The organism is Thioalkalivibrio sp. ALJ4 (assembly GCF_000377225.1).
In the GTDB taxonomy this organism is placed as follows: domain Bacteria; phylum Pseudomonadota; class Gammaproteobacteria; order Ectothiorhodospirales; family Ectothiorhodospiraceae; genus Thioalkalivibrio.
The window spans coordinates 1,010,001-1,123,321 of record NZ_KB897917.1 but is presented as its reverse complement, the minus strand read 5'-3'; the positions used below and the strand labels follow the sequence as shown (position 1 = coordinate 1,123,321).

The 113,321-nt window shown below is 66.7% G+C and carries 113 protein-coding genes, 1 tRNA gene and 2 rRNA genes (2 of these 116 cut by a window edge); 43 read left to right on the top strand and 73 right to left on the bottom strand.

All coding sequences use genetic code 11. The features are described from left to right. Both C936_RS0105365 and lipA read left to right on the top strand, forming a co-directional pair. Positions 1-772, top strand: the 3' portion of a protein-coding gene (locus C936_RS0105365) for an HDOD domain-containing protein (RefSeq protein ID WP_026278815.1). The gene continues 428 nt to the left of window position 1, outside the view; the window shows 772 of its 1,200 coding nt (coding positions 429-1,200); its start codon lies beyond the left edge, outside the window; its stop codon occupies positions 770-772. Between the two features lie 66 nt (positions 773-838). Further along, entirely contained in the window at positions 839-1,795 is a 957-nt protein-coding gene (gene lipA / locus C936_RS0105360; protein ID WP_018138068.1) for a lipoyl synthase, read from the top strand. 830 nt (positions 1,796-2,625) lie between these two features. On the opposite strand, the gene lipB is transcribed toward lipA, so the two are convergent. The 9 genes from lipB to ppa all read right to left on the bottom strand — a co-directional run bounded on the left by lipB (position 2,626) and on the right by ppa (position 11,461). After that, positions 2,626-3,330 carry a lipoyl(octanoyl) transferase LipB gene (gene lipB / locus C936_RS0105355; protein WP_018175433.1) on the bottom strand — a complete coding sequence of 235 codons (705 nt, stop codon included), beginning with the start codon at positions 3,328-3,330 and terminating at the stop codon, positions 2,626-2,628. After that, entirely contained in the window at positions 3,327-3,596 is a 270-nt protein-coding gene (locus C936_RS0105350) for a YbeD family protein (RefSeq protein ID WP_017925710.1), read from the bottom strand. Before C936_RS0105350 ends, lipB begins: the two co-directional genes overlap by 4 nt. Beyond that, a complete protein-coding gene (locus tag C936_RS0105345; protein ID WP_018175432.1) occupies positions 3,593-4,477 on the bottom strand; it encodes a D-amino acid aminotransferase in 885 nt (294 codons plus the stop codon). The genes C936_RS0105350 and C936_RS0105345 overlap by 4 nt, the downstream gene beginning before the upstream one ends. 12 nt (positions 4,478-4,489) lie before the next feature. Beyond that, complete coding sequence (locus tag C936_RS0105340) at positions 4,490-5,737, bottom strand: D-alanyl-D-alanine carboxypeptidase family protein (RefSeq protein ID WP_018175431.1); 1,248 nt, start codon at positions 5,735-5,737, stop codon at positions 4,490-4,492. Between the two features lie 104 nt (positions 5,738-5,841). After that, positions 5,842-6,846 carry a septal ring lytic transglycosylase RlpA family protein gene (locus C936_RS0105335; protein WP_038038390.1) on the bottom strand — a complete coding sequence of 335 codons (1,005 nt, stop codon included), beginning with the start codon at positions 6,844-6,846 and terminating at the stop codon, positions 5,842-5,844. Then, positions 6,803-7,828, bottom strand: coding sequence for a lytic murein transglycosylase B (gene mltB / locus C936_RS0105330; protein ID WP_018175429.1), 1,026 nt, complete (start codon positions 7,826-7,828; stop codon positions 6,803-6,805). The genes C936_RS0105335 and mltB overlap by 44 nt, the downstream gene beginning before the upstream one ends. Then, positions 7,825-8,943, bottom strand: coding sequence for a rod shape-determining protein RodA (gene rodA, locus C936_RS0105325; RefSeq protein ID WP_018138665.1), 1,119 nt, complete (start codon positions 8,941-8,943; stop codon positions 7,825-7,827). Before rodA ends, mltB begins: the two co-directional genes overlap by 4 nt. After that, the gene (gene mrdA / locus C936_RS0105320) at positions 8,940-10,820 is read right to left on the bottom strand and encodes a penicillin-binding protein 2 (protein WP_018138664.1); all 1,881 of its coding nucleotides are present in this window, start codon (positions 10,818-10,820) and stop codon (positions 8,940-8,942) included. The genes rodA and mrdA overlap by 4 nt, the downstream gene beginning before the upstream one ends. A gap of 104 nt (positions 10,821-10,924) precedes the next feature. Continuing rightward, positions 10,925-11,461 carry an inorganic diphosphatase gene (gene ppa / locus C936_RS0105315; RefSeq protein ID WP_018138663.1) on the bottom strand — a complete coding sequence of 179 codons (537 nt, stop codon included), beginning with the start codon at positions 11,459-11,461 and terminating at the stop codon, positions 10,925-10,927. Positions 11,462-11,723: 262 nt separating this feature from the next. On the opposite strand from ppa, the gene C936_RS0105310 reads away from it, so the two are divergent. From C936_RS0105310 to C936_RS0105275, 8 genes are read left to right on the top strand one after another with little or no spacing between them, the layout of a single operon-like run. Further along, entirely contained in the window at positions 11,724-12,371 is a 648-nt protein-coding gene (locus tag C936_RS0105310; RefSeq protein ID WP_018649281.1) for an adenylate kinase, read from the top strand. Positions 12,372-12,408: 37 nt separating this feature from the next. Further along, on the top strand, positions 12,409-14,664 hold the full coding sequence (locus C936_RS0105305) for an LPS-assembly protein LptD (RefSeq protein ID WP_018649280.1): 2,256 nt from the start codon (positions 12,409-12,411) through the stop codon (positions 14,662-14,664). Further along, positions 14,648-16,075 carry a peptidylprolyl isomerase gene (locus C936_RS0105300; protein ID WP_026182207.1) on the top strand — a complete coding sequence of 476 codons (1,428 nt, stop codon included), beginning with the start codon at positions 14,648-14,650 and terminating at the stop codon, positions 16,073-16,075. Before C936_RS0105305 ends, C936_RS0105300 begins: the two co-directional genes overlap by 17 nt. Further along, positions 16,041-17,105: a 4-hydroxythreonine-4-phosphate dehydrogenase PdxA gene (gene pdxA / locus C936_RS0105295; RefSeq protein ID WP_018175426.1), complete on the top strand. Its 1,065-nt coding sequence runs from the start codon at positions 16,041-16,043 to the stop codon at positions 17,103-17,105. Before C936_RS0105300 ends, pdxA begins: the two co-directional genes overlap by 35 nt. 8 nt (positions 17,106-17,113) lie before the next feature. Then, a complete protein-coding gene (rsmA, locus tag C936_RS0105290; protein ID WP_018175425.1) occupies positions 17,114-17,905 on the top strand; it encodes a 16S rRNA (adenine(1518)-N(6)/adenine(1519)-N(6))-dimethyltransferase RsmA in 792 nt (263 codons plus the stop codon). A 40-nt stretch (positions 17,906-17,945) separates the two neighbouring features. Next, positions 17,946-18,932 (top strand): ROK family protein, encoded by a 987-nt coding sequence (locus tag C936_RS0105285; RefSeq protein ID WP_018175424.1) that lies wholly within the window; start codon positions 17,946-17,948, stop codon positions 18,930-18,932. Then, entirely contained in the window at positions 18,929-19,321 is a 393-nt protein-coding gene (gene apaG / locus C936_RS0105280; protein ID WP_012983348.1) for a Co2+/Mg2+ efflux protein ApaG, read from the top strand. Before C936_RS0105285 ends, apaG begins: the two co-directional genes overlap by 4 nt. Positions 19,322-19,329: 8 nt before the next feature. Next, a complete protein-coding gene (locus C936_RS0105275; protein ID WP_018138656.1) occupies positions 19,330-20,160 on the top strand; it encodes a symmetrical bis(5'-nucleosyl)-tetraphosphatase in 831 nt (276 codons plus the stop codon). Positions 20,161-20,414: 254 nt separating this feature from the next. On the opposite strand, the gene C936_RS0105270 is transcribed toward C936_RS0105275, so the two are convergent. From C936_RS0105270 to C936_RS0105220, 11 genes are all read right to left on the bottom strand, one after another. Further along, positions 20,415-23,903: an EAL domain-containing protein gene (locus C936_RS0105270; protein ID WP_018649279.1), complete on the bottom strand. Its 3,489-nt coding sequence runs from the start codon at positions 23,901-23,903 to the stop codon at positions 20,415-20,417. Between the two features lie 183 nt (positions 23,904-24,086). Next, positions 24,087-25,460, bottom strand: a complete 1,374-nt coding sequence (pmbA, locus tag C936_RS0105265) for a metalloprotease PmbA (protein WP_018138654.1) — start codon at positions 25,458-25,460, stop codon at positions 24,087-24,089. Positions 25,461-25,546: 86 nt separating this feature from the next. After that, complete coding sequence (locus C936_RS0105260; RefSeq protein ID WP_012983351.1) at positions 25,547-25,810, bottom strand: hypothetical protein; 264 nt, start codon at positions 25,808-25,810, stop codon at positions 25,547-25,549. Between the two features lie 46 nt (positions 25,811-25,856). Beyond that, a complete protein-coding gene (gene tldD / locus C936_RS0105255) occupies positions 25,857-27,299 on the bottom strand; it encodes a metalloprotease TldD (protein WP_018138653.1) in 1,443 nt (480 codons plus the stop codon). Between the two features lie 103 nt (positions 27,300-27,402). After that, a complete protein-coding gene (locus tag C936_RS0105250; protein WP_038038394.1) occupies positions 27,403-28,233 on the bottom strand; it encodes a carbon-nitrogen hydrolase family protein in 831 nt (276 codons plus the stop codon). A gap of 11 nt (positions 28,234-28,244) precedes the next feature. After that, a complete protein-coding gene (locus C936_RS0105245; RefSeq protein WP_018649278.1) occupies positions 28,245-32,147 on the bottom strand; it encodes a YhdP family protein in 3,903 nt (1,300 codons plus the stop codon). A gap of 153 nt (positions 32,148-32,300) precedes the next feature. After that, positions 32,301-33,827, bottom strand: a complete 1,527-nt coding sequence (rng, locus tag C936_RS0105240; RefSeq protein ID WP_018138651.1) for a ribonuclease G — start codon at positions 33,825-33,827, stop codon at positions 32,301-32,303. 81 nt (positions 33,828-33,908) lie between these two features. Next, positions 33,909-35,027, bottom strand: coding sequence for an AI-2E family transporter (locus C936_RS0105235; RefSeq protein WP_018138650.1), 1,119 nt, complete (start codon positions 35,025-35,027; stop codon positions 33,909-33,911). Then, entirely contained in the window at positions 35,024-35,500 is a 477-nt protein-coding gene (locus tag C936_RS0105230; RefSeq protein WP_018138649.1) for a hypothetical protein, read from the bottom strand. Before C936_RS0105230 ends, C936_RS0105235 begins: the two co-directional genes overlap by 4 nt. A gap of 14 nt (positions 35,501-35,514) precedes the next feature. Next, a complete protein-coding gene (locus C936_RS0105225) occupies positions 35,515-36,258 on the bottom strand; it encodes a type 1 glutamine amidotransferase (RefSeq protein WP_018138648.1) in 744 nt (247 codons plus the stop codon). Further along, positions 36,255-37,214, bottom strand: coding sequence for a LysR family transcriptional regulator (locus C936_RS0105220; RefSeq protein ID WP_018649277.1), 960 nt, complete (start codon positions 37,212-37,214; stop codon positions 36,255-36,257). The genes C936_RS0105225 and C936_RS0105220 overlap by 4 nt, the downstream gene beginning before the upstream one ends. A 182-nt stretch (positions 37,215-37,396) precedes the next feature. Between C936_RS0105220 and C936_RS0105215 the strand changes: the two genes are divergently transcribed. The 3 genes from C936_RS0105215 (at position 37,397) to rpmG (ending at position 39,625) form a co-directional block, all read left to right on the top strand. Further along, positions 37,397-39,133, top strand: a complete 1,737-nt coding sequence (locus tag C936_RS0105215; RefSeq protein WP_018649276.1) for a bifunctional diguanylate cyclase/phosphodiesterase — start codon at positions 37,397-37,399, stop codon at positions 39,131-39,133. 74 nt (positions 39,134-39,207) lie between these two features. Continuing rightward, the gene (rpmB, locus tag C936_RS0105210; RefSeq protein WP_012983361.1) at positions 39,208-39,444 is read left to right on the top strand and encodes a 50S ribosomal protein L28; all 237 of its coding nucleotides are present in this window, start codon (positions 39,208-39,210) and stop codon (positions 39,442-39,444) included. A 10-nt stretch (positions 39,445-39,454) separates the two neighbouring features. Next, entirely contained in the window at positions 39,455-39,625 is a 171-nt protein-coding gene (gene rpmG, locus C936_RS0105205) for a 50S ribosomal protein L33 (RefSeq protein WP_012983362.1), read from the top strand. Between the two features lie 116 nt (positions 39,626-39,741). Here the strand turns inward: rpmG and C936_RS0105200 are convergent, their stop codons facing one another. Beyond that, a complete protein-coding gene (locus C936_RS0105200; RefSeq protein WP_018138645.1) occupies positions 39,742-39,951 on the bottom strand; it encodes a hypothetical protein in 210 nt (69 codons plus the stop codon). A gap of 74 nt (positions 39,952-40,025) precedes the next feature. Here C936_RS0105200 and C936_RS0105195 point away from each other — a divergent pair, with 74 nt between their 5' ends. The 3 genes from C936_RS0105195 to mutM are packed head-to-tail and all read left to right on the top strand — an operon-like array spanning position 40,026 to position 42,996. Continuing rightward, complete coding sequence (locus C936_RS0105195; protein ID WP_018649275.1) at positions 40,026-41,240, top strand: EAL and HDOD domain-containing protein; 1,215 nt, start codon at positions 40,026-40,028, stop codon at positions 41,238-41,240. Between the two features lie 3 nt (positions 41,241-41,243). Beyond that, complete coding sequence (locus C936_RS0105190; RefSeq protein WP_018138643.1) at positions 41,244-42,188, top strand: hypothetical protein; 945 nt, start codon at positions 41,244-41,246, stop codon at positions 42,186-42,188. Continuing rightward, a complete protein-coding gene (gene mutM / locus C936_RS0105185) occupies positions 42,181-42,996 on the top strand; it encodes a bifunctional DNA-formamidopyrimidine glycosylase/DNA-(apurinic or apyrimidinic site) lyase (RefSeq protein WP_018138642.1) in 816 nt (271 codons plus the stop codon). Before C936_RS0105190 ends, mutM begins: the two co-directional genes overlap by 8 nt. Positions 42,997-43,024: 28 nt before the next feature. Here mutM and spoT read toward each other — a convergent pair whose 3' ends face one another. From spoT to ispB, 5 genes are all read right to left on the bottom strand, one after another. Next, entirely contained in the window at positions 43,025-45,196 is a 2,172-nt protein-coding gene (spoT, locus tag C936_RS0105180) for a bifunctional GTP diphosphokinase/guanosine-3',5'-bis pyrophosphate 3'-pyrophosphohydrolase (protein ID WP_018649274.1), read from the bottom strand. A 13-nt stretch (positions 45,197-45,209) separates the two neighbouring features. Continuing rightward, on the bottom strand, positions 45,210-45,485 hold the full coding sequence (gene rpoZ / locus C936_RS0105175; protein ID WP_017925738.1) for a DNA-directed RNA polymerase subunit omega: 276 nt from the start codon (positions 45,483-45,485) through the stop codon (positions 45,210-45,212). A 34-nt stretch (positions 45,486-45,519) separates the two neighbouring features. Continuing rightward, the gene (gene gmk, locus C936_RS0105170) at positions 45,520-46,170 is read right to left on the bottom strand and encodes a guanylate kinase (protein ID WP_018138640.1); all 651 of its coding nucleotides are present in this window, start codon (positions 46,168-46,170) and stop codon (positions 45,520-45,522) included. Between the two features lie 85 nt (positions 46,171-46,255). Further along, positions 46,256-46,332, bottom strand: a tRNA-Pro gene (locus C936_RS0105165). Between the two features lie 128 nt (positions 46,333-46,460). Further along, complete coding sequence (gene ispB, locus C936_RS0105160; protein WP_018175413.1) at positions 46,461-47,429, bottom strand: octaprenyl diphosphate synthase; 969 nt, start codon at positions 47,427-47,429, stop codon at positions 46,461-46,463. A gap of 202 nt (positions 47,430-47,631) precedes the next feature. Here ispB and rplU point away from each other — a divergent pair, with 202 nt between their 5' ends. From rplU to C936_RS0105115, 9 genes are all read left to right on the top strand, one after another. Next, a complete protein-coding gene (rplU, locus tag C936_RS0105155; RefSeq protein WP_012983371.1) occupies positions 47,632-47,943 on the top strand; it encodes a 50S ribosomal protein L21 in 312 nt (103 codons plus the stop codon). A gap of 33 nt (positions 47,944-47,976) precedes the next feature. Then, a complete protein-coding gene (gene rpmA / locus C936_RS0105150) occupies positions 47,977-48,237 on the top strand; it encodes a 50S ribosomal protein L27 (protein WP_012983372.1) in 261 nt (86 codons plus the stop codon). An 88-nt stretch (positions 48,238-48,325) separates the two neighbouring features. Beyond that, the gene (cgtA, locus tag C936_RS0105145) at positions 48,326-49,393 is read left to right on the top strand and encodes an Obg family GTPase CgtA (protein ID WP_018649273.1); all 1,068 of its coding nucleotides are present in this window, start codon (positions 48,326-48,328) and stop codon (positions 49,391-49,393) included. Continuing rightward, on the top strand, positions 49,390-50,520 hold the full coding sequence (gene proB, locus C936_RS0105140; RefSeq protein WP_018175411.1) for a glutamate 5-kinase: 1,131 nt from the start codon (positions 49,390-49,392) through the stop codon (positions 50,518-50,520). Before cgtA ends, proB begins: the two co-directional genes overlap by 4 nt. An 85-nt stretch (positions 50,521-50,605) precedes the next feature. Further along, positions 50,606-50,995, top strand: a complete 390-nt coding sequence (locus C936_RS0105135; protein ID WP_018138636.1) for a RidA family protein — start codon at positions 50,606-50,608, stop codon at positions 50,993-50,995. Beyond that, positions 50,949-53,078, top strand: a complete 2,130-nt coding sequence (gene recG, locus C936_RS0105130; RefSeq protein ID WP_081616828.1) for an ATP-dependent DNA helicase RecG — start codon at positions 50,949-50,951, stop codon at positions 53,076-53,078. Before C936_RS0105135 ends, recG begins: the two co-directional genes overlap by 47 nt. A 63-nt stretch (positions 53,079-53,141) precedes the next feature. Further along, positions 53,142-53,399 (top strand): GlsB/YeaQ/YmgE family stress response membrane protein, encoded by a 258-nt coding sequence (locus C936_RS0105125; protein ID WP_018138634.1) that lies wholly within the window; start codon positions 53,142-53,144, stop codon positions 53,397-53,399. Positions 53,400-53,423: 24 nt separating this feature from the next. Then, complete coding sequence (locus C936_RS0105120; protein ID WP_026278814.1) at positions 53,424-53,612, top strand: DUF3185 family protein; 189 nt, start codon at positions 53,424-53,426, stop codon at positions 53,610-53,612. A gap of 165 nt (positions 53,613-53,777) precedes the next feature. Next, a complete protein-coding gene (locus C936_RS0105115) occupies positions 53,778-55,082 on the top strand; it encodes an OmpP1/FadL family transporter (protein ID WP_018649270.1) in 1,305 nt (434 codons plus the stop codon). A 34-nt stretch (positions 55,083-55,116) separates the two neighbouring features. Here C936_RS0105115 and C936_RS0105110 read toward each other — a convergent pair whose 3' ends face one another. Further along, on the bottom strand, positions 55,117-56,076 hold the full coding sequence (locus tag C936_RS0105110) for a matrixin family metalloprotease (protein ID WP_038038400.1): 960 nt from the start codon (positions 56,074-56,076) through the stop codon (positions 55,117-55,119). Positions 56,077-56,195: 119 nt separating this feature from the next. Between C936_RS0105110 and C936_RS0105105 the strand changes: the two genes are divergently transcribed. Further along, entirely contained in the window at positions 56,196-56,636 is a 441-nt protein-coding gene (locus tag C936_RS0105105) for a DUF3617 family protein (protein WP_018649268.1), read from the top strand. A 55-nt stretch (positions 56,637-56,691) separates the two neighbouring features. Here C936_RS0105105 and ruvA read toward each other — a convergent pair whose 3' ends face one another. The 6 genes from ruvA to C936_RS0105075 all read right to left on the bottom strand — a co-directional run bounded on the left by ruvA (position 56,692) and on the right by C936_RS0105075 (position 61,951). Next, positions 56,692-57,297 (bottom strand): Holliday junction branch migration protein RuvA, encoded by a 606-nt coding sequence (gene ruvA / locus C936_RS0105100; RefSeq protein WP_018649267.1) that lies wholly within the window; start codon positions 57,295-57,297, stop codon positions 56,692-56,694. Continuing rightward, complete coding sequence (gene ruvC, locus C936_RS0105095) at positions 57,294-57,809, bottom strand: crossover junction endodeoxyribonuclease RuvC (protein ID WP_018138628.1); 516 nt, start codon at positions 57,807-57,809, stop codon at positions 57,294-57,296. Before ruvC ends, ruvA begins: the two co-directional genes overlap by 4 nt. A gap of 48 nt (positions 57,810-57,857) precedes the next feature. Beyond that, a complete protein-coding gene (locus C936_RS0105090) occupies positions 57,858-58,595 on the bottom strand; it encodes a YebC/PmpR family DNA-binding transcriptional regulator (protein WP_018138627.1) in 738 nt (245 codons plus the stop codon). Positions 58,596-58,756: 161 nt separating this feature from the next. Further along, positions 58,757-59,311, bottom strand: coding sequence for a DJ-1 family glyoxalase III (locus C936_RS0105085; protein ID WP_018138626.1), 555 nt, complete (start codon positions 59,309-59,311; stop codon positions 58,757-58,759). 12 nt (positions 59,312-59,323) lie between these two features. Next, positions 59,324-60,610, bottom strand: coding sequence for a S41 family peptidase (locus C936_RS0105080; RefSeq protein ID WP_018138625.1), 1,287 nt, complete (start codon positions 60,608-60,610; stop codon positions 59,324-59,326). Between the two features lie 141 nt (positions 60,611-60,751). Beyond that, on the bottom strand, positions 60,752-61,951 hold the full coding sequence (locus C936_RS0105075) for a peptidoglycan DD-metalloendopeptidase family protein (RefSeq protein ID WP_038038402.1): 1,200 nt from the start codon (positions 61,949-61,951) through the stop codon (positions 60,752-60,754). Between the two features lie 77 nt (positions 61,952-62,028). Between C936_RS0105075 and C936_RS0105070 the strand changes: the two genes are divergently transcribed. From C936_RS0105070 to C936_RS0105045, 6 genes are all read left to right on the top strand, one after another. Continuing rightward, complete coding sequence (locus tag C936_RS0105070; protein WP_017925754.1) at positions 62,029-62,364, top strand: helix-turn-helix transcriptional regulator; 336 nt, start codon at positions 62,029-62,031, stop codon at positions 62,362-62,364. Between the two features lie 28 nt (positions 62,365-62,392). After that, positions 62,393-62,821 (top strand): rhodanese-like domain-containing protein, encoded by a 429-nt coding sequence (locus C936_RS0105065; protein WP_018138623.1) that lies wholly within the window; start codon positions 62,393-62,395, stop codon positions 62,819-62,821. Further along, complete coding sequence (locus C936_RS0105060) at positions 62,821-63,099, top strand: glutaredoxin domain-containing protein (protein ID WP_018138622.1); 279 nt, start codon at positions 62,821-62,823, stop codon at positions 63,097-63,099. The genes C936_RS0105065 and C936_RS0105060 overlap by 1 nt, the downstream gene beginning before the upstream one ends. A 109-nt stretch (positions 63,100-63,208) precedes the next feature. After that, on the top strand, positions 63,209-63,745 hold the full coding sequence (gene secB / locus C936_RS0105055; protein ID WP_017925757.1) for a protein-export chaperone SecB: 537 nt from the start codon (positions 63,209-63,211) through the stop codon (positions 63,743-63,745). A gap of 16 nt (positions 63,746-63,761) precedes the next feature. Further along, positions 63,762-64,760: an NAD(P)H-dependent glycerol-3-phosphate dehydrogenase gene (locus C936_RS0105050; RefSeq protein ID WP_018138621.1), complete on the top strand. Its 999-nt coding sequence runs from the start codon at positions 63,762-63,764 to the stop codon at positions 64,758-64,760. A gap of 83 nt (positions 64,761-64,843) precedes the next feature. Continuing rightward, on the top strand, positions 64,844-65,422 hold the full coding sequence (locus C936_RS0105045) for a hypothetical protein (RefSeq protein ID WP_018138620.1): 579 nt from the start codon (positions 64,844-64,846) through the stop codon (positions 65,420-65,422). 49 nt (positions 65,423-65,471) lie between these two features. On the opposite strand, the gene C936_RS0105040 is transcribed toward C936_RS0105045, so the two are convergent. From C936_RS0105040 to rluD, 7 genes are all read right to left on the bottom strand, one after another. Then, entirely contained in the window at positions 65,472-65,759 is a 288-nt protein-coding gene (locus tag C936_RS0105040) for a hypothetical protein (RefSeq protein ID WP_017925760.1), read from the bottom strand. A 112-nt stretch (positions 65,760-65,871) separates the two neighbouring features. Continuing rightward, the gene (locus C936_RS0105035; RefSeq protein WP_018649265.1) at positions 65,872-67,548 is read right to left on the bottom strand and encodes a BCCT family transporter; all 1,677 of its coding nucleotides are present in this window, start codon (positions 67,546-67,548) and stop codon (positions 65,872-65,874) included. 27 nt (positions 67,549-67,575) lie between these two features. Next, positions 67,576-68,739: a putative zinc-binding metallopeptidase gene (locus C936_RS0105030; protein ID WP_018138618.1), complete on the bottom strand. Its 1,164-nt coding sequence runs from the start codon at positions 68,737-68,739 to the stop codon at positions 67,576-67,578. 103 nt (positions 68,740-68,842) lie between these two features. Beyond that, entirely contained in the window at positions 68,843-70,111 is a 1,269-nt protein-coding gene (locus C936_RS0105025; RefSeq protein WP_018649264.1) for a triacylglycerol lipase, read from the bottom strand. 198 nt (positions 70,112-70,309) lie between these two features. Next, entirely contained in the window at positions 70,310-72,892 is a 2,583-nt protein-coding gene (gene clpB / locus C936_RS0105020) for an ATP-dependent chaperone ClpB (protein WP_018649263.1), read from the bottom strand. A gap of 108 nt (positions 72,893-73,000) precedes the next feature. After that, positions 73,001-73,786, bottom strand: a complete 786-nt coding sequence (gene pgeF, locus C936_RS0105015; protein ID WP_018138615.1) for a peptidoglycan editing factor PgeF — start codon at positions 73,784-73,786, stop codon at positions 73,001-73,003. Continuing rightward, positions 73,776-74,735: a 23S rRNA pseudouridine(1911/1915/1917) synthase RluD gene (gene rluD, locus C936_RS0105010; RefSeq protein WP_018138614.1), complete on the bottom strand. Its 960-nt coding sequence runs from the start codon at positions 74,733-74,735 to the stop codon at positions 73,776-73,778. The genes pgeF and rluD overlap by 11 nt, the downstream gene beginning before the upstream one ends. 98 nt (positions 74,736-74,833) lie before the next feature. Here rluD and C936_RS0105005 point away from each other — a divergent pair, with 98 nt between their 5' ends. Continuing rightward, entirely contained in the window at positions 74,834-75,673 is an 840-nt protein-coding gene (locus C936_RS0105005) for an outer membrane protein assembly factor BamD (protein WP_018649262.1), read from the top strand. Positions 75,674-75,850: 177 nt separating this feature from the next. Here the strand turns inward: C936_RS0105005 and C936_RS0105000 are convergent, their stop codons facing one another. The 12 genes from C936_RS0105000 to C936_RS0104945 form a co-directional block, all read right to left on the bottom strand. Further along, the gene (locus C936_RS0105000; RefSeq protein ID WP_012983402.1) at positions 75,851-76,189 is read right to left on the bottom strand and encodes a P-II family nitrogen regulator; all 339 of its coding nucleotides are present in this window, start codon (positions 76,187-76,189) and stop codon (positions 75,851-75,853) included. Between the two features lie 443 nt (positions 76,190-76,632). Beyond that, positions 76,633-78,327: an NAD+ synthase gene (locus tag C936_RS0104995; protein WP_018649261.1), complete on the bottom strand. Its 1,695-nt coding sequence runs from the start codon at positions 78,325-78,327 to the stop codon at positions 76,633-76,635. A gap of 9 nt (positions 78,328-78,336) precedes the next feature. Beyond that, positions 78,337-79,212, bottom strand: coding sequence for a succinate--CoA ligase subunit alpha (gene sucD, locus C936_RS0104990; RefSeq protein ID WP_018175400.1), 876 nt, complete (start codon positions 79,210-79,212; stop codon positions 78,337-78,339). After that, on the bottom strand, positions 79,209-80,369 hold the full coding sequence (gene sucC / locus C936_RS0104985; RefSeq protein ID WP_018138610.1) for an ADP-forming succinate--CoA ligase subunit beta: 1,161 nt from the start codon (positions 80,367-80,369) through the stop codon (positions 79,209-79,211). Before sucC ends, sucD begins: the two co-directional genes overlap by 4 nt. A gap of 80 nt (positions 80,370-80,449) precedes the next feature. Further along, entirely contained in the window at positions 80,450-80,830 is a 381-nt protein-coding gene (panD, locus tag C936_RS0104980) for an aspartate 1-decarboxylase (protein WP_018138609.1), read from the bottom strand. A gap of 92 nt (positions 80,831-80,922) precedes the next feature. Beyond that, positions 80,923-81,804, bottom strand: coding sequence for a pantoate--beta-alanine ligase (gene panC, locus C936_RS0104975; RefSeq protein ID WP_018649260.1), 882 nt, complete (start codon positions 81,802-81,804; stop codon positions 80,923-80,925). A gap of 51 nt (positions 81,805-81,855) precedes the next feature. Then, positions 81,856-82,650, bottom strand: coding sequence for a 3-methyl-2-oxobutanoate hydroxymethyltransferase (panB, locus tag C936_RS0104970; RefSeq protein WP_012983409.1), 795 nt, complete (start codon positions 82,648-82,650; stop codon positions 81,856-81,858). A 36-nt stretch (positions 82,651-82,686) separates the two neighbouring features. Further along, the gene (locus C936_RS0104965) at positions 82,687-83,337 is read right to left on the bottom strand and encodes a deoxynucleoside kinase (RefSeq protein ID WP_012983410.1); all 651 of its coding nucleotides are present in this window, start codon (positions 83,335-83,337) and stop codon (positions 82,687-82,689) included. Beyond that, positions 83,334-83,864, bottom strand: a complete 531-nt coding sequence (folK, locus tag C936_RS0104960) for a 2-amino-4-hydroxy-6-hydroxymethyldihydropteridine diphosphokinase (RefSeq protein ID WP_012983411.1) — start codon at positions 83,862-83,864, stop codon at positions 83,334-83,336. Before folK ends, C936_RS0104965 begins: the two co-directional genes overlap by 4 nt. Continuing rightward, complete coding sequence (pcnB, locus tag C936_RS0104955; protein WP_018175398.1) at positions 83,861-85,246, bottom strand: polynucleotide adenylyltransferase PcnB; 1,386 nt, start codon at positions 85,244-85,246, stop codon at positions 83,861-83,863. Before pcnB ends, folK begins: the two co-directional genes overlap by 4 nt. A gap of 76 nt (positions 85,247-85,322) precedes the next feature. Beyond that, positions 85,323-85,769, bottom strand: coding sequence for an NUDIX hydrolase (locus C936_RS0104950; RefSeq protein WP_018175397.1), 447 nt, complete (start codon positions 85,767-85,769; stop codon positions 85,323-85,325). A 20-nt stretch (positions 85,770-85,789) separates the two neighbouring features. Then, positions 85,790-86,215, bottom strand: coding sequence for an RNA-binding S4 domain-containing protein (locus C936_RS0104945; RefSeq protein WP_018138605.1), 426 nt, complete (start codon positions 86,213-86,215; stop codon positions 85,790-85,792). A gap of 109 nt (positions 86,216-86,324) precedes the next feature. On the opposite strand from C936_RS0104945, the gene C936_RS0104940 reads away from it, so the two are divergent. Then, a complete protein-coding gene (locus C936_RS0104940; protein ID WP_018175396.1) occupies positions 86,325-87,014 on the top strand; it encodes a glutathione S-transferase family protein in 690 nt (229 codons plus the stop codon). An 879-nt stretch (positions 87,015-87,893) separates the two neighbouring features. Here the strand turns inward: C936_RS0104940 and fur are convergent. Beyond that, positions 87,894-88,319 carry a ferric iron uptake transcriptional regulator gene (gene fur / locus C936_RS0104935; RefSeq protein WP_018138067.1) on the bottom strand — a complete coding sequence of 142 codons (426 nt, stop codon included), beginning with the start codon at positions 88,317-88,319 and terminating at the stop codon, positions 87,894-87,896. Between the two features lie 100 nt (positions 88,320-88,419). On the opposite strand from fur, the gene C936_RS0104930 reads away from it, so the two are divergent. After that, positions 88,420-88,782, top strand: a complete 363-nt coding sequence (locus C936_RS0104930) for an outer membrane protein assembly factor BamE (protein ID WP_018138066.1) — start codon at positions 88,420-88,422, stop codon at positions 88,780-88,782. A gap of 15 nt (positions 88,783-88,797) precedes the next feature. Here C936_RS0104930 and C936_RS0104925 read toward each other — a convergent pair whose 3' ends face one another. The 3 genes from C936_RS0104925 to C936_RS0104915 are packed head-to-tail and all read right to left on the bottom strand — an operon-like array spanning position 88,798 to position 91,017. Next, complete coding sequence (locus C936_RS0104925; protein WP_018138065.1) at positions 88,798-89,229, bottom strand: RnfH family protein; 432 nt, start codon at positions 89,227-89,229, stop codon at positions 88,798-88,800. Next, on the bottom strand, positions 89,219-89,659 hold the full coding sequence (locus tag C936_RS0104920) for a type II toxin-antitoxin system RatA family toxin (RefSeq protein ID WP_017925780.1): 441 nt from the start codon (positions 89,657-89,659) through the stop codon (positions 89,219-89,221). Before C936_RS0104920 ends, C936_RS0104925 begins: the two co-directional genes overlap by 11 nt. Next, a complete protein-coding gene (locus tag C936_RS0104915; RefSeq protein ID WP_018138064.1) occupies positions 89,659-91,017 on the bottom strand; it encodes a sodium-dependent transporter in 1,359 nt (452 codons plus the stop codon). The genes C936_RS0104920 and C936_RS0104915 overlap by 1 nt, the downstream gene beginning before the upstream one ends. A 233-nt stretch (positions 91,018-91,250) precedes the next feature. Between C936_RS0104915 and smpB the strand changes: the two genes are divergently transcribed. Then, positions 91,251-91,730 (top strand): SsrA-binding protein SmpB, encoded by a 480-nt coding sequence (gene smpB, locus C936_RS0104910; protein ID WP_018138063.1) that lies wholly within the window; start codon positions 91,251-91,253, stop codon positions 91,728-91,730. 21 nt (positions 91,731-91,751) lie between these two features. Here the strand turns inward: smpB and C936_RS0104905 are convergent, their stop codons facing one another. The 11 genes from C936_RS0104905 to C936_RS0104855 form a co-directional block, all read right to left on the bottom strand. Continuing rightward, positions 91,752-92,054 (bottom strand): hypothetical protein, encoded by a 303-nt coding sequence (locus C936_RS0104905; protein WP_018138062.1) that lies wholly within the window; start codon positions 92,052-92,054, stop codon positions 91,752-91,754. 3 nt (positions 92,055-92,057) lie between these two features. Beyond that, positions 92,058-92,471, bottom strand: a complete 414-nt coding sequence (locus C936_RS0104900) for a phage holin family protein (RefSeq protein ID WP_018175393.1) — start codon at positions 92,469-92,471, stop codon at positions 92,058-92,060. Between the two features lie 3 nt (positions 92,472-92,474). Then, entirely contained in the window at positions 92,475-92,792 is a 318-nt protein-coding gene (locus tag C936_RS0104895; protein WP_018138060.1) for a YqjD family protein, read from the bottom strand. Between the two features lie 12 nt (positions 92,793-92,804). Beyond that, on the bottom strand, positions 92,805-94,025 hold the full coding sequence (locus C936_RS0104890) for an AI-2E family transporter (RefSeq protein WP_018138059.1): 1,221 nt from the start codon (positions 94,023-94,025) through the stop codon (positions 92,805-92,807). A gap of 155 nt (positions 94,026-94,180) precedes the next feature. Continuing rightward, positions 94,181-94,402, bottom strand: coding sequence for a hypothetical protein (locus C936_RS0104885; protein WP_017925782.1), 222 nt, complete (start codon positions 94,400-94,402; stop codon positions 94,181-94,183). Positions 94,403-94,695: 293 nt separating this feature from the next. Next, positions 94,696-97,209: an ATP-dependent helicase HrpB gene (hrpB, locus tag C936_RS0104880; protein ID WP_018175391.1), complete on the bottom strand. Its 2,514-nt coding sequence runs from the start codon at positions 97,207-97,209 to the stop codon at positions 94,696-94,698. Between the two features lie 9 nt (positions 97,210-97,218). Beyond that, positions 97,219-98,412: an efflux RND transporter periplasmic adaptor subunit gene (locus C936_RS0104875; RefSeq protein WP_018175390.1), complete on the bottom strand. Its 1,194-nt coding sequence runs from the start codon at positions 98,410-98,412 to the stop codon at positions 97,219-97,221. Between the two features lie 411 nt (positions 98,413-98,823). Then, entirely contained in the window at positions 98,824-99,429 is a 606-nt protein-coding gene (locus C936_RS0104870; RefSeq protein WP_018137814.1) for a DUF3501 family protein, read from the bottom strand. Positions 99,430-99,469: 40 nt separating this feature from the next. Beyond that, entirely contained in the window at positions 99,470-99,772 is a 303-nt protein-coding gene (locus C936_RS0104865) for an encapsulin-associated ferritin-like protein (RefSeq protein WP_018175389.1), read from the bottom strand. 64 nt (positions 99,773-99,836) lie between these two features. Continuing rightward, positions 99,837-101,189, bottom strand: coding sequence for a heterodisulfide reductase-related iron-sulfur binding cluster (locus C936_RS0104860; protein WP_018175388.1), 1,353 nt, complete (start codon positions 101,187-101,189; stop codon positions 99,837-99,839). A 156-nt stretch (positions 101,190-101,345) separates the two neighbouring features. Continuing rightward, complete coding sequence (locus C936_RS0104855) at positions 101,346-101,765, bottom strand: rubrerythrin family protein (RefSeq protein WP_018137817.1); 420 nt, start codon at positions 101,763-101,765, stop codon at positions 101,346-101,348. Positions 101,766-102,027: 262 nt separating this feature from the next. Between C936_RS0104855 and C936_RS0104850 the strand changes: the two genes are divergently transcribed. The 4 genes from C936_RS0104850 to queD are packed head-to-tail and all read left to right on the top strand — an operon-like array spanning position 102,028 to position 105,544. Beyond that, positions 102,028-102,300, top strand: coding sequence for an exodeoxyribonuclease VII small subunit (locus C936_RS0104850; protein ID WP_018175387.1), 273 nt, complete (start codon positions 102,028-102,030; stop codon positions 102,298-102,300). A gap of 9 nt (positions 102,301-102,309) precedes the next feature. After that, on the top strand, positions 102,310-103,203 hold the full coding sequence (gene ispA, locus C936_RS0104845; RefSeq protein ID WP_018137819.1) for a (2E,6E)-farnesyl diphosphate synthase: 894 nt from the start codon (positions 102,310-102,312) through the stop codon (positions 103,201-103,203). A gap of 12 nt (positions 103,204-103,215) precedes the next feature. After that, the gene (dxs, locus tag C936_RS0104840; protein ID WP_018175386.1) at positions 103,216-105,117 is read left to right on the top strand and encodes a 1-deoxy-D-xylulose-5-phosphate synthase; all 1,902 of its coding nucleotides are present in this window, start codon (positions 103,216-103,218) and stop codon (positions 105,115-105,117) included. Between the two features lie 43 nt (positions 105,118-105,160). Then, complete coding sequence (gene queD / locus C936_RS0104835) at positions 105,161-105,544, top strand: 6-carboxytetrahydropterin synthase QueD (RefSeq protein WP_018175385.1); 384 nt, start codon at positions 105,161-105,163, stop codon at positions 105,542-105,544. A gap of 209 nt (positions 105,545-105,753) precedes the next feature. Here the strand turns inward: queD and C936_RS0104830 are convergent, their stop codons facing one another. The 3 genes from C936_RS0104830 to C936_RS0104820 form a co-directional block, all read right to left on the bottom strand. Continuing rightward, the gene (locus C936_RS0104830) at positions 105,754-107,172 is read right to left on the bottom strand and encodes a PhoH family protein (RefSeq protein WP_018137823.1); all 1,419 of its coding nucleotides are present in this window, start codon (positions 107,170-107,172) and stop codon (positions 105,754-105,756) included. An 82-nt stretch (positions 107,173-107,254) separates the two neighbouring features. Beyond that, a complete protein-coding gene (locus tag C936_RS0104825) occupies positions 107,255-107,731 on the bottom strand; it encodes a peroxiredoxin (protein WP_018137824.1) in 477 nt (158 codons plus the stop codon). A gap of 48 nt (positions 107,732-107,779) precedes the next feature. Further along, on the bottom strand, positions 107,780-108,334 hold the full coding sequence (locus tag C936_RS0104820; RefSeq protein ID WP_012981824.1) for a glycine cleavage system protein R: 555 nt from the start codon (positions 108,332-108,334) through the stop codon (positions 107,780-107,782). 218 nt (positions 108,335-108,552) lie between these two features. Here C936_RS0104820 and dapA point away from each other — a divergent pair, with 218 nt between their 5' ends. The 3 genes from dapA to C936_RS0104805 all read left to right on the top strand — a co-directional run bounded on the left by dapA (position 108,553) and on the right by C936_RS0104805 (position 111,504). Continuing rightward, positions 108,553-109,431: a 4-hydroxy-tetrahydrodipicolinate synthase gene (gene dapA, locus C936_RS0104815; protein ID WP_018649258.1), complete on the top strand. Its 879-nt coding sequence runs from the start codon at positions 108,553-108,555 to the stop codon at positions 109,429-109,431. 8 nt (positions 109,432-109,439) lie between these two features. Continuing rightward, the gene (gene bamC, locus C936_RS0104810) at positions 109,440-110,606 is read left to right on the top strand and encodes an outer membrane protein assembly factor BamC (protein ID WP_038038411.1); all 1,167 of its coding nucleotides are present in this window, start codon (positions 109,440-109,442) and stop codon (positions 110,604-110,606) included. 181 nt (positions 110,607-110,787) lie between these two features. Continuing rightward, a complete protein-coding gene (locus tag C936_RS0104805) occupies positions 110,788-111,504 on the top strand; it encodes an MBL fold metallo-hydrolase (RefSeq protein WP_018175381.1) in 717 nt (238 codons plus the stop codon). A 44-nt stretch (positions 111,505-111,548) separates the two neighbouring features. On the opposite strand, the gene C936_RS0104800 is transcribed toward C936_RS0104805, so the two are convergent. The 3 genes from C936_RS0104800 to C936_RS0104790 form a co-directional block, all read right to left on the bottom strand. Continuing rightward, a complete protein-coding gene (locus C936_RS0104800) occupies positions 111,549-111,761 on the bottom strand; it encodes a hypothetical protein (protein ID WP_018175380.1) in 213 nt (70 codons plus the stop codon). A 112-nt stretch (positions 111,762-111,873) separates the two neighbouring features. Further along, positions 111,874-111,989, bottom strand: a 5S ribosomal RNA gene (gene rrf / locus C936_RS0104795). 119 nt (positions 111,990-112,108) lie between these two features. Beyond that, positions 112,109-113,321 (bottom strand): 23S ribosomal RNA (locus C936_RS0104790); it runs 1,667 nt beyond the window's last position.

Below are 113,321 nucleotides of genomic sequence, written 5' to 3'. Positions count from 1 at the left end.
GCCGCAATTGCCGGAAGTGGCACTGCACCTGCAGGCGGCGCTGAAGGACCCGGACGTCGATATCGAGCGGGTCACCCGCATCATCGAGGAAGACCCCAGTGTCGCCGCGCGCCTGTTGTCGGTGGCCAACAGCCCGGCGATGGGGAGTCAGCGCGAGGTCTCGCGGCTGGCCGACGCGGTCTCCCGTCTCGGCCTGGAACGGACCCGGCAACTGGTGATGGCGCTCGCCGCGCACCAGGTCTTCATCCAGCGCGACAGCCCCTATCACGGCCTGCTGGAACGCCTGTGGCGCCGTTCGGCCCGAATCGCGGCGATCAGCTGCGTGCTGGCTGACCAGAGCGAGGCAGTCGATCCGCAAAAGGCCCTGCTGGCCGGCCTGCTGCATCGCGTCGGCGCATTGCCCATCATTGGCGAGGTCGCCCGCAGCCACCCCGACCGCAGTGCCGAGGACATCGAGCGCATCCTCTATCGCCTGGAAGGCCTGATCGGCGAACTGGTTGCTCAACAGTGGGGCCTGGCTTCCGATATCATGGCGGCCATTCGCGATTCCGGTGGCCCGGAAACCGCTACGGCAGCACCCCTGACCGATATCGTGCGCATCGCTCGCAGCGCCTGCACGCGCGATGGCGACGACGCCCTGGCGGACCGGACGCCACTGGCCAAGTTGAACGCCGTGGCACGATTCGGCTTTGTGCTCGACGACGACGGCCAGCTGCCGGCAATCGACACGGCCCGCCGCGAGATTGACGCGCTGATCCGCGAGGTCGCCTGACCCCGATCGCGCCGCTATCGCCCCCTGATCGGGCGGAGCGACCGCAACCCATTCAGGGAAGACCCTATGACCACTCGAACACGACCCCAACCTGGCGAAAAACAACGCGCCGCCGACAAGGTCGCGCGCATCCCGGTCAAGATCAGCCCGACCGAGCAGCCGCAGCGCAAACCGAAGTGGATCCGCGCCCAGAGCCAGGCTCGGCCCGAGGTGCAGCGTATCAAGCGCATCCTGCGCAACCAGAAGCTGCACACCGTCTGCGAAGAGGCGAGCTGCCCGAACCTGGGCGAATGCTTCGCCCACGGCACCGCCACCTTCATGATCATGGGTGACATCTGCACCCGCCGCTGCCCGTTCTGCGATGTCGCCCACGGCCGCCCCGAGGCCCTCGACCCCGACGAGCCCCGCCACCTGGCGGAGACCATCCAGGCGCTGGGCCTGAAGTACGTGGTCATCACCTCGGTGGATCGCGACGACCTCCGTGACGGTGGCGCCGGCCACTTCGTGGACTGCATCCGCGAGGTCCGCACGCTGAATCCGAACACGAAGATCGAGATCCTGGTGCCCGACTTCCGCGGCCGCATGGACCGGGCGCTGGAGATCATGCACCAGGCCCCGCCGGACGTCTTCAACCACAATCTCGAGACGATCCCGCGGCTTTACCGCGAGGCGCGTCCCGGCGCCGACTATCAATGGTCGCTGGAGCTGCTGAAGCGTTTCCGCGAACAGCACCCCGGGGTGCCGACCAAGTCCGGTCTGATGCTCGGGCTCGGCGAGACCCGCGAGGAGCTGCTGGAGGTCCTGGCGGACCTGCGCGAACACGGCTGCGACATGCTGACCCTGGGGCAGTACCTGCAGCCCTCGCGCCATCATCTTCCGGTCACGCGCTTCCTGGCACCGGAGGAGTTCGACGACCTCGGCGAGGCCGCACGCGAAATGGGCTTCAAGCAGGTGGCCAGCGGGCCCATGGTGCGCTCTTCCTACCACGCCGACCTCCAGGCCCAGGGCCTCGAAACAGCCTGACCCGCCCTGTGCCCCCTCCCGCTGGGGCGCTGTCCCGTGCCCTGAGGCGGGACCTGGTTTGACCTCTGGAGTTTACGGTGGCTTCGGGCCACCGCCTGCCTGCGCTCACTCGCGAGCGCGCCGCGAGTTACTTCTTTGCTCGTGCAAAGAAGTAACCAAGAAACACGCCCGGGATTCGCCCAGGAACCTTGCTCCGGACGCGCCAGGCCGGCGGCGCTGAAACTCGCTACGCTGTCGCTTCGCTCAGACAGTCAGCGCCTTTTCTCCGTCCTGTCACGCCCTCCACAAGGGGCTCATATCGGGAGGGAAGATCAAAACCAGTTGTCTTCCAGCGCTTCTGCCTATCCCGTACGCCGTAGGGTGCGTTGAGCGTAGCGAAACGCACCGTGCCAACGTCGGGGCAACCCTGATGCGATTCGCTGCGCTCATCACATCCTACGATGGGGTCTGGCGCCCGCTGGCGGGCGCGGCACGCCAGGGCTGCAGGCCGCGCGTGCCCAGGATGTCGGAACACCTTGCCTCCATCCATTGGCACGAACGTCAGAGCGGCCGTTGTCTTGACCTTCATCCCCCGTATGAAGCCCCTTGCGGAAGGGTCCTCGGGACGGAAAAGAGGCGCTGACTGTCTGAGCGAAGCCGAAGGCGTAGCGAGTTTCAGCGCCGCCGGCCCGAGGACCCTGGAGCAAGGTCCCCGGGCGGAATCCGGGTGCCCTTCTTTGGGTACTTTCTTGGGCAAGCAAGAAAGTACCTCGCGGCGCGCTGCCGAAACAGCGCAGGCAGGCGGCCGGACGAAGCCACCGTAAACTCCAGAGGACGAACCAGGCCCAGCCTCAGGATGCGGGACAACGCCCCAGCGCCAGAATACGGACGAGCTCGGGCGGCAAAGAGGGTTCATGCCTGATGCTCGCGACCGCGGCGGGAAACAGCTGTTCGGCTAGATGGGCGAGCAGTTGCTCGCGGACGCGGGTGGCGTCCACCGGGCCGAGCAGATGCTGCATGGAGGTCGCGGCGAGGCCGGGATAGCCACAGGGGTTCATGCGCTGAAACGGCGCCAGATCCGGGGCGATGTTCAGCGCCAGCCCATGGATGCTGCGCCCGTGCCGGATGCGCAGCCCGAGCGCCGCAATCTTGGCCCCGTCCACATATACCCCTGGCGCCTTCTCCCGGCGCTGCGCGTGGATACCCCATTGCGCGAGCGTATCGATCACCGCCTGCTCCAGGCCTTCGACCAGACGCCGGACCCCGACCCCCAGTCGCGGCAGATCCACCAGCGTGTAGATGACCAGTTGCCCGGGGCCGTGCCAGGTCACCTGCCCGCCGCGATCGATCGCGACCACCGGCGTCGCGCCGGGGTCCAGCAGATGCTCGGGGCGGCCATTACGGCCCTGGGTAAAAACGGGGGGGTGTTCGACGCACCAGAACGCGTCCGGCCGGGTCGCATCGCGCTCCCGGGCCTGGAGTTGCATCGCCTGCCAGACAGGTACGTAGGGCTGCATACCCAGCAGGCGGGCCACGGGGACGAGCGGACCGGTCACAGGATCATGCGGACCCGGTCGCAGCGCCCCAGGGCCCGGTAGAGGTCATCGAGCTGGGCCTGACTGGTCGCGGTGAAGGTGATGGTGATGCCGACGAAACGCCCGCCACTGGAGGCGCGCTGCTGGATCACGGCGTCGTCCGGGTCCGGCACATGCTCGGCCACACAGGCCTCCACGGCCTCCAGGAGCTCCGGGTGCGAGTCGCCCATGACCTTGATCGGAAAACGACAGGGAAACTCGATCAGGCTTTCGCGCTCGTCTGTCATGCGCACCCCTCGACTGGTGCCCGGGACGGGTGAGCGTCGCGCTTTGCCTGCTGATACGCGGCATGAACGGCCTGCCAGGCCGGGCCCGGGACCCCGGCTCCGACCGGATGGCCGTCGAGCCGACAAACCGGCAGGAGCTCCTTGGTGGAACTGGTCAGCCAGATCTCGTCGGCCGCACGCAACTGGGACTCGGACAGATCACGCTCCACAACATCGAGACCGCACTGGGCGGCCAAGCGCAGGACCAGGGCCCTTGTTACCCCCGCGAGCAGCGATGATGCCAGCGGAGGCGTAACCAGCGTGCCGTCGACGAGGGCGAACACGTTGCTGGCCGCACCCTCCGTCACCTGACCGTCGCGCAACAGGATGGCCTCGACTGCATCCTGTTCGCGGGCCTCCTGACGGGCGAGCACGTTGGCCAGCAGCGTAGTGGCCTTGATGTCACAGCGGGACCAGCGCGTATCGGGCCCCGTCACCGCCGCGACCCCGGCCTGGCGGATCGTGCCCGGCAGTGGCGCGATCGGATTCGCCATCGCAAAGACCGTGGGCGGCCCGCCGGCGGGAAAGGCGTGGTCGCGCGGGGCGACGCCTCGCGTGACCTGCAGGTACAGCCCGAGATCGATGGGCACATCCCCCTCGTTGCGCCGGACGAGCTCCTCCAGCATGCCCCGCCACTGGTCGAACGACAGCGGCGATTCGAGGCGGATGGCGTCCAGCGAGCGCTGCAGCCGCTCAAGGTGTTCCGTCAGCAGAAACAGCTGGCCGGCGTAGCTGGGGATTACCTCGTAGACCGAGTCCCCGAACAGGAATCCGCGATCCAGCGGGGAGATACGCACGGATTCGAGCGGCATGAAGTCGCCATTGAAATACGCAACGCTCACACTCGCCCCGAGTCAGAACGGCCAGACCGAGCGCAGCGACAAGGCAGCACCATCCCATAGGCGACGCACCAGCCCGCCCTCCTCGATCTCTTCAAGGGCGACGACCGGCTGCTGCCCGATCAACTCGCCATTGAGACGGGCCTGCACCTCGCCCACGGCGGCCCCTGCGGCCAGCGGCGCTTCCAGCGGCTGGTTCAATTCCATTGTGGCCTCAAGGTTGTCACCGCGGCCCGGGGGCACGATCACCCAGAAATCCTCGGCCAGCCCGACGGACACCTCGCTATCCGCACCACGATAGATGCGCGGGCTGCCCAGCTGCGTCCCCGCCTCGAACAGACGCTGGGGTTCGGTAAAACGCATGCCCCAGTTGACCAGGGCCTGCGACTCGTTGGCCCGACGCGTACCACCCTCCTGGTGGTTGGAGGCCTCGATGCCCAGCACCACGGCGATCAGGCGGCGATCGCTGCGCTTCGCCGACGAGACCAGGTTGTAACCGGCCGCAGAGGTCCAGCCGGTCTTCAGGCCATCGAAACCGGCGTCACGCCAAAGGAGCATGTTGCGGTTACTCTGCGAGATATCGTTGAACTCGAACGAGCGCTCGCTGTAATAGCCGTAAAGGTCGGGGAACTCGCGAATCAGCGCCCGAGCCAGCAGCGCCATATCCTGAGCAGAGGTGGATTGCGGCTCATCGGAAGGCAGCCCGTGCGAGTTGGTGAAATACGAGTTCATCATCCCGAGTTCACGCGCCTGGCTGTTCATCATGTCGACGAACGCCCCCTCGGAACCGGCCACAGCCTCGGCGAGCGCGGTGGAGGCATCGTTTCCGGACTGGATGATCATCCCGCGCAGCAGGTCCTCGACCTTCACCTCGTCGCCGACCTCAATAAACATGCGCGACGCGCCCCGCATACCCGTGCGCCAGGCCCGCTCGCTGATGGTCACCGTGTCCTCGAGCCCCAGCCGCCCGTCGCGAATCTCGCCGAACACGACGTAGGCCGTCATCAGCTTGGTCAGGCTCGCGGGTTCGCGATCAACATCCGCCTCGCGCGAGGCCAGCACCAGACCGGAATCGAAGTCCATCAGCGCATAGCTCTTCGCCGTCACGTCAGAGGGCGGGCTGGGGGTCCCGCTTGGCATAGCCCCACCACTGCCCGGAACCGGCAGGGGCTCACCCGCCATCGCCGGCATGGCGGCAACGCACACGGCCAGGGAGAGGGTCATCAGGGCGCGGCGGGCGACAGAATGGAGCGGGGGGATCATGGTGGTTCGAGGCCTCCTGTAGAGATGGCTAACGATAGCAGACCGGGCCCGAGCAGATGAACGCAAACGGGCCCGGCGGCACAAAAACTGAGCGATACGCGATGTCAGTCGTCAACGATGCGGTAGTCGACGTGGGCGGCCTCCTGCAGGCGCTCGGTCGCCTCCTGCAGCTCGACCTCTTCCAGCGGGCCGATACGCACCCGATGCAGATCCGCCTGCTCGTCGCGTTCCAGCGTCGAGATCTCGATCGACTCGAAGCCCAGGGCCTCGAGATCGCGCCGGATCTCCTCCGCCGTTCGGCGTTCGGAAAACGCCCCGATCTGCACCCAGCGGCCGTTGTTCGCGGCGGCCTCTGGGGCGTTCGCTTCGGAAGCAGCGCGCGCGTCATCAGACGATGTCGCGACCGGGCTGCTGCCGCCCCCCTGGCTGGCCTCGGCGAGCACGATGGGTTCCGGCACTGGCGGGCGCGATTCGGCCACACGCGGCGAATCGACGTCTTCCGGCCCCACGGCACGAATGCGCACCGGGGCCACACCGGCATCGGTCATGTCCAGCCGATGCGCCGCCGCATAGGAGAGGTCGATGATGCGTTCATCCACAAAGGGTCCGCGATCATTGACCCGCACAATCACGCGACGGTCATTCTCCAGGTTCACGACCTCGACATAAGTCGGCAGCGGCAGCGTCTTGTGGGCTGCCGTCATCGCATACATGTCGTAGGGCTCGCCACTGGAGGTTCGCCGGCCGTGGAACTTGGTCCCGTACCAGGAGGCCAGACCCTCTTCCTCGAAGCCGGTGCTGGTGCGCAGGGTACGGTAGCGCTGCCCGAAGACCTCGTACTCGGGCGGGTTCCCGTAGCGACTCGGGGGCTCGTCGGTCGGCACTGCGTCGGGGATCAGCGCCAGATCCTGCGGGATGTCATCCGGGTCCGGGTAGGCGTCATACGCCGCATCGCCCAGCGGGCGATCCGGGTCTGCCTTGCGATCGGGGGCCGACGAGCAGCCGGCCAGCATCAGCGCGAACAACACCGCCGGCGCGGCGGCGGCCGCGCCAGGGCGGCACCGTTTACTCGGCAAAGGCCTCGGCCAGCTGGTGGACGGCCATCGCATACAGCGGGCTCCGGTTGTAGCGGGTGATCACATAGAAATTGGGATAGCCAAGATAGTATTCATACCCGTCCTCGCCCTCGAGGCGAATGAACGAGTACTTCCCGTCCTCGGCCACGGACTCGTCGGGATAGATGCCGTGCTCGGCGAGTTCGTCGAGATCAAAGCGGGCCTGGTAATTGCGGCTGATCAGCTCCTCGTGGGCATTCCCCTCGACCCGGGCGCGTGCCACCACCGGCTCACCGGTCTGCCAGCCATGCTCGCGGAAGTAGTTGGCGACACTGCCGATCGCATCCGGCCAGGAGTTCAGCAGGTCCCGGCGACCATCGCCGTCGAAGTCCACCGCGTAGTGACGGTAGCTGGACGAGATGAACTGTCCGCGCCCCATCGCGCCGGCGTAGGAGCCCCGTGTCTCGCGGACATCCAGGTCCTCCTCCTGCACCAGGGTCAAAAACTCGCCCAGTTCGCGGCGGAAGAAGTCCGCGCGCGGCGGGTAGTCAAATCCCAGCGTGACCAGCGCATCGAACACTCGGAAGCCCCCGGTGTTGCGCCCGTAGTTGGTCTCCACGCCGATGATCGCCGTGATCATCGCCTGCTCGACGCCGAAGGTCTCCTCGGCGCGCGCGAGGGTCTCGGCCTGCTCTTCCATGAAGCGCTCGCCGCGCTCGATGCGCAGGTCGTTCACGAAGATCGGGCGATAGTCCTTCCAGGGGCGCGCCTCGGCAGGGGCCGAGATCAGGTCGAGGATGCGTTGCTGGGGATCGGCCTCGGCGAACATACTCTCCAGCTCGTCGCGATCCATGCCCGCCTCGACCTGTTCGTCGATAAAGGCCTGGACCTCCTCGCGCTCCAGGTACGGCGGATCACCGGCGCGAAACTCGGACCCCGAGACGTTCGACAGGGAGCAGGCCCCCAGTGACAGGATCAACCCGGCCTGCAAGAGGACGGAACGAAGGGTGCCCAGCGGGCGGAGGTTGAGGGTCATCGATTCACCAGGCGCTTTTGCGACGCAATGCTCATGAGAATACCGAAGGCGACCATAAGCGTCACCAATGATGTGCCGCCGTAGCTCACCAGCGGAAGCGGCACGCCGACCACGGGCAGAAGCCCTGTCACCATCGCGATGTTGACCACCATATAGACGGCGAAGGTCAGCGCCAGGCTACCGCCCAGCAAACGGGCGAAGCGATCCTGAGCGAGGGCCGAGATCCACAGCCCGCGCGCCACGATCGCAAAATACAGCAACAACAGGAGTGCGACACCGATAAACCCGAATTCCTCGGCGTATACCGCAAAAATGAAATCCGTGGAACGCTCGGGCAGAAAGTCGAGGTGCGACTGCGTGCCATTCAGCCAGCCCTTGCCGTACAGCCCGCCGGAGCCGATCGCGATCTTCGACTGGATGATGTGATAACCGGTCCCCAGCGGATCCGACTCCGGATTGAACAGGGTCAGCACCCGCTGGCGCTGATAGTCATGCATCTGCAACCACAACGCCGGGATCGCGGCGGCCGCGGCCAGTCCCAGCCCGACGAACCAGCGCCAGCTCAGCCCCGCCAGGAAAATCACCAGGAAACCAGCGGCACCCACCAGCATCGCGGTCCCCAGATCCGGCTGGCGCATGATCAGAAAAACGGGCACCAGGATCAGGGGCACCGTCACCAGCAGGTCGCGAAAACGCGGCCGATCGTTGCGAGTGGACAGGTACCAGGCGACCATCATCGGCACCGCCAGCTTCATGATCTCGGAGGGCTGGAAGCGCATGAAGCCGAGATCCAGCCAGCGTCGCGCCCCCTTGCCGATCTCGCCGGCGACCATGACCGCCAGCAGTAGCGCGACACCAGCCACAAACAGCCAAGGCGCGAGGGACCGCAGGGTGCGCACCGGGATCTGCGCGACCAGCACCATCGCGGTCACGCCGAGTCCGATGCGCATGGCCTGACGCTCCAGGGCAATCATGCTCTCGCCGGAGGCACTGAACAGCACCGCCAGCCCCACCAGCAGCAAGATGCCGATCAGCACCAGCAGCACGCCATCCAGGCGCAGGCGCCCCAGCACCCACTGCCCTAGCGGCATCTCGCGCCCCGTCACGCTGATCATTCGTCCTCCGCCACGTCGAGCGTCATTCCGGCATCGCCTTTCAGGAAGGCGTCCATCACCTCGCGGGCTACCGGGGCCGCCACACGACCGCCCGAGCCGCCGTGCTCGACCAGCACGGCCACCGCGATCTGCGGATCGTCCGCGGGCGCATAGCCCACGAACAGGGCGTGATCCCACAGATGCCGGGGCAGCTCGTCCTCGTCGTACTCCTCGTCCTGGCCCAGCCCGAAGACCTGCGAAGTGCCGGTCTTGCCCGCGATGCGGTAGTTCGTCGGCGGGCGGCTGCCAATCGAACCCCAGGCGGTGCCATGGCGCGTATGTACGGCCTCGATCAGTGATTCGTGAATCGTGTCCCAGTGCTCCGGGGCCGCCTGCACCGGCTCGCGAGGCTGCGGCAGCAGCCGTTCGAGTTCGCCGTTGCCATTGTCCATCGACTGCAGCAGGCGCGGCTGGATGCGCTGCCCGCGCCCGGCCAGCGTCGCCGTGAAGTCCGCCATCTGCAGCGGTGTCGACAGCATGTAGCCCTGGCCAATCGCGGTGATCAGGGTCTCGCCGGGGAACCAGACCTGGTCGTGCGTCGCTCGCTTCCAGTCACGGCTGGGCAGGATACCTGCGCGCTCGCCCGTGGCGTCGATACCGACGCGCTGCCCAAGCCCGAATGCCCCCAGCATCGGCACCATGCGGTCGATCCCCATCGTATGCGCAAGGTCGTAGAAATACACGTCAGAGGAGACCGCGATGGCGCGCGACATGTCGACCCAGCCATGCCCCTCCCGGCGCCAGTCACGATAGCGACGCTCATGGCCGGGGATCTGAAAATAGCCACGGGCGAACATCCGTCGATCCGCGGTGGTAATCCCCTCGTCCAGCGCGGCCAGCCCCACCAGGGGTTTGACCGTGGAGCCCGGCGGATACTGCCCGGTCAGGGCGCGATTGAACAACGGCCGCGCGGGGTCAGATTGAAGATCGGAAAAGGCGGCCTGGGAGATGCCGTGCACGAACATCTCGGGGTCGAATCCCGGGGCACTAACCAGCGCCAGCACCTCGCCGTTGTTCGGGTCCAGGGCGACAATCGCACCCCGCCGGCCCGCCAGCGACCGGTAAGCGGCACGCTGCAGGTCCGCGTCAATGGTGAGCGTAATGTCGGTACCGGCCTCCGGTGGTGTCACCGACAACTCGCGGATCACCCGTCCCTGGGCATTCACCTCTACCTGACGGTAGCCCGGGCGGCCGTGCAGCAGGTCCTCGTAGTAGCGCTCGATGCCGATCTTGCCGATATGCGAGCTGCCGGCGTAGGCACGCGGGTCCACCCGTGCCAGGTCCTGCTCGTTGATCCGGCCCACGTACCCGACCACATGCGAGAACTTGTCACCGAGCGGATAGAAGCGCATCGGACGGGCCTCGATCTCCACCCCCGGCAACTCGTGCCGCGAGACCGCGATCCTGGCCACCGTGGTGTCGTCCAGGCCCGCCTTGAGCAGCACCGGCTGGAAGGGTCGGCGCTGACGCACGCCGCGGCGGAAGCGTTCGATATCCGCGTCGGAGAGCTCGACAAAGTCATGCAGTCGTTCCAGGAGGTCATCGAGATTGCCAGCCTGTTCAACCGTCACCTCCAGCTGGTAGGAGGCGCGGTTGCCCGCCAGCAACTGACCATTGCGATCCCGGATCACACCGCGACTGGGCGCAATCGGCTCCACCCGCAGCCGGTTGTTCTCCGACAGCGTGGTGAAATGGGTATGCGCGCCGACCTGAAGCCCCGACAGGCGCCAGCCGATCAGGAGCAGGACCGCGGCGAGCAGGACCAGTGCCAGCAGGATGCGCACGGCATACCGCTGCTGGTCCTGTTGTTCCTGCCCGTAGTCATCGCGCCCGGCCATCTCAGCGGACCGCCACAACAACGAACGCCGCGCACCCGGCGACCCCCGACCCCGGGGATACGGGGACGATCCACGCCACGCGCTGACGCCGGGCCGCTACCGGCTCAGATCTTGCTCTTCTGGTAACGCTTGTAGCTGGCAACAATCTCCGCCTTGGCCTCTTCGGCGCCTACCCAGCCCTCAACCTTGACCCACTTGCCCTTCTCCAGCTCCTTGTAGCGCTCAAAGAAGTGCTTGATCGAGTCCAGCAGTTCCTTCGGCACGTCTTCCGGGCCCTTGAATCGCTCGGACTGCGTGCACAGCTTGCTCACCGGAACCGCCAGGATCTTCGCGTCGACCCCGGCCTCGTCGGTCATTTTCAGCATGCCAATCGGGCGCGAGCGCACGACCGAGCCCGGCAACAGCGGCACCGGGGTGATCACCAGCACGTCCACCGGGTCGTTGTCTTCCGACTCCGTGTTCGGGATGAATCCGTAGTTGCACGGGTAGAACATTGCGACCGCCATAAAGCGATCGACCACCAGAGCCCCGCTGTCCTTGTCCATCTCGTACTTGACGGGCTGGCCCTGGGTGGGGATCTCGATCACCACGTTGATGTCGTTGGGGAGATCCTTGCCGGCTTCGATCTGGTTGAGGTCCATGCTTGAGTATATTCCGATTATTTTGAAGAGCGGGGCATTATACAGGGGAGAGCCTCCGCAATGGCACCCGTCGCCGTCAGGCCAGGGAGCCACGGGCTGTATTGAGCGGTTGCGGCCGATTACCCTCAGGCGGTATAAGACCGCGCTCGGGAAACGGTTTGCGCCGCACCACCGCGGCCCTTTCACGATAGCCATTCACCGTGCCGCCTCGTACCCGGCTTGTGCTGCGGTTCGGCGTCGCACCCGGCAGCAGGAGTCAGCCATGCGTATCGTCCTGATGGGCGCACCGGGGTCCGGCAAGGGCACCCAGGCCAAGAAGATGGTCGCCACCTTCGGTATCCCCCAAATCTCCACCGGCGACCTGCTGCGCGCCGCAATGGCCGCCCAGACCGAACTGGGCAAGCAGGTCGAAAGCGCGATGAACGCCGGCCAGCTCGTACCCGACGACCTGGTCCTGGGCCTGATCCGCGACCGGCTGCAGGAACCGGACGCACAAAAGGGCTTCATCCTCGACGGCTTTCCACGCAACGTCGCCCAGGCCGAGACCCTGGACACCATGCTCGAGAAGCTCGGCGCACCGCTGGACCAGGCGATCCAGATCGATGTGCCGTTCGATGAACTGAAACAGCGCCTGACCGGACGCGTCTCCTGCGGCGATTGCGGCGCGGTATTCAACTCCCATACCTTCCCGCCCCAGCAGGAAGGGGTTTGTGATTTGTGCGGTGGCGAACTCGTCCACCGCGCCGATGACACCGAGAAGACGGTCGTCAATCGACTGAAGGTCTATGAAGAACAGACCCAGCCGCTGATCGAATACTACGCCCGCCGCGGCCTGCTCAAGCATGTGAATGGCACCCGCGACATTGCACTGATCTTCGACGAAGTCCGCCAGCTGCTGGGGAAACACTGATCCAGCATGATCCGTGTTTCCCCAGACTGAAACCCGCATGACGCCATCGCCTGACGGCTACGCACGCCCACTGCACCGCCGGGCCACGGCGCGGACCATCATTGCCTGCGTGCTCGGCGTCACGGCCACGGCGGCACAGGCCGGACTCGAGCGGATGGAGCGCCCCCCGGGCTGCGACTTCGCCCCCGGCATGGAGTGGCCCGAGATGCGCGAGCTCGCGGCCGAAATCACTGATATCGACGCCGATTACGTACGCCGAGAGGGTGAACTGATCAGCGCCCGCGGAAACGTCCAGCTCTTCGAACAAGGACGTCGCCTGGATACCGAATTCCTCGAATACGACCGGGCGACGGGCGTGGCTCGCACCGAGGGTGACACCCGGCTGTTCGACGGCGACCTGCTGCTGCACACCGACGGTGGCGAGTACCGCCTGGACGAAGAAACCGGGGAATTCCGGCGCATCGACTACCTGGTGCAGTCCGTGCCGGCACGTGGCAGCGCCGGGGTGGGCATCCAGCTCGCGCCCCACCTGCACGAGTTCGAGGACGCCGAGTACACCACCTGCCCGATCGACAACGACAGCTGGTGGCTGCGCACACGAGATCTGGAACTGGACCGCGAACGCGGCATCGGGGTTGCCCGCAACGCCCGCATTGACTTCAAGGGCGTGCCCATCGCCTACACGCCGTACATCCACTTCCCGCTGGACGACCGCCGCCAGAGCGGCTTCCTGCTGCCCAGCGCCGGGGTCAGCTCAAGACACGGGGTCGACATCAGCACGCCCTGGTACTGGAACATCGCGCCGAACTACGACGCGACGTTCACCCCGCGCGTCATGACGGACCGCGGGGTGAAGCTCGGCACCGAGTTCCGCTACCTGCAGCCCCGCCACGAGGGCGTGGCCGATATCCGCTACCTGCCGAGCGACCGCGTATTCGGCGACGACCGGCACTACGTGCAGTGGTTTCACCAGAGCCGCCTGACCTCGGACCTGCGCTTTCGCCTGGACGCCGCCGACGCCTCCGACAGCGAGTATTTCCGCGACTTCGGTGGCGCCGACCGCTACTCCGGCAGCACCCCCTATCTGCGCCGCCGGGCGGACCTGACCTACAACCAGCCGGCCTACCGCCTGCGCACCCGCATCGAGGACTACCAGATCATCGACCCCGAGTTGCGGGCCCAGCGCGAGCCCTACCAGCGCCTGCCGCAGATCACCCTGGAGGCGGGCGAGTATCTGGGGCGCGGACTGGCCTGGGACCTGGACACCGAACTGGTGCGCTTCGAGCGCAGCGAGAGCGACTCGCTGGAACCCCTGGGCACGCGCTTCGACCTCAACCCCACGGCCTCCTGGCGTTTCGATACTGGGGGCTTCTTCTTTGAGCCCAGCGCCGGGGTGCGCTATACCCATTACGAACTGGACCGCCGGGGCGAGCCAGGACCCGAGTCGATCAGCCGCACCGTGCCGCGGGCATCGATCGACACCGGTCTGGTCTTCGAACGTCCGATCCAGGACGGGCGTCGCCTGCAGACGCTGGAACCGCGGATCTTCTACGGCTATGTCCCGTTCGTCGACCAGACCGATATCCCGGTCTTCGACACCGGCGAGGCGGACTTCAGCTTCGACAACCTGTTCAGCCTCGACCGCTTCGTCGGCGCCGACCGGGTCGGCGATACCCACCAGCTGACCACCGCGCTGACCACCCGCATCTTCGACGAGCAGACCGGCCAGGAACGGATGAGCCTGTCCGCCGGCCAGATTCGCTACTTCGAAGATCGTGAGGTCCGCCGCGCTCCTGACGGCGATCCGCTGACGGAGTCCCGCTCGGATCTCGCCCTTGAGGGCCGCGTGCGCATCGGCGATGCCTGGAGCGGCCGGGGCTCCATCCTGTACAACCAGGACGAAGGCGAGACCACCCTCACAGCACTGTCGGTCAGCTACAGCCCGAGCGCTCGCGCCCGCATCAACGTGGGGTATCGTCAGCGCGAGGCCGGCAACCGCTCCATCGACCAGACCGATGTCTCCGTGCTGTGGCCCGTGACCCCACGCATCGATGCGATCGGGCGCTGGAATTACAGCCTGCAGGAGGAGCGTGATCTCGAACTTCTGGCCGGCCTTCAGTATCGTAGTTGCTGCTATGGCATCCGAGTGGTCGCCCGCCGCGCCTACGACTTCGACGAGACCTACGACAACTCGATTTATTTCCAACTCACGCTGGACGGACTCGGACGTTTCGACTCCGGCGTGGATTCGCTTTTGAGCGAGGGTATAGCCGGATATGACGCACTCCCCTGACCAACACCGCCGGGCCTCCTGGCTCCCGCTACTGGGCGCCGTGCTTATGAGCCTCGGCCTGTCCGCACAGGCGCAGGTTCCCGGCGGCGAACAGCCCGAGGACGCCGTCGAGGCCCCGGTCACCCCGGGGGCCGCCTCCGAGGCCGGTGCGCCGGCCGCGCCCATCACGCCACCGGAGGGGGATCAATTCACCGATCGCATCCTCGCCGTGGTCGGCGACGACGTGGTGACCCAGCGCGAACTGGTCGAGCGCATGAACCTGGTCGCCCAGCAAATGATGGAGCGCGGCACCCGCCCGCCGGATCGTGACACCCTCGCCCGGCAGGTCATGGAACGGCTAATCGTCGAGCGCGTTCAGCTGCAGGAGGCCGAGCGGGTCGGCATCAACATCGACGAGATGACCCTGAACCGGGCGATGGAGAACATCGCGCGCGAAAACCGCATGAACCTGCCGCAGCTGCGTCAGGCCCTGCTGCAGGACGGCGTCGACTTCAACGCCTTCCGCGAACAGATTCGCAACGAACTGACCGTCAACCAGCTGCAGCGTCGCCAGGTCGACAACCAGATTCGCGTCAGCGACCAGGAAATCGCGGACCTGATCGCCTCGGAAAGCGGCGCCATCGACCGCGGCGTGCGCTATCGCATCGCGCACATCCAGGTCTCGCTGCCGCGCGGCGCGGACTCCAGCCAGATCGCCACTGCGCGCGAAAAGGCCCGCGAACTGCGCCAGCGGGTGCGCGAGGGTGAGGACTTCGCCAGTGTGGCCATCTCCGAATCCGATGCCCCGGATGCCCTGGAGGGCGGCGACCTCGGCTGGCGCACCGCCGGCGAAATCCCCTCCGTATTCGCCCGCGAGGCCGTGCTGATGCGCACCGGCGAGATCAGCGACGTGCTGCGCTCGCCGAATGGCTTCCACGTCATGAAGCTGGTGGACCGCGAAGGGGGCGACCAGACCCGCGTCCGGCAGACGCAGGTACGCCACATTCTGATCAGCCCGGACCAGGTCCGCAGCGACGAGGAGGCCCGCCGCCAGGCCGAGTCCTTGTACAACCGCATCCGCGAGGGCAGCGACTTCGAGGCCCTGGCCCGCGCAAACTCCGACGACCCCGGCTCCGCTGCCCAGGGCGGCCAGCTCGGCTGGATCAGCCCCGGCGAGCTAGTGCCCGAGTTCGAGGAGGCGATGAACGCCCTGCAGCCGGGCGAGATCAGCGAGCCGGTGGAGAGCCAGTTCGGCTGGCACATCATCGAGGTCCTCGACCACCGCGAGGTCGACACCTCGCGCGAGCAGATCCGCGCCCGTGCCCGCGAGATCCTGCAAAACCGCAAGCGCGAGGAAGAGATCGAGCTGTGGATGCGGCGCCTGCGCGACGAGGCCTATGTCGAGTACCGCGTTGACGGCTTCGGCTCCTGACGCCCGGACGCCGGGTGCAATCCCGCGTCTGGCACTGACCGCCGGCGAGCCAGCCGGGATCGGGCCAGATCTGCTGATTGCCCTGGCCCACGAGCCTGGCGGTGGCGCCCAGCGCGTCGCCATCGGGGACCCGGATGTACTCGAGCAGCGGGCGCAGCAACTGGGCCGGTCGATCCACCTGATCCCCTTCGACCCCGAACGACCGCGCACCGCTACGGCGCGCGGGGCCCTGGAGATCGTCGCGGTCCCGGCCGGCGGCCCGGTGCAGACGGGCACCCTCGACCCCCGGCACGCCGAAGGCGTACTGGCAATGCTCGCCGCCGCCGCCGATGGCTGTCTCGATGGCACCTTCGACGCGATGGTCACCGGCCCGGTGCACAAGGGCGTGATCAACCGTGCCGGCATCCCGTTCAGTGGTCATACCGAGTGGCTGGCCGAACGCGCCGGCGCGCCCATGCCCGTGATGATGCTGGCCACCGAATCCCTGCGGGTCGCACTGGTGACTACCCACCTGTCCCTGCGCGACGTCCCCGACGCGATCACGCCGGAGCGCATCGAGGCGGTCGCCCGCGTACTGCACCACGATCTGGCCGAGGACTTCGGAATCGAACGCCCGCGCATCGGCGTGTGCGGACTGAACCCGCACGCCGGCGAGGACGGTGTACTGGGGCGCGAGGAGATCGAGGTCATCACCCCCACGCTCGACCGGCTGCGCGCCGAGGGCCTGGACCTGCGCGGGCCTCTGCCCGCGGATACCGCCTTCACCCCGCGCGCCCTCGCCGAGGTCGATGCGGTACTGGCGATGTATCACGACCAGGGGCTCCCGGTGCTCAAGCACGCAGGATTCGGGCATGCAGTCAACGTGACCCTGGGGCTGCCCTTCGTGCGCACCTCGGTCGATCACGGCACGGCCCTCGACCTGGCCGGCAGCGGCCGCGCAGAGGTCGGCAGCTTCCTCGCGGCCGAGGGCCTGGCTCGGGAACTGGCCCGCCATCGCCTGCAGGCACAGGCCGCGCACGCCCATGGGTGATACCGCACATGGGTAGCGCGCTGCCGCCGATCCGCAAGCGGTTCGGCCAGAACTTCCTGCATGATCAGGCCGTGCTCGCGCGCATCGTCGGCGCGATCGCCCCGCACCCCGACGACCCGGTGCTGGAGATCGGCCCCGGCCGGGGGGCCCTGACGGGCGCCTTGCTGGAGCGCCTGAATCGTCTGGTCGCGGTGGAGATTGACCGTGACCTGGCGGCCGGCCTGCGTGCCGCCTTTGCCCCGGAGCGCCTGGAGCTCCATGTGGGCGACGCGCTGGATCTGGACCTGGCAAGCCTTGGCCCAACACCGGAGGGTGGCTGGCGGGTCGTGGGCAACCTGCCCTACAACATCTCGACCCCCCTGCTATTCCACCTGCTCGATCAGATGGAGGCCATCCGCGACATGCATTTCCTCCTGCAGCGCGAAGTGGTCGAGCGCATGACCGCCGCCCCCGGCAGCAAGACCTATGGCCGACTGACGGTCATGCTCGCGGCGCGCGCCCGGGCCCAGTCGCTGTTCGGGGTTCCCCCCGGCGCCTTCCACCCGCCGCCCAAGGTCCACTCCGCGGTCGTGCGCATCACACCACTGGAGGCGCCGCTGGTGGACAGCGCACTGTATCCGGCGTTCGCAAAGGTCGTGAATCAGGCCTTCTCCAACCGCCGCAAGACCCTGCGGCGGGGGCTGTCCGGGCTGGTGGATGCCTCCCGGATCGAGGCCGCCGATCTGGACCCGGGCGCCCGCCCGGAGACCGTGGACGTCCACGGCTTCGCAGCGCTGGCGCGAATGGTCGCGCCCAGCTGACCGGCCCCGCCAGCGGACCGCGATCCGCTATGATGGACCCATGGACTTCATGGTGGCCGACATCGGAGGTACCCGCACCCGGGTCGCACGTGCGCGCCGCGGCGGCGCGCACTGGTCGTTGCACGACATCCGCCGCTACCCCAGCCGCGACTTTCCCGACCTGGACCACATCCTCGAGGTCTGGCGCAACGAGGTCGAACCGGCCGAGCCGCTGGCCGCTGCCGGACTGGCCCTGGCCGGCCCCGTTCAGAGCGGTCGGGCCCGCGCGACCAACCTCGACTGGCCCGAACTGGATGCGTATGCCCTCGAACAGGCACTGGGTATCCCGGTCGCCCTGATCAACGATTTCGCCGCTGTCGGCGCCTGCCTGGATGCCCTGGAACCCGAAGACCGGATCACCCTGCAGAACGCAGCGGCCGATCCAGAGGGTTTGCGCCTGGTGGTCGGGGCCGGAACGGGTCTCGGGACCTGCCTGGTCGGCCCGCGCCAGCAGCCCGCCATCCATCCCGGCGAAGGGGGGCACGCACGCTTTTCCCCGGCCGACGCCAACGAGGCGGCACTCGCGGCGTTCGTCAGCGCCGAGGAAGGGCTTTGCACCCGCGAGCACCTGCTCAGCGGCCGCGGCATTGCACGCATTGCACGCTTTGAACTGGCACGCCGGGACGATGGCGAGCTGGCGCGGGCGCTGACCGCGGCCGACCCGGCCGCCGCCATCAGTGACCTGGCCGATGCCGGCCATGCAGCGGCCCTCGCGGTCGTCCAGCGTTTTGTAACGATCTATGCGGGACAACTAGCCGACATGGCCCTGACTGCGCTGCCCACCGGTGGGCTATACCTGGCCGGCGGGATCGCCCCGCGCTGGGCCGATTACTTCCAGGACACGACGTTTCTGCGGGCCCTGCATAATCGCCCACCGATGACCCACTTGCTTGAGCGACTGCCCGTGTCCCTTATCATGCACCCTGAACCCGGCCTGCTGGGCGCTGCCGTCAGCGCCTGGTTCCAGACAGGAGCTGCAACCGAATGAATTCGCCCCGCGAAACCGAAGAACACGCCATCGAGATCGAGGTCGCCACGGCCTATGTCGAGGACCAGTCGGAGCCCGACGACGACCGCTACGTGTTCGCCTACCACATCACGATCCGTAACTCCGGCGCGCTGACCGTGCAACTGCTGAACCGCCACTGGATCATCCGCGATGGCCGCGACCAGACGCAGGAGGTGCGCGGCGAGGGCGTGGTGGGCGAGCAGCCACGCATCGAGCCGGGGGACAGCTTCGAGTACACCAGCGGCACGGTAATCGAGACACCCGTCGGCACCATGGAGGGCAGCTACGGCATGCAGGACGAACGCGGCAACACCTTCGAGGCGCCGATCCCGCCCTTCACCCTCTCCGTACCCCGTACGCTTCACTAGGCCAGGGCATGGCCCTTTACGCGGTTGGTGACCTCCAGGGCTGCCTGGACCCGCTGGAACGCCTGCTGGAGCAGGTCCGTTTCGACCCCGCCACGGATCACCTGTGGCTGGTGGGTGACCTGGTCAACCGGGGACCAGACTCGCTTGGCTGCCTGCGCTACGTACGCGCCCTGGGCGATGCCGCGACCGCCGTGCTAGGCAATCACGACCTGCACCTGCTGGCCACGGCCGAGGGTGTCCGCACCCCCGGCAACAAGGACACCCTGCGCCCCGTGCTGGACGCCCCGGATGCCGCCGAGCTGCTGGATTGGCTGGCGCAGCGTCCCCTGTTGCACACGGATTCCGACGCTGGCTGGACCCTGGTGCATGCCGGCATTGCGCCGGGCTGGGATCTCGAAACCGCGCAGACCGAGGCCCGGCGGGTGGAGGCCGAGCTGCGCGACCCCGCGCGACGCCATGCCCTGTTCGAGGTGATGTACGGCGACGAGCCTGCCCACTGGGACCCGGAGCTGGCCGGATATGATCGCCTTCGCTTCACGATCAACTCCTTTACCCGCATGCGCTACCTGATGCCCGATGGCGGACTGGAATTCTCAGGCAATGGGCCACCGGAAGATGCCCCGGAAACGCTGACACCGTGGTTTGCCTGGCCGGGCCGCCCAAGCGAAGGCTGGTCCCTGGTGTTCGGTCACTGGGCCGCGCTCGGTCACCGCCGAGGACCCGGCTGGCTGTCACTGGACAGTGGCTGCGTCTGGGGCAGGACAATGACGATCGCGCGCCTCGACGAGACCCGCGACCCCTTCCGGGTACGCACCTGGCAGACCGCCTGCAGCCAATAAGGCGCAGCGTGGCCATCGGCGGCGCAAAGAGCGTCCGCCAGGGAAACACTGAGCAATGCACATGCTCGCACTTGAGTCGCTTTCGCGTGCGAACAAGGCGCGGTGACTACCGTGCAATCGATCTGCACAAGGGAGCCGCAGCACCGTGCGCACACCCGTTTTTGATCAACAATGGGCGGGTAACGCGCTCCACGAGACGCCTTGCCTCGGAAAACCCGGGCACCGATGCGACTTGTACTTGGATCAGTGCTTCTCTAACCCGCGTGGACCGAGTGCAGATACGCCGAGAGTTCGTCCAACAGACGATCGCGGGCCGCATGCAGTTCGTGCAGGCGCGCCAGAGCCCGGCTATCCTCACCGCGTTCACGCAGGGCGAACAGCTCGCCGGCCAGGTCATGGACCTCCTGGTGCCTCTGAAGCAGGGCCTCGGCCTCGTCCACCCGCCGCGAGCCCGCACGCTCGAGGCCGCGAACGAATCCGTCCCGATCCTCGGCCAATAACGGCGGCTGAGAAGTCTGCCCCTGCAGATAGGCCTCCGCACGCATGACCCAGGCCCGGTGGGCGACTGCGGCATACATCAGAGGCATGGCCTCGCGATGGATCCGAGCCAGGTCCGCCCAGTGGGCCGGTGGCTGCCACTCGTTCACCCACGCCGGGATCCGGTCCGCCGGCATGGGATGCGCAATGCCGTAGCCCTGGGCCAGATCGCAACCGATGCCCAGCAGCATGTCGCCATGGGCAATGGTCTCCACCCCCTCTGCGATCACCTCCCGGCCGAAGGCCCCGGCCAGGCTCAGGACCCCGTCCAGAATCGCCAGATCCTCGGGATCATCCAGAATATCGCCGATGAAGCTCTGATCGACCTTGACCATCCCCGCCGGCAGGCGCTTGAGATAGGTCAACGAGGCGTAGCCGGTGCCGAAGTCGTCCAGCGACACGCCCACCCCGAGGGCCCGGCAACCCTCCAGGCGGCGGGAGATCTCCACCATGTCGCCCAGCGCACTGGTCTCCAGGACCTCCAACTCCAGGCGCCCGGGCGCGAGATCCGGATGGTGCTGCAGCAGCCGCTCCAGGCGCTCGACGAAGTTCGGCTGGCGCAACTGGTAGGCCGCGATGTTGACACTGACCTGTGTGGACAGCCCGACGGTCTCCCAGGCCCGCAGCTGCTGCAGGGTCCGGTCGATCACCCACTCGCCGAGATCAACGGCCAGCGGATGGTCCTCGATCTCGGGCAGGAAATCCCCGGGCGACAGCAGGCCATACTCCGGGTGCTGCCAGCGGATCAGGGCCTCGAACCCGATGACCGTGCCGCTGCGCATATTCACCTTGGGCTGATAGAACAGGACGAATTCCTCGTTCCCCAGCGCGCGGCGGATGTCTTCGATGGTCTCGTGGTGGCTGCGCGCCGAGCGGTCGCGCTCGGCATCGAACACATGGAAGCGCCCTTTGCCCGACAGCTTCGCCTGATACATCGCCTGATCGGCCTGACGCAGAAGCTGGTCTGCATCCAGGTCCTGGTCCGCCTCCGGGTAGAAGGTCACCCCGAGGCTGGCGGAGACCTGCAACCGGTCGTCTTCCAGCAGCATGGGTTCCGCGGCCGCCTGCAGCAGCCGCTGCAGCAGGGCCTCGCAGCCGTGCAGATCGCCGACGTCGATCAGCACCGCGACGAACTCGTCCCCACCCAGGCGGGAGAGGGTGTCTTCCGAGCGCATGACCGCCTTCATGCGCGCAGCGACCTCCACCAGCATCCGGTCCCCGGCCGCATGCCCGAAGGTGTCGTTGATTCGTTTGAACCCGTCGAGGTCCAGATAGACGACCGCCAGGTGCTCGCCATGGCGCCGCGAGCGGGCCATGGCCTGCTGCAGGCGATCCGCCAGAAGCACCCTATTGGGCAGACCGGTCAGTGCATCGAAATGGGCGATCCGTTCCAGCTGCCGCTCGTGCTCCTTGAGGGTGGTGATATCAGTCGAGATCCCCAGCAGGCCAATGATCTGGCCCGGCTCGTTGTCGTCCCGGATCGGGGTCTTGATCTCCAGATACACTCGGCGGCCGCCATCCTCCTCGATGACCTCGATCTCCTCGGTGGTCTGGTCGCCGTCCAGCACACGGTGGTCGATCTTGCGCAACCGGCGCACCGTGTCTGGAGGGAAGAAACGGCTGTCGGTGCTGCCGGGCAGATCCTCCTCCGTCGCGCCGAACAGGCGCAGGCAGGGCTTGTTGGCAAACGTGTATCGGCCCTGCGGGTCCTTCATGTAAATGTAGGAGGAGACATAGTCCAGCGCATCACGGAAGCGCTGTGACTCGGCATGGGCCGCGCGCAGGGCGAGCTCGTCGTTCTTGCGGTCGCTGATGTCGGTGCAGGTACCGATCATCCGCAACGGGCGGTCCTCCGCATCGCGACTGACGATCAGGCCGCGATCCTCGAGCCAGATCCAGTGACCATCCGCGTGCCGGACCCGGTACTCCTGGACGTAGCGTTCGCGCCGGCCCTCGAGATAGGCCCGCAGCGCGGCCTTCACCGACTCCTTTTCATCCGGATGGATGCGCCGTTCCCATTCCTCCAGGGAGGCCCCGAGTTCGGCCTCGACCACCCCCATGATTTCGCGCCAGCGGGGCGAGAAGTAGAGCGTGTCCCGCGCGATATCCCAGTCCCAGAGGCCACTGCGCGAACCCTCCAGGGCAAAGCGCCAGCGAAATTCGCTCTCGCGCAGCTGCTGCTCCTGCCCGCGGAGCTCGTCGGTCAGGCGCCGGGCGATCTCCTCGGCGCGCACCCGGGTGCCGGAGATCGACAGGATCAGCCCGAACAGCAGGCCGCTCAGCGCCAGCCCGGCCACCAGCGTGCCCCAGGCGCTGGTGTAGGCCACCGCCGCATCCGGGTCCTGGTGATCGAACTGCAGCCGCCAGATGCGGCCGTTGAACTCGATCTCGCGGGACTGGGCAAACCGGCTGGGGACCTCCGAGTCGATGCCGCTGTTGCTGAACAGCAGGCGGTCGTCATCCACCTGGGGCCCGTCATAGATGCGCAGCCCAACGCCCTCGCCCTCCATCAGTTCCCAGTCACCAAGGATGCCGGTCATCAGGTCCGTCATGCGGTACGGACTGTAGGCCCAGCCCTTCAGGGCCTCGGCCCGTTGCCCCGGCGTATCGATGGGCATATCCATGCGATAGATGGGCACGTACATCAGCGTACCGGCCTGCACGTCCTCCTCGGTCTCCTGCACCAGCTGCACACGCCCGGTCAGCGCCGCACGCCCGGTATCCCGGGCCTGGGTCATCGCCTCGCGGCGCACCGGCTCCGAGAACATGTCATAGCCGAAGGCCCGCTGATTGCGGGCGTCGAAAGGTTCGAGGTAGACGATCGAGGAGTAGGTCTCGCGCGGACCCGGCGGAAACACGGTGTAGTCCGGGAAGCCCTCGGCCCGAATCTCCTCGATGTGTGCGGCCAGCTCGTCGGGCCGCAACAGGCGTGAAAAACCGATCCCCTGCACGCGCTCGAGGGTGTCGGATACCCGGAGCTTGCGCACGTAGTCGCGCCACTCCTCGCGCGTGACCTCCTCGGAGGCGTCGTACAATCCTGCGGCCCCGCGCAGCACCAGGGCGTAGGCATCCAGTCGCTCCTCGATCCGGATCGTCACCTGATCGGCGGCGAACGCAAAGCGATCAGTCGCCTCGGCATCCAGCACCTGCTTGACCTGAAGCGCCGCGAGCAGCGTCAGCACGCCGCCAAAAACCAGTACGATCACCGCGAACGAATAGCGTCCGGAAGCATGGGTACGCGGGTGAAAGAAGGGTATCAACGTCAACAAAACGCCCTGGCCGTGAACAGAGCCAAGTTAACCACGAAAGAAATTCCGGTAACACCGGTCCCGGGCCGAGCCCGGGTCGCGGCCAGGCGAAGCAGAAAACGACAGGGCGCGCCGCTGTCGTCAGTCGCCGGCGACGGTCATCGATTCGACCAGGATCGAGCCGGTGTGGATGTTGCCCCGGCGATCGACGTCGGTCCCCACCGCGACGATGCGCTGGTAGATGTCCTTGAGATTGCCGGCGATGGTGATCTCTTCCACCGGGTACTGGATCTCGCCATTCTCCACCCAGAAGCCGGCGGCCCCGCGCGAGTAGTCGCCGGTGACCGCGTTCACACCCTGGCCGATCAGTTCGGTCACCAGAAAGCCCGTGCCCATCTCGGCCAGCAGGGCGGCAAAGTCCCGCTCGCCCGGCTTCACGGTCACGTTGCGCGCGCCACCCGCGTTGCCAGTGCTCTCCAGCCCCAGGCGCCGGGCGGCGTAGCTGTCCAGGGTATAGCTCTGCAGTACGCCATCAGACACCAGAGGACGGTTGCGCGTACGCACGCCCTCGCCATCAAACGGGGCACTGCCGAGCGCGCGCGGCGTCAGCGGGCGTTCCTCGATCTGCATCCAGTCGGGAAACACGGACTCCCCGACCGCATTCAGCAGGAACGAGCTGTGGCGGTACTGTGCGGGGCCGGAGATCGCGCGGGTAAAGCTGCCGATCAGCGTGCGCGCCATCTCCGGGGCAAACAGCACCGGGCAGCTGCGCGTGGAAAGCTTGCGCCCGCCCAGGCGCCGCACGGTGCGCTCGGCGGCCTGACGCCCGATAGCCTCGCAGGCGTCGAGATCCGCCGCGTGGCGGGCCACGGTGTAGGCATAGTCGCGCTGCATGCCGGCATCGTCGCGCGCCACCAGGGCACAGGACATCGAGTGACGCGTACTGCGATACCCGCCCATGAAGCCCTGCGAGTCGCCGAGAAAGGCGATCGCCCGGCGGGTGCTGACGCTCGCGCCTTCGGAGTTCTCGATCCGCGAATCGGCGGCAAAGCCCGCGGCCTCGATCGCACGCGCAAGTTCGGTCGCCTGCTCGGCATCGCAGTCCCAGGGGTGGTCGAGGTCCAGGTCATCCCACTCCCCGGCCTTGAGCGCGGGATCGGGCATCCCGGCATAGGGGTCCGGCTCGGTGTAGCGCGCGATGCGGCAGGCGGCCTCGACCGTATCCAGCAGGGCCTGCTCGCCGAAATCGGTGGTCGAGGCGGCCCCCTTCGACTGGCCGAAGTAGGCAATCAGCGACAGGCTCTGGTCGCGTTCGTACTCCAGCGTCTCGATCTCGCCCTTGCGCACGGAGAGCTCCAGACCGACGCTGTGGCTGACCACCGCCTGCACATCCGAAGCCCCCTGCGCGCGGGCCACGTCCAGGGTCCGCTGGACGCGATCCTGCAGGGAGTCGGCGGAATGGGACAGGGCCTGGATCTCGAGATCCGGCGCCATGCGTTCGGGGGATGTGCTCATACAGACGTCCGTTTGCCTTCAGATCAACAGAATCGGCGGGCCGGGTTCATCCCGGCCCGCCGTGGTGTGCGAAGCCCCGCGGGGCTTCAGGAGGGGCGGCCCGTGTGCTTGTGTACGGCGCCAACGTTGCCCCAGCGTTCCAGGTCCTCGACGTGCACGCCGACCCAGTAGAGCTTGCCAACGCTGTCACGGGTCCAGCCACCAACCAATTCCTGGCCCTCGCCCAGCTCGACGTGATCGGCGAAATGCTCGGCCCGTTCGCGGTCGCGGAAGACATGCCACTGCACGATCTTGTCGTGGCCGTGTCCCTCGGGCAGGGAATGTTCCTGATCCAGAAAATCCAGCTTCATCTAAGCCTCCTTGTCGCTGCTCGTCCGCGGGCACGCCGGGCCGGCGTCAGGCCGCCTGGGTGCCCCCCACGGTCATGCCGTCGATACGCAGGGTGGGCTGCCCCACGCCTACCGGCACGCCTTGTCCTTCCTTGCCACAGGTCCCCACCCCGGGGTCCAGGCGCATGTCGTTGCCCACCATCGAGACGCGGGTGAGCACGTCCGGGCCGTTGCCGATCAGGGTCGCGCCCTTGACCGGGTAGGTCACCCTGCCCTTCTCGACGCGATAGGCCTCGGAGGCGGAGAAGACAAACTTGCCGGAGGTGATGTCCACCTGCCCGCCGCCGAAGTTGACCGCATACAGGCCGTCCTCCACCGAGGCGAGGATCTCCTCCGGGTCAGCCTCGCCCGCCAGCATGTAGGTATTGGTCATGCGCGGCATCGGCAGATGGGCGTAGGATTCGCGCCGGCCGTTGCCGGTCGACTGGACGCCCGTCAGTCGGGCATTCATCTCGTCCTGCATGTAGCCACGCAGAATACCGTCCTCGATCAGCACGGTCTGTTGCGTCGCAGTGCCCTCGTCGTCCACGTTCAGCGAACCGCGGCGCCCCTCCAGCGTGCCGTCGTCGACGATGGTGATGCCCTTTGCGGCCACCCGCTCGCCGATACGCCCGGAAAAGGCCGAGGTCCCCTTGCGGTTGAAGTCGCCCTCCAGGCCGTGGCCAATCGCCTCGTGCAGCAGCACACCGGGCCAGCCCGGGCCCAGCACGACCTTCATCGTGCCGGCCGGCGCGTCACGCGCCTCCAGATTCACCAGGGCCTGGCGCACCGCCTCGCGGGCATAGCCAGCCGCGCGGTCATTCTCGAGGAAGTAGCGATAACCGAAGCGGCCGCCGCCCCCGGAGCTACCGGATTCGCGGCGATCCCCCTGCTGGGCGATTACCTGAACGCTCAGGCGGACCAGCGGGCGTACATCGGTGGTCAACTCGCCACGCGCATTCAGTACCAGGACGACCTCGTGCACCCCGGCGAGGGAGCACATCACCTGGGTCACGCGCGGATCGGCGGCGCGTGCTGCGGCGTCCACTTCCTTGAGCAGGTCGATCTTGGACTGCTCGTCCAGCGAATCCATGGGGTTCTCGGGGGCGTAAAGCGCCGGACGAGTCGGCATGCGGCTCGCGACCGCGACCCGCCCGCTCTGGCCCGCATCGGCGATGCTGCGCGCGGTGCGGGCCGCATCCAGCAGGGCCGGCATCGCGATGTCGTCCGAATAGGCAAAACCGGTCTGCTCGCCACGCACCACGCGGATACCCACGCCGCGCTCGATATTGAAGCTGGCCGATTTGACGATGCCGTCCTCCAGCGACCAGCCCTCCTGGCAGGCAAACTGGAAGTAGCAGTCGCCCCCGTCCACGCCGCGGCCAAAGGTCGTGCCGAGCAGGGTGGTCAGCTCGTGGTCGCCCAGACCGGCCGGGTCGAGCAGGGTTTGTTGGGCAAGGCTGTCGATCATGGAATCCTCGGGGTTCAGGAATGCGTTCAGTATGGAGCTTGGGGCCCGCGCCGGGCTTTCAAGCCCGCGCGCCACGCGGTTATGCCCGCCGCAGACATTCGGACTAGACCGTCCCCGGGCAGGCCAGGCGCCGATGTTCGATGGTGGGGAACACGGTGCGGATGCGCTCGACCTGGGCATGATCCAGATCGGCCAGCAGCACACCCGGGTTGCGCTGCAACTGATTCACGACCCGGCCCCAGGGGTCGACCAGGGCGCTGTGCCCATGGGTCTCGCGACCGTTCACGTGGAACCCGCCCTGGGCCGACGAAAGCATATAGCACTGGTTCTCGATCGCGCGGGCACGCAGCAGGACATCCCAGTGAGCCTGGCCGGTCTGCGCGGTAAACGCCGCCGGCAGCGCGACCCAGTCAGCCCCCTGGTCCAGCAGGGCCCGAAACAGCTCCGGGAAGCGCAGGTCATAGCAAATCGCGAGCCCCATGCGCCCCACAGGGGTATCCACGACCACCACCTCGTCGCCCCGTTCGAATACTTTCGATTCCGTGTAGGCCTCGCTGCTGTCTGGTAACTGCACGTCGAACAGGTGGATCTTGTCGTAACGTGCGACCTGCTGGCCCTGGTCGTCGAACACCAGGCAGGCGGAGCGCACGCGCCCCCCGTCCTCGGTCTGTAGCGGCACGGTGCCACCGACAATCCACAACCCCAGGCGACGGGCCTGCTCGGCGAGGAAGGCCTGCAGCGGCCCCGCCCCGTCGGCGACCTCGGCGATGCCCAGGATGTCCGACTCCTGCATCCCCATGAACGCGAAGTTCTCGGGCAGCACCGCCAGACGGGCCCCCTTGTCCGCGGCCTCCTGCAGCAGGCGCTTGGCCTCCAGCAGGTTTGCCTGGGGCTGAGGCCCGGAGGCCATCTGTATTGCCGCTACCTGTGTCATCGGTACATCCGCTAGTCGTCGTTGTCAGTGGCGGGCTGAACCAGGGTCTGCACCTCCGGGTCGTCCCACGGACCGGTGACGCGATATTCCACGCGAGCGGCCTCTTCGATTTGATCCCCAATCCCCAGCACTCGTTCCGCCAACAGTACCACCACCCCGGTTACCGGACCGCCGACCAGGGCCCCGACGATCGGCAGTGCGGTACGCAGACTCGGCACCACCACGATGTGGTGATCGTAATCGCGCGCGACCAGGCCGGTGCGACCGCTCAGTCGTACGCGCGCGGATGGGCCCCGCATCTCCAGATCGGGGACGTGCAGATTGCCATCTTGCAGCGTCGCGGTCGCCTCCAGCCGATCGAACGAAAGTCCTTCCGTGAACACGTCACGGAAATCGAGCCGCAGACGTCGCGGCAACACATCCAGACTCACCAGCCCCAGCAGGCGCCCTGCCCCCGGCTCGACATCCGCCAGGCGGCCATCTTCGAGTTCCAGCTCCATCGTCCCGGCCAGTAACGCCAGGCGCGGTGCATACAGCGGACCAGGCCAGGACAGGTCCAGTCGACCCTCCCCCTCGCCCCCCACCAGTGCGCGGGAGAGCCGTGCCGATGACAGGGCCCCTCCCCAGTCATCACCAGACAGCCGGACATCCAGACGGCTGTCGGGCCGTCCGTCGGCGAGGACATGCCAATGGCCAGTCCCTTGCGCCCGCAAATCGCCGTCCGGGCCGCGGGCGCGCAGGCTCTCCACCCGCAGACCCTGGTCCACGGGCTCCAGTGCCAGGTGGACATCGGCCAGGCGGTACTCGCCGACTTGCAGCCGGTCCAGGATCAGATCCACCCCCGGCCACTCCCGCGGGTCCTCCAGCCCCCCGCCTTCCACGGCCCGCACGGTCGTATCGCTGTCCGGCTCGCCATCAAATTCCATATCCTCAAGGATCAAATGACGCAGGCGCGCCTGCCAGCGGTCACGCCCATCGCCGGACGCACGCCAGGTAGCGCTTCCCGCCAGCCACGCCGACTGGGCCTCCAGGTCCCAGCCATCCTCGCGCCGCTGTCCCTGCAGACGCGTACCCGGGATCTCCAGCTCGCCCCAGCGGATACGATCGCGCACGTCCAGCTCGATCCGCTGCAGACTGAGGCCGTCGCTGCCATCTGCGGCTTCCACATCTCCCAGGTCCACATCCCGCGCCCAGGGCGCATCGGCCAGCGCCTCCAGCCAGGGCTGGACGTCCAGCTCCGGCAGCCGTGCCCGCACCGAAAGGCCCTCGCCCGGAAGCGAGAGCAGGGTTGCGGCCGGGATGCCTATCTCCAGCGCCATGGCCTGCACGTCCGTTCCGGCCGCAGCGGTCTGTGGATCCACCCCGCGCGCATCCGGGTCGTCCGGTGCCTGACTTGGGCTCAGGCGCAGGTGGGCCCGCAAGGTCTCGCCCAGCCGCACATGCCCGATGCCCGCCCGGCTGTGACCGAACGGGAGCGTTACCTCCAGTGGGCGCCGCTCATCGGGTTCCTTGCCAATCGGGCTGGGCCAGTCGATCCCGACGCCGACCAGATCCGAGCTCAGGTCGAGACGCACGCCATCGATGGCATCCCCCAGCCGCAGGGTCGCATCCCAGGTCGCGCGCCCCTCCAGATATGGCTGCAGGGCGGGTATCTCCTCCAGCCACGGTTCCAGCGGCTGGGGGCCATGGGCGCGAATCGTGGCCTCCTCGCCGTTCAGCGGCCAGTCGGCGCTGACATTGATCCACTCTCCATGGACTCGTGCCTGCACATCATCGGCCCATACCCGGTCGTGGGTATCAAAATGCACCGCACCCTCCACGGCCTCGAAGCCGGTCGGCCAGCCGGCGACTTCGGCCCGCGTATGCAGCAGGTCCAGCTGTCCCTGCACACGGACATCCTGCAGGCGGTCCTCGTCGAGCGGCAGGGTAATGCCCAGGGCCAGACGCGTGGGCCCCTCGATCATGGCCGCATCGCGAATCTCGGCGGCGTCCTCCAGCAACCCGGCCTGACGCAGGTACAGCAGCAGGTCCTGTGCGGTGCCGTCGCCCGTCCCTTCGATTTCCAGGACCGGGGTGTCCATCATGTCGTCGATCCACACCTCGGTGCCGTGGACCGCCGTATCGAGGATGCGTCCCGAGACATCGGTCGCGCGGAAACTCGCGTTGTGGAACAGCAGGCGCCCGCGCAAGTCCTCCGCCACCGGCCAGCCGGGCTCGTAATCGAGCCGGCCTTCCTCGATATCCGCCCACAGGTCGAACACACCCGACTGATCCGTAAACGGGAAGTCGCGGCCACGGCCGCGATAGACCATACCGCCCCCGTCGGAGACCCCCGTCTGGATGCTCTCCGCCAGCCACTGGTAGGTATTGGATGGCAACAGGTGGATGGGCAGATAACGCTGGGTGTAGTCGCCGTCGGCGCGCAGGATATCCAGCGCCAGGTCCACGCGCGGGCCCGACTCGTGTCCGTCGAACAACAGCCGCATGCGTCCGCGCGCCGCCGCGTGCTCGTTCGCGACATCGAGCCCCTCCCCGGCGATGCGCCAATCACCCGCCTCGCTGCGCTCGGCCCGCAGCCGCCCGCGCACCGTCTCGACCCACAGGGGGTCATCAAACAGGGTCGGCATCTCGAAGCGCACATTGCGGCTGTCGAGGTCGAGCTCCAACCCGCCCTCGCGCCAGGAGACCTCCCCGTCGAACCCCTGCACGCCCGGCCCGTAATCGCCCGCATGCCATTGCAGATCGCGCAGTTGCGCCAGCGCCTCCACCGGCTCCAGGCGTTCCCCGTCATGCTGTGCCCGCACCCAGGCATCGCCAAGCCGTCCGCGCGGGCGCACCTCGCGCAGGGGGTCGGCCAGCTCGGGCGCGCGCTGCTCTACCAGGAACAACAGGGGGGCATAGGGTTCCACCTCCAGGTCCCGCGCCGCGAGTTCCAGCGCCTCGACGATCAGGGCCTCGGGTTCCCCCCCGAGCGTATAGCGCAGGCGCAGATCGCCCGACCCCGGGCGCGTGGCGGTCCAGTTGGATTCATGGGCGGCGCCGCGCACCCGCCAGTCGAAGCGATGACCAAAGGCACCCCCCGGCTCGCCCCCGGCTCCGTCCAGCTGGGTGTCGTGCTCGCCGCGCAGCGCGACCACACGGCCATCGTCGATCTCGCCCCAAAGGCGCAGAGCGGTCGTGCCGGGAGGCGGCTCCCAGCCCAGGCGCACCAGCCAGGGAGACCAGGCGCCCAGTGCCACCGGCTGGGTATCGAGGAAGAAACGTGCATCGCGGGCGGTCGCATCCGGCACCTCCACTCCCAGGATGAAGTCACCGTCGGCCGCCCCCTGCATGGCGCCATCGAGAAAGACTCGCAGCCGGCCCCGGGCATCCGTCCGCACGGCCAGGCGCCGCACGTCCAGGACCGACTCCAGCGCCGCCCCGCGGTCCTCCCAGGTGACGCGCACCTCGCTCGCCTCGAGATCCGGCCAGCGCTCCACCGGGATCTCCAGCAAGGCGCCGTCGCCCAGCCCCACCTCGTAGCCGTGTACGTGAATCGCGCCATCGGCCTCGCGGACCACCCGGACCTCGGTGCCGGCCACTTCGATCTGCATCGACGGAAAACGGCTTCGCAGCGTCGCACCGGCGCTGAGTGACAGGCGCAGACGTTCGAGATGCAGCGGTTCCTCGCCGGACAGGTCGACACGCACGCCCCGGGCAACCAGCGCCGGCGACCAGCCGGACCAGCCCAGATCGATCTCGTCCGTGCGAACGGGGTAGCCCAGCTGTGCGCTGGCCGTGGTCTCCACCCACTCGTCCAGCCCGTCCCAGTGGGCCACCGTCAGGCGCAGAGACAGCAAGGCAAGCGCAGCCAGCGCAATCAGCAGCAGGAGGACGCCAACAGCGACACGAACGGAGTGTGACAGGGCTCTCATTTCAGCCCCGACCGGCCGCAACACCGCCGGCCCGGTGTGCCGGGACCCCTGCGCTGTCTGGGCCCGTGCATCGCTGTCACGCCGTCCGTTTCCTCCTCCGTTCCTGGCTGGGGGCTCGTTTACCCAGCGTTTCCCTGGCTAGAACAAAACCACCTAGATGAAAACCACGTCGAACTGCTCCTGGGTATATAGCGTCTCCACCTGGAAACGGATCGGGATACCGACAAAGCTCTGCAGCTCCGCCAGGCTCGCCGATTCCTCGTCCAGAAGCAGGTCGATCACGTTCTGCGAGGCGAGCACGCGCAGTTCGCGCGCGTCGTACTGACGTACCTCGCGCAGGATCTCGCGAAACAGCTCGTAGCAAACGGTCTCGGCCGACTTCAGATAGCCGCGCCCCGCACAGGTTGGACACGGTTCGCAGAGCTGGTGTTCCAGGCTCTCGCGCGTTCGCTTGCGCGTCATCTCCACCAGCCCCAGTGGCGAGACATCGCAGATCTGCGTCTTCACGTGATCGCGTTCGAGCGCCTTCTCCAGCGCGCGGATCACCTGGCGCTTGTGCTCGTCGTCCTGCATGTCGATGAAATCGATGATGATGATCCCGCCGAGATTGCGCAGGCGCAGCTGGCGCCCGATCGCCTGGGCCGCCTCGAGGTTGGTCTTGAAGATCGTCTCTTCCAGCTTGCGATGCCCGACGAAACCGCCGGTATTGATATCCACCGTGGTCATCGCCTCGGTCTGGTCGAAGATCAGGTAGCCCCCGGACTTCAGCTCGACCTTGCGCTCCAGCGCCCGCTGAATCTCCTCCTCGACATTGAACAGATCGAAGATCGGGCGCTCGCCAGGGTAATGCTCGATCCGCCCGACCAGCTCCGGGAGGTACTGTGCGACGAACTCGCACACCTTCTGGTAGGTCTCGCGTGAATCGATACGGATGCGCTCGATCTCGACCCCGACCATGTCGCGCAGGATGCGCAGCACCAGCGGCAGGTCGGCGTAGACCTCCTCCCCCGCACTGGCCTCGGCGGCGGCGAGCTGAATGCTGTCCCAGACCTTCTTCAGGAAGGCCGTGTCGTTTTCCAGGGCCTCGTCGTCCACCAGCTCCGCCGCGGTGCGCACGATAAAGCCATGCTGCGGGGCGATCTCGTCGCGCAGCGCCTCCACCTTCTCGCGCAGACGACTGCGCGAGCCCTCGTCCTCGATACGCGTGGATACGCCGACATTGCTCTGATTCGGCATCAGCACCAGATGGCGGGACGGCACGGTGATGTAGGTCGTCAGCCGGGCGCCCTTGGTGCCCAGCGGGTCCTTGATCACCTGCACCAGCACATCCTGGCCTTCGCGCAGCAACTCGCGGATGGTCTCGGCACGGCCGGAACCATTGCCGCCGCCGTTTCCGGCGCCATTGCCCGCCCCATTGCCCACTCCTGGGCCATTAAGCTCTTCACGCTCCACCGGGGCCACGTCGGAGGCATGCAGAAAGGCCGTACGATCCAGGCCGATGTCCACGAAGGCCGCGTCCATGCCCGGGAGCACGCGCACGACACGACCCTTGTAGATGTTGCCGACGATCCCGCGCCGACGGGCCCGCTCCAGGTGCAGTTCGGTCAGAACGCCGTTGTCGACCAGGGCCACGCGGCTTTCCTGGGGGGTGACGTTCATCAGGATTTCGGTACCGGTCATGCTGGGTTTTTCTTCTTGTTGTTGTGAATGTACAGGCCGCGCCGACGTCCCGCGCAGCCGTGGGACGTCGGCGCGGCGGGACTACTTGGAGTCGGCTTCGGCGGGCTCGGGCGTTGCGGCCTGCTGCTCCGCCTCGCGCCTGGCCTCGAGCTTGTCGGTGCGCGGCCAGGACTTGATCACCGCGTGCACAAGGGTCGCCAGCGGGATCGCGAAGAACACGCCCCACAGCCCCCAGATGCCACCGAACACGAACACCGCCGCGATGATCGCGACCGGGTGCAGATTGACCACCTCGGAGAACAGCAGCGGGACGAGCACATTGCCGTCCAGGAACTGGATCACCCCGTAGGCGATCAGCAGCCACGCAAACTCGCTGGACAGCCCGAACTGGAAGTAGGCCACCGCGGCCACCGGGATCGTCACCACTGCCGCCCCGATATACGGGATGATCACCGAGATGCCGACCATGAACGACAGCAGCACGGCGTATTCCAGCCCGAACCAGTTGAAGGTCAAAAAGCTCACTGCCCAGACGATCAGGATCTCGATGAACTTGCCGCGCACGTAGCTGGCGATCTTCACGTTGACCTCGCGCCACACCTCGCTGGCCAGGTGCGAGTCGCGCGGCATGAAGCTGCGTACCCAGTCGAGGATCAGGTCGCGGTCCTTCAGCATGAAGAAGACCATCAGCGGCACCACGATCAGGTAGATCACAACATCCACCAGATGCCGGGCGCTGGCCAGCGAGAACGAGACGACGCGCTGTCCCAGCATGGTGGCCTCGGCCTGGATGGCGCCCATCAGATCGCGCACCTGCTCGTCCGTAATCAGTTGCGGATATCGCTCGGGCAGCTGCAGGAGCAGCGCCTGCCCCTCGCGGATCATGCCCGGCAGTTCGCGCACCAGTTGCGTCACCTGGGCCGACATCAGCGGCACGACACTAAAGAGGGCAGCCACCGTCAGCGCCAGGAAAACGATCAGCACGATCGTGACCGCCAGCAGGCGTGGAACATGCAGGCGTATCAGCTTTTGCACCGCCCCCTCCAGCAGGTAGGCGATAATCAGCGAAGCGAGCAGCGGCGCGAGAATGCGCCCGGCGAAGACGATAATCAGGAACCCCGCCAGCAGCAGGAACGCCAGGATCACTACCTGAGGGTCGGTGAAGTGCCGCCGGTACCACTCGCGCAGGACGTCGATCATCGCGACTCGTCCCCGTCAGCCGAACCACCGTTCGCCTGAGTATCCTCGCCCTGGCGCATCGGGTCCTCGGCCAGTACCTTTTCGTAGTGGGTCTGGAACACAACCTCCAGCTCGTCGATCACCTCCACCGCCGAACGCCCCTGCATCACATGCTGGGCCATCAGCGCCGAAGTCTCGTTGAGCAGCTTGGAGCGATCCAGCATGTGATAGGTCGCCGACAGCCGGCGCATCGCCTTGACCACCGACTCCTGCTCCGGGCGCGGAATCGGCTCCGGCTCGGGCACCGGTTCCGGTGCCGGGGCCGGCGACTCCTGTTCAAGGAATCGCGCGAATTTCAGCAGGCTGGCCTGATCCTCGGGCGACAAGCGTGACGCGATCTCGGCCAGCTCGCGCGCCGGGTCGTCCTTTTTCTTCTTGCCACGGGCCAGGGCGGAGGCGACATCGCCCCCGCCCAGCCCGCCGGGACTGCCCATCGGAGGGAGCATGCCTACTCGTTCTCGATCTTCAGGCTGAACACGGGCATCTTGCGCCGCTCCTGCATCAGGCCGAGCTCCTTCACCAGGGCAACGATCACGTCCTCGGTGACCTTTTGCATGTCACCCCATTCCATGCGCGCCTCGCCCAGCAACTCGCCCATGTTCGGCGGCGGGTTGTGCTTGGCCTCCATGATGATGTCTTCCAGCATGCCCGGCTTCATTTCCGGCCGGAACAGCAGGCCGTAGGTCAGCTTGTCCGGCCGGACCGCCAGCCAGTCACCATCGTCGTCCACCAGGACCGGCTCCAGCCCCTCCGGCAGATCCACGCGGCCGTTGACCAGCTGCAGCACGCGACGCCCGTCCAGGGCCTCGGCCAGGTCGTCGCCCTCGCCGGCCGCGGTCTTGTGCGCAGTCACGAAACGGGCCCGGTACATCGGGTCCTCATGCGCGGTGCCGCCAGCCTGTTCGGCTACCAGCAGCCCGCCCATGCCCAGCCCCACGACCGGGCGCTGCGAACGGCGGAAGATATCAATCAGCGCCAGCTCGTCGGGGACCTGCGGGTTTTCTTCATGGTCCGCGGTCGGCCAGGCACCACCGAGCAGCCACAGGCCGTCAAACTGGGCCGCCGACCCGGGGAGGTCCTGGCCGACAAAAGGCCGGTAATAGGAAAAGCCGATATCGCGCTTTTCGAGCTGCGATTCGATCAGGCCGAGAAACTCGGAATAGCTATGCTGCACTACGCAGTAATTCTTCATGTCGCGTCTTCTATTCGATTGGATTCTGTGTTCGCGGGGTCACCCTCGGCAGCGCCGGGCCCCAGGCCCGTGCAGTAGCCGCGCAGGAACTGCATCAGCACCTCCAGCGTCGGCACGCGGAACTGCTGGCGCGCATGCACCAGCGAGATCGGGCGTTCCAGCGGCGGGTCCAGCGGGATCGCCGCCAGCTCGCCCAGTGTCAGTTCCTTGGCGACCACGGCCTCGGACAGTACCGACACGCCCATGCCCGCCGCCACGGCGCCCTTGATGGCCTCCGGGCTGCCGAGTTCCATACACCCGCGCAGGGTATTGCGGTCGTAACCGGACCGCCCAAGGTACTCCATGATGACCTCGCGGGTCCCGGAACCCTCCTCGCGGCATATGAATGGCTGCTCGACGAACTCCGCGACCCGCACATTCTTGCGGCTGGCCAGTTCGTGCTCCGGCGGCACAATCAGGCGCAACTGGTCCACCGTGCAGGGCTGTACCAGCAGGGTGCGATGGCTCACCGGCGCCTCGACGATCCCCAGGTCAACACTGCCCTCTTCAACCATCGCGACGACATTCTCGGTGTTGCCGACACGCAGCCGGATACCGATATCCGGGTGTGCCCGACGGAAGGCGCCGAGCAGGGCCGGCAGCATGTACTCGGCCACCGTCATGCTCGCGCCGATCACGATCGCCCCGCCGTCAGCACCCTTCAGCTCGCGCAGCGCGGCCTCCAGCTCGCCGTAGGTATCGAAGATGCGCTCGGCATAGCGCTGCACCAGACGCCCGGCCTCGGTCAGGGTCACCCGATTGTGGTTACGGTCGAACAGCCGCGTCTCCAGCTGCTCCTCCAACTGGCGCACCTGGAAGGTGACTGCCGGCTGGGTCATATGCAGGACCTCGGCCGCCCTGGTAAAGGACAGGAGGCGCGCCACCGTAAGAAAGACCTGCAAGCGTCTATCGGCCATGCACCACTCCGCAACCCGTACGATTCGGCATGCTACCAAGCCACTCGCAAGGGGGACAGCCAGACGCACACCCATGAGCGACTGGCACCCACCAGTGACCGGGGAATGAACTCACCAGTCTCACGGGAATCAATTTTTAAAGAGGGACAGGCTGACAAAACTCATTCCAGCAAGGAACGCGCATGGAGCAGCTTTCGGAGTTTGACCGACCCTGGCGTCCCGAATCCTGGCTCGGGGTAACCGGCGCCTGGCGCCTGACCGGCGTGGGCCTGGTCCTGATCCTGATGGCCGGCATCACACTGCTGGTCTATCAGACTGGCGGCACCAGCACGGCCTATCTCAACTTCATCCTGATCCCGGTACTGCTGGGCGCCGCCCTGATGGGCCTGTGGGGCGGACTGGCCTTCGGCCTGCTCGCCGGGCTTCTGCTGGGGCCTCTCATGCCCCTGAACGTGGACGAAGGTATTGCACAGCCGACCCTCAACTGGGCAACGCGGGCAGGGATCTATCTGGTGCTGGGCGGGTTCAGCGGCTGGCTGTTCTCCCAGCTGCGCCAGCACGCAGCGCGGCTGTTCGATCAGGCCTACCACAACCCCGTGACCGGCCTGCCCAATCGCGAGTCACTGGAACTGCATATTCGCCATTTGATGGCCCAGGCGGAGGGCTCGGAGCAGCCCGCGACCCGGGTATTCGTGCTCAGCCTGCAAATGGACAATTATGCGGACACGATCAGCGCCCTGGGCTTCGCCGCGGAGAGACCCCTGCTGATGGGGATTGCCGAACGACTTCAGGCCGTCGCCGGGAGTCCGGACACGCTCGTCTACCATATCCACGACGACCACTTCGCCCTGCTGCTGCCCCACCGCAGCCGCCAGGAGTGCCTGGCCACCACACAGGAGGCCGTGGAAGAGTTGCAGGCGCCGTTCGAGGTGCTCGGGCTGCCGGTTTACGTCGGGGCCCACGCCGGGGTGTCCTCTTTTCCGTTCCACGAACAGGACGACCCGCAAAGCCTGCTGACCAAGGCCTGGATGGCGATGCACGAGGCCAGTCAGTCGGGCCGGCGCTACCGCACCTACGACCGACGCAGCAACGACGCCGGCCGCCAGACCGTGGAGCTTCTGGGCGAGCTGCAAAGCGCCCTGGAGGACGACCAGTTCCAGCTGTACTACCAGCCCAAGGTGACCCTGCGGCGTGGCGAATTGTGCGGCTTCGAGGCCCTGTTACGCTGGCAGCACCCGCACCGAGGACAGGTACCGCCGGACCGGTTCATTGCACAAGCCGAACGCACCGGGCTCATCCACGCCCTGACGCTCAAGGTGCTGGACCTGGCGATCGCCGACCTCCTCGTGCTGCGCGAGCAAGGCATCCAGGCCCCGGTCAGTATCAATGTCTCGGCGCGCAACTTCCTCGATCCCGACTTTGCACAAACCATTATCGAGCGCATAGAAGCCGCCGGTCTCCCGCCCTGCGCGCTGGAAATCGAGTTCACCGAGACGGCCCTGATGGCCGATCCTGATCAAGTCATCGAGGCCCTGCGGCGTCTGACAGAGCGCGGGCTCGCACTCTCCATCGACGACTTCGGCACCGGATATTCCTCTCTTGCCTACCTGAGGCGACTCCCGGTGACGACCCTCAAGGTCGATCAAACCTTCGTCTCCCACATGGCCACTCAGAGGGTGGACGAGCAGATCACCCGCGCGGCCGTGGGCCTCGCACACGACCTTGGCCTGAAGGTGATTGCCGAAGGCGCGGAAGACAGCCAGACCCTCGCCATGCTGCGCGAACTGGGCTGCGACGCCGTCCAGGGCTTCGGGGTCGCCCGCCCCATGCCCTTCGGCGAGGCACTGCAATGGGCACGCCATCAGACGGTCGAGCCCTCGTTGCGGCGCGAGTGCGCACTGGAGCAGGACGATCCGTGATGATCTTGCGCCCGGCCGCCGACTGGGCTAAGATCCGCCGTCTTTTGCTAGACCCAATTTCCGGAGTCCCCGAGATGGCCCGAGTATGTCAGGTGACCGGCAAGCGCCCGGCGACTGGTAACAACGTATCCCACGCCCACCGCAAGACGCGGCGGCGTTTCCTGCCCAATCTGCACACCCACCGCTTCTGGGTGGAGAGCGAGAACCGCTTCGTGCGGCTGCGCGTGAGCAGCAAGGGCATGCGGATCATCGACAAGCTGGGCATCGATGCGGTGCTCGCGGACTGCCGCGCACGCGGCGAAAAGGTGTAAGGAGCTACCCATGGCAGCGAAGAGCGCACGCGACAAGATCCGCCTGGTGTCCTCCGCCGGCACCGGTCACTTCTACACCACGTCGAAGAACAAGCGGAACATGCCCGAAAAGATGGAGATCAAGAAGTTCGATCCCGTTATCCGCAAGCACGTGATGTACAAGGAAGCCAAGATCAAGTAATCCCTGCCCGGCGCGAGAGCGCCTGATGGCAGAGCTATAAGCCCGGCTTGGCCGGGCTTTTTTATTTCCTGTGGCCTCGAGTGGGCGCACCATCACGGGCACCACTCATTCGGAGCCTATCCTTCCCCGGCCGCTCCCTGCTGTGCCGCCGTCTCTGCCCAGCGCATCATCATGCGTCCCCACTGATGGGCGGTTGCCGGATCCAGTTCGATCTTGGTGTAACGGCCGCCATCGCGGATAATAACCCTCAGGAGAGGGACTCCCGAGTCGTGCAGGATCTGCCGCAACTCCACGACCTCACCAAACGGCGCATCAATCGACTCCATGATGTGTTCGCTCTCTCCCGGGCCGGCCGCGCGCAGATCGGGCCGCCTCGTTCATCAACTGGCAAAGCGCAAGCATGCACCCTATTTTTGTCGGCCGGCAACCCATCTTCGATGCGCACGAGCACCTGGTCGGCTTCGAACTCCTGTTTCGCGCCGGCCACCGTAGCGAAGCGGCGGTGACCAATGGCGACGAGGCCACCTCGGACCTGCTGCGAAGCGCGTTCGTGGATATCGGCCTGACCCATCTGGTCGGTCCGCATCTGGCCTTCGTCAACCTGACGCGGTCCTTTCTCGACGACGACATCATTACCAGCCTGCCGCCCGAACAGGTGGTCCTGGAGATCCTCGAGGACATCGAGATCGATTCCGAGGTCGTCGCCGCGGTACAAAGGCTGAAGCAACGCGGTTTTCGCATCGCGCTGGATGACTACCAGTTTCAGATCCACCACTCGCCGCTGGTGGCACTGGCAGACATCGTCAAGCTCGATGTGCTGGTTTTGTCCACCGAGGCACTGGCGCGCGAGGTCGAGACGCTGCGCGCATTCGGCGTAGAGCTGCTGGCAGAGAAGGTCGAAACCGCCGAGTGCTACCACCACTGCCAGCAACTGGGTTTTCGCTACTTCCAGGGCTACCACCTGTCACACCCGCACGTGATCGAAGGCCAGCGCCTGGAGAGCCTGGAAGTCGCGCTGTTGAAGCTGCTGAAGACACTGCAGGACCGCGATCCCGAACCGTCGGAACTGGAACGTCTCATTGGCGCTGAACCCGATCTAGCCGCCCAGATCCTGCGCATCGCCAACAGCCCCGCGTACCGCGCGGAACAGCCCACGGTCGATCTGGCTTCGGCGATCGAGCGTCTGGGACAGGGGCGAATCCGCCGCATCGGGATGCTGCTGGTGCTCAACAATGCGGCCGGACCCTCGGCCGCGGTCGAACAGGTCATGATCCGCGCCCGCATGGGGATGCTGCTCGCCCGGGCGTGCAACCTGACAGCCCCGGAGTGCGAGTGCCACTTCTCGCTGGGGATGCTCTCGGGATTGGACCGCGTACTGGGCATCCCGCTGCGTCGCATCCTGAACGAACTGCATCTGGTGCCAGAGACGGAACAGGCGCTGATCGAACACAAAGGCCCGCTCGCCCCCTGGCTGGAGACCATCGAGGCGTTCGAGGGACCGGCAAGCCCGCCCCCCGCCGGCGAATCCCCGGTGGCGCCACAGGTTGCCAGCCGGCTCTACCTGGAATCGGTACGCTGGACCGAGGACATACTCGACGCGCTGTCCAGGACCTGACTGATGGCACCCCACCTGTACAACCGACTCGTCTCGCCCGGGACGACGCTCCAGGACGGCCTCCACGTGCGACTGGATGCCCCCGTGGGGATCCAGGCCGGGGCCGGCCGGATCGAGGTCGCCCCCGGCCTCGAGGCCCTGGCCCCGGATCTCTATATCGAGAGCTGGTGTGGAAACGGCCCAGCACGTTCCACGAACGCCACGCCCCTGCATCTGCTGGAGTTCGATGATGTTCTGTTCGCCGCCTGGCAGGGCCCGGACCGACCTTTGCGCGAACAAACCGAGCAGGCCTACCGTCAGCTCCTGAACGCCTGCAGGGAACGCGGCTTCGAGCACCCGGCACGCATCTGGAACTATTTTTCCGACATCCACGGTGACGAACAGGGCCAGGAACGCTACCAGGCCTTCTGTATCGGGCGCGCCGAGGCGCTGGGGGCGCTCGAAGTCCCGCTGGGCAGCATGCCTGCAGCCACCGCAATCGGCACCCGGCAACCGGGCCTGTTCGTCTACCTGCTTGCCACCCGTGCCCCGGCCCGTGCGATCGAAAATCCGCGCCAGGTCAGCGCCTACCACTACCCCGAACGCTACAGCCCGAGAAGCCCGGCCTTCGCGCGCGCCACGCTGCTGCTGACCGCGACCGGGCCCATGCTGATGGTCTCCGGCACGGCCAGTATCGTCGGTCACGAAAGCCGCCACCCGGACGATGTGGTGGCCCAGGCGCGCGAGACGGTAACCAACCTCCAGGCCCTGCACGACACGGCAGGGCGCGAACTCCCCGGCCCCGCGTGGTTGCGGGTCTACCTGCGGCGTCCCAAAGATCGCACCGCCGTTGCAGGGGTGATCGCCGACCACTACAAGGCAATGAAGCCGGGCCCCGTCATCCAGTGGGCCCGGGGCGACATCTGCCGGCCAGAACTCCTGCTGGAAATCGAGGGCGTTCATGCCTGAGCTCCCCGAGGTCGAGACCACCCGGCGGGGCCTGTCACCTCTTCTTGAAGGCCAGACCATCGAACGGCTCGAGGTACGCAATGGACGCCTGCGCTGGCCGGTGCCGGAGGAGCTGCCCGGGCGTCTGGCCGGGGCCCGCATCACGACATTGGCGCGACGAGCCAAATACCTGCTGCTGGACACCGACCGTGGCGGGGCACTATTGCATCTCGGTATGTCCGGCTCGCTGCGCCACTGCACGCCCGACGTCCCGCTGCGCACGCACGATCACCTGATCCTGCATCTGACGAATGGCTCGCAGGTGCGCTTTCACGATCCTCGCCGCTTCGGGTGCTGTCTGCCGCTGCCGGAGACCGGTGAGGTGCACCCTCTGCTGGCCGCCCTGGGGCCGGAACCACTCGATGCCACATTCAACGGCGACTACCTGTTCCACCGCAGCCGCGGGCGCCGGGGCCCGGTCAAGGCCTTCATCATGGATCAGGATATCGTGGTCGGGGTGGGCAATATCTATGCGACCGAGGCGCTCTTCCTGGCCGGGATCCGTCCGGGGCGGGCCGCCGGGCGCGTAACCCGGGCGGAATACGAACGACTGGCCGGATTCATCCGCACCGTGCTGGGCGCGGCGATCGAACAGGGCGGCACAACCCTGCGCGACTTCCTGCGCGAGGACGGGACACACGGGTATTTTCGCCAATCACTGCGGGTCTACGGGCGCGCCGGAGAGCCGTGCCTGGAGTGTGCGACACCGCTGCGCAACCGGCGCATCGGGCAGCGCGCCTCGGCGTACTGCCCGACCTGCCAACGGTAGCGAGCCGCGCACGCCCGGGAAACGCTAACTAGCCGCGCTGACGCGCGATCCGCAGCACATCCGGCAGACGCCGCAGGCCGCGCATGATCTGGGCCAGGTGCTGACGATCACTGACGGTCAACAGGAAGGTCATCGCGGTGGAGTGGCCATCCTGCTCGTTGAACGAGATGTGCTCGATATTCGAGCCGTGATCGGCGATCACGGCCGCCATGTCGGCCAACGCACCGCGCCGGTTGGCGGTGCGGGTGCGCACCGCCGCGGTGAATTGCAGTTCCGGCTCGTGCGACCACTCGAGCGCGATCGTCTTGTCCGCCCGGTCGCGGCTCTCGTGCAGCACGTTGCGGCAGCTCTCCCGGTGCACGACCAGCCCACGCCCCGCGCTCAACTGGCCGATAATCGGGTCACCCGGGATCGGGTGGCAGCAGCGGGCGTAGTTCAGCACCAGACCCTCGGTACCCTTGACCGCCAGGGTAGTCTGAGTCGTGTTGTCGGCGTCCGCGCTTTCCTTGCCCACCATCTGGCGCGCGACCAGCGAGGCCATGCGGTTGCCCAGCCCAATATCCACCAGCAGGCTGTCCAGGTCCTGTAGCTGCATCGCGTCCAGCAGCTGATCCAGACGCGCCGGCGAGATCTGCTTGAGCGTAGCGTCCAGCGCGCTCAGGGCCTTCTCCAACAGGCGCTCGCCGAGGGCCCGGGCCTCATCCGACTGCATCGACTTCAGGCAATGCCGGATACCAGAGCGGGCCTTTCCGGTGACGACGAAGGACAGCCAGGCAGGGTTGGGGCGCGCGCCAGGCGCGGTGACAATCTCGACCGTCTGTCCACTCTGAAGGCGTACCGAAAGCGGCGCCAGCTGGCGATCGATCTTCGCGGCCACGCAGCGGTTGCCGACATCGGAATGCACCGCATATGCGAAGTCGATCGGGGTCGCATCGCGCGGTAGAACCAGAATGTCGCCCCCGGGGGTGAAGGTGTAGACCTCGTCCGGGAACAGATCGACCTTCACGTTCTCCAGGAACTCAATGGAGTTGCCGACGCTGTTCTGGATCTCCAGCACATCCTTAAGCCACTCGCGGGCCCGGCTCTGCGCGGTTCGCGCGGACTCGCCCCCGGCCTTGTACTGCCAGTGCGCGGCGATCCCGCTCTCGGCCACGCGATCCATCTCGGTGGAGCGGATCTGCACCTCGATCGGGATGGCCTGCGGCCCGAACAGGATGGTATGCAGCGACTGGTAGCCGTTCGACTTGGGGATCGCGATGTAGTCCTTGAAGCGCCCCGGCACCGGCTTGTAGAGGTTGTGCACCACGCCCAGCGAGCGATAGCAGGTGTCGACATCGTCGACGATGATGCGGATGGCGAAGACGTCGAACACCTCCTCGAACGAGTGGTGCTTGTCGCGCATCTTGCGATAGATGCTGTACAGGCTCTTTTCGCGCCCGGAGATGCGCCCGACGATCCCCGCCGCCTCCATGCGCGAGCAGATGGCCTGCTCGATGTTCTTCATCGGCTCGCGCCGGTTGCCCCCGGCCCGCTGCACGGCGCGCTCCAGCACGGCGGCGCGCCAGGGATGCTTGGCGGAAAAGCCGAGCTGCTCCAGCTCGCGGCGGATCGCGTTCATCCCCAGGCGCTGGGCGATCGGCGCGTAGATCTCCAGGGTTTCCTTGGCGATGCGGCGGCGCTTGTCCGGGCGCATCACGCCCAGGGTGCGCATATTGTGCAGGCGGTCGGCCAGCTTGATCAGGATCACCCGGATGTCGCGGGTGATCGCCAGCATCATCTTGCGGAAGTTCTCCGCCTGCGCCTCGGCCTTGGACTGGAACTGCAGGTGGGTCAGCTTGGAGACACCATCGACCAGCTCGGCCACTTCCTCGCCGAACTCGGCGTGGATGCGGTCCTTGCTGGTGGCGGTGTCCTCCATGACGTCATGGAGGATCGCGGCGCAGATGGCCTTGTGGTCCATCCGCATCTCGGCCATGGTCCGGGCCACGGCCAGCGGGTGGTAGATATACGGCTCGCCGGTCTTGCGGGTCTGGCCTTCGTGGGCCTCCGCGCCCAGCAGATAGGCGCGATAGACCTCCTCGACTTCGTCCGGCTCGAGATAGGACTCGAGCTCGGAACACAGATCGCTGATCAGGAATCGGGTCGAGTCACCGGGAACCGGCGATGCGGCCCCGGGCGCGGCTGGCTGCCCAGCGGCCATGAGTTATCGACCCCTAGCGTTCGTCGGCTTCCAGCTGCTCCAGATGGCGGATCGTGCTGAAGTCCAGCATCTGGTTCTGGGGCCGTTCATCGTGCTCGTCGAACACCTCGGTGCCGACCAGCCCCTCGGCGATCTCGCGCAGGGCGATGACCGTGGGCTTGTCGTTGTCCTCGGATACACGGGGCTCCTTGCCGTGTGCGATGTGACGGGCCCGGCGGGCCGCCATCAGCACCAGTTCGAAGCGATTGTCCACTTTTTCGAGGCAGTCCTCGACGGTGACGCGTGCCATGGGTACTCCGGTTATGAGTCGTTAATACTGCATGTTACGCCGTGCCCGGCGTGCTCGCCAACAGATTCCGTATCGTCGATGCGGAGCGTATCTCCTGCTCTACCGTGCGCAGACGGTTGGAACGGAAGATGCTGGCCAGATCACTGACCGCCCGCTCGAAATCCGAGTTGACGACCGTGTAGTCATATTCGCGGAAATGCGTGCAATCAGACTCCGCGTCGCGCAGGCGCCGCTGGATAACCTCTTCGCTGTCCTGCCCGCGTCCGCGCAGGCGGCGTTCCAGCTCGTCGCGCGACGGCGGCAGAATGAAGATCGAATGCGCATCCGGCACCGCCGCACGCACCTGACGCGCACCCTGCCAGTCGATCTCCAGGATCACGTCCATGCCGGCATCCAGGCGCTCTTCGACGCTGGCGCGTGCGGTGCCATAGAAGTTGTCGAACACCTTCGCGTGTTCCAGCAGCTGGCCGTCCTCGATCATGCCGAGGAATTCCTCGGCCGAGACGAAGTGATAGTGCTCGCCGTCAACCTCGCCAGCGCGCGGCTTGCGCGTCGTATGCGAGACCGAGACCTCGACCTGCTCCACCCGCTCCAGCAAAGCGGCGACCAGGCTGGTCTTGCCTGCGCCCGATGGCGCGGAAACGATGTAGAGGGTGCCGCGAACGGCCTGGGAAGTGGCGGTCATGAACGCGTCCGCAGGAGCAGAACAGGAATGGAATCATCGGCTGGCTGCCGGCCAGATACGACCCGGCACACCAGGGAAATAGAGTTGGTCGGAGTGAAAGGATTCGAACCTTCGACCCCTGCCTCCCGAAGGCAGTGCTCTACCAAGCTGAGCTACACTCCGAACCGAGCCCGCTATTATGCCGAGCCACTCCGGGCGTGTCCATGCCCTCGGCCAACGGAATACGTGATCCGGGCAACGCCCGATGCGCTTGCGCGGCCGCGAGTGCACCGACCCGCGGCCGCGCCCGGTCAGTGATCGCGGCCCACCGCGAAGCGCGCGAGGTCGATCAGGGCCTGGCGGTGTGGCGACTCGGGGAGCACGGACACCGCGGCAATCGCTGCCTCGGTCTCCGCGGCCGCGCGTTCGCGGGCGTAGTCCAGGGCCCCGGTGGCGTGGACAACCTCGAGCACTGCATCCACCTGTTCGCGCCCGCCGTCCTCGATCGCCTGGCGCACAATGGTCTGCTGCTCCGGCGTACCGACCCGGATCGCCTGAATCAGCGGCAGGGTCGGCTTGCCCTCGGCCAGGTCATCGCCCATGCGCTTGCCGGTCACGGCATCGTCGGAAGAGTAGTCGAGCACATCGTCGATCAGCTGGAAGGCGGTGCCCAGATGCATGCCATAGCGCGCGAGCGACTCTTCCTCGGCCCGCGGACGCTCGCCCAGGATGGCGCCCAGCTGGCAGGCGGCCTCGAACAGCTTGGCCGTCTTCGACTGGATCACGTTCATGTAGCGGGCCTCGTCGACATCGGCATCGTGGCAGTTCATCAACTGCATCACCTCGCCCTCGGCGATCACGTTGGTCGCGTGGGCCAGGATCTCCATCACCCGCATCGAACCGACCTCGACCATCATTTCGAACGCGCGCGAGTAGAGAAAATCGCCGACCAGCACCGCGGCCTCGTTGCCAAAGATGTGGTTCGCGGTCTCGTTGCCCCGGCGCATCTCGGAGGCATCGACCACATCGTCATGCAGCAGGGTCGCGGTGTGGATAAACTCCACCACCGCAGCCAGCACCACCGGCTCCTCGCCCTCGACCGCGCAGGCGCGCGCCGACAGGGTCGCCAGCAGGGGCCGCAGGCGCTTGCCCCCGGAGTGGATAATGTAGTGACCCAGCTGGTTGATCAGCACCACCGGCGAACTGAGCCGGTCACGGATGCACTGGTCGACCGCCTGCATGTCGTCTGCAGCCAGCTCTCGGATTGCGTTGATGGACATGCGGGTAGGCGCGCCAGTATGAGGAAGTTGGTAGGCGCTGGCATGCTAGGAAGGCCCCGGTGGGGTGTCAAGCGCGCACCGCCGAATGGCATTGACCCGAACGCGACTCGCTGCTAGCATTTCCGCCCTTTCGCGAGACCGGTCTTCAGTTCCAGACTTTACGGGCCGGTCCACACAGGTATCGCAACGGAGTCCCAGGGAAATGTACGCGATCATCGCAACAGGTGGTAAACAGTACCGCGTCGCCGAAGGTGACGTGATCCGCATCGAAAAGCTTGAGGCCGAAGCCGGCTCCGAGGTCGAGTTCGACCAGGTGCTGATGGTCGGTTCGGGCGACGATGTTCGCGTCGGGGCCCCGCTGGTCGACGGCGGCAAGGTGACCGCGAAGGTCGAGGACCATGGCCGTGCCAAGAAGGTCCACATCATGAAATTCCGGCGCCGCAAGCATTCGCAGAAGCAGATGGGGCACCGCCAGCACTACACCACCGTGCGCATTACCGGCATCGCCGGCTGACGCGCCGGCGCACTTTTTCAGGAGAACGAATCCATGGCACATAAAAAGGCAGGCGGGAGTACCCGCAACGGGCGCGATTCCGAGAGCAAACGCCTGGGCGTAAAGCGCTTTGGCGGCCAGGTCGTGCGCGCCGGCAACATCCTCGTCCGTCAGCGCGGGACGCAGTATCATCCCGGCGAGAACGTGGGTTGTGGCAAGGACCACACGCTGTTCGCGAAGGTGGACGGCCAGGTCGTGTTCAAGGTCGGTGGGCCGAACAACCGGCGCTTTGTGAGCGTGCAGCCGCAGCAGTAAGCGGACACGCCACTGGTAGCGCCAAAAGCCCCGTTCCGCGGGGCTTTTTTATTGTGCGCATCAAGAACGGGAACCAGGAAGAAGCGGCATGAAGTTCATCGACGAGGCAACCATTACCGTGAAGGCCGGCGACGGCGGGAACGGCTGCGTGAGCTTTCGCCGCGAGAAGTTCATCCCGTTTGGCGGGCCGGACGGCGGTGACGGGGGCGATGGCGGCTCTGTGTGGCTGGTCGGCGACGAGGGGCTCAACACCCTGGCCGACTTCCGCTACCAGCGCCGCTTCGACGCCCAGCGTGGCGAGAACGGCATGGGGCGCCAGCGCACCGGTGCCTCCGGCGCGGACCTGGAGATCCCGGTCCCGGTCGGCACCCAGGTCCGTGACGCCGATACCGACGAGGTCCTGGGCGATATCACCCGCGACGGCGAGCGCCTGCTGGTCGCCCAGGGCGGCTTTCACGGGCTCGGCAACACCCGCTACAAGTCCTCTACCAATCAGGCCCCGCGCCAGAGCAAGCCCGGCACGCCGGGCGAGCTGCGAAAGCTGGCGCTTGAGCTGATGGTACTGGCTGACGTGGGGCTCCTGGGCCTGCCGAATGCCGGCAAGTCCACCCTGCTCTCGCGCGCCTCGGCCGCACGCCCGAAGATCGCGGATTACCCGTTCACCACCCTGATCCCGCAGCTGGGCGTGGTGCGCATCGGACCGAACCAGAGTTTCGTGATGGCCGATATCCCCGGCCTGATCGAGGGCGCGGCAGAGGGCGCCGGGCTAGGCACCCGCTTTCTCAAGCACCTGGCGCGCACCCGTTTGCTCCTGCACGTGGTCGACGTGGCCCCGCCCGACCCCGAGGCCGATCCGGTCGCAGACATGCAAACCGCGCTGGGCGAGCTCGAACGCCACAGCGACGAACTGGCCGGTCGTCCGCGCTGGATCGTGCTGAACAAGAAGGAACTGCTGGACGCCGAGGCCCTCGAGGACCTGATCGCGAGGGTGCGCGAGGTGGCGGGCGACCAGCGCCCGGTATTCACCATCTCCGCCGCCACCGGCGACGGGGTGGACGCGCTGATGCAGGCCGTCATGCGCCACATCGAAGCGGCCAACCAGGAGCCCGCTACGGCCCCCACGGCGACCGGCGAGGCCGGGGAGGATCGCGCGTGAACACCCGCGCCCTGCGCGAACTCCCGGCCATCCGCCGCGTGGTGGTCAAGATCGGCTCCGCGCTGATCACCGCCGATGGCGCGGGCCTGGATCGCCCGGCGCTGGAATCCTGGGCTCACCAGATCGCCGCGCTGCGGCGCAAGGGGCTGGAGGTCATCCTGGTCTCCAGTGGCGCCGTGGCCGAGGGCATGCGCCGGCTCGGGATGAACGAGCGCCCGCACCAGCTGCATCGCCTGCAGGCCGCCGCGGCCGTGGGGCAGATGGGTCTGGTGCAGGCCTACGAGCGGGAGTTCGCAAGCCACGACCTGCACGCGGCACAGGTCCTGCTGACGCATGACGACCTCGCCGATCGCTCGCGCTACCTGAATGCCCGTTCGACCATGCAGGCCCTGCTGGAGATGGGGACCATCCCCGTGGTGAACGAGAACGACACGGTCGCCTACGAGGAGATTCGGCTGGGGGACAACGACACCCTGGCGGCCCTGGTCGCCAACCTCGTGGTCGCAGACCTGCTGCTGATCCTGACCGACCAGGACGGCCTGTTCGACCGTGATCCGCGCCAGCACGCCGACGCAGAGCTGATCCACGAGGGCCGCGCCACGGATACCGAACTGCACCGCTTCGTGGCTGCCGATTTCGGGCGCCTGGGGCGCGGCGGCATGGCCACCAAGCTCAAGGCCGCGGAGCGCGCCGCGCGCTCCGGCACGCATACCGTGATCGCCTCCGGGCGCGAGGCCCAGGTGATCGGCCGCGTGCTGAAGAACGAGCGCCTGGGCACCTGGCTAAAGCCCGACCGCGAGCCGCTGGCCGCGCGCAAGCGCTGGCTGGCCGACCAGCTGCATTCGCGCGGCGAACTCCTGCTGGATGCCGGCGCAGCACGCGTACTGCGCGAGTCGGGCCGCAGCCTGCTGCCGGTGGGCGTGGTGGGCCTGCGCGGCGACTTTCGCCGCGGCGAGGTCGTGACCTGCGTCGACCCGGACGGCCGCCCGGTCGCGCGCGGGCTGACCAACTACGCCTCCAGCGAGGTGGAACGCATCCGCGGCCTGCGCGCGGACCATGTCGAGGCGGAGCTTGGCTACCTCCTGGAACCCGAGCTCATTCACCGCGACAATCTCGTTCTCTTGTAGATGCATTGCCCCGGCGATCCCACCGCTCGACGAATGCGGTAAGGTGCCCGCATCCCGAATCACCGACCCGAGCCAAGGAGCCCGCATGTCGCGCGAAATCATCCAGACCGAAAATGCCCCGGCCGCGATCGGCCCCTACTCCCAGGCCGTGCGTGCCGGCGACACCCTGTACCTGTCCGGCCAGATCCCGCTGGACCCGGCCACGATGGAGCTGGTCGACGGCGGCATCGAAGACCAGATCCGCCGCGTGTTCGACAACCTGAAGGCCGTGCTGGAGGCCGCCGGTGCGGATTTCTCCGACATCGCCAAGCTGAACATCTTCCTGATCGACCTGACCCACTTCCCGCTGGTCAACAAGATCATGAGCGAGGTCTTCGCCGAGCCGTACCCGGCCCGCGCCGCAATCGGCGTAGCCGCCCTGCCCAAGGGTGCGCAGGTGGAGATGGACGCCATCGCCTGGTGCCCGCGCGGCTGATCCGCGCGCGGCGACCGCGGTGGACCTTCAGGCACCGCTGACGGGGTTCAAGGGCGTCGGCCCCGCAGTGGCCGAGCGTCTGGCCCGCCTGGGCCTGGAACAGGCCCGCGACCTCCTCCTGCACCTGCCGCTGCGCTTCGAGGACCGTACCCGGCTGACCCCGATCCGCGCCCTGCGCCCGGGACTCCCCGCCCTGTTCGAGGGCCGGGTTACCCATGCCGAGGTCGTCCATCGCCGCCGACGCATGCTGGTGGTCACGCTGGAAGAGGACGGCGCGTCCATCCTGCTGCGATTCTTCCATTTCGGCAGTGGTCAGCAACGCCGCCTGAGCCCGGGCACGCGCATTCGCGCCTTTGGCGAGCCCCGCGGTATGCCCGGCGCAATGGAGTGCGTGCACCCGGAACTCCAGGTGGTGGGCACGAAACCACCCGTGCTGGAGCCCCACCTCACTCCGATCTATCCCACCACCGAGGGCATCTCGCAGAAGCTCCTGCGCCAGCTGGTAACCGAGGTCCTGCCGACGACCGGGCAGCTGCCCGACCTGCTCCCGGAGCTGAACCAGCGCCAGCTGCCCGGGCTGCACACGGCCCTGCAGCAGCTGCACCACCCGCCGGCGCGGGCCGAGGCCCTGGATGCACTGGACACCGCCGAGCAGCGCGGGCCCGCACGCACCCGCCTGGCCCTGGAGGAGTTGACCGCCCACCAGCTCGCCCGCATGGAACAAAGCCGCGCCCCGCAGGATACGCGCCGCGCGCCGGTCATCCGCCCCGAGGGCGCACTGTGGCGACAACTGCGCGACCAGCTCCCGTTCGAGCCCACCGGCGCACAGGACCGCGTGATCCACGAGGTGCGCGAGGACCTGGCCCGCCCGGCTCCGATGAACCGGCTGGTGCAAGGCGACGTCGGCTCCGGCAAGACCCTGGTCGCAGTCGCGGCCGCCCTGGCGGCGGTGGAGGCGGGCCATCAGGTGGCATTCATGGCCCCCACCGAGCTGCTCGCCCGTCAGCATGGGCGCAATCTCGCCATGTGGCTGGAACCGCTGGGCGTGTCGGTGGCGTGGCTGGGCGGACGCCAGGGCGCCAGCGAGCGGAGCCAGTTGCTTTCGGAACTGGCCAGTGGTCAGCGCCAGGTCGCGATCGGCACCCACGCCCTGTTCCAGGAGGAGGTCCGCTTCCAGCGCCTGGGGCTGGCGATCATTGACGAACAGCACCGCTTTGGCGTGCACCAGCGCATGGCCCTGCGCGACAAGGGCAACGGCCAGACGCCGCATCAACTGATTATGACCGCGACCCCGATCCCGCGCACCCTGGCCATGGCCCTGTACGCCGATCTGGACAGCTCGGTCATCGACGAGCGTCCACCGGGGCGCACACCCGTGCGCACCGCACTGATCAGCCACGAGCGCCGCGACGAGGTGATCGAGCGCATCCGTGCCGCCTGCGGCTCCGGCACCCAGGCCTACTGGGTATGCCCGCTGGTGGAGGAATCGGAACAACTGGAGGCAGAGTCCGCGGAGGCGACCGCCGAACGCCTGCGCGAAGCGCTGCCGGAGCTGAACATCGGGCTGGCCCATGGGCGCATGAAGGGGCCCGAGCGCGATACGGTGATGGAACGCTTCCGCGCCGGCGCGCTCGATCTGCTGGTCGCGACCACGGTGATCGAGGTCGGCGTGGATGTCCCCAACGCCAGCCTGATGATCATCGAGAACGCCGAACGCATGGGGCTGTCGCAGCTGCACCAGTTGCGTGGACGTGTCGGGCGCGGCAACACCGCCTCCGCCTGCGTGCTGCTCTACCGCCCGCCGCTTGGCGAGACCGCCCGCGAGCGCCTCGAGGCGATGCGCCGCACCGACGACGGCTTCGAGATCGCGGAGGTCGACCTGCGGCTGCGCGGCCCCGGCGAGCTTCTGGGCACACGCCAGACGGGCGACCGCAGCTTCCGCGTGGCCGACTGGTCACGCGATCAGGACCTGCTGGAGGAGGCCACGGAGCTGGCCCTGCGGGTGCGCGAGGACCCGCCGCGCGCCGCGGCCCTGATCGAACGCTGGCTGGGCAGCGCCACGCGCTATGCCACCGTCGGCTGAATCCGGGCCGCACGGAACGCCCGTCCCCGTCATCCATCAGACAAGAGAGCAAAGGAGTACTCAATGCCCGTTGAATCACTGTTATTGCTGCTGCTGGTCGGCGGCATCGCCGGCTGGCTCGCGGGTTTGCTGGTCCACGGCGCCGGCCAGGGCATCCTCCTGAATATCGTGATCGGGGTCATTGGGGCGGTGCTGGGTGGCTGGCTGTTCACCCAGCTGGGGGTACCGACGGCCGGCCTGATCGGGACCCTGGTGGCGGCCACGGTGGGGGCGATTCTGCTGCTGGCGCTGCTGCGCCTGATCGCACCACGCAAGTGGTAAACGAACCGCATGGAGGGAGACGCGATGATCCAGATCCTCGGCATTGTCCTGCTGGTCGGTGGCCTGATCGCGGCCATCGTCGGGCTGCAGGACAGCTTCGGCCTGCGTGAACGGGCGGCGCGTCTGTTCCTTGGCCGCTTCACCCGGCGCACGCTTGCCCTGCTGATCGGGGGCGTCACCGCCGCGGTCGTGGGGCTTGCCCTACTGGTCTGACTCCCCCGCAGTCATCCCCCAGCGTATGACTTTTCCAATGCTCACACCCCGAAAAAAGGTTGGCGCATATCGTCCGACCCGGTAGGGTCCGGACCGGGAGCAGGCGGTCACCCCGGGACGGGGGGCACGCCCTGCCCCGACCATAACAAGACCCCGGGGGACCGCATGACGCACTATTCCACGCGCCGACTGGCGCTCAGTGTGGCCGTCGCCGGCGCCGTGTTCGCCGCGCCGGCCACCCTGCTCGCAGCGGGGTTCTACATCCAGGAACAGGGTGTCACCGGCCTTGGCCGAGCCTATGCCGGCGAGGCCGCCGCCGCCAATGACGCCAGCACCATCTACTTCAACCCGGCCGGCATGACGCGTCTGCAAAGCGGCGAGTTTCAGGCCAACGTGCACCTGCTGATGCCGCGCACACGCATGAGCGACCGGGGCTCCTCGGCCACCGGCGCCTTCGGCGAACAGGCCACCGACGGTGGCAACGGCGGCAACCCGTACGAGCCGACCCCCGTCCCGAACCTCTACTGGGCCGAGCGCTATGGCGAGCGCCTGTGGCTGGGCGTGGGGCTGACCGCACCCTATGGCCTGGCCAACGACTACGACGACGACTTCTTCGGCCGCTACGACTCCACCGAGACCGACCTGAAGGTGATCAACCTGCACCCGTCGATGGCCTTCGAGTTGAGCGAGCGCGTCTCCATCGGCGGCGGCCTGGACCTGCACTACGCGAACGCCACGCTGCGCAGCGCCATCCCCTCGCTCGCGGGGCCGGATCCGGACACCGATGGCGAATTCAAGCTGGAGGGCGACAGCTGGGATGTCGGTTTCAACCTGGGCCTGCAGGCCGACCTGACCGACGCGACCCGGCTGGGCCTGCACTACCGCCACGGGGTCAGCCAGAACCTGCGTGGCACCGCAACGATCACGCCCCCGGCCGGGACCGGTGCGGATACCAACACCATGTCCGCGCAGGCCGAACTGAAACTGCCGGATATCGCGAGCGTCGCCCTGTCGCACGAGTTCGATGCCCGCTGGACCGGGCTTGTGCAGTACACCTGGTTTCGCTGGTCGAACTTCGACGAGATCGATGTTCGCGGCAGCGGTGGCGGTTCCATCCAGACCCTGGATCAGAACTATCGCGACAGCTATGCGATCGCCCTGGGCGCAGAATATCAGGCCAACCCGCAGTGGACGCTGCGCGCCGGAATCCAGTACGACCGCACACCGACCCGCGACGGATTTCGCAGCACGCGCACACCGGATGGCGACCGCACCTGGTACACGGTCGGCGCCAGCTACCGCGCCAGCGATCGCTTCAGTTTCGACTTCGGCTATGCCTATATCGACGTTGGCAGCGAGTCGATCGAGCTCGAATCGGAGTTTGCCAATGTCGGGGTAACCACCGAGACTCGCGGGCGCACGCGGGGCGATGTACACGTCCTGTCGGCGGGATTGCGCTACCGCTTCTGATGCCTGCCGGGGCGAGGGATCGCGCCCCGGCCCTTCACGGCGTCACCAGCTCCACCCCGCACGACTCCACCAGCGCCGCTCGATCCGCCGCAGCCAGGTCCTCGCGGCCCGCGTTCGCCGGGCCCAGCTCCGCGTGCATGACCGCGGCGGGGTCATCGACGTGCCCGATCCCCAGGGCATGGCCCAGCTCGTGTGCCAGCGTCAGGCGCAACTCGTCAAAGTCGCTCGCCTTGTAGACCGTGATGCTGCGACGGTTGCCCTGCTGATGGTAGATCGCCATGTCGAAACCACTGCCCGCGGCCGCTGTCCGGTTGAACTGATCGACCTGCTCATTGAAGGCGGCGATCTCGCGTTCCAGGTCGCGACCGGCCGCGTTCAGATCCGACCGGCGATCCTCCAGCCCGCGGCGGCGCTCTTCCAGTCGTTCGTGCTCCTCGCGCAGCTCTCGCGCTTCCCGTTCCAGACGCTCGCGGGCCTGCGCACTGCGCTCCCCGCGCCCCGCATTCCAGTCGGCGACCCGGCCTTCGTGCGCACGGCGGCGCTCGTCGAACCCGCGCACACCGCGTTCGTACAGCTCGACGTCGGCGTTCAGCGCCGAGCGATGGCGGTCCAGGCGCTCCCGGGCATCGTCGATATCCGCCTGTGCCTGATCCAGCTGCGCACGCGAGCGCTCCCGCGCCATGGCGCCGGCCTGACGTTCGTCGAACACCAGCCGCACGGCCATCCCTTCACCGTCGCGGGCGGTAAACAGCCGTTCTTCGGTATGGGTCTCCCACATCGCCACCGCGGCATCGAGTGCGCGGCGCACTTCGTCGGGCTCCAGCTCGAAGCGCGGGTCGATCTCGCCCAGATGCATCTCCACCGGAATCGCACAGCCGGGAGCGGCCGGATGCCCGCCGCCCGCCAGGAAATCGCGCGGATCCCCGTCCAGCAGCACGGCGCCGCCCAGCACCACGGCACCCGCACCGCCCAACACCCATAATGGTATGGCCATGCATCCCCTCCGAGACCCCCAACCGCAACATGCCACCGATCAGAGACATTCGCCAATTTGCTCCCCTGCAAGCGCCAAGGCACCATGAACCGCACACATTTCGCAGGGAGAGCCCCATCATGATGCCTCGTTCCAGCCTTTACAGCCTGCTGGCCGCCGTCCCGTTCGCGTTCCTGCCACTGGTGGCCCAGGCCGAAACACCGAATATCCAGCCGGGCGAGTGGGAGTACACGAACACCACCACCATGGACGGCGCGCACCAGATGCCGGAGCAGACCGAGACCTACACCGAGTGCGTGACCGAGGACGACCTCGCGCGCGGCGAGGAGATGATCGAGGCACCGGACGGCTGCAGCGTGGACAGCATGGACATGCGCGCGGACGGTGTGGACTACACCATGACCTGCACCGATCCCGACGGCACCAGCATGGACATGCAGGGCTCAATGCAGTTCATGGGGGATCGAGCGGAGGGCGAGATGAGCAGCGAGATCGACTCGCCGATGGGTCCCATGTCCGTGCGAATCTCGGTTGAAGGCCAGCGCATCGGCGACTGCTAGGGGGGGCGCCTGCTGACCGTATCTGACCGGCCCAGGCGATACCGGGCCGGCATTCTCAGCGCCTGACGGTCGCGCGCAATGCCAGGCGCACCAGCGTCTCTACCGAATCGGCCTGATCGCGCACGGCGGCGACCATCTTCTCCGCGCTGGCGCGCTGATAACCCAGCGACTCGAGCGCCGCCAGGGCCTCGCCGTCCATCGCGGCGGCCGGGGCATCGATCCCTGCGCCGGCGTCACCCGGCGTGGCCGCGAATCCCATCTCGGCCAGTCGCTCGCCGAGCTCCAGCACCACCCGTTCGGCCGTGCGCTTGCCGATCCCCGGGACCTTGGCCAGTCCGGTCACGTCACCGCCGCTGATCAGGCCGGCCAGTTCATCGCCCGCGTAGGTCGAGAGCATCGCCAGCGCGAGCTTGGCCCCGATCCCGTTGACCCGGATCAGACGCCGGAACAGATCGCGGTCGCGCTTGTGCATGAACCCGAATAGCTGGTGCGCATCCTCGCGTACCACGAGGTGCGTGGTCAGCACGACACTGCCGCCCGGCTCCGGCAGGGCCGCCAGCGTGGAGAGCGGAACCTCGACCTCGTAGCCCACGCCACCCGCATCAATCACCACGCCATTCACCTCGCGGCTGATCAGCGTCCCCTCCAGCCGGGCAATCATGGGCGCCCCCCGATCACGGCCGAGGCGGCCCCTGCCAGACGCGCCTGGTGCTGGGCGGTATGGGCATGGCACAGCGCGACGGCCAGGGCATCGGCGGCATCGCTGCTGGCCGGTTCGGTCAGACGTAACAGTTGCTGCATCATGTGCTGGACCTGCTCCTTGTCCGCGCTGCCCACGCCGACCACCGCCATCTTGATCGCACGCGGCGCATATTCATGTACCGGGAGCCCGGCCTGGGTCGCCGCGCAGATGGCGGCCCCCCGGGCGTGCCCCAGCTTGATCGCCGACTGCGCATTGCGCGCGACGAACACCGTTTCGATCGCCAGTACGTCGGGCTTGAGTTCGCTGATCACCTCAACGACACCGGCAAAGATCTCGCCCAGGCGCTCGGGAAACCCCTTGGATCTGGGCCGGATCACGCCATGGCCGCGGGAACGGCCCTGGCCTTTGGCATACTCGATCACCGCAAAGCCGGTAATCCGCGAGCCGGGATCGATACCAAGGATACGCATCGTTGTTTGTCCAGAGAGGCGCGGATTACGGCGCGCAGCAGCGCGGCATCACTGCCCCACGCCTTCCGGGAAATCGGCGTTGGTAAAGACGTTCTGCACGTCGTCCAGGTCGTCCAGCATCTCCAGGAGCTTCAGCACGGACTCGGCGGTCTCCGCATCCAGTGGCGACAGGGTCTCCGGGCGCCAGGTGACCTCGGAGCTCTCCGGCTCCAGTCCGCGGTCCAGCAGCGCCTGGCGCACGTCCTGATAGGCATCGGGCTCGGTAATCACCTCGATTGCGCCGTCGTCCTCGACCTGCACATCCTCGGCGCCGCCCTCCAGCGCGGCCTCCATGACCGTCTCGTCGTCCAGACCGGGCGCAAAGCGGACCACGCCCTTGTTCTGGAACAGATAGGCCACCGAGCCATCGGTCCCCAGGTTGCCACCCATCTTGGAGAAGGCGTGGCGGACCTCGGCCACTGTCCGGTTGCGATTGTCGGTCATGCAGTCGACCAGGATCGCCGCACCGCCCGGGCCATAACCCTCGTAGCGAATCTCCTCCATCGCGGCCCCGTCGGACTCACCGGCGCCGCGCTTGGCCGCGCGCTCGATGGTATCCCGCGTCATGTTGGCGCCAAGCGCCTTGTCGATCGCCAGGCGCAGGCGCGGATTGGTCTCGGGGTCGGACCCGCCCTGCCGGGCAGCGACGGTGATCTCGCGGATCAGCTTGGTAAAGAGTTTGCCGCGCTTGGCGTCCTGGGCGTTCTTGCGATGCTGGATGTTCGCCCACTTGCTGTGGCCTGCCATTCGGTCACGACTCCTTGGGTTGGGTTCGTTGGGCGCGGCCAGGCGACCGCGAGACCCGCACAGTCTAATCGACTGGGGCCGTCGGGTTCATGCCAGGATGCAAAGGGACGCTGGATGGAGCCGCGCAGGGCGTGCACGGGGAGCAGGAAAGGTCTGCCTTGCTAAGGACGTAGCAACGGCCCCTCGACGGCCTCGCGGGCCTCGCGCCCGGCCAGCTGCTCGATCAGCGTCAGGGCAAAGTCCATCGCCGCCCCCGGACCACGTCCGGTGATGATGCGCTCGTCGACTTCCACGAGCCCCCCGGTAGAGGGGATACCCGATTCGTCCAGTGCCCCGGTAAACGAGGTCACGCGGCGACCTTCCAGCACACCCGCCTGCGCCAGCGCCTTGGGCCCGGCGCAGATCGCGCCCAGCCAGCCGTCGCGCTCGGCCTGTGCCCGCAGCATTGCCTGCACCCGTGGATCGTCGCGCAGGTGATCGGCGCCCGGCAGCCCACCGGGCAGCACGATCAGGTCGAAGGCATCGTCCTGAACTGCTTCCAGCGTGGCGTCCGGCTGGATCACCGTCCCGCGGGAACAGCGCACGGGGCCCTGTTCGAGCCCCGCGACCGTGACCTCGAAGCGCGCGCGGCGCAACAAGTCGATGATGGTGACGGCCTCCAGCTCCTCGGCCCCGGCCGCCAGCGGCACCAGGACACGCGGTGTTTCCTGCGTCATGGCCACCTCCGATCAGCGCTGGCTGTAGATGTTCAGCCCCTTGAGCAGATTCAGCGCCTCGCTCAGGCCGTAGTCGCGCTCGGCCAGGCTCTCGCCATTGTCGTCATCATCCTCCGGCACGTCCTCGCCCTGCAGCTCCCGCTGCATGCGCACCTGGGCGTCGCGGCCATTGCCGTCATCGGCACGCGAGACCGTCAGATTCTCCAGCCGGATATCGGGCTCTACGCCGTCTTCCTCGATGTTGCGGCCGTCCGGCGTGAAATAACGCGCGGTGGTCAGCTTGATACCGGTGTTCTCGGTCAGCGGCAGGATCGTCTGCACCGAACCCTTGCCAAAGGTGTTCTGGCCCATGACCACCGCACGCTTGTGGTCCTGCAGGGCGCCGGCCACGATCTCGGAAGCCGAGGCCGAACCCCGGTTCACCAGTACCACCATCGGGGCACCGCCGAGCACATCACCCGGCGAGGCCTGGTAGCGGAACTGCGAGTCCTCCAGCCGGCCCTCGGTGTAGACAATCAGCCCTTCCTCCAGGAACGCATCGGACACACCGACCGCACCGTTCAGAATGCCGCCCGGGTTGTTGCGCAGGTCCAGCACCAGGCCGCGCAGATCACCCTCTTCCTTCAGCTCTTCGACGGCTCGCACGACGTCACGCGCGGTGCGCTGCTGGAAGTTGCTGATACGCAGGTAGCCATACCCGTCTTCGAGGATCTCGGATCGCACGCTCTGGACCTGGATACGGTCACGGGTCAGCGTGATCTCCTTCGGCTGATCCTCGCCCTCGCGGACGATCGTCAGGGTAATGTCCGAGCCCTTCTCTCCACGCATCTTGGAGACGGCATCGGACAGCGTCATGCCCTGCACCGATTCACCGTCCAGGCGAATAATCAGGTCACCCGCCTGGATGCCGGCCTTGCTCGCCGGGGTGTCGTCGATCGGGGCAATGACCTTGACGAAGCCATCCTCCATGCCGACCTCGATCCCCAGACCACCGAACTCGCCGGAGGTCCCGACCTGCATGTCCTCGAAGTCCTGCTCGTCGAGATAGGCCGAATGCGGGTCCAGCCCGGAGAGCATCCCCTGGATGGCGTTATCCAGCAGTTCCTTGTCGTCCACCTCGGTGACGTAATTGCGCTTGATGCGCATATACACCTCGGTGAACCGCTGCAGGTCCTCCACCGGCAAGGCATTCTGTGCGCCATTCTCGCGATCGGCATACACCGCCACCGACACGCTGAGCATGACACCGACAACCAAACCCACCACCAGGGCGTACCCAGTGCGACAAGACTTCTTCATTACCGATCCTCTAGAAACGGAGGTATTTACCGGACCGATGGTAGCACCGGGAATCTGACCCATGCCTGAACGCCCGACTGCGTCTGCTGTTTTCGCCCGACAAATCCTTCAAACACGGTCACGATTATTTCGTGACGCTCGTCATTGAGATAGCCACCAGTCCTCAGGGTTCAACGGATCGCCATTTCGCCGAATCTCGAAGTAGAGTCCCGGTGCGATCGCCTCGCGCCCGGCGCCGGCCAGGGCCATCCGCGTGCCGCCCTCGACCTCCTCGCCCTCGGCGACCAGGATTTCCTCCAGGTTGCTGTACAGCGTCAGGTAACCGCTCCCGTGGTCGAGGATCACCAGAAAACCGTAGCCCTGCATCCAGTCGGCGTAGACCACACGACCAAAATGGACGGCGTGCACCGACTCGCCGTTGTCAACCTCCAGCACGGTTCCGCGCCAGCGTGACTGCAGACGACTGCCGCGCGGCTCGTTGAAGCGCCGAACGACCGAGCCGTCCGCCGGCATCGGAAGCTCGCCCTGGAGGTCAGCAAAGGCGACATCGGAACGAACGGGCGCACGCTCGGGTGGGGGATCGCCCCGCGCGGCACGCTCTTCGCGTTCAGCCGCATCGCGCTCCACCTCGCGAATCAGGTCTTCCAGCGTCTCGGCATTGCGCTCCAGCCGCGCCAGCTCCAGCGCCTCGTCCGCGATCGCGCGTTCCAGCTCGTCCATCGCCACACGCTGCCGCTCCTCCTCGCGTTCGAGATCCGCCACCACCTCGCGCAGCGCCGCCTCCTGCTCGGCCAGCACCGCCTGCTCGCGTTCCAGGTCGTCGCGCGCGGCGCGCAGCACCTCGAGCTGTTCACCCAGGGCCGCCAGCGCCTCGGCCCGCGCCTCGCGCAGGCGCGCGGCGATCTCCGGGTGCAACCGGCTCAGCTCGCCCTCACCCCCGGTGCCCGGTACGCGTCCCGGGTGCCGGTCGCGCTGCCACTGGTCGCGCAGCAGGCGCCCTGCCTGCACGCGTTCCTCGCGCAGCCGTTCCTCTTCCTGCTCAACGCGCGCCTCGTGCTCGGCGATCACCTCGGATTGTTGCTCGCGCTGGGCCTCCAGTTCGCGCAGTTCGCGCCGCGACTCGCTGCTACCCCGCGCCGCGCGCTCGAGCTCATCCTCCAGACGTTCGAGCGCGGCCTGGCGCTCCTCCTGACTGCGCTCCAGGTCACGGATCGCCTCCAGCGTCTCCTCCAGTTCGGCCTCCGGTTCAAACGCCGACAGGCTGCCTGCGGGCGCCAGCAAAAATGCCGCCAGAACAAGCAGTAAGGGGTATCGGGAAGTCAAGATTGCGCAAATTCGCATATCGGGGTACGTTTAGGTACTTATATTCTCACCCGGTTACGGGCTTGCTGTTTCGCAAAACAATAAAGAGGCATGCCGTGAGCAACGAAGCGGTCGAAGAAGAAAAGATGGTCGAAGAAGAACTGATGTCTCAGGACGAGGACATTGAACGGGCCTCGCGCTCGCTCAAGGCCATGTCCCACCCCCTGCGGCTCAAGATCCTCTGCATTCTCGGCGATCGCGAGATCAGCGTACAGGAAATCGTCGATCAGGTCGGGACCTCGCAGAGCAACATTTCGCAGCACCTGGGCATCCTGCGCGACAAGGGCATCCTGGCGACCCGCAAGGATGCGAACCGTGTCTACTACCGAGTGGGGGACTCCCGCACGCTGCGCCTGATCGGTATGATGCAGGACGTTTTCTGCAGCTCCTGACATCTCCCTGACCGACGCGGCGGCCTGAATGCTCGAAAGACTCCCTGAATTCCTGTCCAATCATCCGATCCTGACCGGTGCCCTGCTGGCAGTTGTCGGGATGATCCTGTTCACCGAGTTCCGCCGCCTGACCCGCAAGTACCGCACCCTCTCGCCGAGCGAGGCCGTGCGCGTGATCAATCAGGACGACAGCCTGGTGCTGGATGTGCGCGAGGACAACGAGATCGCCTCCGGCCGCATTGGTGGGGCCAAGCACATCCCGGTGGGCAGCCTGCAAAAGCGCATGGACGACATCGCCAAGTACAAGGACAAGCCCGTAGTGGTGTACTGCCGCAGCGGTAACCGCTCCGCGATGGCCGCCTCACAGCTGACCGCTGCGGGGTTCCAGGATGTCGTGAACCTCCAGGGCGGCATCCAGGCCTGGCAATCCGCGGGCATGCCGATCAAGAAGAAGTAATGCGCTTCGAGGTCTATGGCACGGTCCGCTGCCCGTTCTGTCTGCTGGCCCGCCGGCTGCTGATCCACCACGGTTACCCCTTCGACGACCACCCGGTGGATCGCGAACCCGGGGCGCGCGCGGAGATGGAACAGCGGGCCGGCCGCAGCTCGGTGCCGCAGATTTTCCTGGGTGACACCCATATCGGCGGATACGACGAGCTGCAGGCGCTGGATCGCTCCGGTGAACTGCAACGCATGGCCGAAGCGGCCGGCATCGCGCGCACCAGCGACGCCTGAGCCCCCAGGACGACGGGAAAACTCACCCGCCTCTTGACTCCTATCCGGCGCCACATTCCTTTACGATTCCCGCACACGAATCCCATTCTCCACGACTCGGAACAACATCATGGCTGAAGAAACCTCCAACACCAGCGGTAACGGCGCGGGCGCGCAGGGCAACTCCCAGGACAACCCCGGCTTCTCCATCCAGAAGGTGTTCATCAAGGACATCTCGTTCGAGTCGCCGGACGCCCCCGAGATCTTTCTGAACGAGTGGAAGGGCGACACCAACATTCAGCTGAACACCAACGCCCGCCCGATTCGCGAAGAAGAAGGCGTGTTCGAGGTCGAGCTGAAACTGACCGTGACCACCGAGTCCAACGGCAAGACCGCCTACCTGGTCGAGATCAACCAGGCCGGGGTCTTCATCGTCCGCGGCTTCCCCCGCGACCAGCTCAACCAGCTGCTGGGCTCCTACTGCCCGAACCTGCTGTTCCCGTTCGCCCGCGAAACGGTCGCGGACCTGGTACTCAAGGGCGGCTTCCCGCAGCTGCTGCTGCAGCCGGTCAACTTCGAGGCGCTGTACCAGCAACACCTGGAAGACCAGAAAAAGGCATCCGGCGACTCGCAGGCGGCCGCGCCGGAGTCGACCTCCCAGGCCTGATCCGGGGCTCGCACCCGTGCGCATCGCACTCCTGGGTGGCGGTTCCTGGGGCACCGCGCTGGCGATCCACGCCGCGCGTCTGCACCAGGACGTCGTGCTCTGGGTCCGCAAGGACGAGGCCGCCGAGCGGCTGAGCCGCGCGCGCGAGAACGCCCGCTATCTGCCCGGCATCCCCTTCCCCGAAACCCTCTCCATCAGCGCCGCCCCCGGTGTGATCGACGATGTCGACCTGGTGCTGATCGCGGTCCCGTCCGGGGCCTTTCGCGAGACCCTGCGCTGGATGCAGCCGCGCCTGCGTGAAGGGCAGACGGTCGCCTGGGCCACCAAGGGACTGGAGACATCCAGCGGGGCCTGGCTGCACGAGATCGCCGAGGAAGAACTGGGCTCCGGCTTCCCGCCCGCGCTGATCTCCGGACCCTCCTTCGCCGCAGAGGTGGCCCGCGGCCAGCCCACCGCACTGACGGCGGCCTCGCAGAGCGAACACAGCCTGGACCGCCTGACTGGCGCACTGCATGGCAACGCCCTGCGCATCTATCGCAATCACGACGTGATTGGTGTGGAGCTGGGCGGAGCCCTGAAGAACGTCCTCGCGGTCGCGACCGGGATCGCCGACGGCGCGGGCTACGGCGGCAATGCCCGCGCCGCGCTGATGACGCGCGGTCTGGCCGAGATGCAGCGCCTGGGCGAGGCGGTCGGGGCCCAGCCGGGCACGCTGACCGGGCTTTCCGGTCTCGGCGATCTGATCCTCACCTGCACCGATGACCAGTCGCGCAACCGTCGCCTGGGGCGCCTACTGGGTCAGGGCTATGACCTGGAGACGGCCCGCGCCCGTATCGGCCAGTCGGTCGAGGGGGTCGAGACCGCGCGCCAGATCAGCACGCGCGCCGAGGCCCTGTCGGTGGACATGCCCATCTCCGCGGAGGTCCACGCCGTGCTTTACCAGGGGCGACCGGTACGCGAGGCCGCCCGCCGCCTGCTGGAACGCGATCCGACCCACGAGAACCCGACCGGGTAACCCCGAGCCGAACCCGAACAATCGCGCATGCCGGCACAGTTCGTTACCGTGCACGGACGATTGTCCACAGCTGGGAGGCACCCATGCGCAAGGCGTGGAAGGAACTGGATCTCGAGGGCGGCGGCCTGCAGGCGATCAACGCGAAACTCGCGGCCGAGATGCGCGCGCGCCCGCCCGCCTACGTCGCCTGGGTCCTGTTTCCGCTGGGACTGCACCGTTTCTATCTGCGCGAACCTTTGGGGGGCGCGGGCTACATTGGCCTGAGTGCGGCAATCCTGATCGTGGCCTGGCTAGTGGCTGGCTGGTGGTGGCTGATCCCGACGGGTGCCATGGTGGCCTGGGCGGCGTTTGATCTGATCTGGATCGACCGCCGCGTGACCGACTACAACAAGGAACTGCGCAAGCAGGTGTTCCTGCGCAAGGGCCACAAGCCGCCCCAGGATTATCGCGGCCGCTACACCAGCGACGAGGACGCCCAGCGCGAACTGACTGAATACCAGTCGATCAAGGAAGGCGAGCGCGCCGGGCACCCGGGCCCCGCCGGGGCGAATGAGCGCGATCGCGACGTGGGCGGCAAGCGGCGCATGCCAAGCTTCAACGAGCAGGAAGCCATGCTGCGCCAGATGCGCTCACGCAAGAAGGGCGAGGCCGAGGACGACTGAGCCCCAGCCTCCGGCTTCATGCCCCCACTCAGGCGGGCACAAACGGACTTTAGTTATCGCCCGGGCGCCAGACGCCACTGGCCTCCTGCGGCGGCGGGGCGGCCTGCTTGCGGCTCTCCATATCCACGAACACCGACTCGGTGAACTGCGAGAGCTGCTTCAGATACTCCTTGCGCTCGTTCACCGACTCCGGCATCTGCGCCACCAGAAAACCAGTGATCGCGCTCAGATACTGCACGGCCACGATGGGCTGCTGGGCCTTGGGATCGGTCTCGACCAGAACGTCCTGGATCTTCTGGATCAGGTCGCCGGACAGCTGCAGGGTATCGTCGCTCATGGTGCTCTCTCGGTTATCGAATGTGTGAACAGGCTAAGGCAAGGTCGCCGCGTCCAAAAGTGAACGCAAAGCCGGCGGGACTTTCCATCACGACCGGCGAATCGCCCGACCCTCACCACGGCCGCGGCGGTGGCCCCTGATCTTCCGGATTATCGTCGTCCGGACCGGATTCTGGGGCATCATCCTCGGTGTCATAGTCCTCGCTAACGCGATCCGCCGGCACCTGCCAGGGCTCGCTGGGCAGGATCGACCGCTCGCCCGGGCGCGGTGCCCAGCGCTCCTGCTCCAGCCCCCGGATCAGCCCCACGATCATCATCAGGATCACCAGCGAAAATGGCAGGGCCGCCAGGATCACTGCGCTTTGCAGGACCTCCAGCCCGCCCGCCAGCAGCAACACCGCAGTGATCAGGCCGATCAACGCACCCCAGATGGTCAGATGCCGCTTGCGGTGCTCTGTGGAACCGTGGGCCAGCAGGGTATTGATCACGACGATCCCGGCGTTGGCGGAGGTCAGCAGGTAGGTCGCAATCAGGATCGTGATCAGCCCGCCCCCGACCTTGGCCACCAGCCAGGGCTCCAGCGTATCCATGGTCGCGAAGGTGGCCATGGTCAGGTCTTCGGAGACCTTGTCGGCAATATCCGCGATCCCCTCGACCTCGGCATGCAGCGCGGTACCGCCCAGCATCGCCAGCCAGAAAAAGGTGATGACCGTAGGCACCAGCAGCACGCCCAGGACAAATTCGCGCAGCGTGCGCCCGCGCGAGATGCGCGCGATGAACAGCCCGACAAACGGCGCCCAGGCCAGCCACCAGCCCCAGTAGAACACCGTCCAGTCGGAATGCCAGGGATCCGTCTGGTGGGCGTGGGTGTACAGCGAGAGCCCCAGCAGGTTCTGCAGGTAACTGCCGGAGGACTGCACGAACAGTGCCAGCAGATACTGGGTCGGCCCCCAGATCAGCAGCAGGCCCATCAGCGCCACGCTCAGCCACATATTGGCCTGGGAAATCCGCTGTACGCCGACCTGGACGCCGGTAATGACCGAAACGATCGCAATAACAGTGAGCAGGGCTGCCAGGAACAGCTGCCCGTTCTCGCCACCGGAAATCCCCAGGGTATGCACCAACCCGGTATCCAGCTGCTGAATACCCAGCCCCAGGGTAGTCGCGATCCCGAACACCGTGGCCAGGATCGCCAGCAGGTCGACGATGTCGCCGGGCCAGCCGTGGCTGTATTTTCCGATCAGCGGATGCAGCGCGGAGCGCAGCGCCAGCGGCTGCCCCCGGCGGAAGCCGAAGTAGGCCAGGATCAGCGCCAGCAGCGCGAACACCGCCCAGGCATTCAGACCCCAGTGGAAATAGGTCAGCACCATGGACATGTCGGCGGCCTCGGCCGTCTCGCCATTGTCCAGCAGGAACGGGTTGCCCCCGTAGTGACTGAGCGGCTCGGCCACCGCCCAGAACAGGAGGCCCACGCCCATGCCGGCGGCAAACAGCATGGCCAGCCACGACACGGTGGTGAACTCCGGCACCTCGTCATCCCGTCCAAGACGAACATCCTTGTAGCGGCCGACGCCCAGCCAGATCACGATGGCCAGGAACACGGCCATCGCGACCACGTAGTACCACTCGAGGAAAGGCGTCAGAAAGGTGCGGGCGTCCGAGACCACCCGCTCGAGTTCATCCGTGCGGTAGATCGCAAACAGCGCGATCAGCACCACCAGCAGCAGCGCGATCGGGGCTACGCGCGGGTTCAGTCCCTTGAACGGTCCTCGGGTCGCGACGTTGTACATCCGCTTCCTCCCTGAAGTGTCCGGCCCTCAGACGCGATGCGTGTGCAGCAGTTCCCGCTCGCCTGCGGAACGGTTACCGGTACGAAAATCCTGGATGACCCGATGCACGAAGCCCAGCTTCGAGATCGCCTCCGGTGTCAAGACGAATGGATAGACATGGGCATGCCCCATACTGCGGTTCAGGCTGTTCAGGGCTGCGGCCAGCGGCAGCCAGTGCGCGACCAGGGCATCCGGATCGTCGGTGGCGTAGGCATCGAAATGCGATTGCCCGCCCTGCGGCCCAAGCCTCGCCGCCTCTCCAACACTGGGCGCGACATCCATGCCATAGGCCGCCGCCGTATCGAGGGCGTCGACGATATGCAGGTAATGCGCCCAGGTCTCGGCCCAGTCCTCCCAGGGATGGGAGCTTGCATAGGCGGACACGAAATGGTTCTGCCAGTCGCTGGGCGGCCCATCCTCGTAATGGCGGCGCAACGCCTCGTCGTAGTCGATGCGTTCATCGCCGAAGCGGCCACGGAAGTACTCGTGCCAGCGCGTCCCCCGGATCAGACGGTCCCAGTAGTAATGCGCCGATTCATGACGAAAGTGTCCGAGGATGGTGCGGTAGGGCTCGGCCATGGCCTCGCGCATGCTCTCGCGCACGGACGGGTCCGCCTCCGCGATGTTGAGTGTAATCACGCCGTTCGCATGCCCGGTTACCACGCCGCCGCCCTCGTGGAAATCAGGGTTCGGGTCGGCCAGAAAATCGAACGCCACGCCGGCGGAGTCCGTCTGCTTGGACACAACGGGTAACCCCAGGCGCAACAGGCTGTAGACCAGGCGCCGCTTTTCCGTCTCCATCCGTTCCCACAGGCGCGCATTGCCCGGCACGCTCAGATCGGGGATGGTGCGGTTCAGCCGGCACGCGCGGCAATAGCCCTCCGGGTCATCGTGGCGCACCATCCAGTTACAGACCGCGTCCACCGCGTAGTGGCGGCACTGGCGATAAAGCGGCCCATCGGGTTCGCCCGCGACACGCCACAGCCCGCCCGGGATCGGCTCCCCGGAGGAGAAAAGCGCATCCCCGGCCATCTCCAACGCCGACAGCTCCAGGCGGTCGGGTAGAAAGCCCAGCCGCCGTCCACAACCATTGCAGTAGGTATTGTCGAAATAAATGACACTACCGCAGCCTTCACACTCGAACAGCTGCATTACGACCTCCCGAAAAGCCGTGCCGCGGCGATTCGCGGCACGGCTTTCAGCCTACGCCAAAACCGCTGCATGCGTCGCGCACGTTCTGGCCCTCAAGGCCCACTCAGGGGTCTGGTTCGAGCAGCATTTGTACCCGCTTCAGCGCCAGCGGGTCTGTCAGAATCCCCGCATGCGTGGTATTCACGCCGTAGATGCTGCTCGCCATCCCCTGTATCGGGGGGTACAGCATGGTCGACAGCGTGAGCACGCCATCCGTCCCTGCGCGTCCTCCGCTATCCGGACGGCGAAAGCTGAATAGCAGGTGCAGCTCCGTCTCCCCCGACAGTTCCGATTCGAACAGTCGGCGCTGATACTCGCTGCCGGGTGCCATGTCACGCCAGACCGGGATCACCACCGGCGAACGATCGACCCCCGACTGCGCGGCGGCATGCCCGTGCCAGGGCGTGGACAACGCAATCATGCGTGGGATCCGGGCCGGCGCCGCCCGCCGCTCGCGCTCATGCAGAAAGCCCTTCGCCACCAGCCCCCCCATGCTGTGCGCCACGACCGGCAGGGACTCCACGTCATAGCGCAGCTCCAGCTCTTCCAGGGTCTGCGCCAGGTGGGCCGCGATGGACTGCAGGGGCAACCCGGACGGGTAGTAGTACAACCAGGGTTGGTAACGCTCGCGATCGAGCTGGTGGATGAGTTCGGCGAACCCTCGCGGCGAGCCGTTCATACCGTGTACAAACAAAACCGGGATGCGGTCGGGATCGTAGGGTTCGAGAAAATAGACCCCGGCATAGCCGGCCAGCATGAAATCCAGCGGCCGCCACTGGCTCCCGCGCGCGACATCGTCGTCGAAACGCGGGTCATCCAGCGTAGTCACTTCCCCGAACGCCGTGACCCCACCGACGCTGAAGGGGCCGCCCTCCGGACCCCGCTCGCGCGCGGGCGACAACGCGATCGCATGTGCCGCGACCCCTTCGCCCCCGATCCGGATCTCCATATCGCCAAAACGCGTACCCGCAGGGCATTCCAGCACGCCACCCTCGTTTGCCAGGTACACCGGGGCACCCGCCTCGTGGCGCCCGTCACGCTCGGGGTCGGCAAAGGCCAGGACCTGGTAACGCCCCGGCGCCAGGCCAAAGAACCACTCGCCACCTCCAGCGCTCACCATGTGGTCCACCGGTTCCGGCACGGCACCCTCCTCCATCGGCGCGCGGAATACCGCGACCACATAAGGTCCCGGGACCTCGTCATCCGCCATCACGGTTCCGGCAATCGTGCAGGCCTGGCCCATCATCTGCATCTGTCCGCGCGCATCCCACAGCCCGCAGCCCGTCAGCCACCACGCCACCAGCACCAGTGCGGCAATCCTTGCTCCGTCCATGTCCGCCTTCCTGCCCGCCCGGATTAGTCCAACAAGCGGCTCGTGCATCTCGCCGCCCACCTGTCCCTCTCAGGATAGCGGCGCACACGCCAAATCGCCTGCTGTTAACCGCCGCTGTGGTACCCGCCCCTGCGCGCCCCAAACAAAAAAGGCCCGCGCGGGGCGGGCCTTGTCGGTTGCGGAAGAAAGCGGGCCGAATCAGGCGGCCGCTGCGGCGCGGGTGAAGGCCAGATGCTCGCCGGCCATGTCCACCTCGATGGTGTCGCCAGGGCCGAACTCGCCTGCCAGCAGCGACTGCGCCAGCGGGTTTTCCAGCTGGGTCTGGATCGCCCGCTTGAGCGGACGCGCCCCGTAGACCGGATCGAAGCCCGCGGCCCCCAGGTGGTCCAGCGCGGCGTCGGTGATGGTCAGCCCCAGGTCGCGCTCTTCCAGACGCTTGCGCAGGTACTGCAACTGGATGTCGGCGATCGCGCGGATCTGCTCGCGCTCCAGCGGATGGAACACCACCACGTCGTCCACACGGTTAATGAACTCGGGGCGGAAGTGCTGCCCGACGATCTCCATCACCGCGCCCTTCATCGCCGCGTAGTTCTCCTCGCCGGCCATCTCCTGGATCTGCTGCGACCCCAGGTTGGAGGTCATCACGATCACCGTGTTGCGAAAGTCCACGGTGCGCCCGTGCCCGTCCGTCAGGCGGCCGTCATCCAGCACCTGCAGCAGCACGTTGAAGACATCCGGGTGCGCCTTCTCGACCTCGTCGAGCAGGATCACGGAGTACGGCTTGCGGCGCACGGCCTCGGTCAGGTAGCCGCCCTCCTCGTAGCCGACATAGCCCGGGGGCGCCCCGATCAGCCGCGCCACGGAGTGCTTCTCCATGAACTCGGACATGTCGATGCGCACCATCGCTTCTTCCGTGTCGAACAGGAAGCTGGCCAGCGCCTTGGTCAGCTCGGTCTTGCCCACGCCGGTCGGGCCGAGGAACAGGAACGAGCCGTTCGGGCGATTCGGGTCGGACAGGCCCGCCCGCGAGCGACGGATGGCATTGGCCACGGCATTGACCGCCTCGGACTGACCGACCACGCGGGCACCGATCGCCTCCTCCATGCGCAGCAGCTTGTCCTTTTCCCCCTCCAGCATCTTGGAGACCGGGATGCCGGTCCAGCGTGATACGACCTCGGCGACCTCTTCGTCGGTCACCTTGGTGCGCAGCAGTTTGGTCTCCTGACTTTCCATCTCGTGGGCCATGGCCAGGGACTTCTCCAGGTCCGGGATCCGCCCGTACTGCAGCTCCGACATGCGCGAGAGATCCCCGGCGCGGCGGGCCGTCTCCAGCTCCATGCGGGCACGCTCGAGCTCTTCCTTCAGTTGCGCGGCACCGGAGACCGAGGCCTTCTCGGATTTCCACACCTCTTCCAGATCAGAGTACTCGCGCTCCAGGCGCTCGATCTCGCCCTCCAGGGTGTCGAGGCGCTTCTTCGAGGCGTCGTCGGATTCCTTCTTCAGCGCCTCGCGCTCGATCTTCAACTGGATCAGACGGCGCTCCAGGCGATCCATGGACTCCGGCTTGGAGTCGATCTCCATCTTGATGCGACTGGCCGCCTCGTCGATCAGGTCGATCGCCTTGTCCGGCAACTGGCGGTCGGTGATGTAGCGCTGCGAGAGCTGCGCGGCGGCGACGATCGCCGGGTCGGTGATCTCGATTCCGTGGTGGACCTCGTAGCGCTCTTTCAGTCCGCGCAGGATGGCGATGGTGTCTTCCTGGCTGGGTTCGTCGACCAGCACCTTCTGGAAGCGGCGCTCCAGCGCGGCGTCCTTTTCGATGTTCTGGCGGTATTCATCCAGCGTGGTCGCGCCGATGCAGTGCAGCTCACCACGCGCCAGCGCCGGCTTGAGCATGTTGCCTGCGTCCATCGCGCCCTCGGCCTTGCCGGCGCCTACAAGCGTATGGATCTCGTCGATGAACAGGATCACGCGACCCTCTTCCTGCGACAGCTCCTTGAGCACGGACTTCAGCCGTTCCTCGAAGTCACCTCGGTACTTGGCCCCGGCCAGCAGCGCACCCAGGTCCAGCGCCAGTACGCGCTTGTCCTTGAGCCCCTCGGGCACCTCGCCGTTGATAATGCGCTGCGCCAGGCCCTCGACGATCGCGGTCTTGCCAACCCCCGGCTCGCCGATCAGCACCGGGTTGTTCTTGGTGCGGCGCTGCAGCACCTGGATCGAGCGGCGGATTTCCTCGTCACGCCCGATGACCGGATCCAGCTTGCCCTGCTCCGCACGCTCGGTCAGATCGGTGGTGTATTTCTCCAGCGCCTGACGGCTCTCCTCGGCATCCGGGTTGTCCACCTGGCTGCCACCGCGAATGTCATGAATGGCCTTGTCCAGTGCGTCCTTGTTGGCGCCGGCATCGCGCAGCATCTCGCCCACGCCGCCCTTCTCGTCGACGGCGGCGAGCAGGAACAGCTCGCTGGAGATGTACTGGTCCTTGTTCTGCTGGGCCAGCTTGTCGCAGACATTCAGCAACCGGCCCAGGTCATTGGAGACATGGACCTCGCCGGCCGCGCCCTCGACGCGGGGCATGCGGTCCAGCGCGTCGCCCAGCGCCGAGCGCAGCTGGCGCACGTTGACGCCCGCGCGGTCGAGTACATGGCGCACGGTACCGCCATCCTGGTCCAGCAAGGCCAGCAGCAGGTGGGACGGTTCGATGAACTGGTGGTCGCGGCCAACGGCAAGTGACTGCGCATCGGCGATCGCGGACTGGAATTTGGTGGTCAGGCGATCCATTCGCATTGGGAAACCCCTCGGTCAAATCTGTATGAACTGACACGAACCATGGGGGCAATGCCCGTCGCTTCAAGGATAGCCACCGAATTTAGAACACGTGGCGCGCCGTCATTCCTCGTCCAGATGTCCAATCCAGGCCAGCGTGCCCATGCGCCCGGTCTCGCCGTCCCGGCGGTAGGAGTAGAACCGCCCGACCTCCGAATAGGTGCAGCGCCCGCCGCCTGCCACCTGCACGACATCGACGCGCTCCAGCCGGTGCCGGGCCAGCGCGTAGATGTCCGCGTGGAAATGCCCGTTCGGGCCGGGACGGAAGGCGGGCGCGGCCTCGACATCGTGATCGAGGAAGGTATCACGCACCTCCGGCCCGACCTCGAAGGCCCCCGGGCCGATCGCCGCCCCCATCCAGGCGCGGATCTCCGCCTCGGGGCGAGTAATGCGCAGGGCCTCGACGGCCGCCTCGAGCACCCCGTCGGCCAGCCCGCGCCAGCCGGCATGGGCCACGGCCACCGCCTCGCCATCGTCGGTCGCCAGCACGACGGGCAGGCAGTCCGCCGTCTGCACCGCACAGACCACACCGGGCGCGTCGGTGAATACCGCATCGGCCTCGATCACCTCGCCCTGCTCCCACGCCTCCAGCAGGTCCTCGGCCCGGATGACGCGCGTGCCGTGGACCTGCCGCGGCCAGGCGACGGGCTCCGCGATCCCCAGGCTGTGTTCCAGGCGGTAGCGGTTCTCGGCGACATGTTCGGGGTCATCGCCGGTATGCAGGGCGAGATTCAGCGAGTACCAGGGGCCCGTGCTCACGCCCCCCTCCCGCGTGCTCTGTACCGCCCAGACACCCGACGGGAGGTCTCCGAAGTCCGGTGCGAGCGTGGGGATCAGTTCAGCGGTCATTCTCGGCCTCCCGGTCGGTACGCAGGGCGACGAGCAGCGCCTCGAAATCCTCGGGCACGGGTGCCTCGAAGGCGAGCACTTCGCCACTGTCAGGATGCTCGAATTCCAGTCGCGCCGCATGCAGGGCCTGACGGCGAAAGGCCGCGAGCGCCCCCTTCGCCGCCTCGCCCATGCCACGCACCGGGCGCGGGCGCCCTCCATAGGCGGGATCGCCCACGATCGGGTGCCGGATATGCGCCATGTGCACGCGGATCTGGTGGGTACGCCCGGTCTCAAGTCGCACATTCAGCAGGGTATGAGCCGGGAAACGCTCCGCTACCCGATAGTGGGTCACCGCCGGCTTGCCACCGCCCGTGACCGCCTGGCGCTTGCGATCCACCGGATGACGGCCGATTGGCTCTTCGATGGTGGCACCGCTGATCACGCGACCCTGCACCAGTGCCCGGTACTCGCGGTGGACCGTACGCTCCTGCAACTGGCGCACCAGCGCGGTCTGCGCCTGCGGCGTACGCGCAACCACCATCAGCCCGGTGGTGTCCTTGTCCAGCCGGTGCACCACCCCGGCGCGCGGCAGCTGCGAGAGGTTCGGGTCATGGTGCAGCAGGGCATTGACCAGGGTACCGGCACGATGCCCCGCCGCCGGGTGCACAACCAGCCCGGCCGGCTTGTTGATTACCAGTACGGCGGGGTCCTCATGGACGATATCCAGCGCAATGGGCTCTGGCTCGGCCTCCAGGACCGGGGCCTCCGGGGGCTCCAGCACGACATGCTCGCCGCCCTGCACCGGCGTGCGCGGTTTCGGCTGGCCACCGTTCACAGTCAAGGCCCCTTCCTTCAGCCACTGGGTCAGCTGGCTGCGCGAATACTCCGGGAACAGCCTAGCCAGCGCGGCATCCAGCCGCTGGCCGGCCTCTTCCTCGGGGAGTTCCGCAGATCGCGGTTCGTTCATTGGCGATACTCGTCTCGATTTTCCCGCACCCGCGAACGGCCAGGCACGGCATGATGTTGTAGAATCCGCGGACACCGCTTCATCTGCGAGGCCCCATCGTGATTTCTGCTCCAAACCTGCTGCGCCTGCTCGCCGTCCTGCTCCTGGCACTTGTGATTGCCGGCTGCGCCGGACGCGAGGACCCGACGCTGGGCTGGTCCGCCAGTCAGCTCTACGGCGAGGCGAAGAACGCCCTGAACGAGGGGAACTACGATCAGGCCGTCGAATACTACGAAATCCTCGAGGCTCGCTACCCGTTCGGCCGCTATGCCCAGCAGGCGCAGATCGAGATCCCGTACGCCTACTACAAGGCGCGCGAGCCGGAGGCCGCCATCGCCGCGGTGGACCGCTTCATCCAGCTCAATCCGCGCCACCCGAACCTGGATTATGCGTACTACCTGCGCGGGCTGATCAACTTCAACCGCCAGCGGGGCTTCCTCGCCAACCTGTTCCCGCGGGATCCGGCGGAGATGGACCCGGAACCCTTCGAGCAAGCCTTCCAGGATTTCGACCGTCTGATCCGCGAGTTTCCCGACAGCCGCTACGCGCAGGATTCCTACCTGCGGATGGTCTATATCCGCAATGCGCTGGCGGCCTACGAACTGCGCGTGGCCGAGTTCTATATGGAGCGCACCGCCTGGGTCGCGGGCGCCGAGCGCGCGCGTCACCTGCTGGCCACCTACCCCGGTGCCGAGGTCCAGCCACAGGCCCTGGGCGTGCTGTGGCGTGCCTATACCGAACTGGGGCTCGAGGACTACGCCGACGCGACGATGATGGTCCTGGAACTGAACTATCCCGACGCCGCCGTAGCCGTGCGCGCGGGCGAACCGATCGAGACCCGCGAGCAGCGCGGCGGCCTGTGGCGCGTGTTCGACCGCTTGCCGTTCTTCACGAACTGACCGGGGAGCATCCGCACTCCCCCGGCTTCGCAATCAAACCGTCATTGCGAGGAACCGAAGGCGACGCGGCAATCGGTTTCCTGAACCCGCAGGCCTGAATCCGGGGATTACCGGAGCCGGCCGATTGTCTCGTCGCTGCGCTCCTCGCAATGACGGGACAAAGCCCGAGGCCGAGGGTTACAGCGCCTCGCTACCCTCTTCGCCGGTACGGATACGCACCACGCGGGCCATGTCGGAGACAAAGATCTTGCCGTCCCCGATCTTGCCAGTGCGCGAGGCCTTCACGATCGCATCGATACAGGCGTCCACGCGGTCGTCATCCACCACCAGCTCCAGCTTTACCTTGGGCAGGAAGTCGACCACGTATTCCGCACCCCGGTAGAGCTCGGTATGGCCCTTCTGCCGGCCAAAGCCCTGGACCTCGGTCGCGGTCATGCCGGCAATGCCCATCTCGGTCAGGGCCTCGCGGACATCCTCCAGCTTGAACGGCTTGATGATCGCCTCGATCTTCTTCATGCGAATCCCTTTGGTTGTGCCCGCCGCGCGGGCGCTGATCTCACCCCCGGCAGTGTATCAAACCCCCGACCCCGTGCTGGATCTGCCCCTGAGCGGTCCCAGTCCCCCGTCCTTGCGAGGCCCCGCAGGGGCCGCGGCACAAAAGCGCGAAGCGCGTTGAACGGCCGCAGGCCGGCCCGCAGAGCGAGCGCAGCGAATCACCTCCGTCCGGAACCACCGGATCCCGGCGCTCTGCGAGCTTCAGGAGATTGCCACGTCGGCTTCGCCTCCTCGCAATGACAGGATCCCGAAGAACCGTCATCGCGAGGCGCGCAGCGCCGTGGCGATCTCCGTGGATGCCCCCGGCATAGGCCAAGGCGAATATCGGTGGCTCCGGACAGAGGTTGCCGCGTCGGCTTCGCCTCCTCGCAATGACGGTGCTCGGGTCCGGCGTCGAGTGTCGCTCAATCCGGACGATAACCCGAGGTGATCGGGTAGCGCCGGTCGCGGCCGAAGGCCCGTCGGCTGACGCGCACCCCGGGCGGGGCCTGGCGGCGCTTGTACTCGGCCAGGAAAACCAGCCGCGCGATGCGCTCCACGGTGGCCCGATCAAAGCCATCGGCCACGATCTCCTCCACCGAGCGCTCCTGTTCGACGAAGGCCTCCAGCACCGCATCCAGCACCTCGTAGGGGGGCAGCGAATCGGCATCCTTCTGGTCGGGCGCCAGTTCGGCGCTGGGCGGACGCTCGATCACCCGCTCGGGGATCGCCGCGCCACGCGTATTGCGCCAGCGCGCCAGGCGGTACACCCACTGCTTGGAGACATCCTTGAGCGGGGCAAAGCCGCCGTTCATGTCGCCATACAGCGTGGAATAGCCGACGGCCATCTCCGACTTGTTGCCGGTCGCCAGCAGCAGCTTGCCGCTGCGGTTCGACAGTGCCATCAGCAGCACCCCGCGGGCGCGCGACTGCAGGTTCTCCTCGGTCACATCCCCCGCATGGGCGGGCATCGCGTCGAACGCCGGTGACAGGCCCTCGAGGAAGTCCTGCACCATCGGCTCAATCGCGATCTCGTGGTACTCGATACCCAGCAGCCGGGCCTGTGCCTCGGCATCCTCGATACTCATCGACGCGGTGTAGCGATACGGCATCATCACCGCCGTCACGGCGGCCGGACCCAGGGCGTCCACCGCCAGTGCGGCCGTCAGCCCCGAGTCGATGCCGCCGGACAGGCCCAGCAGCACGCCGGGAAACCCATTCTTGGCGACATAGTCGCGGATGCCGATCATCAGGGCCTGGTAGAGGTCGCGGGCATCCGCCTCGTCCGGCTCCGGGCCGGGGTCGGTCAGCGTCGGGCGGATGCCGCAGGCGGACAGGTGCATGGTCTCGGGACGGGGCTGCAGTTCGATCCCGGACGGTCCGCGCCGGCCCTGCACCAGGGCATACCCGGTCGCCCAGGCCGGCAGCACCGCGCGCGCGCCATGCGCGGCGTCGTGCACGAAGGAGCGGCCGTCGAACACCAGCTCGTCCTGACCGCCCACCTGGTTCACGTAGACCACCGGGCAGCCGATCTCGGCGACCCGCGCGCCCACCACCTGCAGGCGCTCCTCGGCCTTGCCGCGATGATAGGGCGAGGCATTCAGGTTCAGGATCAGTTCGGCGCCGGCCGCCTGTGCGGCAGCGGCTGGCGCCGCCTGCCAGATGTCCTCGCAGACGGTCAGGCCGATCCGCCAGCCCGCCAGCTCAACCACGCAGGCCTGATCGCCCGCGACAAAATAGCGCTGTTCGTCGAATACCGAATAGTTGGGCAGGACCTGCTTGGCATAGCGCGCGATCTCGTGGCCGTCGCGCAGCCACAGCGCGGCGTTCACCAGACCCTTCTCGGTGGTAACCGGCGCGCCAAGGATCACGTCGATGCCCGCTACCGAGCGTGTAATCGCGGCCAGGGACTGCTCCACCGCGCGCAGGAAGGCCGGGCGCAGCAGCAGGTCCTCCGGGGGGTAGCCGGTCAGGGCGAGTTCGGGGAAGACCACCGCGCGCGCACCGGCGGCGCGGGCCTGTTCGATCGCGTCCTCGATCAGGTGGCGGTTCGTATCCAGCCCGCCCACGATCGGGTTGATCTGGGCCAGGGCCAGCGGCAGGTCATCGGTGGACGCCATCGCGGCGTATCAGGCGCGATCGAGCGCGGACTGCATGGCCTGGCCGAGTTCGGCCGGGCTCTCGGCCACGCTCGCCCCGGCCGCGCGCAGGGCCGCCATCTTCTGTTCGGCCGTGCCCTGGCCGCCGGCGATGATCGCCCCGGCATGGCCCATGCGACGTCCGGGCGGCGCGGTGGCGCCCGCGATGTAGGCCGCCACCGGCTTGTCGAACTCGTTCTCGATATAGCGCGCGGCGCGTTCCTCGGCATCGCCGCCGATCTCGCCGACCAGCAGCACGCCGTCGGTCTCCGGGTCGTCGCGGAACAGGCGCAGGCAGTCGACGAAGTCGAGCCCCTGGATCGGGTCGCCACCGATGCCGATGCAGGTGCTCTGGCCCAGCCCCCGATCCGAGGTCTGCTTGACGGCCTCGTAGGTCAGGGTGCCGGAGCGCGAGATGATGCCGATGCGCCCGCGCTGGTGGATATAGCCGGGCATGATGCCGACCTTGCAGGCATCCGGGGTGATGATGCCGGGGCAGTTCGGGCCGATCAGACGGGTCGGACTGCCGGCCAGCACCTGCTTCACGCGGATCATGTCCTGCACCGGGATGCCCTCGGTGATGCACACGGCCAGCTCGATGCCGGCATCCGCCGCCTCGCAGATCGCATCGGCCGCGAACGGGGCCGGGACATAGATCATGCTGACGGTCGCACCCGTCTGCGCCACCGCATCGGCGACGGTATTGAACACCGGACGGTCCAGATGCGTCTGTCCGCCCTTGCCGGGCGTCACGCCCCCGACCAGACGGGTGCCGTAGGCGATCGCCTGCTCGGAGTGGAAGCTGCCCTGCTTGCCGGTAAAGCCCTGGCAGATCACCTTCGTATCGCGGTCGACAAGGATGCTCATGCCACGGCCTCCACCACGGTGCGCGCCGCGCGGTCGAGGTCCGCGGCCGGGATCACGTCCAGGCCGGAGCTGGCCAGCGCCTCGCGGCCCTGCTCGGCATTCGTGCCTTCCAGCCGCACCACCACCGGCACCTGGACCTGCACCTCGCGGATTGCAGCGATGATGCCCTCGGCGATCAGGTCGCAGCGCACGATGCCGCCAAAGATATTCACCAGCACCGCCTTCACCGAGGGGTCCGACAGGATCAGCTTGAACGCGGCCGTGACCCGCTCCACCGTCGTGCCGCCGCCGACATCCAGGAAGTTGGCCGGCTCGCCGCCGTGGTGCTTGATCAGGTCCATCGTGGCCATGGCCAGGCCCGCGCCGTTCACCATGCAGCCGATGGAGCCGTCCAGGCGGATGTAGTTGAGGTCGTGCTCGTGCGCCTGTTCCTCGGCCGGGTCGCGCTGGCGCGCGTCACGTTCGGCCATCAGTGCCTTCTGGCGGTAGGCGGCGGAGTCGTCCACGGTCAGCTTGGCGTCGATGGCCAGCAGCTGGTCGTCAGCGGTCAGCACCAGCGGGTTGATCTCCAGCAGCTGCGCATCCACCTGCTGGAACAGGGCATGGGCATTGGTCACCAGTTGGGCCATCGCCTTGGCCGGCTCGCCCGACAGCCCGAGGGCAAAGGCAACCCGCCGCCCGTGAAACGGCATCACGCCCGTGGCCGGGTGGATCGGCAGGGTGATCACCGCCTCGGGCCGTTCGGCGGCCAGGGTTTCGATGTCCATGCCGCCCTCGGCGGAGACCACCAGCGCCAGGCGCTCGCGGGCCCGGTCCACCAGCAGGGCGAAATAGAACTCGCGGGCGATGTCGGCGGCTGGCTCCAGCAGGAGCTGATCCACCGGCAGGCCCTCGGGGCCGCTCTGCCCGGTGACCAGACGCGAGCCCAGCAGCTTCTCCGCCGCCTCGCGCGCAGCCTCGGCGGAATCCGCCATCACCACGCCACCGGCCTTGCCACGCCCACCGGAATGCACCTGGGCCTTGACCAGCACACGCTCGCCGCCCAGTGCCTGCCAGGCCTCGGGAAGCTCGTCAGCGTGGGTGATCACCTGTCCGTCGGGAACGGGGATGCCGGCGTCGCGAAAGCGCGCCTTGGCCTGAAATTCGTGGAGATTCATGGGTTGGAGGATAGCGGTGCGCCCATTTCCCTACAACTGCGGGCCCTACAACTGCGGGGGCGAACGCGAGGGGTGGTTTCTCAGGCGGCCTGCACCGGGATGCCGTGGCCAGTGCGCACGATCGCGTTGCGGGCGTCGAGATACACGAGGTTCGGGGTGAATTCCCGGGCCTCGGCCGCTTCCATCTGCGCGTAGGCGCAGATGATCACGCGGTGCCCCACCGCCGCCTTGTGCGCGGCCGCGCCATTGACCGAGATGATGCCGGAGCCCGGCTCGCCCTCGATCGCGTAGGTGGTGAAGCGCTCGCCGTTGTCCACGTTGTAGATCTGGATCTGCTCGAACGGCAGGATGCCGGCGGCTTCCAGCAGCCGCGTATCGATGGCGCACGAGCCCTCGTACTCCAGCTCACAATGAGTGACCTGGGCCTTGTGCAGCTTGCCCTTGAGCATGGTGACGTGCATCGGCGATTTTCCCGGCGATAACCTCTGGGGGCGCAAAATTATCCGCGATTGTGCCAGGCGCGGCAAATGCCCCACCCCGAATCGGGCACGGATCAGTTCGTCGGGCGGGTGCGGACGTTGTCGATCAGACGGACTTCCGCCAGCCACGCGGCGGCCAGCACGACCAGGTCCTGATCGGCCAGCGCCACGCCATGCTCCGGCTCGGCCAGGTCCTGCGCGCGGCGGATGGACAGGTATTCGGGGTCGAAGCCGGCCTCGCGGAGACGATCGCAGGCACGCCCCTCGACCTCGGGGATGCGCTCGGCATCGAATGCCGTCGCGCCCCGGCAGACCGTGGCCACTTCGTCCAGCACGCGCTTGAGCTCCGGCGCGATCACCCGCGCCTCTTCGGGCAACTGGTCGTTGCGCGAGCTGCAGGCCAGGCCATCCTTCTCGCGTACCGTCGGGATGGCCTCGACCCGTACCGGGATATCCAGCCCCTGCACCATGCGCTCGACCAGCTTGAACTGCTGGTAGTCCTTCTCGCCGAACAGCGCGATATCCGGCCGCACGAGATTGAACAGCTTGGTCACCACCGTGGCCACGCCATCGAAGTGCCCCGGGCGAAAAGCCCCCTCCAGCATCTCCGACAGTCCCGGGACGACCACCCGCACTGGAGGCATGCCGTCGTCCGGGTACATATCCTCCTCCGACGGGCAGAACACCGCGTCCACACCCGCCTCGGTCAGCAGGCGCGAGTCCTCCTCCAGGGTGCGCGGATAGCGCTCCAGGTCCTCGGGGCGGTCGAACTGCATCGGATTCACGAAAATCGAAACCACCACGCGCTGCGAACGCGCCCGGGCATGCCGGATCAGCGTCATATGCCCCTCGTGCAGGTGCCCCATCGTGGGGATCAGGGCAATGGTTCCGCGGCCCTTGCGGGCCCATTCTCGATGCATGGCCACCAACTGGGGCCGGTCACGCAGGATTCTCATGGGCCAGGGGTCTCTTGGGCCGGGGTCCTCATGGACGGAAAAAAGAAAGAACTAACGGTACGTGTGCACGCCGGATTCAGGGAACGTGCGCGCACGCACCGCCTCGCAATAGGCGCGAACTGCGCCCTCCAGCGAGCCACCGTCGCCCAGAAAGTCGCGGGCGAAACGCGGCGGCTCGGGCGTCAGACCAATCACGTCCTGGATCACCAGGACCTGGCCATCGCAGCGCGGGCTGGCGCCGATCCCGATCACCGGGATATCGGTCGCGCGCACGATCGCGTTCGCCAGCTCCTCCGGTACGCTTTCCAGGAGCAGGCCCTGGGCACCCGCCGCTTCCAGGCGTGCGGCCAGCGATTCCATCTCGGCGGCGGCGTGCGGGTCACGACCCTGTACACGATAGCCACCCATGCGATGCACCGCCTGCGGCGTCAGGCCCAGATGGGCACAAACGGGAATCCCGGCGGCCACCAGGCGCTCGACGATCGGCAGCTCGGCCAGACCGCACTCGACCTTGACCATGTGCGCACCGGCACGCAGCAAGGCCCCGGACTGCTGCAACGCGGTCGGTGCATCGGCGTCGCCAAGAAACGGCAAGTCCGCCATAATCATTGCGTTATGGGTCACACGAGCAACATTTGCGACGTGATAACACATGTCGTCAATTGTCACCGGCAGCGTGGTCGGGTGCCCCTGTACCACCATGCCGAGCGAATCCCCGACCAGGATGACGTCCACGCCACAGCGATCCAGTAGCGCGGCAAAGGACGCATCATACGCCGTCAGACAGGTAATCGGTTCGCCGGCCTGCTTGCGCCTGGCCAGCGTATTGACCGTGATCGGCCGCATCAGTCTGCCTCCCGGGCGGGATCGGTCTGCCGCACGTCAGAGCGTGATCGGCAGCGGATTGAAATAGTGTCGGCCACCCTGGATCGGCTCCAGGAACTGCACCAGCTGTTCGAAGTCGGCCGGATTGTTCACCCAGTCGATCTCGGTGGCGTTCACGATCACCAGTGCCGCCCCTTCGAAATGATAGAAGAATTCCGCATAGGCGGCGTTCAGGCGTTCCAGGTAATGCGCCTCGATGTGACGTTCGTACGGTCGCGCACGCTGGCGAATGCGGTCCAGCAGCACTTCCACGGGCGCCTGCAGGTAGATCACCAGATCAGGTCGTGGCAGACCCGCGCGCAGATGCCGAAACATCTCGCGGTAGATCTCCAGCTCGTCAGGGTGCAGGTTGAGCTCGGCGAACAGCGGGTCCTTGTCCATCACGTAGTCGGCCACGTGGCGCTGCTCGAACAGGCCCTTCTGGCTGACCGGCGTCAGCTGCCGCACACGCTGCACCAGAAAATGCAGCTGCGTGGCCAGGGCGTGTTTGTCCGGCTCCTGGTAGAAGCGCTCGAGGAACGGGTTCTCGTCCGGTGCTTCAAAAATCCCCTCAGCCCGCAGGTGTTCCGACAGCAGACGCGCGAGGCTGGACTTGCCCACCCCGATCGGTCCTTCCACCGCAACAAAATCGAAGTTGCTCAGACTCACCGCTGCCCTCCAGCACGGGCAACGTTCGGGTCCTCCAGCGCGACCAGCGAGGCGCCATCGAAGCGGCGGGCGAGCCGCTCGATCAGGCCCTCACCCGGAATCTTCAGACCCGGTGCCAGCTCGGCCAGCGGCAGGACCACGAAGTCGCGCTCGGCCAGGCCCGGATGGGGTACATGCAGCCCGGGCAGGTCCAGCACCTGATCCCCGTACAGCAAGATGTCCAGGTCGAGCAGGCGCGGCCCCCAGCGGGTGCCATCGCGCTCGCGGCCACAGTCGGCCTCGATCGCTTGCAGCGCATGCAGCAGCTCCAGGGGTTCGAGCCGGGTGTGCAGCCGGGCCACGGCATTCACGTAGTCCGGCTGGTCCTGCGGGCCCATCGGCGGGTTTCGGTACAGCCGCGACTGCCCCGTCAGCAGCGTCTGCGGCACGTCACCGGCCAGGCGCCGAAAGGCCTCGCGCACCTGATCCTCGGGGTCGCCAAGATTGGCGCCGATGCCCACGAACACCTGCAAACCAGCGTCGGTCATGCCGCATCCCCGCCGTCATTCGAGCTGCCGGCTTCGCCATCGCCCGTGCGTCGACGTTTTCGGCGACGCCCGCCACGGCGGGCACGGCCCTTACCCTTGCCGCCGCCCCCAGCCATCTTCTTCTGCTCGCCCTCGTCCTTCTCCTGGAACTCGGTCCACCAGCGGCACAGTTCCGGGTCAGCATCGCCCGCGCGGGCGCGCAGGCAGAGGAAATCGTATCCCGCTCGGAAACGCGGATGCGTCAGCAGGCGCAGCGCGCGGCCACCCCGCGCCCGTTCCAGCCGCGCCTGCAGCTCCCAGATCTCACGCACGATCAGGCTGAAGCGCTTGGGGATCGACACCGTCTTCACCTGGTGATCCAGCACCTCGGCCATCGCCTGCTGCCAGGCCGGGATCTCCTGCTCGCCGTCCTCGATGCGCCGGGTCGCCGCCACCTGCACCGGGGCCCACAGGATCGCGGCATAAAGAAACGCCGGGTTGACCCCAAGCTCTTCGTTGATGCGCTTGTCAGTATTGAGCAACGACTCGACCAGGAACTGCCGCCGCTCGGCGCCCACATCCGGATCGGCGAAGCACTCGGCCGCCTCCGGGAACATCGGCGCGAACAGACCGAAGCGCTCCAGTTCATCCAGGCAGGTGATCGCCGCACCACTGTGGAACAGCTTGATCACCTCGTCGAACAGCCGCGCCGGGGCGACCGTCTGCATCAGGCCCGCGAGTTCGTGTATCCCGGCCTCGACCTCGGGCGCGACGCGCAGCCCCAGCTTCGCGGAGAAACGCACCGCGCGCAGCATGCGCACTGGGTCCTCGCGCAGCCGCGTCTCGACATCGTCTCCGATCAGGCGCAACACGCCCTCGCGCAGGTCCTCGACCCCGCCGGTGTAGTCGAGCACCGAGAAATCGTCGATGTCGTAGTACAGCGCGTTCACGCTGAAGTCCCGCCGCACCGCGTCCTGCTCGATCGTGCCGTAGCGGTTGTCGCGCAGGATGCGCCCCTCGTCGCTCAGCGCCACCTGCCCGTCGCCGCCCTCGTCCTCGTCGTGCGGCGCTCGGAAGGTGGCGACCTCGATCACCTCGCGGCCGAACAAGACATGAGCCAGGCGGAAACGGCGCCCGATCAGGCGGCAGTTACGGAACAGCCCGCGCACCTGGTCCGGCGTGGCATCGGTCGCGATGTCGAAGTCCTTCGGCTCGCGCCCCAGCAGCAGGTCGCGCACGCCCCCGCCCACCAGACAGGCGCGGTAGCCCGCATCACGCAGGCGATAGAGCACCTTCAGGGCGTTATCGTCGATCGCGGCACGCGAGATGCCGTGCTCCTCGCGTGAATACACGCGCGGTTCGGGGATCGCGGCGGACGGGGTTGCAGGATCGGCCTGAGTCACTCGGTTCGGGTTCCGTGAACGAAAGCGCAATATGGTAACAGCAAGCCGGTTCGGGAAAGGACCGGACGGACAAACATCATGTCCCGGCTCCTCGTCCCGCCCCCGACAACTGCAGGCGCAGCGGCGCGGTTTCGCCGGTCAGGCGGTAGCGCAGATAGTCATCGAGGATACGCCGATGGTCAAAGACCAGGGGCTGGCTGTGATCGTCGGGGTCCAGCCAGGCACAGTCCGCGGCGTCATCGGCCGCATGGGCCTCACCCGCACCGCGCGCCACGAATACGGCGCTGACGGTGTGCCCGCGCGGATCCCGCGCAGGATCGGAATAGACGCCCAGCAAGGCCTCCAGCGTGACCTCCAGACCGGTTTCCTCCAGGGCCTCGCGCACGGCGGCCAGCTCAACCGACTCGCCGACATCCACGAAGCCCCCGGGGAGGGCCCAGCCATGGGGCGGGTTGCGTCGCTCGATCACCAGGACACGGCCAGGGTGAGCGGGGTGATGGATCACCACATCCGCGGCCAGCAAGGGGGTTTGTGGTGGGCCACTCATTCGTCTTGTCCGTCCTGGCGGATGAAACGCCGGATCTGGCGGCGCTGGCGCTTGTCCGGGCGGCGAATAGGCGCGCTGTCGGCCACCGCCCGCTCCGAGCGCCGGCGCTCGGACTCGGCCTCGCGCCGGGCCGTGCTCTCGGGCGTCTCGGCATACAGCTCGCGCGCCTCGGTCGCGGGCCGACGCTGATCATTCAACGCCCGCACGTCGATGTCCCAGGTCTGCTGGCCACGATGAATCGTCAGGCGATCACCCGGGTGCACCCGGCGCGCCGGCTTGCAGCGCTCGCCATTCACATGGACCTTGCCACCACTGACGGCCTCGGTGGCCAGCGCGCGGGTCTTGAAGAAGCGCGCGGCCCACAGCCACTTGTCGATGCGCAGCCCGCCGGCGGGCGCGGCGCGCGCCTCAGCCCTGGCCAAGGAACCCTCGCACTGGAGACACTGGACTTTCCCGCCGGATCGCGGGCATGGACAATGCGCGCCTTTCCACCATCAGAGGATGGGGCCCCGCATGGGGCTTCGATACGTCATGAAACTCCCGCATCTGCACCTGATCAGCTTTGACCTTTGTCCTTTCGTTCAGCGTAGCGTGATCACGCTGAAATACAAGCAGGCGCCGTTCGAAGTGACCTATATCGATCTCGCGGACCCGCCCGACTGGTTTCGCGAACAATCTCCGCTCGGCAAGGTGCCGATCCTGAAGGTTGATCACGACACCGTGCTGTTCGAATCGGCGGTGATTAACGAATATATCGATGCGATCACCCCGCCCTCACTGATGCCGGACACGCCGCTCCAGCAGGCCCGCACGCGCGCCTGGATCGAATACCTGGGCGAGCAGACCATGACGCAGTACCGCTGGATGACGGCGGCGGACGAAGAGGCCTTCGAGATGGAGCGTCATGCGGCCTCGCGCGGGCTGGAGCGACTGGAACGGGAACTGGCGGCCGATCCGCTGCTCACGGGGCATGCCTTCACCCTGATCGACGCGACCCTCGCGCCAATCCTGCTGCGTTACAGCCTGATCGACGACATCGACAATCCCTGGGAGCCAGAGGCGTTTCCGCGCCTGGCCGAGCGCTGGGAAATGCTGCGCGACATGGACGCGGTCTCTACCTCAGTCTCCGGTGACTTTGCGGCGCGGTTGGCCGCCTACCTGCGCGCACAGAAAGGCTTCGCCCCGGCGCACATCGCCTCGCGCCTGGCCGACACGGCCTGAGGCCAGGCCTCCAGCCCCCCGGGCCCCCGGGCCCCGACGGGTTGGACGTGGCAGCAGCACACGTCTTTGTGGCTGGGCCTGGTTCGTCCTCTGGAGTTTACGGTGGCTTCGGTCCGCCGCCTGCCTGCGCTGTTTCGGCAGCGCGCCCCGAGGTACTTTCTTGCTTGCCCAAGAAAGTACCCAAAGAAGGGCACCCGGATTCCGCCCGGGAACCTTACTCCAGGACCCTCGGGCCGGCGGCGCTGAAACTCGCTGCGCTACGCTTCGCTCAGACAGTCAGCGCCTCTCTTCCGGCCCGAGGACCCCTCCGCAAGGGGCTTCATACGGGGGATGAAGGTCAAGACAACGGCCGCTCTGACGTTCGTGCCAATGGATGGAGGCAAGGTGTTCCGACATCCTGGGCACGCGCGGCCTGCAGCCCTGGCGTGCCGCGCCCGCCAGCGGGCGCCAGACCCCATCGTAGGATGTGATGAGCGCAGCGAATCGCATCAGGTTTTTCCCGGCGTCGGGACGGTGCGTTTCGCTGCGCTCAACGGCACCCTACAGTTCGGGGCTTACGGCAGGTGCTGGAACACCGTCGGTTTTGACCTGCCCTCCCGATATGAGCCCCTTGTGGAGGGCGTGACAGGCCGGAAGAGAGGCGCTGACTGTCTGAGCGAAGCGAGTTTCAGCGCCGCCGGCCTGGCGCGTCCGGAGCAAGGTCCCCGGGCGAATCCCGGGCGTGTTTCTTGGTTACTTCTTTGCACGAGCAAAGAAGTAACTCGGGGCGCGCTGCCGAGACAGCGCTTGGCAGGCGGCCGGACGAAGACACGTAAACACTAGACGACGAACCGGGCCCAGCCACAAGACGGCCGGATTAAAAAGCAGCGTAGGGGCAGATCAGACCGGGCGGTGGGGGCAGGCGCTGTCGTTGCAGTCGCCGTACAGGACCAGGGCGTGGTCCTTGATGGAGAAGCCGTGCTGGCGCGCGACCTCGCGCTGGCGGGTCTCGATGGTCTCGTCGAAGAATTCTTCGACACGGCCGCACTGGTTGCAGACGATGTGATCGTGGTGCCCGCCGCGCTCCAGCTCGAACACGGCCTGGTTGCCCTCCAGGTGGAGCCGGCAGACCAGCCCCGCGGCCTCGAACTGCGTCAGCACGCGGTAGACCGTGGCCAGCCCGATCTCCTCGCCCGAGTCGAGCAGCTCGCGGTAAATGGCCTCGGCCGTCAGGTGGCGCGTTTCCGAGTTCTCGAGGATCTCGAGGATCTTCATCCGTGGCAACGTGACCTTGAGCCCCGCTTTCTTGAGATCGCTTGTTTCCATCCTTCGATTCCCGTCACCCGATTGCTTGAGAGCATCCGGACGCTTTGGTGTACCATGCGCGTTCAACGGCCCATCCGACTTCTGGGGACCCGCCGGCTCGATGATCAAGATTCTCATTTCTATTGCCGTGGCTGCAAGCCTGCTCACCGCCTGCAGTGGCTTCAATCAGTTCCGCCTCGATGTACAGCAGGGCAACGTCATCGACGCGACACAGGTCGCCCAGATCCAGCCCGGCATGACCCCGCAGCAGGTCCGCTTTCTGATGGGTACGCCGCAGATCGACGGCGCGTTCAAGCGCGAAGACCGCTGGGACTACGTCTACTATCGCCGTCCCGGGATCGGGCCGACGGAGCAGCGCCGCGTAACGGTGTTCTTCGAGAATGGCGTAGTCAGTTACGTCGACTCCGACGTGCCGCAGCCGATCGCGCTGGACCAGTACCCGGTCGAGCTCGACGACAACTGATCGCAACCGGCCGGCTCAATCGCCGGCCGAATCCTTGCCGCCCCCGGCGCCGTCCTCCGGCTTCTCGCCAGCGGGCTTTGCGGACGCCTGATCGCCGGCCTTCTGCGCGTCCCCCTTGCCGGGCTTCTTCCGGTTCTTGCCGGCCCGCTGACGACGCACTTCTTTCGGGTCGGCGATCAACGGGCGGTAGATCTCGATGCGATCCTTCGGGCGCAACACCGTGTCGCGCCGGGTGAGCTTGCCGAAGATCCCCACCTTGGCGTTTTCCAGATCGATCTCCGGGAACTGGGCATCGATCTCCGACTGGCGCAGGGCCGCGTCCACAGTCGTGCCCTCGGGCACGACCAGCGGCAGGATCACCTGACGGTCGGGGCGTGCATAGGCGACCTCGATACGGATTGTGCCGTGCCCCGCCTCGGGACTGACGGCATCCTGATCATCGGGCACCGTAGACCTCGCGCGCGCGCCGCACAAAGGCGTCGACAAAAGAGTTGGCCAGCTGGTGGAAAATCGGCCCGATCGCGAACGACATCAGCCGGCTGGCAAACTCGAATTCCAGCTCCAGCGCGATACGCGTCTGGCCATTGTCCAGCTCGGTAAAGCTCCAGGTGCCGTGCAGGCGACGAAACGGCCCGTCTGCCAGGCGGATGTCGATGCGCTCGGGGCGCTGCACGCGATTGCGCGTGGTGAACGACTTGTGCAGGGCGCCCTTGGCCATCTCGATGGTCCCTTCCACCTCATCCTCTCCGCGCATGCGCGCACGCGAGCTGCGGCAACCCGGCAGAAATTCCGAGTAGGAATCCACGTCATTAACGAGGTCGAACATCTGCTCGCGGGAGTACGGGACCTCCGCCGAGCGCCGGACTGTCGAGGACATCAAATAAGCTCCACCGCGCGCAGGAACACAAACAGGATGGCAATCGGGGCCACGAAGCGCACCAGGAAATACCAGATCTGGTACAGACCCCCGAGTTTCATGCGCAGCTCGGACTGGACCGAGCGCTCGGTCATGCGCCAGCCTACGAATACCGCGATCAGAAACCCGCCCAGCGGGAGCAGGATGTTAGCAGTCACATAGTCCAGCAGGTCCAGGATCCCCATGTTGAACAGGGTGTAATCCGACCAGACGTTCAGCGACAGCAGCGCGCCAATTCCCATCAGCCAGGCGGCGATAGCAATGCTGGCGCTCGCGGCCACGCGCGTCATGCCGACATTCTCCACCAGATAGGCGACGGCCGGCTCGATGATGGAGATGGACGACGTCCAGGCCGCGAACACCAGCAGCACAAAGAACATCGTCCCGAAGTAGAGCCCGCCCGGCATCTCCGCGAACGACAGCGGCAGCGTGACGAAGATCAGGCCCGGCCCCTGCTCCGGCGAAAGGCCCGCGCCCAGCACGATCGGGAAGATCGCCAGCCCGGCCATGATCGCCACCAGGGTGTCGGCGCCCACCACGGCCGCCGAAGTCCTCGCGATCGAGGCGTCGCTCTGCAGGTAGCTGCCGTAGATCATGATCGCGCCCATGCCGAGGCTCAGCGTGAAGAACGCCTGCCCCATCGCCAGCAGCACCGCGTTGGCCGTCAGCGCCGAGAAATCCGGGTACAGCAGGAACTCCAGCCCCGCGATAAAGTTCCCTTCCACCATCGCGTAGCCGACCATCACCACCAGCATTACGAACAGCAGCGGCATCAGGATGGTCACGGCCTTCTCCAGACCGGACTGCACGCCGCGCGCGACCACCATCGCGGTCATCACCATGAAGATCGTATGCCAGGCCAGCAGGGCCTCGGGATTGGAGAGCAGGCCGTCGAACATGGCCTCCGAGCCATCCGCATCCAGGCCCAAGAAGCCGCCCGTGCCGGACTTGAACACATAGGACAGCGACCAACCGGCCACTACGCTGTAGAACGACAGGATCAGGAACCCGGCGAGCACACCGATCCACCCGATCATGCCCCAGCCACGGCTCAGGCCCTCTTCGCGCGCCAGCGTCACCATCGTATTGATCGGGCTCTGGCGGCCGCGCCGCCCCAGCAGGATCTCCGCCATCATCACCGGCAGGCCGATCAGCAGGATGCAGCCGAGGTAAACCAGCACGAAGGCCCCGCCACCGTTATCGCCGGCGATATAGGGAAAACGCCAGATGTTGCCAAGCCCGACAGCCGACCCGGTGGCCGCGAGGATAAAGGCCAGGCGGGTCGTCCACTGACCGTGGATGGAAGTCGTGGCAGGCATCAGCGGCTCCTTGTTGGTGGTACCCGTTCCATCGTTCAGCGCAGCCAGATCGAGTTGCGGTCAACGGCGCAGGCGGCACAAGCGGGGCTTCGAGTCGCCCGGAATTGTGGGGCAGGCTTCCCACGGGCTCAACTGTACGCGGCCAACGCCGACCCGAGACGCGTCCGCGATCCTGTACGTTCGTGCGTGTTTCCTCGGCTTTCGCCCCGCGCGTGCAGTACACTGCGCGGGCCATGGGAAAGCCAAAGAAGAAAAAGGACGCCGGTTCCAACACCATCGCGCTGAACCGCAAGGCGCGCCACGATTTCTTTATCGAGGACCGCCTGGAGGCGGGGCTGGAGTTGCAGGGCTGGGAGGTCAAGTCCATGCGGGCCGGGCGCGCCCAGCTCAGCGAGGCGTACGTGCTGCTACGCAAGGGCGAGGCGTTCCTGTTCGGGGCCCACATCACCCCGCTGCCCACCGCCTCCACCCATATCAACCCGGACCCGAGCCGCACGCGCAAGCTGCTGCTGCACCGCTCGGAGATCAACCGCCTGATCGGCGCGGTGGAGCGCAAGGGCTATACCCTGGTCCCCATGGCCCTGTACTGGAAACATGGCCGCGCCAAGCTGGAGATCGGCCTGGCCAAGGGCAAGAAGGATTTCGACAAGCGCGCAGCCAAGAAGGACAAGGACTGGCAACGCGAGCGCGCGCGCATCCTCAAGAGCGGCTGAAGGAGAAACCGGGGTTCGACCTTACTCGGTCGGATGAGTCCGGCCCTTCCACCACCAGCGCCGGGTCAGCCAGCTCAGCTTCGTCACCGCCAGCACACCCGCTGTCAGTGCCTTCACGGGCCGCAGCAGGCGCAGTCCGCGCAGCTGATCGACTGCAAATCCCAGCAGGAACGCCCTGGGGATCATCTCCGGTGAACCCAGACGCTGCAGCGCGCGCCACCAGCCGGTGGCACGCACATCGTCGCGCAGTTCGTCGACCTCACCCTGCAGCCGCAGGCGCAGTTCGCGAGAACGGCCCCGCAGGCCCAGCCAGGTGCCAGCCATGAGCTACTCGGTATCCCGGCTTTCGGGCCGTGCGACCAGATTCCGTACCAGGGCGCGCGTCTCCGGGTAGGTCATGCCGTGCAGCAGCCGGCCAATGCCGCGCGCAACCAGCCACGCCAGCACGCCGGTCAGCGCCGCCACGATCACCAGCGACAACGCCGGCGACACCCCCGCATAGGCCTGCAGCAGCATCACCACGGCCGCGACCAGCGCCAGCCACACCGTGACCAGCAGCAGCCCCAGCACCACCGCAAACACGATAACCCCCACCGCATTGCGCACCAGTTGTCGGGTCTCGGTCCCCAGCAACTCGCGCGAATCACCCAGGATTCGGCCGAGGTCCTGCATCACGTCCCCGGGGTCGGCGGTATCGGAGTCCGGTCGCTCGCGCGCCGGCCCGTCGTCCTGCGCGGCCATGGCCTACTTGCGGCGGGTCAAGGCCGAGAACAGGGTCCCCGCCACAAAGGCCAGGCCGATCGCGGTCAGCGGGTTGTCGCGTACGTAGTTGCCGACCACGCGCAAGACGTCCTCGGAACTCTGACGCGCCTTCTCCGCCCGCTCGCGAACCTCTTCATCCGCATGCGAAAGGCCCTCGCGGATGCGTTCCTCGGCCGTACCGGCATGCTCCGCCACGCGGTCCACGGCCTCGTGGGCCTGGGCCGCCACACGTTCAGTGGTGGAGGCGTCATGTTCCGCTTCGTCCTGTTTCTTCGCACTACTGCTTTTCGTCGTTGCCATTACACGCACTCCCTATCGCGGGCCTGGATCATCTTCCGACCCATCCCCCGCGGAATTGGTTGCAGGGTCATCGAAACCACTCAACCCCGTCAGGATTTCCGGGTCTTCCTCGGCCACTTCCGAGGTATCCACCAGGGCCGTACTCCACTTGACCCTGAAGTGCTTCCAGAGGCTGGCCACAAACGCCGACAACGGCACAGCCAGGATCATGCCGATGATGCCACCCAGCGCCGTCCCCCAGAAGAAGATCGAGATCACGACAATCGCCGGATGCAGTCCGGAGCGATCCGCCATGATCTTCGGCGTGAGCAGCCAGCTCTCGATCAGCTGCACCAGGGCAAACACCACGAGCACCAGCGCAACCAGGGTCAATCCGCCACCCTCAGGCTGGAGATAGGCCACCGGAAGAGCCAGCGTCAAGCCGACGATCGTCCCCAGATAGGGCACGATATTGAGAAACCCCAGCATCAACCCGAACAGGATCGCCGCCTGCAGGCCGATCAGCGAGAACCCGGCGGCCAGCAGAACCCCCATGATCAGGGCGATCACCACCTGCCCCTGGAAGAACGCCGTCACATAGCCGACAAACAGGCGGCCCAGGAACATCAGCTCGCGCTGGGTCTGGGGCCGAAAGACCGACAAGACCTCGCGCCCGCCCTCCTTCAGGCGTTCGCCGGACAGCAGCGCAAAGAACAGATACAAGGGCACAAAGGCCAGCCCGACGACTACCGTCACGTAGTGCATCAGCTGCGAGCCCACACCCTCCAGGTTCGGCATGATGCTCTGGAGATCCAGGTCCTCCAGCATCGAGGCCACGCGCTCGGTGGCGTCAGGGAAATTGCGCGAGAATGACTCGTAGGCATTCTCCGCCAGCTCCGGGGCACCCTTGATGAACTCCTGAACCTGATGGCTCGCCGTGGGCACCACCAGTACGGCGACAACCACCAGCGCAATCAACACCACACCGAACAGCGAACTCACCGCCCCCATCCGCGAGAATCCCGCAATCCGCTGCAGCCAGCGCACCACCGGGTAGAGGATCAGGCTCAGCACCCCGGCCACCGACAGCGGCAAGAGCAGCGCGTAGAAAAACGACACCACCTGCCCCAGCAACCAGACCAGCAGGGCCACCAGCCCGGTCAGCACCATGAAGGCGGCGAGCACGGCGACATAGCGGAACAAGGTCCGCTCGAAGGCGCTGAATTCGATATTCGATTGCGGCTGGTTTTCCACGGAGGGCTCGCATGAGGGGGTCGTTCGACCGTAACCACCCGGCCATGATCTGCCACGGTGCGCACCATCGTTTCAGGCACTGCATCACAAAAATATGGCGCTCGACCCAGGCCCGAGTACGCGCGGCCCCTCCCGAGGGACGCTGATTCAATCAGCTAGAACAAATCCGCCCACTCCGTCAGGGCAAACCAGATCACGTATCCCCCGTAGAGAATCAGAAAGATGACGCTAAGGATCGTGATCGGGCGAAAGCCCTTCACCCGCACTTCGTAGGAAACATCCTCGCCGCGCGCCCGCCGCCGCCTCACCTCCAGCCAGCGCGATACCCGCCACCAGACAAACAGCAGGATCAGGACAACGGTCAGGAACTTCAGCATCGCGGTTCGTTTCCTCGCACTCGGCCCGGGTAGGCTCTGAACGCGACACTACCCGAGAACGCCACCCGCCGCATCGTCATCCCGCCGCCGCACCCCACTTCGCCATCCCGGCCGCAGCGCAGCGAAGAGCCGGGATCTCCGCGGCCATGCACCACCCTTGCACCCGAGATCCCGGATAACCGCCCCGCGGTTTCCGGAATGACGACACAGAAGCTAATGCACTGCATCCGGTGTTGCCCGAGCCCCTGTGGGAGCCTGCTTGCAGGCGAAGCCCCCGCCAGACCCGACTCTTCCTACCCACGCCGCTTCGTATGCCGCGTGGCCGGCGCATTCCATGGATCCTCCGGCCAGGGGTGTTTCGGATAACGCCCCTTCAGCTCGCGGCGCACCTCCGGATATCCATTCTCCCAGAAGCTGGCGAGATCCTGGGTGACCTGCACCGGTCGCCGTGCCGGCGACAGCAGGTGCAGCACCAGCGCCACGCGGCCGCCCGCCACCCGGGGCGTCTCGCCCAGGCCGAACAGCTCCTGCAGCTTAACCGCCAGCACCGGCGGGTCCTGCGTGTAATCAATGCGGTGAGCGGAACCGGAGGGGACTTCGATCCGCGCCGGCGCCTCCCGCTCCAGTTGCTGCTGGTGGCCCCAGTCCAGCCGCGCGCGCAGGATCGCCGCCAGATCCAGCCGCTCCAGATCCCGGCGCCGTGTAATCCCTGCCAGATACGGCCCCAGCCAGTCCTCGAGGGTCATCAGCAGCGCGTCGTCGCGCAGATCCGGAAAACCGGCCCCCGGCATGGTTTCGTGCAACAGCTGGATGCGCGCACGGAACTGGGTCGCGGCGTCATCCCAGGGCATCAGTGCAAGGCCCTCGCGGCGCAGCCGCTCGCACCAACGCGGGACGGTGGCGGCGGGGTCGTCCAGCGCGACCATCTGCCGCTCCACCACCAGCGTGCCGATCCGTCGAATCCGCGCGTTCTCCAGCCGCGCGCCGTCCTCCACCCAGTCGCAGCGCGTCTCGCGGTGGAAGAGTTCCGGCGCCTCCTGCTCCAGTGCGGCAAGATCCAGCGCCACCGCACAGCGGATGCGGGCCTCGCGGTCGGCATCCGTGCAGTCCACCGCCACCAGGTAGTCGGCATGCGCCAGACGCTCGCGCTCCGGCAGCCACGCGCCGCGGCCATTCCCCATCACGAAGCGCCCGGCCGCCTCGCCGCGGCGGCGCGCGATGCGCTCCGGCCAGGCCAGCGCCGCCAGCACGCCCAGCGCCGCGCCTTCGTCCAGTGCCGCATCCGCAACAGCGGGAAGGTCCTCGACTCGCGCCAGCGCCTGCTCCAGACGCCGCAGCCCGGATTGCCAGGCCCGGCCACCGGAGCGCCGCGCGCGCTCCAGGCGCGCACCCAGCTCCAGCGGAGCCCCCGGCCCGGCCACACCCGGTTCCTCCACGGCTACCGCCAGTTCGCAGGCCAGGCGTGCCAGCCCCCGCTCGCGGCCCCGCAACAGCATGTGCGCCAGCCGCGGGTGGGTCGGCAGGCGTAGCAGGGCCCGCCCATGCCCGGTCATCCGACCGGTGGCATCCACCGCACCCAGTTCCGCGAGTACCGCCTGCGCGGAGGCCAGGCCCTGCGCGGGCGGCGGCTCAAGCCAGTCCAGTTCGGCCACCGCCTCGCCCCAGCCGGCCAGTTCCAGGGCCAGCGGCAGCAGGTCCACCTGCTGCATCCCCGGCGTCGCGTAGTCCGGGCGCGCGACCTCGTCGGCCCGCGACCACAGGCGGATCGCTACACCGGGCTCGGTGCGACCGGCACGCCCGGCCCGCTGCTCGGCGGCGGCCTTCGACGCCGGTAGCGTCACCAGCCGCGACAACCCGGTCGCCGCATCGAAGCGCGGCTCGCGGGAGAGACCTGCGTCGATTACCACGCGCACGCCCTCGATGGTCAGGCTGGTCTCGGCGATGTCGGTCGCCAGCACCACCTTGCGCTCGCCCGCGGGCGCCGGGCGCACGGCCCGGGCCTGCTCCTGCGCCGACAGCCGCCCGAATAGCGGCGCGATCTGCGCGGGGCCGGAGGCCGTGTCCACCCCCTCACCCAGACGCGCGGCCACCTCGCGGATCTCGCGTTCCCCGGGCAGGAAGACCAGGATCGAGCCCGTCTCCGCCGCCAGCGCGTCCCGCACCGCCTGCGCCACGCCGTCGGCCAGCGGCGCATCCTTGGCCGTTGGGGCATAACGCACCTCGACCGGGAACTGCCGCCCACGCGCTCGCAGCACCGGCACGGCATCCGCCTCCGGGCCGGCCAGCAGCCGGGCCACGGCCTCGTCGTCGAGGGTCGCCGACATCACCACGATGCGCAGCTCCGGGCGCAGCAGCCGACGCACCTGCAGCGCAAATGCCAGCGCCAGCTCGGCCTCCGGCCGGCGCAGATGGAATTCGTCGAAGACCACGGTGCCAACCCCTTCCAGCAGCGGGTCACCCTGGATGCGTCGCAGGAACAGCCCATCGGTGACCAGCTCCACCCGGGTGCGCTCCGAGACCTTCTGCTCGTCGCGTACGCGATAGCCGACCGTCTGCCCGGGCGCTTCACCGAGCTGCCCGGCCATGTAGGTCGCCGCCATGCGCGCGGCCAGCCGGCGTGGCTGCAGCACGATCACGCGGTCATCGGGATGGGCATCGGCCAGATGCAGCGGGACGCGGGTGGTCTTGCCGGCACCGGGTTCGGCCACCAGCACGGCGGCGCCGTGCGACGCCAGCGCGGCATCCAGGGGGTTCAGGAGGTCTTCCAGCGTCCGGGCCTGCGGCGCCTCATTCAACTCTTTCGCCATCTACAGCGGTCAGTTCTCGACCACGCGCGTGCCAGCCTGCACGCGGTCCCCCGGGCGGGTGACCACACGCTCGCCCGCCTCCAGGCCCTCGAGGATCTGCGTGGCGAAACCCGAGCGACGCCCCACCTCGACCCGGCGCGGCTCGGCACGGCCGTCCTCGACCACGAACACCGACCACTCGCCGCGGTCGCGGAACAGCGCGCTGGTCGGAACCTGCAGCACCTCATCCCCTTCCCACAGCAGGAACTCGGCCTCCACGCGGTAGCCCACCGCCAGCCCGGCCATGCGGGCCTCCACCGCGTCGAGGTCGAGGATCACCGGCACGCGCTGCTCGTCCACGCCCAGCGCGGAGATCCTGGTAAAGCCGAACGGCTGCACCCGGCGTACGGTGCCCTCCAGTTCGGCATCGCGGCCCCAGTCGGTCAGCCGCACGCGCATGCCGGGCACCACGCGCACCGCGTCCATGGACAGCAGGTCCACCTGGACCTCGAGGTCGTCGAGATCGCCCACGACCAGCACCGGCTCGCCGGCCCCGATCGTGCCCTCGCAGCAGCGATACCGCTCCAGGATCACGCCTGCGGCGGGCGAACGAACCGTCAGGGCATCGGCCTCGGACTCCGGCATCTGTCCACTGGCAATATCCAGCACCACCCGCGCGCTCTCGACCTCGCTGCGCGCGACCTCCACCGCGGATTCGCCGGCGCGAACCGCCGAGCGCGCCCGATCGCGTGCGGTCTCCATACGCTCCACCTCGGTGGCGGAAACCGCACCCCGATCGAACAGCTCTTGATAACGGCGATATTCCGATTCCGCGAAGCGGGCCTCCGACTGCAGATTCTCCAGATTCGCCTCGGCGCTTCGCAGCCGCGACCGAGCAGCGGCGAGATTCTCGCGCGCCTGCTCACGCGAACGTGCATCCAGCGCCGGGGTCGGCAAAGGCTCCATGCGGAAGAGCGCGTCGCCGAGCTCGACGGCATCGCCCTCTTCGAGCCGGACGCGATGCAGGAAGCCGGCAATCGGCGCCGACACCGTAAAGGTGTCGCGCAGCCGCGTGCGCCCTTCCTCGCGCACGGTCTCTTCGAACGGGCCGGCCTCGACCGTGGTCAGCGACACCGGCACCGGCTGCGGGCGCAGCGCCCATACCAGCGCGGCCACCCCCGCCAGCACGATGAGCCCAACCGTGATTCGCTTTTTCATCGCCATAGGATCAGTCTCGCAAATCCCGCCACCCGGCGCTTCCCCCTCATCGCCCGGCACGCCGGGGCGTATGTCTGCAAGTTGCCACCCTCGGTTATCACCTGAACGGTGGTTGGCTGCCAGCCGCTGTGAGGCTGGGCCTTGTTCAGCATCTGGTGTTTACGGTGCTTTCGTCCGACCGCCTGCCTGCGCTGTCTCGCCAGCGCGCCGCGAGGTACTTTCTTGCTACCCAAGAAAGCACCCAAAGAAGGGCACCCGGATTCCGCCCGGGGACCTTGCTCCAGGGCCCTCGGGCCGGCGGCGGACCGAAGGCACGTAGCCTCCGGGTGCCGAACAAGGGCCAGCCGCCGCCGGCAAAAGCCGGAAACAAAAAAGGCGCCCGGAGGCGCCTTTGGTGAAGCGGGCAAAAAGGCCGCGTCAGTTGACGGCGTCGAGGTCGGATGCGAGCGATTCGCGCGCACCCTCGGCGACGGCGTCCAGCCGGTGGCTGTAGTTCTCGTGCTCCACCCCGATGGCAATGGCCGCACCGGATTTCGCGGCGGAGACCATCTCCGGGGTCAGCTCGAAGCGCAGGAAGTGGACCGACGAGGTCTTGTCGTCGGTCTCCCGATCCAGGTCCTCGTTCGCGATCGGGTAGACCTTGTCGTGGCCTTCGACCTGAACGTAGGTCTTGCGCTCGATCCCGATCAGCTTGGACAGCTGCACCTTGCGCTCGTCCACGTCCGGGTATTCGACCATCATGGTCGCCTTCCAGTTGGAACCGTCCGGGATCAGCGGGTTATAGGCGTCCAGCTCGTCCTGGATGCCTTCGGCATCGAAGATCTTTTCGACCCGCAGCATCTCCTGGATCTGGTACTGCATGGTCTTGCGATCCTCGAAGTGCAGGGTCACGGCCGGGCCCACCTGCACCACGCGATTGCGCTTGTGCTGCATGACCTCGTTGCGAAACTGGGGCCGCACCTCGTGGTACTTCTCCAGCGAATACAGGTCGTTTCGACTCAGCTTGTCCACACTTGCCTCCATCTCGATACCTCCGTCACGTCGGACTGGTCCGCGGGACCCCTCAGTGGTCGTGGTGTCCCTTCTTCGTGTAGTCCTTGTCGGACCAGAGGTTGTCTTTCAGTTCGTGGTCGAACACCGGGTTATGGCGACGGATCCACTCCAGCACCATTGCCGCGTGTTCGATCTCTTCGTCGCGGTTGTGCGCGAGGATTGCCTTGAGTTCCTCGTTCTTGCAGGCATCGATGCGCTGCTGATACCAGTCCACCGCCTCGAGCTCTTCCATCAGCGAGACGATGGCGCGATGCATCTCGCGCGACTCGTCGCTCAGTTCCTCGACGGGTTCGTGGTAGCTGTCACTGGCCATTTCGTGTCTCCATCCGCGGCGCCTCGGCGGGCGTACGTCGTGTTCTGGTAACCGATACCCGGCGCTACAGCCCGTAGGCCTGGCGCAGCAGGGTCAGCGGGTGTTCGGGCGCCTTGTCCTCGCCCTTGCCCTGCAGTCCGTTCTCGATCATGTGCCCGGCCATCGGGCAGTCACTCGAGTAGTGATCGGACTCGGCCTTCTGCACCCGGTTCACCACCGGACGACAGATCTTGGCCGCAGTCTCGTAGAACTCGCTCTTCACGCCATAGGTACCGTCGTGCCCGGAGCAGCGTTCGATCACGTCGATCTCGGTATCCGGCACAAGCTTCAGCAGGTCGCGAGTCTTGAGCCCCATGTTCTGCACCCGCAGGTGGCAGGCCGCGTGGTAGGCGATCTTGCCGAGCTTCTCGGGGAAGTCGGTGTTCAGCTTGCCTTCCTTGTGGCGCTCCATCAGGTACTCGAACGGGTCGAAGATACGATCGCGTACAGCGGCGACATCGGGCTCGTCCGGGAACATCAGCGGCAGTTCCTGCTTGTACATCAGCACGCAGGACGGGACTGGCGCGACAATGTCGTAGCCTTGGTCGATCATGCGCTTCATCGCCGGGATGTTCGCATCCTTCGCGGACTCGACGGCCTTCAGGTCGCCCAACTCGAGCTTGGGCATGCCGCAGCATTGCTCCTTCTCGACCAGGGTGACCTCGATGCCGTTGTGCTCGAAGACCTTGACCAAGTCCTCGACCAAGTGCGGCTCGTTGTAGTTGCCGTAGCAGGTGGCGTAGAGCGCTACCTTGCCCTGGGTGGCACCGGCCGGCTCGGGTTTGCTCACTCCCTTGGCAACCTTCGCCATGCGCGAGCGACCCTTGCTCGAGTGGTATTCAGGGACCGGGGCATCCGGGTGCACGCCCATAGTCTTGTCCAGCACCTTGCGCATCGCGCCGGTCTTGTTCGCGGCGTTGACTACGCCGGCAACCACCGGGATGCCCGCCAGCTTGCCGACGGTATCGGTGCTGGACATGAACTTGTGCGCGGCCTTCGCTCCCTCTTTCTGGAAACGCACGGCCTTGGCACGCAGCATCAGGTGCGGGAAGTCGACGTTCCATTCATGCGGGGGCACGTAGGGGCATTTGGTCAGGTAGCACAGATCACACAGGTAGCAGTGATCCACCACCTTCCAGTAGTCCTTCCGATCAACGCCGTCGACCTCCATGGTCTCGGATTCGTCGACCAGGTCGAACAGCGTGGGGAAGGAGTTGCAGAGGCTCACGCAGCGCCGGCAGCCATGACAGATGTCGTAGACCCGCTCCAGCTCGGCGAACAACGATTCCTCGTTGTAGAACTCGGGATTCTTCCAGTCCAGCGGATGGCGGGTCGGGGCTTCCAGACTTCCTTCACGTTGGTGCGTCGGCGCAGACATGCATCCCTCCGGTATCCGTATCAGTGTCGATGCTTCGAGGGAAACACGGAACAACATGCGAACGCAGCCGCAGGGCTGCCTTCACAGGCTGTTCCGTACCTCCCGGAAAACGGGGCCGGCGTAGCGGCCCCGCGTGCTTCCGTTACTACCGGACAATCAGTCGTCCAGCTGGTCCAGGGCCTTCTGGAAGCGGTTGGCGTGGGAACGCTCCGCCTTGGCCAGGGTCTCGAACCAGTCGGCGACTTCGTCGAAGCCTTCGTCGCGGGCCGTCTTGGCCATGCCCGGGTACATATCGGTGTACTCGTGGGTCTCACCGGCAACGGCGGTCTTCAGGTTCGCGGCGGTGGGGCCGAATTCCAGGCCGGTGGCCGGGTCGCCGCAGCTCTCGAGGTACTCGAGGTGACCGTGGGCGTGGCCGGTTTCACCTTCGGCGGTGGAACGGAACACGGTCGCGACGTCGTTGTAGCCTTCCACGTCCGCCTTGGAAGCGAAGTACAGGTAACGACGGTTGGCCATCGATTCGCCGGCAAAGGCCTCCTTGAGGGCTTCTTCGGTCTTGCTACCTTTCAGTTCCATGGGTCTCTCCTCTTGCTGGTTAGGATCCACACACCGGTACGGCCGTTGTGCGGATCGGGCATTTAGACTTTGTCTAAAACACTTCGAAACTCTAGTTAGCACCCGGTCGCATGTCAACCGATTGCCCCGCTGACCGTGGGGGCACGGTCACGAAACTCAAGCCCCCGGCCGCCCGGCTTCTTTCCTCGCCGCGGCGGATCGGATACTTTCTCACCTTTTAGCCCCCGCGATCCAATAAGAACCCAACACGTAATCCGACACCATGACCGACACATCCACCGACAGCCCCGCCGAGTTCGAAGCCAGCCTGGAGGCCCTGGAGGCCCTGGTGGCACGGATGGAGTCCGGCGAACTGGGCCTGGAACAGTCGCTGGAGGAATTCCAGCGCGGCATGGAACTGGTCGGCCGCTGTCAGAAGGCGCTGGACGACGCCCAGGCACGCATCGAGAAACTCGCCAGCGAGCCTTCTGCGGAGGGTGCCGCGTCCGGGAGCGCACCGGACACCCCGACCGATCCCGACGACGTCCCATTCTAGGACCCGGCCTTGAGCATTCCAGATCCATCCGAGGCGCTGAAGGCCTATCAGCGTCGTATCGAGACCGTACTCGACCAGCGGCTCGCGGCCGACTCTTCCCCGGACCCGCGACTAATCGAGGCCATGCGCTATGCCACGCTCTCCGGTGGCAAGCGCCTGCGCCCAGTCCTGGTATACGCGGCCGGGGCCACCTGTAACGCCCCCGATGACGCGCTCGATGCGATGGCGGCGGCCGTGGAGATGGTCCATGTCTACTCGCTGATCCACGACGACCTGCCGGCGATGGACAACGACGACCTGCGCCGTGGCAGGCCCACCTGCCACCGTGCCTTCGACGAGGCCACCGCGATCCTCGCCGGGGATGCGTTGCAGGCCCGCGCCTTCGAGATCATGACCGCCGGCGTCCGCACCCTGCCCGGCACAGCCGGCCTGAATGCCCTGGCCGAGCTCGCCCACGCAGCGGGCCTGCACGGCATGGCCGGCGGCCAGGCCATCGACCTCGGCGCCTGCGGCAAGCCGATCGATCTGGCGGAACTGGAGCGCATGCACCGGCTCAAGACCGGCGCCCTGATCCGCGTGTCGGTGCGCCTGGGCGCAATCGCCGGTGGCGCCTCGGAGGACACCCTTGGCCACCTGACCCGCTACGCCGAATGCATTGGCCTGGCGTTCCAGATCCGCGACGACGTGCTCGACGTGGAGGGTGATCCGGAGGTGCTCGGCAAGGCCTGCGGGGCGGATGCCCGCCTGGACAAGGCGACCTTCCCCTCGCTGCAGGGCCTGGAGGCCTCGCGCGAACGCGCAGTGGCCCTGGTCGACGAGGCGCTGGACGAGCTGCAACCCTTTGGCCAGGAGGCGGACTTGCTTCGCTTCCTCGCGCGGTACATCGTCGACCGCATGAACTGACACGGCCTGCCCATGACCCCCACCCCCCTGCTGGATGCAATCGAATGGCCCGCCGACCTGCGGGCGCACCCGGCCTCGGAACTGCCGGGGCTGGCCGGCGAATTGCGCCAGTTTCTGATCGAGAGCGTCTCGCGCACCGGCGGCCATCTGGCCGCGAACCTGGGCACCGTGGAGTTGGCGGTCGCGCTGCACTACGCGTTCAATACCCCGGACGACCGCATCGTCTGGGATGTAGGGCATCAGGCCTATGCCCACAAGATCCTGACCGGCCGGCGCACCGGGATGGCCAGCCTGCGCCAGTACGGCGGGCTGGCCGGCTTCCCCAAACGCGCCGAGAGCGAGTACGACGCCTTCGGGGCCGGGCATTCCAGCACCTCGATCAGTGCCGCCGCCGGCATGGCCCTCGCCGCCAAGCACGCAGGACTGGACCGCCGCCATGTGGCGGTTATCGGCGACGGGGCGATGACCGCCGGCATGGCCTTCGAGGCGCTCAACCACATCGGCGATCTCGACTGTAATCTGCTGGTCATCCTGAACGACAACGACATGTCGATCTCGCCGAACGTCGGCGCGATGAACCAGTACTTCACCCGGCTGCTGTCCGGGCGGCTGTACAGCTCGGTGCGCGAGGGCTCCAAACGCATGCTGGAGTTCGTCCCGCCGATGAAGGCCTTTGCCGAGCGAGCCGAGGAGCACATGAAGGGCATGCTGGTGCCGGGCACGCTGTTCGAGGAACTGGGCTTTCGCTACTTCGGGCCGGTGGACGGCCATGACGTGAACGGCCTGGTATCGATCCTGAAGAACCTGCGCGGCGGTCACGGTCCGCAACTGCTGCATGTGGTCACACGCAAGGGACAGGGCTATGCCCCGGCCGAAGAGGACCCCTGCCGCTACCACGGGGTCTCCAAGTTCGAGCCGGAGAACGGGCTGACGCCCTCCGGGCCGAAGCCGCCCGCGTATACCGACATCTTCAGCCAGTGGCTGTGCGATCAGGCCACGGCCGACGACCGCCTGCTGGGCATCACCCCGGCGATGCGCGAGGGCTCCGGGCTGGTGGCCTTCTCCGAGCAGTTCCCCGAGCGCTACTTCGATGTCGGCATCGCCGAGCAGCACGCGGTCACGCTGGCCGCCGGCATGGCCTGCGAGGGGCAGAAGCCTGTGGTCGCGATCTACTCGACCTTCCTGCAGCGGGCGATGGACCAGGTGATCCACGACGTCGCCCTGCAGAACCTCCCGGTGCTGTTCGCGGTGGACCGCGCGGGGATCGTCGGCGCCGATGGCCCGACGCATGCCGGCACGTTCGATACCGCGCTGCTGCGCAGCGTCCCCAATATGCTGCTGATGGCCCCATCCAACGAGCACGAGTGCCGCCAGATGCTGTCCACTGGCTACGCCTACGAGGGCCCGGCGGCGGTGCGCTATCCACGCGGGGGCGGCCCCGGCGTCCTGCCGGAAGGGGGCAGCGAGGACCTGGAGACCCTGCCTGTCGGACGCGCCGAGGTCGTACGCGAGGGCCGAGGCCTGGCGATCCTCAGCTTCGGCGCGCTGCTGGAGACCGCCCTGGCCGCGGGCGAGGCGCTGGACGCCACCGTGGTGAACATGCGTTTCATCAAGCCGCTCGACACCGAACTGCTGGCGCGGCTGGCCGCCCGCCATGAAGGCTTCGTGACGCTCGAGGATCATGCCCGCGCCGGTGGCGCCGGCAGCGCGGTGCTGGAATGGCTCTCCGCCGAGGGCCTGACCCTGCCCTGCCAGGTACTGGGCATCCCGGACGTTTTCACCGAACATGGCTCGCGCGAACAGATCCTGGCCGACTGCGGCCTCGACACCGAGGGCGTGCTGGCCGCGATTCGCCACGCCTGCGGGCAGGAGAATTGCGCGGACGCCGGCGGCCGGATAGGCTTCGCGGGCTGATTTTTACCCCGCGACCACCAGCGTCGCCTGCCGGAATCGACCCATGAGCGCCCGTTACACCCTCCGCGTCCTGACCGACTTTGCCTCCGCGCATACCCTGCGCGATTACCCGGGGCAGTGCGCGAACATGCATGGACACAACTGGAAGGTAGAGGCCGAGGTTCAGGCCGAGACGCTGGATGACGCCGGCATGGCGGTGGACTTCAAGGTGGTCAAGACCGCCGCGCGCGAGATCGCCGGGCAGCTGGATCATCGTTATCTGAACGACGTCCCGCCGTTCGACACGGTCAACCCGACCGCCGAGCACATCGCACGGTGGTTCTTCCGCCAGATGGCGGAGCGCCTGAACCGCCCGGGCCTGCGCATGCACGCGCTGACCCTGTGGGAGACCGACCGCGCCTGCGTACGCTACAGCGAGGACGGTTAAGCCTCCCTCGCTTCACCACCCCCACGCCCCGCCACAAGCACCGTCATCGCGAGGAGCGAAGCGACGTGGCGAACTCCGTCCGGAACCATCTGCTTCCATAGCTGGCTCACCACCAGCTTCCGGAGGTTGCCGCGGCCCCTGCGGGGCCTCGCAATGACGGTGCCCGTTTCCCGCTCCGTTGCCGCCCCCAGGCGTACCTTACCCGCCGTCTACAAATGATTCGAGGCGTAGTCCGCCAGCCGCGAGCGCTCGCCGCGGGTCAGTGTGATGTGCCCGCTGTGGGTCCAGTTGCGGAAGCGGTCCACCACGTAGGTCAGGCCGGACGAGGTCTCGGTCAGGTACGGGGTGTCGATCTGTGCGATGTTGCCCAGCGCCACCACCTTGGTGCCGGGCCCCGCGCGGGTAACCAGGGTCTTCATCTGCTTGGAGGTCAGGTTCTGCGCCTCGTCCAGGATGATGTAGCGGCTCAGGAAGGTGCGCCCGCGCATGAAGTTCAGGGAGCGAATCTTGATACGGCTGGTCAGCACGTCGTTCGTAGCTGCCCGGCCCCAGTCGCCCGCACCTTCGGACTTGGCCAGGACCTCGAGGTTGTCCATCAACGCGCCCATCCACGGGGTCATCTTCTCTTCCTCGGTCCCGGGCAGGAAGCCGATGTCCTCGCCCACAGGGACCGTGACCCGGGTCATGATGATCTCCTTGTAGGTGTTGTCCTCCAGCGTCTGCGCAAGCCCCGCGGCCAGCGCCAGCAGGGTCTTGCCGGTACCGGCAGCCCCCAACAGGGAGACGAAATCCACCTCCGGGTCCATCAGCAGGTTCAGGGCGTAGTTCTGCTCGCGATTGCGGGCATTGATGCCCCAGACGCTGTGGCGCGGGGTCATATAATCGTCCACCAGCTCGATCACCGCGGACTCGTTCGGCTGGTCGATCTCCAGCACGATCGCGGACAACGGATTCTCCCCCTCGCGGTAGACGAACTGATTGGGCTGCCACTCGCTGACCAGGGGCCCGGTGACTCGGTAGTAGGTCCGGCCGGACTCCTGCCAGGAGTCCATCTTGGTCCCGTGGGTCTCCCAGAAATCCGCTGGCAGCTCGGTCATGCCGGAGAACAGCAGGCTGACGTCATCCAGGACCTGGTCGTTGTAGTAGTCCTCCGCGTGCAGGCCGATCACCGCCGCCTTGATGCGCAGGTTGATGTCCTTGGAGACCAGCGTGACCGGGAGGTCCGACCACTCCGTCTTGAGCGCCTGTGCGGTGGCCAGGATGTCGTTGTCCGGGGTCGAACCGGGCAGCGAATCCGGCAGGCGCGAGGTCAGATTGCGGGTCTGAAAAAACAGCCGCCCGGAGGGTGCAAGCGTCGACTCGCTGAGCGATTCGGCCTGTAGCGGTAACCCGGCGGCAATCTGCTCGTGGGTCGCGCCACTCATCAATTCGTCGATAAAGCGCGAGACCTGGCGCACGTTGCGCGCGACCTCGGAGACCCCCTTCTTGCCGCGGTCGAGTTCCTCGAGCACGACCATGGGCAGGAAGATGTCGTGTTCCTTGAAGCGGAACAGCGCAGTGGGGTCATGCATCAGGACATTGGTGTCCAGGACAAACAGGCGTTTCGGGTCCTCCGGTGTTTCGCTCATGGCGCCTCCGCGGCCGGGGTGAGTCGAAAACAAATGGGGCGAACGTCTACTGCCAGTACTCTCGAAGAATTCGCGGGGCGCCTCACTGGCCGGCCATCTCGCGTACCGCGGCCAGGACCTCGTCCACATGCCCCGGCACTTTGACCTTGCGCCATTCCCGGCGCAGCACACCCTGCTCGTCGATCAAGAAGGTGGAGCGCTCGATGCCGCGCACCTGCTTGCCGTACATGTTCTTCATCTTGATCACGTCGAACGCCTCGCACAACTGCTCGTCGGCGTCGCTCAGCAGGTCGAACGGCAGCTCCTGCTTGGCACGGAAGTTCTCGTGGCTCTTCACGCTGTCGCGCGAGACCCCGAGGATGACCGCGCCGGTGGCGTCGAACGCGGCCTTGTTGGCCGCAAAGTCGCGGCTCTCGTTGGTGCAGCCCGGCGTGCTGTCCTTCGGGTAGAAATAGAGCACCACGATCTTGCCGCGAAAATCACCCGGGCCCAGGGTCTGCTCGCCGGTGGCGGGCACGCGAAGGTCTTCGGGAACGGTCTGGTCAATGGCGATCGTCATTAGGTGTCACTCCGTGTCGTGGTGGGGCCGGACGGCGCCGGATCGGAATCAGGCCTTGATCGGATCCAGCACGCCGTCCAGGTTCAGTTCGTCGCAAAAATCCATGAATTCGCCGCGCAGGCTGGCCAGGTGCTGTCCCGCCGGGATGTCCACCACCATGTTGGCGGCGAACATGCGCGCGCCCGTGTGCTGAGCGGTGTAGACGCGCGTCTGTACGTCACGCAGGTTCACACCACGGCTGGTGAAGAAATCGGCCAGGGCATTGACCAGCCCCGGGGCGTCCAGCGCGACCACGTCCACCGCATAGGCCATCGCGGGCTGGCTGGATTCATCCAGCGGCCCACGGCGCACGGTGATCGCGAGATCCAGCTCGGCCTCCAGCCGTTCCAGGCGGGATTCCAGCGTGGCGAGGGTCTTCCAGTTGCCGCTGGCGCTCAGCGCCATGCAGCAATAGCCGTCCAGGGTCGTAATGCGGCTGGACTCCAGGTTGCAGCCTGTATCGACGATGACACGCGTAACGCCGGCCACCAGGCCAGGCTGGTCGGGTCCGATCAGATTCAGGATCAGATGGGTGTGCGAGCCGGCCCCGACGACCTCAGCCATGCCGGCCCCTGGAGCGCAGAGCGCAGCCGGGCGGCCACTGGCCTGAGGCAATGCTGGACGGGTTGGATGCATCCACTGGCATGATGGCTGGGAACATACCACCTCGCCTGGGTGGCGCCAACGGTCCGGGCGCCATCCAGACGGGGTCTGCGCACGGCTTCTTGAACGCCTTGTCGCGCGCCCGTTAGACTGCACCATTACCGTCGCTGGAGGAGTCGATGTTTCAAGGCAGCATGGTCGCACTGGCGACCCCGATGCACGCGGACGGCGGTCTCGACTGGCCGGCGCTTGATCGGCTCCTCGAATTCCACATCGAGGCCGGAACCGACGCCATCGTAGCGGTCGGTACTACCGGCGAATCCGCCACCCTCGATTTCGACGAACACTGTGAAGCGATTGCCCATACGGTCAAGACCGTGGGCGGGCGTCTGCCGGTGATCGCCGGCACCGGCGCAAACTCCACGCGCGAGGCGATCGCGCTCACGCGCTGCGCCCGCGAAGCCGGCGCCGATGCCTGCCTGCTGGTATCCCCGTACTACAACAAGCCCACGCAGGAGGGCCTGTATCTGCACCACAAGGCCATCGCCGAGGCCGTGGATATCCCGCAGATCCTCTATAACGTTCCGGGGCGCACGGCCGTCGACATGCTCCCCGAGACAGTCGAACGCCTGGCCGAAATCCCGAACATCGTCGGTCTCAAAGAGGCCACGGGCAATAACGAGCGCACCGCCGAGCTTGTCCAGCGCGTGGGCGGCCGCTTCGACCTGTTCAGTGGCGAAGATGCGAATGGGCTGGCCTTTTTGCTGGCCGGGGGACAAGGGATCATCTCGGTGACCGCGAACGTCACCCCGACGTTAATGGCCCGCATGTGCCGCGCCGTGCGCGAGGGACGCGCGGACGAAGCCCGCGAAATCAATCGCCAGCTGGATGGTCTACATTCGGCCTTGTTCCTCGAAGCCAATCCCATCCCCGTAAAATGGGCCTTGCAGCGCATGGGGATGATAGAGGAAGGTATTCGCCTGCCCCTGACACCCCTTTCCGAACCGTTCCATGCACCGGTACTGGACGCGATGCGCCAAGCCGGCATTGAGGTCTGAGTCCGATCATGAAATTGCCTTTCAAGCCCTACCACTCCGCCACGCGCGCCACCCTCGCGATCGCCACGGGTCTCGCCGTCGCTGGTTGCGGAGGCTGGGGCGGTGATCGCCAGTCCGGCCCGGAATACGAAATGAGCCGGCAGATGGAGGACCTCGAAGTCCCGCCGGATCTGATCGCGCCGGACACCGAGCGGGCCTACCGCCTGCCGGATGACCCGGGCGGCCGCATCAGTGCCCGCGACATGCAGCAGGACACGGCCCAGCGCCAGCAACAGCCCGCGCAGGCCCAGCCCGGCGCGCCGACCCGTACCGCCCAGGTACTCCCGGAGTCCGCCGAGGTGCAGCTCATGCGCGACGGTGGCACGCGCTGGCTCCAGGTCGACGGCGATCCCGGCGAGATCTGGGATCGACTGGTCGCCTTCTGGGACAGCCAGAACCTCCGCCTGGAGCGCAACGAACCCCAAGTGGGCGTGATGCAGACCGAGTGGGCCGAAGACCGAGCCGGCATCCCGCTGCGCGGCACGCAGAACATCTTCGCCCGCGCCCTTGGCAACGTATACGACGCCAACACCCGCGACCAGTACCGGATGCGCGTCGAGCGCGTGAACGGACAGTCGGAAATCTACATCACCCATCGAGGTGCCGAAGAGCAGGCCGAGGGCCAGTCCTGGCGCTGGGCCATGCGCCCCTCGGACCCGGAGCTCGAAGCCGAGATGCTGAACCGGCTGCTCGTTTACCTCACCACCGGCGATCCGGGTGAAGGGGGCGCACGGGTTGCCGAGACCCTCGTCGACCGCCCGACCGAACTGCAGATGACGGAGCATGATGGTTCGCCCGCCCTACTCCTGGGCGGTGAATATGAACGGGTCTGGCGCCAACTTGGCACCTTCCTGGACCGCGCCGGATTGCTGGTGGATGAACAGGACCGCCAGGCCGGCATCTACGAGGTCACCTACCGTCCCGACATGACCGGCGACCGCGACGAGCCCGGTTTCTTCGGCCGCATCTTCGGTCGCGGTGGAGATCGCAGGGAAAACGAGCGCTACCAGGTCCGGTTGGAGGATCGGGGCGATGGCGACCTCTTGATCGAGGCTCGCGACATTGAAGGCGACCGCCTGAGCGATCGCGACGCCGAGTTCGTGCTGGAGCGGATTCAGACTCAGATGCAGCGGTAAGGCACCCGGAGCCCGGGGCGACTCCAGCGAAGAAGCGCCGGGGCGAAGCAACCTGCTCCCCCTTGGCGCTTAGGCCTGACCGCGTGCCCGGGTGGTCCACACGTCTACCCTGCATTCACCTTCGGAGCAGTGCGTGATCCGATTTTGTTCACTTGGCAGCGGGAGTGGCGGCAACGCGCTCGTGGTCGAGATCGGCTCGACCCGCCTGCTGGTGGACTGCGGATTTTCCGTACAGGAGATCGAGCGGCGCCTCGCACGTCAGGGGCTCGCGGCCACCGATCTCGATGGGGTGTTCGTGACCCACGAACACGGCGACCACCTGGGGTCCGCGCCGGCCCTCTCGCGGCGTTATGGCCTGCGCGTCTACGCCTCAGTCGGGACCCGACTGGCGGCACGCGACAGCGCATTTGCACACCTCGAAGAGATCCAGCCGGACCTCCCAGTCGAGCTGGACGACGCCCTGGTCATCCCCTATACAGTCCCGCATGACGCCCGCGAACCGACCCAGTTCGCCTTTTCCGACGGCGCGTCGCGCCTCGTCCTGATGACCGATGCCGGCCACATCTCGTCCCACATGATCGAGACGGCCTCCGGCGCCCAGGGCCTCCTTCTTGAATGCAACCACTGCCCGGAGATGCTCGCGTCCGGACGTTACCCTCCCAAGCTCAAGCGACGCATCGCTGACGGGTACGGACATTTGCCCAACCGCGACGCGACCCGCCTTCTTCAACGCGCCGACACGTCCCAGCTGGAACACCTGATCGGCATGCACCTTTCGAGCGACAATAACCGCCCCGAACTGGCTGAACAGGCCCTGTGCGAGGGGGTCGGCGCCAGTCGCGACGAGATCGCGATCGCTTCCCAGGACCACGGGTTCGACTGGCGCTGCATCCGCTGAAGAGCACTTGTTCGCCATCGGAGCACGTCAATGCAGTCCAATTGCTAACGGCGCGACTCCCGCAGGAAATACACCCCACCCGCGATGAAGGCGAGCCCGATAATGGTCGCGACCGGCCCGCCAAACCCTGAACCTTCACGGGGCGCAATCGGAGTAAACGCCACCTCGCCTCCGAGAACCGCGTAGGCTCCGATCCCGATCAGCACCAACCCGACCGTCACCAAACCACCATCTGTCCGCTTCTTGCCTCGAGCCATCTCTTAAAACCGTCTCTAGTCGCCTCGCACAACGCACCTCAGCATCATGCCTGCCGTGTCAGCCATAAAAAAAGCCCGGCCCCCATAATTGGGAACCGGGCTTCGGATTAATGCCTGGCGGTGACCTACTCTCACATGGGGAGGCCCCACACTACCATCGGCGCAGAGCAGTTTCACTTCCGAGTTCGGGATGGGATCGGGTGGTTCCTACTCGCTATTGCCGCCAGACAAACTGGCCAGATCACCCAGCGCGTGCGCTGCGTCATCTGAATTCGGAATGCATTCTAGGTGATGTGTACAACAGTGATGTGTCAGACGAGACCAACCATCAACACCTTGGGTGTTATATGGTCAAGCCGCACGGGCAATTAGTACTGGTTAGCTGCACGCGTTACCGCGCTTCCACACCCAGCCTATCAACGTTGTAGTCTTCAACGGCCCTTTAGGGACCTCGAGGGTCCAGGGAGATCTAATCTTCAGGTGGGTTTCCCGCTTAGATGCTTTCAGCGGTTATCCCTTCCGCACATAGCTACCCGGCAATGCCACTGGCGTGACAACCGGAACACCAGAGGTGCGTCCATCCCGGTCCTCTCGTACTAAGGACAGATCCTGTCAAATCTCCGACGCCCACGGCAGATAGGGACCGAACTGTCTCACGACGTTCTAAACCCAGCTCGCGTACCACTTTAAATGGCGAACAGCCATACCCTTGGGACCTGCTTCAGCCCCAGGATGTGATGAGCCGACATCGAGGTGCCAAACACTGCCGTCGATATGGACTCTTGGGCAGTATCAGCCTGTTATCCCCGGAGTACCTTTTATCCGTTGAGCGATGGCCCTTCCATACAGAACCACCGGATCACTAAGACCTGCTTTCGCACCTGCTCGACGTGTCTGTCTCGCAGTTAAGCACCCTTATGCCTTTGCACTCGTCGCGCGATTTCCGACCGCGCTGAGGGTACCTTCGCACTCCTCCGTTACTCTTTGGGAGGAGACCGCCCCAGTCAAACTACCCACCACACACGGTCCCCGACCTGGATAACAGGCCTGGGTTAGAACTTCAAAATTGCCAGGGTGGTATTTCAAGGTTGGCTCCACTGAGACTGGCGTCCCAGCTTCAAAGCCTCCCACCTATCCTACACAAACAAGTTCAAAGTTCAGTGTGAAGCTGTAGTAAAGGTTCACGGGGTCTTTCCGTCTAGCCGCGGGTACACAGCATCTTCACTGCGATTTCAATTTCACTGAGTCTCGGGTGGAGACAGCGCCGCCATCGTTACGCCATTCGTGCAGGTCGGAACTTACCCGACAAGGAATTTCGCTACCTTAGGACCGTTATAGTTACGGCCGCCGTTTACCGGGGCTTCGATCAAGGGCTTCGCCGAAGCTAACCCCATCAATTAACCTTCCGGCACCGGGCAGGCGTCACACCCTATACGTCCTCTTTCGAGTTTGCAGAGTGCTGTGTTTTTAATAAACAGTCGCAGCGGCCTGGTCTCTGCGACCTCGACCAGCTCAGGGAGCAAGTCCCATCACCGGCCAAGGCGTACCTTCTCCCGAAGT

Bases quoted from the DNA above. Each gene is read 5' to 3' on its own strand.
- rpoZ (WP_017925738.1), bottom strand. From the start codon at position 45,485: ATGGCACGCGTCACCGTCGAGGACTGCCTCGAAAAAGTGGACAATCGC.
- C936_RS0105200 (WP_018138645.1), bottom strand. From the start codon at position 39,951: ATGGAGTCGATTGATGCGCCGTTTGGTGAGGTCGTGGAGTTGCGGCAG.
- C936_RS0105220 (WP_018649277.1), bottom strand. From the start codon at position 37,214: ATGGCCGATAGACGCTTGCAGGTCTTTCTTACGGTGGCGCGCCTCCTG.
- lipA (WP_018138068.1), top strand. From the start codon at position 839: ATGACCACTCGAACACGACCCCAACCTGGCGAAAAACAACGCGCCGCC.
- C936_RS0104800 (WP_018175380.1), bottom strand. From the start codon at position 111,761: ATGGCTCGAGGCAAGAAGCGGACAGATGGTGGTTTGGTGACGGTCGGG.
- pgeF (WP_018138615.1), bottom strand. From the start codon at position 73,786: ATGACCGCTGAACTGATCCCCACGCTCGCACCGGACTTCGGAGACCTC.
- ppa (WP_018138663.1), bottom strand. From the start codon at position 11,461: ATGGACCTCAACCAGATCGAAGCCGGCAAGGATCTCCCCAACGACATC.
- C936_RS0104940 (WP_018175396.1), top strand. From the start codon at position 86,325: ATGAAACTCCCGCATCTGCACCTGATCAGCTTTGACCTTTGTCCTTTC.
- C936_RS0104865 (WP_018175389.1), bottom strand. From the start codon at position 99,772: ATGGCCAGTGACAGCTACCACGAACCCGTCGAGGAACTGAGCGACGAG.
- dxs (WP_018175386.1), top strand. From the start codon at position 103,216: ATGACCCCCACCCCCCTGCTGGATGCAATCGAATGGCCCGCCGACCTG.
- C936_RS0105125 (WP_018138634.1), top strand. From the start codon at position 53,142: ATGCCCGTTGAATCACTGTTATTGCTGCTGCTGGTCGGCGGCATCGCC.
- C936_RS0105250 (WP_038038394.1), bottom strand. From the start codon at position 28,233: ATGACACAGGTAGCGGCAATACAGATGGCCTCCGGGCCTCAGCCCCAG.
- C936_RS0104920 (WP_017925780.1), bottom strand. From the start codon at position 89,659: ATGTCCTCGACAGTCCGGCGCTCGGCGGAGGTCCCGTACTCCCGCGAG.
- panD (WP_018138609.1), bottom strand. From the start codon at position 80,830: ATGCACGTCACCATGCTCAAGGGCAAGCTGCACAAGGCCCAGGTCACT.
- C936_RS0104995 (WP_018649261.1), bottom strand. From the start codon at position 78,327: ATGGCGTCCACCGATGACCTGCCGCTGGCCCTGGCCCAGATCAACCCG.
- sucC (WP_018138610.1), bottom strand. From the start codon at position 80,369: ATGAATCTCCACGAATTTCAGGCCAAGGCGCGCTTTCGCGACGCCGGC.
- C936_RS0105065 (WP_018138623.1), top strand. From the start codon at position 62,393: ATGCTCGAAAGACTCCCTGAATTCCTGTCCAATCATCCGATCCTGACC.
- C936_RS0104875 (WP_018175390.1), bottom strand. From the start codon at position 98,412: ATGGCGATGAAAAAGCGAATCACGGTTGGGCTCATCGTGCTGGCGGGG.
- C936_RS0105340 (WP_018175431.1), bottom strand. From the start codon at position 5,737: ATGATCCCCCCGCTCCATTCTGTCGCCCGCCGCGCCCTGATGACCCTC.
- C936_RS0105085 (WP_018138626.1), bottom strand. From the start codon at position 59,311: ATGACGCAGGAAACACCGCGTGTCCTGGTGCCGCTGGCGGCCGGGGCC.
- ispB (WP_018175413.1), bottom strand. From the start codon at position 47,429: ATGTCCATCAACGCAATCCGAGAGCTGGCTGCAGACGACATGCAGGCG.
- sucD (WP_018175400.1), bottom strand. From the start codon at position 79,212: ATGAGCATCCTTGTCGACCGCGATACGAAGGTGATCTGCCAGGGCTTT.
- C936_RS0105225 (WP_018138648.1), bottom strand. From the start codon at position 36,258: ATGAAGAATTACTGCGTAGTGCAGCATAGCTATTCCGAGTTTCTCGGC.
- fur (WP_018138067.1), bottom strand. From the start codon at position 88,319: ATGGAAACAAGCGATCTCAAGAAAGCGGGGCTCAAGGTCACGTTGCCA.
- rpmA (WP_012983372.1), top strand. From the start codon at position 47,977: ATGGCACATAAAAAGGCAGGCGGGAGTACCCGCAACGGGCGCGATTCC.
- C936_RS0105235 (WP_018138650.1), bottom strand. From the start codon at position 35,027: ATGATCGACGTCCTGCGCGAGTGGTACCGGCGGCACTTCACCGACCCT.
- C936_RS0104830 (WP_018137823.1), bottom strand. From the start codon at position 107,172: ATGAGCGAAACACCGGAGGACCCGAAACGCCTGTTTGTCCTGGACACC.
- bamC (WP_038038411.1), top strand. From the start codon at position 109,440: ATGAAATTGCCTTTCAAGCCCTACCACTCCGCCACGCGCGCCACCCTC.
- mutM (WP_018138642.1), top strand. From the start codon at position 42,181: ATGCCTGAGCTCCCCGAGGTCGAGACCACCCGGCGGGGCCTGTCACCT.
- gmk (WP_018138640.1), bottom strand. From the start codon at position 46,170: ATGACCGCCACTTCCCAGGCCGTTCGCGGCACCCTCTACATCGTTTCC.
- rodA (WP_018138665.1), bottom strand. From the start codon at position 8,943: ATGATCAGCGTGACGGGGCGCGAGATGCCGCTAGGGCAGTGGGTGCTG.
- C936_RS0104870 (WP_018137814.1), bottom strand. From the start codon at position 99,429: ATGGAGGCAAGTGTGGACAAGCTGAGTCGAAACGACCTGTATTCGCTG.
- C936_RS0105300 (WP_026182207.1), top strand. From the start codon at position 14,648: ATGACGCACTCCCCTGACCAACACCGCCGGGCCTCCTGGCTCCCGCTA.
- C936_RS0105105 (WP_018649268.1), top strand. From the start codon at position 56,196: ATGATGCCTCGTTCCAGCCTTTACAGCCTGCTGGCCGCCGTCCCGTTC.
- cgtA (WP_018649273.1), top strand. From the start codon at position 48,326: ATGAAGTTCATCGACGAGGCAACCATTACCGTGAAGGCCGGCGACGGC.
- C936_RS0105350 (WP_017925710.1), bottom strand. From the start codon at position 3,596: ATGACAGACGAGCGCGAAAGCCTGATCGAGTTTCCCTGTCGTTTTCCG.
- C936_RS0105045 (WP_018138620.1), top strand. From the start codon at position 64,844: ATGCGCAAGGCGTGGAAGGAACTGGATCTCGAGGGCGGCGGCCTGCAG.
- C936_RS0105245 (WP_018649278.1), bottom strand. From the start codon at position 32,147: ATGAGAGCCCTGTCACACTCCGTTCGTGTCGCTGTTGGCGTCCTCCTG.
- C936_RS0105075 (WP_038038402.1), bottom strand. From the start codon at position 61,951: ATGCGAATTTGCGCAATCTTGACTTCCCGATACCCCTTACTGCTTGTT.
- C936_RS0105090 (WP_018138627.1), bottom strand. From the start codon at position 58,595: ATGGCAGGCCACAGCAAGTGGGCGAACATCCAGCATCGCAAGAACGCC.
- C936_RS0105310 (WP_018649281.1), top strand. From the start codon at position 11,724: ATGCGTATCGTCCTGATGGGCGCACCGGGGTCCGGCAAGGGCACCCAG.
- ruvA (WP_018649267.1), bottom strand. From the start codon at position 57,297: ATGATTGCCCGGCTGGAGGGGACGCTGATCAGCCGCGAGGTGAATGGC.
- C936_RS0105030 (WP_018138618.1), bottom strand. From the start codon at position 68,739: ATGCAGCTGTTCGAGTGTGAAGGCTGCGGTAGTGTCATTTATTTCGAC.
- C936_RS0105025 (WP_018649264.1), bottom strand. From the start codon at position 70,111: ATGGACGGAGCAAGGATTGCCGCACTGGTGCTGGTGGCGTGGTGGCTG.
- rpmB (WP_012983361.1), top strand. From the start codon at position 39,208: ATGGCCCGAGTATGTCAGGTGACCGGCAAGCGCCCGGCGACTGGTAAC.
- C936_RS0104930 (WP_018138066.1), top strand. From the start codon at position 88,420: ATGATCAAGATTCTCATTTCTATTGCCGTGGCTGCAAGCCTGCTCACC.
- hrpB (WP_018175391.1), bottom strand. From the start codon at position 97,209: ATGGCGAAAGAGTTGAATGAGGCGCCGCAGGCCCGGACGCTGGAAGAC.
- clpB (WP_018649263.1), bottom strand. From the start codon at position 72,892: ATGGATCGCCTGACCACCAAATTCCAGTCCGCGATCGCCGATGCGCAG.
- dapA (WP_018649258.1), top strand. From the start codon at position 108,553: ATGTTTCAAGGCAGCATGGTCGCACTGGCGACCCCGATGCACGCGGAC.
- C936_RS0105120 (WP_026278814.1), top strand. From the start codon at position 53,424: ATGATCCAGATCCTCGGCATTGTCCTGCTGGTCGGTGGCCTGATCGCG.
- C936_RS0105285 (WP_018175424.1), top strand. From the start codon at position 17,946: ATGGACTTCATGGTGGCCGACATCGGAGGTACCCGCACCCGGGTCGCA.
- C936_RS0105110 (WP_038038400.1), bottom strand. From the start codon at position 56,076: ATGGCCATACCATTATGGGTGTTGGGCGGTGCGGGTGCCGTGGTGCTG.
- pmbA (WP_018138654.1), bottom strand. From the start codon at position 25,460: ATGAGCACATCCCCCGAACGCATGGCGCCGGATCTCGAGATCCAGGCC.
- C936_RS0105000 (WP_012983402.1), bottom strand. From the start codon at position 76,189: ATGAAGAAGATCGAGGCGATCATCAAGCCGTTCAAGCTGGAGGATGTC.
- C936_RS0105215 (WP_018649276.1), top strand. From the start codon at position 37,397: ATGGAGCAGCTTTCGGAGTTTGACCGACCCTGGCGTCCCGAATCCTGG.
- C936_RS0105190 (WP_018138643.1), top strand. From the start codon at position 41,244: ATGGCACCCCACCTGTACAACCGACTCGTCTCGCCCGGGACGACGCTC.
- mrdA (WP_018138664.1), bottom strand. From the start codon at position 10,820: ATGGCCGGGCGCGATGACTACGGGCAGGAACAACAGGACCAGCAGCGG.
- C936_RS0104885 (WP_017925782.1), bottom strand. From the start codon at position 94,402: ATGCTGAAGTTCCTGACCGTTGTCCTGATCCTGCTGTTTGTCTGGTGG.
- C936_RS0105135 (WP_018138636.1), top strand. From the start codon at position 50,606: ATGTCGCGCGAAATCATCCAGACCGAAAATGCCCCGGCCGCGATCGGC.
- folK (WP_012983411.1), bottom strand. From the start codon at position 83,864: ATGACCGACGCTGGTTTGCAGGTGTTCGTGGGCATCGGCGCCAATCTT.
- rsmA (WP_018175425.1), top strand. From the start codon at position 17,114: ATGGGTAGCGCGCTGCCGCCGATCCGCAAGCGGTTCGGCCAGAACTTC.
- C936_RS0104820 (WP_012981824.1), bottom strand. From the start codon at position 108,334: ATGGCTGAGGTCGTCGGGGCCGGCTCGCACACCCATCTGATCCTGAAT.
- C936_RS0105305 (WP_018649280.1), top strand. From the start codon at position 12,409: ATGACGCCATCGCCTGACGGCTACGCACGCCCACTGCACCGCCGGGCC.
- C936_RS0105335 (WP_038038390.1), bottom strand. From the start codon at position 6,846: ATGCGATGGCCGTCCACCAGCTGGCCGAGGCCTTTGCCGAGTAAACGG.
- C936_RS0104850 (WP_018175387.1), top strand. From the start codon at position 102,028: ATGACCGACACATCCACCGACAGCCCCGCCGAGTTCGAAGCCAGCCTG.
- C936_RS0105275 (WP_018138656.1), top strand. From the start codon at position 19,330: ATGGCCCTTTACGCGGTTGGTGACCTCCAGGGCTGCCTGGACCCGCTG.
- rplU (WP_012983371.1), top strand. From the start codon at position 47,632: ATGTACGCGATCATCGCAACAGGTGGTAAACAGTACCGCGTCGCCGAA.
- smpB (WP_018138063.1), top strand. From the start codon at position 91,251: ATGGGAAAGCCAAAGAAGAAAAAGGACGCCGGTTCCAACACCATCGCG.
- C936_RS0105035 (WP_018649265.1), bottom strand. From the start codon at position 67,548: ATGTACAACGTCGCGACCCGAGGACCGTTCAAGGGACTGAACCCGCGC.
- rluD (WP_018138614.1), bottom strand. From the start codon at position 74,735: ATGAACGAACCGCGATCTGCGGAACTCCCCGAGGAAGAGGCCGGCCAG.
- C936_RS0105230 (WP_018138649.1), bottom strand. From the start codon at position 35,500: ATGGGCAGTCCCGGCGGGCTGGGCGGGGGCGATGTCGCCTCCGCCCTG.
- queD (WP_018175385.1), top strand. From the start codon at position 105,161: ATGAGCGCCCGTTACACCCTCCGCGTCCTGACCGACTTTGCCTCCGCG.
- C936_RS0105080 (WP_018138625.1), bottom strand. From the start codon at position 60,610: ATGAAGAAGTCTTGTCGCACTGGGTACGCCCTGGTGGTGGGTTTGGTT.
- apaG (WP_012983348.1), top strand. From the start codon at position 18,929: ATGAATTCGCCCCGCGAAACCGAAGAACACGCCATCGAGATCGAGGTC.
- rng (WP_018138651.1), bottom strand. From the start codon at position 33,827: ATGACCGGTACCGAAATCCTGATGAACGTCACCCCCCAGGAAAGCCGC.
- tldD (WP_018138653.1), bottom strand. From the start codon at position 27,299: ATGATCGACAGCCTTGCCCAACAAACCCTGCTCGACCCGGCCGGTCTG.
- ruvC (WP_018138628.1), bottom strand. From the start codon at position 57,809: ATGCGTATCCTTGGTATCGATCCCGGCTCGCGGATTACCGGCTTTGCG.
- secB (WP_017925757.1), top strand. From the start codon at position 63,209: ATGGCTGAAGAAACCTCCAACACCAGCGGTAACGGCGCGGGCGCGCAG.
- C936_RS0104895 (WP_018138060.1), bottom strand. From the start codon at position 92,792: ATGGCAACGACGAAAAGCAGTAGTGCGAAGAAACAGGACGAAGCGGAA.
- C936_RS0104860 (WP_018175388.1), bottom strand. From the start codon at position 101,189: ATGTCTGCGCCGACGCACCAACGTGAAGGAAGTCTGGAAGCCCCGACC.
- rpmG (WP_012983362.1), top strand. From the start codon at position 39,455: ATGGCAGCGAAGAGCGCACGCGACAAGATCCGCCTGGTGTCCTCCGCC.
- C936_RS0104825 (WP_018137824.1), bottom strand. From the start codon at position 107,731: ATGACGATCGCCATTGACCAGACCGTTCCCGAAGACCTTCGCGTGCCC.
- C936_RS0104900 (WP_018175393.1), bottom strand. From the start codon at position 92,471: ATGGCCGCGCAGGACGACGGGCCGGCGCGCGAGCGACCGGACTCCGAT.
- C936_RS0105040 (WP_017925760.1), bottom strand. From the start codon at position 65,759: ATGAGCGACGATACCCTGCAGCTGTCCGGCGACCTGATCCAGAAGATC.
- C936_RS0104905 (WP_018138062.1), bottom strand. From the start codon at position 92,054: ATGGCTGGCACCTGGCTGGGCCTGCGGGGCCGTTCTCGCGAACTGCGC.
- C936_RS0105060 (WP_018138622.1), top strand. From the start codon at position 62,821: ATGCGCTTCGAGGTCTATGGCACGGTCCGCTGCCCGTTCTGTCTGCTG.
- pdxA (WP_018175426.1), top strand. From the start codon at position 16,041: ATGTCGAGTACCGCGTTGACGGCTTCGGCTCCTGACGCCCGGACGCCG.
- panB (WP_012983409.1), bottom strand. From the start codon at position 82,650: ATGCGGCCGATCACGGTCAATACGCTGGCCAGGCGCAAGCAGGCCGGC.
- C936_RS0105260 (WP_012983351.1), bottom strand. From the start codon at position 25,810: ATGAAGCTGGATTTTCTGGATCAGGAACATTCCCTGCCCGAGGGACAC.
- C936_RS0105195 (WP_018649275.1), top strand. From the start codon at position 40,026: ATGCACCCTATTTTTGTCGGCCGGCAACCCATCTTCGATGCGCACGAG.
- panC (WP_018649260.1), bottom strand. From the start codon at position 81,804: ATGAGAATCCTGCGTGACCGGCCCCAGTTGGTGGCCATGCATCGAGAA.
- C936_RS0104915 (WP_018138064.1), bottom strand. From the start codon at position 91,017: ATGCCTGCCACGACTTCCATCCACGGTCAGTGGACGACCCGCCTGGCC.
- C936_RS0104855 (WP_018137817.1), bottom strand. From the start codon at position 101,765: ATGGAACTGAAAGGTAGCAAGACCGAAGAAGCCCTCAAGGAGGCCTTT.
- mltB (WP_018175429.1), bottom strand. From the start codon at position 7,828: ATGACCCTCAACCTCCGCCCGCTGGGCACCCTTCGTTCCGTCCTCTTG.
- spoT (WP_018649274.1), bottom strand. From the start codon at position 45,196: ATGGCCGCTGGGCAGCCAGCCGCGCCCGGGGCCGCATCGCCGGTTCCC.
- C936_RS0105115 (WP_018649270.1), top strand. From the start codon at position 53,778: ATGACGCACTATTCCACGCGCCGACTGGCGCTCAGTGTGGCCGTCGCC.